Annotated in this window: 95 protein-coding genes, 1 tRNA gene and 1 pseudogene (2 of these 97 running past the window's edge); 53 read left to right on the forward strand and 44 right to left on the reverse strand. The window is 50.7% G+C overall.

Features of this window, described 5'->3' with window-relative positions:
• From MRJ96_04300 to MRJ96_04315, 4 genes are all read left to right on the forward strand, one after another.
• Positions 1-415, forward strand: partial view of an NADH-quinone oxidoreductase subunit L gene (locus MRJ96_04300; GenBank protein ID MDR4500662.1) — the final stretch only. Its footprint begins 1,688 nt before the window's first position; only the last 415 of its 2,103 coding nucleotides appear in the window; the start codon falls outside the window, past its left edge; it ends in the stop codon at positions 413-415.
• A gap of 89 nt (positions 416-504) precedes the next feature.
• On the forward strand, positions 505-2,025 hold the full coding sequence (locus MRJ96_04305; protein ID MDR4500663.1) for an NADH-quinone oxidoreductase subunit M: 1,521 nt from the start codon (positions 505-507) through the stop codon (positions 2,023-2,025).
• A 72-nt stretch (positions 2,026-2,097) separates the two neighbouring features.
• Complete coding sequence (locus MRJ96_04310) at positions 2,098-2,769, forward strand: hypothetical protein (GenBank protein ID MDR4500664.1); 672 nt, start codon at positions 2,098-2,100, stop codon at positions 2,767-2,769.
• Between the two features lie 125 nt (positions 2,770-2,894).
• Entirely contained in the window at positions 2,895-3,344 is a 450-nt protein-coding gene (locus MRJ96_04315) for a hypothetical protein (protein ID MDR4500665.1), read from the forward strand.
• A gap of 133 nt (positions 3,345-3,477) precedes the next feature.
• Here the strand turns inward: MRJ96_04315 and priA are convergent, their stop codons facing one another.
• The gene (gene priA / locus MRJ96_04320; protein ID MDR4500666.1) at positions 3,478-5,742 is read right to left on the reverse strand and encodes a primosomal protein N'; all 2,265 of its coding nucleotides are present in this window, start codon (positions 5,740-5,742) and stop codon (positions 3,478-3,480) included.
• Positions 5,743-6,437: 695 nt separating this feature from the next.
• Between priA and MRJ96_04325 the strand changes: the two genes are divergently transcribed.
• Positions 6,438-7,547 carry an ATP-binding protein gene (locus MRJ96_04325; protein ID MDR4500667.1) on the forward strand — a complete coding sequence of 370 codons (1,110 nt, stop codon included), beginning with the start codon at positions 6,438-6,440 and terminating at the stop codon, positions 7,545-7,547.
• Between the two features lie 84 nt (positions 7,548-7,631).
• On the opposite strand, the gene MRJ96_04330 is transcribed toward MRJ96_04325, so the two are convergent.
• A complete protein-coding gene (locus MRJ96_04330) occupies positions 7,632-10,604 on the reverse strand; it encodes an SUMF1/EgtB/PvdO family nonheme iron enzyme (protein MDR4500668.1) in 2,973 nt (990 codons plus the stop codon).
• Between the two features lie 1,033 nt (positions 10,605-11,637).
• On the opposite strand from MRJ96_04330, the gene MRJ96_04335 reads away from it, so the two are divergent.
• The 16 genes from MRJ96_04335 to MRJ96_04410 all read left to right on the forward strand — a co-directional run bounded on the left by MRJ96_04335 (position 11,638) and on the right by MRJ96_04410 (position 29,649).
• The gene (locus MRJ96_04335) at positions 11,638-12,096 is read left to right on the forward strand and encodes a hypothetical protein (GenBank protein MDR4500669.1); all 459 of its coding nucleotides are present in this window, start codon (positions 11,638-11,640) and stop codon (positions 12,094-12,096) included.
• Positions 12,097-12,099: 3 nt separating this feature from the next.
• Positions 12,100-12,345, forward strand: a complete 246-nt coding sequence (locus MRJ96_04340; GenBank protein MDR4500670.1) for a hypothetical protein — start codon at positions 12,100-12,102, stop codon at positions 12,343-12,345.
• A 152-nt stretch (positions 12,346-12,497) separates the two neighbouring features.
• The gene (locus MRJ96_04345; GenBank protein MDR4500671.1) at positions 12,498-12,881 is read left to right on the forward strand and encodes an NADH-quinone oxidoreductase subunit A; all 384 of its coding nucleotides are present in this window, start codon (positions 12,498-12,500) and stop codon (positions 12,879-12,881) included.
• Positions 12,872-13,402: an NADH-quinone oxidoreductase subunit B gene (locus MRJ96_04350; protein ID MDR4500672.1), complete on the forward strand. Its 531-nt coding sequence runs from the start codon at positions 12,872-12,874 to the stop codon at positions 13,400-13,402. Before MRJ96_04345 ends, MRJ96_04350 begins: the two co-directional genes overlap by 10 nt.
• 44 nt (positions 13,403-13,446) lie before the next feature.
• Positions 13,447-13,944 carry an NADH-quinone oxidoreductase subunit C gene (locus MRJ96_04355; protein MDR4500673.1) on the forward strand — a complete coding sequence of 166 codons (498 nt, stop codon included), beginning with the start codon at positions 13,447-13,449 and terminating at the stop codon, positions 13,942-13,944.
• A 50-nt stretch (positions 13,945-13,994) separates the two neighbouring features.
• Positions 13,995-15,245, forward strand: a complete 1,251-nt coding sequence (gene nuoD / locus MRJ96_04360; protein ID MDR4500674.1) for an NADH dehydrogenase (quinone) subunit D — start codon at positions 13,995-13,997, stop codon at positions 15,243-15,245.
• 38 nt (positions 15,246-15,283) lie between these two features.
• Entirely contained in the window at positions 15,284-17,977 is a 2,694-nt protein-coding gene (locus tag MRJ96_04365; protein MDR4500675.1) for a molybdopterin-dependent oxidoreductase, read from the forward strand.
• Entirely contained in the window at positions 17,977-18,552 is a 576-nt protein-coding gene (nuoI, locus tag MRJ96_04370) for an NADH-quinone oxidoreductase subunit NuoI (protein MDR4500676.1), read from the forward strand. The genes MRJ96_04365 and nuoI overlap by 1 nt, the downstream gene beginning before the upstream one ends.
• Before the next feature lie 125 nt (positions 18,553-18,677).
• The gene (locus MRJ96_04375; GenBank protein MDR4500677.1) at positions 18,678-19,208 is read left to right on the forward strand and encodes an NADH-quinone oxidoreductase subunit J; all 531 of its coding nucleotides are present in this window, start codon (positions 18,678-18,680) and stop codon (positions 19,206-19,208) included.
• A gap of 10 nt (positions 19,209-19,218) precedes the next feature.
• On the forward strand, positions 19,219-19,521 hold the full coding sequence (nuoK, locus tag MRJ96_04380) for an NADH-quinone oxidoreductase subunit NuoK (GenBank protein ID MDR4500678.1): 303 nt from the start codon (positions 19,219-19,221) through the stop codon (positions 19,519-19,521).
• Between the two features lies 1 nt (position 19,522).
• Complete coding sequence (gene nuoL / locus MRJ96_04385; protein MDR4500679.1) at positions 19,523-21,514, forward strand: NADH-quinone oxidoreductase subunit L; 1,992 nt, start codon at positions 19,523-19,525, stop codon at positions 21,512-21,514.
• Between the two features lie 17 nt (positions 21,515-21,531).
• Positions 21,532-23,085, forward strand: coding sequence for an NADH-quinone oxidoreductase subunit M (locus MRJ96_04390; GenBank protein ID MDR4500680.1), 1,554 nt, complete (start codon positions 21,532-21,534; stop codon positions 23,083-23,085).
• Positions 23,086-23,089: 4 nt separating this feature from the next.
• Positions 23,090-24,700: an NADH-quinone oxidoreductase subunit M gene (locus MRJ96_04395; protein ID MDR4500681.1), complete on the forward strand. Its 1,611-nt coding sequence runs from the start codon at positions 23,090-23,092 to the stop codon at positions 24,698-24,700.
• Positions 24,701-24,742: 42 nt separating this feature from the next.
• Entirely contained in the window at positions 24,743-26,236 is a 1,494-nt protein-coding gene (locus MRJ96_04400; protein MDR4500682.1) for an NADH-quinone oxidoreductase subunit N, read from the forward strand.
• Positions 26,237-26,631: 395 nt separating this feature from the next.
• Entirely contained in the window at positions 26,632-28,059 is a 1,428-nt protein-coding gene (locus tag MRJ96_04405) for a heme peroxidase family protein (protein ID MDR4500683.1), read from the forward strand.
• Between the two features lie 708 nt (positions 28,060-28,767).
• Positions 28,768-29,649 carry a hypothetical protein gene (locus MRJ96_04410; GenBank protein MDR4500684.1) on the forward strand — a complete coding sequence of 294 codons (882 nt, stop codon included), beginning with the start codon at positions 28,768-28,770 and terminating at the stop codon, positions 29,647-29,649.
• Positions 29,650-29,657: 8 nt separating this feature from the next.
• Here the strand turns inward: MRJ96_04410 and MRJ96_04415 are convergent, their stop codons facing one another.
• Positions 29,658-31,022 carry an alpha/beta hydrolase gene (locus tag MRJ96_04415; protein ID MDR4500685.1) on the reverse strand — a complete coding sequence of 455 codons (1,365 nt, stop codon included), beginning with the start codon at positions 31,020-31,022 and terminating at the stop codon, positions 29,658-29,660.
• Positions 31,023-31,494: 472 nt separating this feature from the next.
• On the opposite strand from MRJ96_04415, the gene MRJ96_04420 reads away from it, so the two are divergent.
• Positions 31,495-33,324, forward strand: coding sequence for a C1 family peptidase (locus MRJ96_04420; GenBank protein ID MDR4500686.1), 1,830 nt, complete (start codon positions 31,495-31,497; stop codon positions 33,322-33,324).
• A gap of 258 nt (positions 33,325-33,582) precedes the next feature.
• Here MRJ96_04420 and MRJ96_04425 read toward each other — a convergent pair whose 3' ends face one another.
• Complete coding sequence (locus MRJ96_04425) at positions 33,583-34,269, reverse strand: hypothetical protein (GenBank protein ID MDR4500687.1); 687 nt, start codon at positions 34,267-34,269, stop codon at positions 33,583-33,585.
• 477 nt (positions 34,270-34,746) lie between these two features.
• Between MRJ96_04425 and MRJ96_04430 the strand changes: the two genes are divergently transcribed.
• Together MRJ96_04430 and arsS are read left to right on the forward strand one after the other, a co-directional pair.
• Entirely contained in the window at positions 34,747-35,937 is a 1,191-nt protein-coding gene (locus MRJ96_04430; GenBank protein MDR4500688.1) for a methyltransferase domain-containing protein, read from the forward strand.
• Between the two features lie 86 nt (positions 35,938-36,023).
• Positions 36,024-37,055 carry an arsenosugar biosynthesis radical SAM protein ArsS gene (gene arsS / locus MRJ96_04435; protein MDR4500689.1) on the forward strand — a complete coding sequence of 344 codons (1,032 nt, stop codon included), beginning with the start codon at positions 36,024-36,026 and terminating at the stop codon, positions 37,053-37,055.
• Between the two features lie 132 nt (positions 37,056-37,187).
• On the opposite strand, the gene MRJ96_04440 is transcribed toward arsS, so the two are convergent.
• Positions 37,188-37,436: a YHS domain-containing protein gene (locus MRJ96_04440; protein MDR4500690.1), complete on the reverse strand. Its 249-nt coding sequence runs from the start codon at positions 37,434-37,436 to the stop codon at positions 37,188-37,190.
• A gap of 271 nt (positions 37,437-37,707) precedes the next feature.
• Here MRJ96_04440 and MRJ96_04445 point away from each other — a divergent pair, with 271 nt between their 5' ends.
• Positions 37,708-37,983 carry a MoaD/ThiS family protein gene (locus MRJ96_04445; protein ID MDR4500691.1) on the forward strand — a complete coding sequence of 92 codons (276 nt, stop codon included), beginning with the start codon at positions 37,708-37,710 and terminating at the stop codon, positions 37,981-37,983.
• Positions 37,984-38,155: 172 nt separating this feature from the next.
• Here MRJ96_04445 and MRJ96_04450 read toward each other — a convergent pair whose 3' ends face one another.
• Complete coding sequence (locus MRJ96_04450) at positions 38,156-38,446, reverse strand: HU family DNA-binding protein (protein ID MDR4500692.1); 291 nt, start codon at positions 38,444-38,446, stop codon at positions 38,156-38,158.
• Between the two features lie 361 nt (positions 38,447-38,807).
• Here MRJ96_04450 and MRJ96_04455 point away from each other — a divergent pair, with 361 nt between their 5' ends.
• Positions 38,808-39,398 (forward strand): hypothetical protein, encoded by a 591-nt coding sequence (locus tag MRJ96_04455; protein ID MDR4500693.1) that lies wholly within the window; start codon positions 38,808-38,810, stop codon positions 39,396-39,398.
• A 33-nt stretch (positions 39,399-39,431) separates the two neighbouring features.
• On the opposite strand, the gene MRJ96_04460 is transcribed toward MRJ96_04455, so the two are convergent.
• A complete protein-coding gene (locus MRJ96_04460; GenBank protein MDR4500694.1) occupies positions 39,432-40,748 on the reverse strand; it encodes an amidohydrolase family protein in 1,317 nt (438 codons plus the stop codon).
• Between the two features lie 404 nt (positions 40,749-41,152).
• Between MRJ96_04460 and gcvP the strand changes: the two genes are divergently transcribed.
• On the forward strand, positions 41,153-44,041 hold the full coding sequence (gcvP, locus tag MRJ96_04465) for an aminomethyl-transferring glycine dehydrogenase (protein MDR4500695.1): 2,889 nt from the start codon (positions 41,153-41,155) through the stop codon (positions 44,039-44,041).
• A gap of 130 nt (positions 44,042-44,171) precedes the next feature.
• Positions 44,172-45,428: a dicarboxylate/amino acid:cation symporter gene (locus MRJ96_04470; GenBank protein ID MDR4500696.1), complete on the forward strand. Its 1,257-nt coding sequence runs from the start codon at positions 44,172-44,174 to the stop codon at positions 45,426-45,428.
• A gap of 3 nt (positions 45,429-45,431) precedes the next feature.
• On the opposite strand, the gene MRJ96_04475 is transcribed toward MRJ96_04470, so the two are convergent.
• From MRJ96_04475 to MRJ96_04485, 3 genes are all read right to left on the reverse strand, one after another.
• Positions 45,432-46,358, reverse strand: coding sequence for a TerB family tellurite resistance protein (locus MRJ96_04475; protein ID MDR4500697.1), 927 nt, complete (start codon positions 46,356-46,358; stop codon positions 45,432-45,434).
• A 507-nt stretch (positions 46,359-46,865) separates the two neighbouring features.
• Positions 46,866-47,021: a hypothetical protein gene (locus MRJ96_04480; GenBank protein MDR4500698.1), complete on the reverse strand. Its 156-nt coding sequence runs from the start codon at positions 47,019-47,021 to the stop codon at positions 46,866-46,868.
• 366 nt (positions 47,022-47,387) lie between these two features.
• Positions 47,388-47,804, reverse strand: coding sequence for a CBS domain-containing protein (locus MRJ96_04485; protein ID MDR4500699.1), 417 nt, complete (start codon positions 47,802-47,804; stop codon positions 47,388-47,390).
• 127 nt (positions 47,805-47,931) lie between these two features.
• Between MRJ96_04485 and MRJ96_04490 the strand changes: the two genes are divergently transcribed.
• The 5 genes from MRJ96_04490 (at position 47,932) to MRJ96_04510 (ending at position 53,453) form a co-directional block, all read left to right on the forward strand.
• Positions 47,932-49,572, forward strand: coding sequence for a thiamine pyrophosphate-dependent enzyme (locus MRJ96_04490; GenBank protein MDR4500700.1), 1,641 nt, complete (start codon positions 47,932-47,934; stop codon positions 49,570-49,572).
• Between the two features lie 121 nt (positions 49,573-49,693).
• Entirely contained in the window at positions 49,694-50,344 is a 651-nt protein-coding gene (locus MRJ96_04495) for a 2OG-Fe(II) oxygenase (protein ID MDR4500701.1), read from the forward strand.
• Between the two features lie 364 nt (positions 50,345-50,708).
• A complete protein-coding gene (locus MRJ96_04500) occupies positions 50,709-51,419 on the forward strand; it encodes an ion transporter (protein MDR4500702.1) in 711 nt (236 codons plus the stop codon).
• A 135-nt stretch (positions 51,420-51,554) separates the two neighbouring features.
• Entirely contained in the window at positions 51,555-51,920 is a 366-nt protein-coding gene (locus MRJ96_04505; GenBank protein ID MDR4500703.1) for a hypothetical protein, read from the forward strand.
• A gap of 1,263 nt (positions 51,921-53,183) precedes the next feature.
• Positions 53,184-53,453, forward strand: a complete 270-nt coding sequence (locus tag MRJ96_04510) for a type II toxin-antitoxin system Phd/YefM family antitoxin (protein ID MDR4500704.1) — start codon at positions 53,184-53,186, stop codon at positions 53,451-53,453.
• 82 nt (positions 53,454-53,535) lie between these two features.
• On the opposite strand, the gene MRJ96_04515 is transcribed toward MRJ96_04510, so the two are convergent.
• The 6 genes from MRJ96_04515 to MRJ96_04540 are packed head-to-tail and all read right to left on the reverse strand — an operon-like array spanning position 53,536 to position 58,097.
• Positions 53,536-54,039, reverse strand: a complete 504-nt coding sequence (locus tag MRJ96_04515; protein ID MDR4500705.1) for an NUDIX hydrolase — start codon at positions 54,037-54,039, stop codon at positions 53,536-53,538.
• Positions 54,040-54,066: 27 nt separating this feature from the next.
• Positions 54,067-55,170, reverse strand: a complete 1,104-nt coding sequence (gene gcvT, locus MRJ96_04520) for a glycine cleavage system aminomethyltransferase GcvT (GenBank protein MDR4500706.1) — start codon at positions 55,168-55,170, stop codon at positions 54,067-54,069.
• Positions 55,171-55,197: 27 nt separating this feature from the next.
• On the reverse strand, positions 55,198-55,620 hold the full coding sequence (locus MRJ96_04525) for an FKBP-type peptidyl-prolyl cis-trans isomerase (protein MDR4500707.1): 423 nt from the start codon (positions 55,618-55,620) through the stop codon (positions 55,198-55,200).
• 49 nt (positions 55,621-55,669) lie between these two features.
• On the reverse strand, positions 55,670-56,860 hold the full coding sequence (locus MRJ96_04530) for an FIST C-terminal domain-containing protein (protein ID MDR4500708.1): 1,191 nt from the start codon (positions 56,858-56,860) through the stop codon (positions 55,670-55,672).
• 60 nt (positions 56,861-56,920) lie between these two features.
• Positions 56,921-57,445 carry a GNAT family N-acetyltransferase gene (locus tag MRJ96_04535; protein ID MDR4500709.1) on the reverse strand — a complete coding sequence of 175 codons (525 nt, stop codon included), beginning with the start codon at positions 57,443-57,445 and terminating at the stop codon, positions 56,921-56,923.
• A gap of 25 nt (positions 57,446-57,470) precedes the next feature.
• Positions 57,471-58,097 carry a DUF502 domain-containing protein gene (locus MRJ96_04540; protein MDR4500710.1) on the reverse strand — a complete coding sequence of 209 codons (627 nt, stop codon included), beginning with the start codon at positions 58,095-58,097 and terminating at the stop codon, positions 57,471-57,473.
• A 155-nt stretch (positions 58,098-58,252) separates the two neighbouring features.
• Here MRJ96_04540 and MRJ96_04545 point away from each other — a divergent pair, with 155 nt between their 5' ends.
• Positions 58,253-58,534 carry a hypothetical protein gene (locus MRJ96_04545; GenBank protein ID MDR4500711.1) on the forward strand — a complete coding sequence of 94 codons (282 nt, stop codon included), beginning with the start codon at positions 58,253-58,255 and terminating at the stop codon, positions 58,532-58,534.
• Positions 58,535-58,581: 47 nt separating this feature from the next.
• Here the strand turns inward: MRJ96_04545 and MRJ96_04550 are convergent, their stop codons facing one another.
• The 11 genes from MRJ96_04550 to MRJ96_04600 all read right to left on the reverse strand — a co-directional run bounded on the left by MRJ96_04550 (position 58,582) and on the right by MRJ96_04600 (position 71,215).
• On the reverse strand, positions 58,582-58,818 hold the full coding sequence (locus MRJ96_04550; protein MDR4500712.1) for a hypothetical protein: 237 nt from the start codon (positions 58,816-58,818) through the stop codon (positions 58,582-58,584).
• Between the two features lie 80 nt (positions 58,819-58,898).
• On the reverse strand, positions 58,899-59,267 hold the full coding sequence (locus MRJ96_04555; protein ID MDR4500713.1) for a hypothetical protein: 369 nt from the start codon (positions 59,265-59,267) through the stop codon (positions 58,899-58,901).
• A gap of 133 nt (positions 59,268-59,400) precedes the next feature.
• Positions 59,401-59,793 carry a hypothetical protein gene (locus MRJ96_04560; protein ID MDR4500714.1) on the reverse strand — a complete coding sequence of 131 codons (393 nt, stop codon included), beginning with the start codon at positions 59,791-59,793 and terminating at the stop codon, positions 59,401-59,403.
• 384 nt (positions 59,794-60,177) lie between these two features.
• Positions 60,178-61,467: a nitrate oxidoreductase subunit beta gene (locus tag MRJ96_04565; GenBank protein MDR4500715.1), complete on the reverse strand. Its 1,290-nt coding sequence runs from the start codon at positions 61,465-61,467 to the stop codon at positions 60,178-60,180.
• Between the two features lie 107 nt (positions 61,468-61,574).
• Positions 61,575-65,012, reverse strand: a complete 3,438-nt coding sequence (locus MRJ96_04570) for a molybdopterin-dependent oxidoreductase (GenBank protein MDR4500716.1) — start codon at positions 65,010-65,012, stop codon at positions 61,575-61,577.
• A gap of 771 nt (positions 65,013-65,783) precedes the next feature.
• Positions 65,784-66,419: an endonuclease III gene (locus MRJ96_04575; protein MDR4500717.1), complete on the reverse strand. Its 636-nt coding sequence runs from the start codon at positions 66,417-66,419 to the stop codon at positions 65,784-65,786.
• 133 nt (positions 66,420-66,552) lie between these two features.
• Entirely contained in the window at positions 66,553-66,747 is a 195-nt protein-coding gene (rpsU, locus tag MRJ96_04580) for a 30S ribosomal protein S21 (GenBank protein MDR4500718.1), read from the reverse strand.
• A gap of 145 nt (positions 66,748-66,892) precedes the next feature.
• Positions 66,893-68,281: an NAD(P)(+) transhydrogenase (Re/Si-specific) subunit beta gene (locus tag MRJ96_04585; protein ID MDR4500719.1), complete on the reverse strand. Its 1,389-nt coding sequence runs from the start codon at positions 68,279-68,281 to the stop codon at positions 66,893-66,895.
• A gap of 49 nt (positions 68,282-68,330) precedes the next feature.
• Positions 68,331-68,609 carry an NAD(P) transhydrogenase subunit alpha gene (locus MRJ96_04590; GenBank protein MDR4500720.1) on the reverse strand — a complete coding sequence of 93 codons (279 nt, stop codon included), beginning with the start codon at positions 68,607-68,609 and terminating at the stop codon, positions 68,331-68,333.
• A 31-nt stretch (positions 68,610-68,640) separates the two neighbouring features.
• Positions 68,641-69,798: a Re/Si-specific NAD(P)(+) transhydrogenase subunit alpha gene (locus MRJ96_04595; GenBank protein ID MDR4500721.1), complete on the reverse strand. Its 1,158-nt coding sequence runs from the start codon at positions 69,796-69,798 to the stop codon at positions 68,641-68,643.
• A 154-nt stretch (positions 69,799-69,952) separates the two neighbouring features.
• The gene (locus tag MRJ96_04600) at positions 69,953-71,215 is read right to left on the reverse strand and encodes a hypothetical protein (protein ID MDR4500722.1); all 1,263 of its coding nucleotides are present in this window, start codon (positions 71,213-71,215) and stop codon (positions 69,953-69,955) included.
• A gap of 229 nt (positions 71,216-71,444) precedes the next feature.
• Between MRJ96_04600 and MRJ96_04605 the strand changes: the two genes are divergently transcribed.
• The 3 genes from MRJ96_04605 to MRJ96_04615 are packed head-to-tail and all read left to right on the forward strand — an operon-like array spanning position 71,445 to position 74,352.
• Complete coding sequence (locus MRJ96_04605) at positions 71,445-72,506, forward strand: alkaline phosphatase family protein (protein MDR4500723.1); 1,062 nt, start codon at positions 71,445-71,447, stop codon at positions 72,504-72,506.
• Positions 72,507-72,528: 22 nt separating this feature from the next.
• Positions 72,529-72,942, forward strand: coding sequence for a hypothetical protein (locus tag MRJ96_04610; GenBank protein MDR4500724.1), 414 nt, complete (start codon positions 72,529-72,531; stop codon positions 72,940-72,942).
• Positions 72,943-72,969: 27 nt separating this feature from the next.
• A complete protein-coding gene (locus tag MRJ96_04615) occupies positions 72,970-74,352 on the forward strand; it encodes a HEAT repeat domain-containing protein (GenBank protein ID MDR4500725.1) in 1,383 nt (460 codons plus the stop codon).
• 81 nt (positions 74,353-74,433) lie between these two features.
• Here the strand turns inward: MRJ96_04615 and MRJ96_04620 are convergent, their stop codons facing one another.
• Positions 74,434-76,086, reverse strand: coding sequence for a methyltransferase domain-containing protein (locus MRJ96_04620; GenBank protein ID MDR4500726.1), 1,653 nt, complete (start codon positions 76,084-76,086; stop codon positions 74,434-74,436).
• A 378-nt stretch (positions 76,087-76,464) separates the two neighbouring features.
• Here MRJ96_04620 and MRJ96_04625 point away from each other — a divergent pair, with 378 nt between their 5' ends.
• The 5 genes from MRJ96_04625 to MRJ96_04645 all read left to right on the forward strand — a co-directional run bounded on the left by MRJ96_04625 (position 76,465) and on the right by MRJ96_04645 (position 81,797).
• Entirely contained in the window at positions 76,465-77,958 is a 1,494-nt protein-coding gene (locus tag MRJ96_04625; GenBank protein ID MDR4500727.1) for a BCCT family transporter, read from the forward strand.
• A gap of 159 nt (positions 77,959-78,117) precedes the next feature.
• Positions 78,118-79,209 carry a HEAT repeat domain-containing protein gene (locus MRJ96_04630; GenBank protein MDR4500728.1) on the forward strand — a complete coding sequence of 364 codons (1,092 nt, stop codon included), beginning with the start codon at positions 78,118-78,120 and terminating at the stop codon, positions 79,207-79,209.
• 25 nt (positions 79,210-79,234) lie between these two features.
• Positions 79,235-80,320 (forward strand): HEAT repeat domain-containing protein, encoded by a 1,086-nt coding sequence (locus tag MRJ96_04635; protein ID MDR4500729.1) that lies wholly within the window; start codon positions 79,235-79,237, stop codon positions 80,318-80,320.
• Positions 80,321-80,322: 2 nt separating this feature from the next.
• Entirely contained in the window at positions 80,323-81,093 is a 771-nt protein-coding gene (locus MRJ96_04640; protein ID MDR4500730.1) for a HEAT repeat domain-containing protein, read from the forward strand.
• Positions 81,094-81,125: 32 nt separating this feature from the next.
• A complete protein-coding gene (locus MRJ96_04645) occupies positions 81,126-81,797 on the forward strand; it encodes a HEAT repeat domain-containing protein (GenBank protein ID MDR4500731.1) in 672 nt (223 codons plus the stop codon).
• Positions 81,798-82,045: 248 nt separating this feature from the next.
• Here the strand turns inward: MRJ96_04645 and MRJ96_04650 are convergent, their stop codons facing one another.
• Positions 82,046-83,368 (reverse strand): UDP-glucose/GDP-mannose dehydrogenase family protein, encoded by a 1,323-nt coding sequence (locus MRJ96_04650; GenBank protein ID MDR4500732.1) that lies wholly within the window; start codon positions 83,366-83,368, stop codon positions 82,046-82,048.
• A 441-nt stretch (positions 83,369-83,809) separates the two neighbouring features.
• Here MRJ96_04650 and MRJ96_04655 point away from each other — a divergent pair.
• The 3 genes and pseudogenes from MRJ96_04655 (at position 83,810) to MRJ96_04665 (ending at position 87,642) form a co-directional block, all read left to right on the forward strand.
• A tRNA-Gly gene (locus tag MRJ96_04655) sits at positions 83,810-83,884 on the forward strand.
• Between the two features lie 1,871 nt (positions 83,885-85,755).
• A pseudogene (locus MRJ96_04660) lies at positions 85,756-86,811 on the forward strand (S8 family serine peptidase).
• 84 nt (positions 86,812-86,895) lie between these two features.
• Positions 86,896-87,642 carry a hypothetical protein gene (locus MRJ96_04665; protein ID MDR4500733.1) on the forward strand — a complete coding sequence of 249 codons (747 nt, stop codon included), beginning with the start codon at positions 86,896-86,898 and terminating at the stop codon, positions 87,640-87,642.
• A gap of 474 nt (positions 87,643-88,116) precedes the next feature.
• On the opposite strand, the gene MRJ96_04670 is transcribed toward MRJ96_04665, so the two are convergent.
• A complete protein-coding gene (locus MRJ96_04670) occupies positions 88,117-89,787 on the reverse strand; it encodes a SulP family inorganic anion transporter (protein MDR4500734.1) in 1,671 nt (556 codons plus the stop codon).
• 349 nt (positions 89,788-90,136) lie between these two features.
• Between MRJ96_04670 and MRJ96_04675 the strand changes: the two genes are divergently transcribed.
• From MRJ96_04675 to MRJ96_04690, 4 genes are all read left to right on the forward strand, one after another.
• Positions 90,137-90,625, forward strand: coding sequence for a hypothetical protein (locus tag MRJ96_04675; protein ID MDR4500735.1), 489 nt, complete (start codon positions 90,137-90,139; stop codon positions 90,623-90,625).
• A 224-nt stretch (positions 90,626-90,849) separates the two neighbouring features.
• Complete coding sequence (locus MRJ96_04680) at positions 90,850-91,677, forward strand: mechanosensitive ion channel (GenBank protein MDR4500736.1); 828 nt, start codon at positions 90,850-90,852, stop codon at positions 91,675-91,677.
• A gap of 394 nt (positions 91,678-92,071) precedes the next feature.
• Positions 92,072-94,060, forward strand: coding sequence for a tetratricopeptide repeat protein (locus MRJ96_04685; GenBank protein ID MDR4500737.1), 1,989 nt, complete (start codon positions 92,072-92,074; stop codon positions 94,058-94,060).
• A gap of 119 nt (positions 94,061-94,179) precedes the next feature.
• Positions 94,180-96,777, forward strand: coding sequence for a sigma 54-interacting transcriptional regulator (locus MRJ96_04690; GenBank protein ID MDR4500738.1), 2,598 nt, complete (start codon positions 94,180-94,182; stop codon positions 96,775-96,777).
• Here the strand turns inward: MRJ96_04690 and msrB are convergent.
• Positions 96,743-97,234, reverse strand: a complete 492-nt coding sequence (gene msrB / locus MRJ96_04695; protein ID MDR4500739.1) for a peptide-methionine (R)-S-oxide reductase MsrB — start codon at positions 97,232-97,234, stop codon at positions 96,743-96,745. The two genes, MRJ96_04690 and msrB, sit on opposite strands and share 35 nt — an antisense overlap.
• Before the next feature lie 293 nt (positions 97,235-97,527).
• On the opposite strand from msrB, the gene MRJ96_04700 reads away from it, so the two are divergent.
• On the forward strand, positions 97,528-97,905 hold the full coding sequence (locus tag MRJ96_04700; protein MDR4500740.1) for an HPF/RaiA family ribosome-associated protein: 378 nt from the start codon (positions 97,528-97,530) through the stop codon (positions 97,903-97,905).
• Positions 97,906-98,039: 134 nt separating this feature from the next.
• Here MRJ96_04700 and MRJ96_04705 read toward each other — a convergent pair whose 3' ends face one another.
• The 7 genes from MRJ96_04705 to MRJ96_04735 all read right to left on the reverse strand — a co-directional run bounded on the left by MRJ96_04705 (position 98,040) and on the right by MRJ96_04735 (position 108,780).
• A complete protein-coding gene (locus MRJ96_04705; protein ID MDR4500741.1) occupies positions 98,040-99,458 on the reverse strand; it encodes a phosphoglucomutase/phosphomannomutase family protein in 1,419 nt (472 codons plus the stop codon).
• A 342-nt stretch (positions 99,459-99,800) separates the two neighbouring features.
• Complete coding sequence (gene xth / locus MRJ96_04710; protein ID MDR4500742.1) at positions 99,801-100,571, reverse strand: exodeoxyribonuclease III; 771 nt, start codon at positions 100,569-100,571, stop codon at positions 99,801-99,803.
• A 27-nt stretch (positions 100,572-100,598) separates the two neighbouring features.
• Positions 100,599-103,397: a DNA polymerase I gene (gene polA / locus MRJ96_04715; GenBank protein ID MDR4500743.1), complete on the reverse strand. Its 2,799-nt coding sequence runs from the start codon at positions 103,395-103,397 to the stop codon at positions 100,599-100,601.
• 1,034 nt (positions 103,398-104,431) lie between these two features.
• Positions 104,432-104,845: a response regulator gene (locus MRJ96_04720; protein MDR4500744.1), complete on the reverse strand. Its 414-nt coding sequence runs from the start codon at positions 104,843-104,845 to the stop codon at positions 104,432-104,434.
• 114 nt (positions 104,846-104,959) lie between these two features.
• Positions 104,960-105,112, reverse strand: a complete 153-nt coding sequence (locus tag MRJ96_04725; protein MDR4500745.1) for a hypothetical protein — start codon at positions 105,110-105,112, stop codon at positions 104,960-104,962.
• Positions 105,113-105,404: 292 nt separating this feature from the next.
• Positions 105,405-108,068 carry a hypothetical protein gene (locus MRJ96_04730; protein MDR4500746.1) on the reverse strand — a complete coding sequence of 888 codons (2,664 nt, stop codon included), beginning with the start codon at positions 108,066-108,068 and terminating at the stop codon, positions 105,405-105,407.
• A 25-nt stretch (positions 108,069-108,093) separates the two neighbouring features.
• On the reverse strand, positions 108,094-108,780 hold the full coding sequence (locus MRJ96_04735) for an ABC transporter ATP-binding protein (GenBank protein MDR4500747.1): 687 nt from the start codon (positions 108,778-108,780) through the stop codon (positions 108,094-108,096).
• A gap of 158 nt (positions 108,781-108,938) precedes the next feature.
• Between MRJ96_04735 and MRJ96_04740 the strand changes: the two genes are divergently transcribed.
• Positions 108,939-109,658: an arylesterase gene (locus MRJ96_04740; protein MDR4500748.1), complete on the forward strand. Its 720-nt coding sequence runs from the start codon at positions 108,939-108,941 to the stop codon at positions 109,656-109,658.
• A gap of 85 nt (positions 109,659-109,743) precedes the next feature.
• Here MRJ96_04740 and MRJ96_04745 read toward each other — a convergent pair whose 3' ends face one another.
• The 3 genes from MRJ96_04745 to MRJ96_04755 all read right to left on the reverse strand — a co-directional run bounded on the left by MRJ96_04745 (position 109,744) and on the right by MRJ96_04755 (position 111,569).
• Positions 109,744-109,917: a hypothetical protein gene (locus MRJ96_04745; protein MDR4500749.1), complete on the reverse strand. Its 174-nt coding sequence runs from the start codon at positions 109,915-109,917 to the stop codon at positions 109,744-109,746.
• A 233-nt stretch (positions 109,918-110,150) separates the two neighbouring features.
• A complete protein-coding gene (locus MRJ96_04750; protein ID MDR4500750.1) occupies positions 110,151-110,396 on the reverse strand; it encodes a CDGSH iron-sulfur domain-containing protein in 246 nt (81 codons plus the stop codon).
• A 213-nt stretch (positions 110,397-110,609) separates the two neighbouring features.
• Positions 110,610-111,569, reverse strand: a complete 960-nt coding sequence (locus MRJ96_04755) for a ChaN family lipoprotein (GenBank protein ID MDR4500751.1) — start codon at positions 111,567-111,569, stop codon at positions 110,610-110,612.
• Between the two features lie 146 nt (positions 111,570-111,715).
• Between MRJ96_04755 and MRJ96_04760 the strand changes: the two genes are divergently transcribed.
• Both MRJ96_04760 and MRJ96_04765 read left to right on the forward strand, forming a co-directional pair.
• Positions 111,716-111,889, forward strand: a complete 174-nt coding sequence (locus MRJ96_04760) for a BrnT family toxin (GenBank protein ID MDR4500752.1) — start codon at positions 111,716-111,718, stop codon at positions 111,887-111,889.
• An 84-nt stretch (positions 111,890-111,973) separates the two neighbouring features.
• Positions 111,974-112,324: a BrnA antitoxin family protein gene (locus MRJ96_04765; protein MDR4500753.1), complete on the forward strand. Its 351-nt coding sequence runs from the start codon at positions 111,974-111,976 to the stop codon at positions 112,322-112,324.
• Between the two features lie 50 nt (positions 112,325-112,374).
• On the opposite strand, the gene MRJ96_04770 is transcribed toward MRJ96_04765, so the two are convergent.
• From MRJ96_04770 to MRJ96_04780, 3 genes are all read right to left on the reverse strand, one after another.
• Complete coding sequence (locus tag MRJ96_04770) at positions 112,375-114,267, reverse strand: hypothetical protein (protein ID MDR4500754.1); 1,893 nt, start codon at positions 114,265-114,267, stop codon at positions 112,375-112,377.
• A complete protein-coding gene (locus MRJ96_04775) occupies positions 114,249-115,166 on the reverse strand; it encodes a toll/interleukin-1 receptor domain-containing protein (GenBank protein MDR4500755.1) in 918 nt (305 codons plus the stop codon). The genes MRJ96_04770 and MRJ96_04775 overlap by 19 nt, the downstream gene beginning before the upstream one ends.
• A 135-nt stretch (positions 115,167-115,301) precedes the next feature.
• Positions 115,302-115,343: the final stretch of a PIN domain-containing protein gene (locus tag MRJ96_04780; protein ID MDR4500756.1), read on the reverse strand. It continues 429 nt past the right edge of the window; only the last 42 of its 471 coding nucleotides appear in the window; its start codon lies off the right edge, out of view; the stop codon is at positions 115,302-115,304.

The following is a 115,343-nucleotide window of genomic DNA, read 5'->3' on the forward strand; positions in this document are numbered from 1 at the left end:
ATTCTGGAATAAATTCTACGTTGACGAAATCTATGACAGATATCTCGTTAATCCCACCATCCGATTCGCGCATTGGCTCTGGCAAAACATCGATATGGCCGTGGTTGATCGATTCATCCATGGCATCGCGTCCTCTACCGTTTTTTCGGCTCGATGGCTCTGGAGAGTCGTCGACATTAAAGGCATAGATCGGGTCGTCATGGGCATCGGACAGCAGAGCGTGGGAATAGGCCGTTGGCTCTGGCAAGTCGTCGATATCCGTTGGTTAGAACAAAAAGTCGGGCAGGTCGGCAAACAAGCCGATGCGGCAGGGCACTTGTTGCAAGAGGCGGAGCCTCGAACCCTCCAGCACCAATTGCTCGTCATGATCCTGTGGCTCGTATTGGCGACCGGGCTTCTCTATATCTTAGTTTGAGGGAGATGCTGAAAAAAGCTGGCAGCTTCGTTGAAAGAGCTGTTTAACAGAGACACGGTACGCTATCTTTCAAACAAGGAATCCGTCTCATGACTCTCTTGATGGATCATTTCATTAGCTTCATGATTGCCGTTCCGTTTTTAGGGATCGGCGTCCTGGCCTTCGTCCGTGACGAAGAATGGATTCGCCGAGTGGCCTTTGGTTCGACGATGGTGGAGTTTTTCCTGTCGCTGGTCCTCTGGGACCGTTTCGACGTCACGCAACAGGGCATGCAATTCGTCGAACGCGTGGAGTGGATGCCGACGTTCAACATCCAGTATGCCGTCGGGGTCGATGGGATCAGCATTTTGTTGGTCCTGCTGACAGCCCTCCTCTGTCCCCTTTGCGTGCTCTGCTCGTGGACCAGCATTACGACCAGAGTTCGGGCGTACCTGTCGCTGATCCTGCTGGTTGAAGGCGCGATGATCGTGGTGTTTACGGCCCTGGATCTGTTCCTGTTTTTCATGCTCTGGGAGCTCACGATGATCCCCATGTATTTCATGATCATCCTTTGGGGCGGGCCCAATCGCATCACGGCGGGGATAAAATTCGTACTATACAGCCTCACCGGCAGTTTGTTGCTGCTGGTGGGCATCCTTGGCCTCTATTTGAACGGAGGCCATACCTATGATCTGCTAGTCTTGACGGAACAAACCTACGCCGTTTCGACGCAATTTTGGTTGTTCCTGGCATTGTTTTTAGCATTTGCCATTAAAATGCCGATGGTGCCCTTTCATACCTGGTTACCGGACGCACATTCCGAAGCGCCAACGGCTGGCAGCGTGATCTTGGCGGGAGTCCTGCTGAAGATGGGAGGCTATGGATTCTTGCGTTTTTGTTTGCCGATGTTTCCGGAGGCTTCCGTGCAATTCGCACCGTATATTCTCTGGCTCTCGGTATTGGCTATCGTCTATGGCGGATATATGGCGCTGGCCCAGTCCGATCTCAAGAAACTGGTAGCCTATTCTTCCGTCTCTCACATGGGGTTTGTTACACTTGGCATTTTTGTCTTCAACAACCAGGGCATTCAAGGCGCTATTCTACAAATGTTCAATCATGGCATTACGACCGCGGCATTGTTTATTTCCGTCGGACAACTCTATGACCGGACCCATAGCCGCGCGATCGGCGATTACGGGGGGCTGCACAAACCGATGCCCAAGTTTGTGGCGTTCTTTTTCCTGTTCTCCGTGGCGGCGTTTGGACTGCCGGGAACCTGCAACTTCATCGGAGAATTCCTGGTTTTGGTCGGAACGTCCTATACCAGCTTTACCATGGTCCTGCTATCCATGGGCGGGATTGTGTTAGCCGCAGCATACATGTTGTGGATGCTGCAAAAGGTGGCACTGGGTGAACCCAATACCAAGGTGGCGGAGGTGCTTCCTGACTTGTCGAATCGGGAATTGGCGACGGTCATTCCCCTGGCGATCCTCGTCCTGGGGATTGGATTGTACCCCGGGCCGTTAATGGAATTGATGGATGCCAGCGTCACGAATCTCGTCAATCAGATGGCGCAAGCCCCGTCTCAGATTGTCCTTGACACTGACGCGCCTATAAGAACATGGCCTTGATGTCAAGAGGACGGAGACATTTTAGCGTTCTCGTACCTTGACAACTGGACCAAGCGTGATTAACTGTAAAGTATGACAAACCCACGACCTCTCACCCATGATGAAAAAAAGGCCTCGGAGGCTGCGTTTCGCGGTCTGCCATTCGATCCGAAGTGGTCACAAGCCGCGAAGACTGTGTACGATGGGATTCTGGCCACGCTGGAAAAATCAACGGCTTCACCTGTCATAACCGATCCGCCTTCCGGTTCGTCTGAAGAATCAAGGGACCTTGTGCCCTTAAACCAGGAAGACATACCGGTTATTGCGGAAGAATCCGACGAAACCGCGGTTGAATTCGTCGATGAGCAGTCTGTTCAACAGATCCATTCCCGGCGTGAAGCGATAGAAGCCGGGTATTTGATGGATGTCTCCGAAGAGGCCAAGAACATCGGCCTCGAATTAGCCGTGGGCATGACCAAACCACTATGGAACCGCGGGATTTGCCCCTCGGCTGATCTCTCCGAAGAAGAGCTTCATCATCGCGTTCGAGATGTGTTGCTGGCCGTTCGTCTTCGGCTGGCCGGGCTGGAATCGCCGGCGGCTTTTGTGGAAGTCCCGGTCTTGTTATCGTTTGAGCCCGATCCGACTCCCCAATTATTCCTCATCTATGCGCTCTTTCACAAAGACCCGCTAGAGGCAGATTCATTGCTCCTGCTCCATCCGGGAGAAGTGTCGCTCGCCAAACAATCCTTTTCGGAAAATTAATTTTCCGCTCTCGACTCCCGTTCGCCATTCGCGCCTGCACTTCTGTCCCATCCCCAGAAAAAAGGTTTATCGCTAGAGTCCTGTCTGTGCTATCGTAGCGGATCTTTTTCAGTGGTTAAGGAACCGTGGGAGTTGCGCAGAAGGTGGATCAAAAACTTTGGATCAATGCGAACGCCGTCGTGGGGAGCCTGATTGTCACCGTCGGGCTCTGGATGCTGCTCGGCGAATTGCCTCTCGCCCTCGGTCTTGTCATTGCCCTGGGACTGGCAGGAACGCTTGCCTGGAAGTTTCAAGCCATCGCGCACATCTGGACAGCCACCACCCTCTTGTTAGGAGTGGAAAGTCTGGCGTGGCCCGTTCTTCAGATGATCGACCTTCAAACACTCGGCCCGGAGCCCCCACTTGAAGATCTGCAACGCATATTTACGGCCGTGTTATTCGGTTTGTTCTCCGGAGTGTTCTGGATGACCTTTGCCTATGGGATTTATAAACGAAGCCGTGGCGAGCCCCCGCTTCCAGAGTCAACCGCGCCGCCTCCCTCCAACAAAAAACGGAAGAGGTCGAAACGGAAATGATGAAGCCTTAGCCCAACTGTACGCTTTACGAGATTAGAGCGAAACCAAAGAACTTCCACCCGATTCAAAACAACGTACACAGCGTAAGACACAACTTCACACATTCGAAAGTTCACTGGAACGGCCATGGCATCTAATTGAGGTCGAAAGGGTCGACTTTCATCTCCATCCTCAATGCCTGCTCTCGGAGAGCGGGCGCAAGGTCTTTTTGCAACGCTCGGAGTTTTTCCTGAAGAAGGGCCTGACCGAAATCCTTCACGATCAACACCGCCCGAGTGAGGCCCGGGCCATTCTTGTTCGTTGAAATCAACGGACCCAGGATATCGTCGGACAGTCCATTCGACTCCATCCCTCGCACAATCCTTTCCCGGCAATGTTGCGCCATCGCCTGGACAGCCTCCGGACGCTTCCCTGTTATGGCAACCTGAACAAGGCGTGAATAAGGCGGATAATGCAGGGCCTCCCGAATCTGCAGTTCTTCCCGATAAAAAATCGCAGGGTCCTGCTGGGCGATGGCCTGCATCACATGATGGGCGGGAAGCCAGGTTTGGACCACAGCGCGAGACGCAGGACCTTCGTCCAGGAACTGCACAGCCTCTTGTAAACGATGGTAGGTACGCTCGGCTGCGCGAAAATCAGGAAAATGCAATCCCCCGTCAGCGTGGGGAATACCTACAAATTGCACGCGTGGAAGATCGATGGCATGAAACAGAAATTCCGTTCCGATCAGGATATCGATCTCTCTGCCCCGAAACTTTTGGACCAGTTCCCGTTCCTGTGATGTGGTTTTCACCACCTCACGATCATACCGGGCCACGACGGCATCGGGGTATTCCTTCTGAACCACCGCTTCCAGTTGTTCGGTGCCATATCCGAGAGACTCCAGCTTGACTGATTGACATGACGGACATACCACCGGAGATACGTGCTGTTGCCCGCAATAGGCACAACGTAAACGAACCGGACGCTGGTGCAGCACAAGAGCCACTCCGCACGTGGTACATTGAGGCCTGTACCCGCAATCCCGGCAGAGCAGCGAGCGCGCATAGCCCTTTCGATTGAGAAAAAGGATGACTTGTCCGTTTTGATTCAAGGTCTCCTGTATCCCCGTTCGCATGGGGTCCGATAACATGGTGCCGTAAGGAACGAGCCGGAGATTCACGAGCTCAAGGCGTCCTGATTCAAGAGCGTTCAGCCCTGGCTCGTAACCCAGCCGCCAGGCGGTTTCCAGTGAGGGGTGAACCGATTGCACGATCAAGGTGGCCGACTCCTGCTGGGCTCTCATGCGCGCGACATTTCTTGCGTGAAAATGCGGACTGCGTTCCTCTTGAAAAGAAGGAGACTCTTCCTGATCCACCCAAATCACGCCGAGCGAGGCGAGTGGGACAAACACAGCCAGCCGCGTTCCGACCACCACTTCGAATTGACCACATTGAATCGCCTGCCAGGTCTTCACCCGGACCGAAACCGACAAATCCCCATGGTACATGGCGACACGTTCATACCCGGCCTCTTTCAGGGCCTCTACCATTCGCAACACTTGTTGAATTTCCGGGCACAATACCAATACCGTTCGTTGGCCTTGTCGTGTTCTGTCGATGACGTCAAACAGAACGCGCCTTGAAGTGGTCGCGGGCATGTGAATAAGACATTCTTCAAATGCCTGAGAAGACAAGGCGTCACCAACACGCTTCCACCAATCAGACTCATACCAATCAGATTTACGAAGAGTCGTAAGTTCCCGTTCCGGGATATCTCGTGCGTCTTCCCTTCCGTAGAACGCCTCTGGCTCACCAAGAATCGAGCCCGAATGGGCCGGTTGAGTCCTCTCGTCTGTATCCCGTACCCATTCAACCTCTTCCACAAACTTTCGACGCTTCAGGCCGGTCATCGCCGACGTCTTCCCATCAACCGTCTTGAGGAGCGTTGGAAGGGTTAGACCTTTAGGCTTTCGCATCAACCGCGTGAGGACTTTCGTTTGCTCGGCGGACAGTTGACCGTGGTTCAGGGCATGACGCCCCGCGTCCGTCAGGACCATGCGCTTTGCGATACGGTTTGCGGGAACCGGAGGAAGAACGAGGCGCAGCGCGGCTCCTGGAGGGGCCAGGTAGTACTCGCCGACTTGATTGGCGAGTTTGAGCAACGAAGGGTCTAACTCCGGTTGACTCGGAAAATCGACGATAGCCGAGATCTCGCGAAGGGTCTGTGGCGTAACGCGTTTGTTCGAAGGAGAGACAGGAAAGTCTTCCAACACGTCGCACACCAGACCACGGGCCGAAGACTTGCCGAAAGGCACCAGGACCCGACTCCCGACTTGAATGCGATCGATTAATCCTTGAGGAATTCGGTAGGTAAAGACCTGAAAGCGGCGTTGCGGAAAAACGATATCGGCAAACATGCTGCCTTAGTAGGAGTATTGAATAATAAAGTTATCTAGGGCCATATTCTGCCAGAAAAATGTTGTGATCCAGAAGCTTCGGGGCGGTTCAAAAAAGTCTTGGCTCATCTTCCGTGTTTCAGTCATGTTGAACACTTCATCATGCGAGGGAAGGGGCCATTGGCAATGATCATGAGCAATGCGAGCCAAGCAGCAAGGCCACAGGCATGTTGACGCGCGGAGCGTACTGGCACTACGTGAGCACGGCACTCTCGCGAATCGGGACCATGCTTACAACTGTTGTATAATGATCCTCGCACTGAAATCCTGCTCGTTCACCACATGGGGTTCAAGCGGCGAGAGGCCGAGAACGCCGCTGGCGGCTTTTTTCAACAGCCCCTTAGTTATACCAGGAAGTGGCTCGATGAGGGGATTGTCCAAAGAAGAAAAATATGAGACCAAAGAAGGTATCCGGGTCGCTCCTGTGTTATAGCGAATCCACATACGTTCCAATCGATACAGAAGACACGCCCCGTGCGGTACGACGTTGAACCAGACAGAAGGTGATACCCGCTGTTAGCAGATGAGTAGTTCAATCTTGGCATCTGGCTTGGCATCTGGCTTGGCATCTGGGAATAGACAGAGATTTTTCATAGAAGGAAAAAACACACGCGAGCATATTTGACAGCTATCAAAAATACTCATATATTGATCGCATGAAACGCTATTTGGATTCACAAATCAAACAGGATTTATCCAAGAAAATGGTATTCATTGGTGGACCTCGCCAGGTGGGAAAGACGACTCTGGCTCAAAACATCATTCAAGACCAAAAGGGGTATTTGAACTGGGATTTCGCCCAACACAGAGAGAAAATCCTGAAGGGTGAGCTTCCTTCTTCAGAGCTCCTGGTCTTTGATGAACTGCATAAATATCGCTCCTGGCGAAATTATCTGAAAGGTTTGTATGACCATTTCTCCAAGAAACGAAAAATTCTCGTCACGGGAAGTGCCAGGCTGGACCTCTATCGTTTTGGGGGCGATTCGTTACAAGGACGATATCATTATCTTCGCCTCCACCCTCTCTCCACGGCAGAGCTTGGGTTGAAGAGCCAGAAAGATCTCATGAGCCTCTTGGAGTTCGGAGGCTTTCCTGAACCATTTCTAGGTGGATCCCGCGTAGAAGCCAAACGTTGGTCCAGAGAATACCGGACCCGCTTGATCCGTGAAGACGTGGCGTCTCTGGAACGAATACAAGATTTTGGGAATTTGGAATTGTTGATGTTGCGTCTTCCCGAATTGGTCGGAAGCCCGCTTTCCATCAATGCCCTTCGGGAGGATTTACAAGTCAGCCACAAAACGCTGTCATCATGGGTAGCCGTCTTGGAACGCATGTATGCGCTCTTTCGCCTCCCACCATTGGGCGCGCCAAAGATTCGCGCGGTGAAGAAGGAGCAAAAACATTATCATATGGATTGGTCACTCGTCCCAAGCATGCCCCAACGCTTTGAAAATATGGTCGCCTCCCATCTTTTGAAATGGCTCCATTATGAGCAGGACACTCAAGGACGGGATGTGGATCTGCACTACTTTCGTGATATTGACGGACGGGAAGTCGACTTTGTCGTGACCGATGCCAGACGTCCATTGTGGCTGATCGAATGTAAGTGGGCCGATGACGAGGTTGGAAAGCCGCTACGGTACTTGAAAGCTAAATTTCCGGATGCCCAGGCCTGGCAGATTCACGCGACCGGCAAGAAAGATTATGAGACCAAAGAAGGTATCCGGGTCGCGCCTGCGTTAACCTTCTTAAAAGACCTTGTGTGAGAGCACAAGTTGTCGTCGGGTACGTCCACCCGGCACCACAAGCTTGTCAGAAGCCAGAGCGCCAGAGTTCAGAGCAGACAGCGTTCAGGGTTCGGAAAATGGGGACACCACCACTCGAAACCCAAGATCGCCGTACCTGATGACCGGGTGGAAGCTGGAGCGGACCGCACACCGCAAGTCGAAATCGGTGAAACCGAACGACCCGCCACGGACCACACGGGGACTTTCTTGGGATGCCGCTAGGTCTTCCTGCTTTTTCCATCCCTCCTGGTCAATCGGATATCCCTCTTCTCTCCACACACTTCTGGTCCATTCCCAGACATTGCCGCTCATGTCTTCAATTCCATAGGGACTTGCGCCATGGGGAAAACAGCCGACGGCACTCGTGTTGTTGATTCCCGTGTCCTTATAGTTGGCTTTGTTCGGATCAGGCCCATTGCCCCAAGGATATGTCCGACCATCCGTGCCTCGCGCCGCTTTTTCCCACTCCGGTTCGTTGGGTAATTGAACAGAACAACTATCAGGCAACTCGCCTCGCTTTCTGATTTCTTCGTTGAGCCATCTCGTAAACGCCAAGGCCTCATACCATGTGATCCCCACCACGGGATGGTTCGGAAGATTAAACGGCTCACCAAACACTTCAAGCCCAATCCGTGGCTGATCATCATATCTTCCCTGGATTCGACCGCTATTTAAGATTCCTGCCTGTATCGCCTCCGGCCAATACGCTTCCATTCGATAGCCACCCGCATCGACAAACGCTTGAAATTGCGCATTGGTGATGGGATATTTGGAGATGCGATAGTCATAGGGAATCGTACACTCCTGCGTTTCGTCTCCCATCAGAAACACCCCGGCCGGCACTTCACACCATGCCATACGCAAGGGATCGAGCACCTCGATGCGAGGATCGCCCAGTTTCGCCAACGTTCGTCCTGCCGCTGCGCGATCCACGGCCGCAAGAATCGAATCCTGACCGATTGCAGCCGCTAAGGACTTCTGAACCCGTTCCAAGACTGCTTGACCAGCCGCTTCACGTGTGACGCCGACTAAACCGATTTCGAGCAACGCGTCGCCAGCGATCGCCGGTCTTCGCCATGCCTCCGCATCTGCCGAAGAGCCCTGCCTCATGCCTTGGGGGCAGAGGGCATTGACGGCGGCAATGGCCTGACCTAATTGCTTCTTTCTTGCCGCATGTCCACAACTTAAGATAAAGACCTCTTTCCAGCGGCTCGCATCCTCCCGAAGCAGGTCCGCCGCTTCCTTGGGGAAATCCGGTCTTGCAACCAGATGACATGCCGACAAAAACTCCTGGAACGTCCGGTGCGGAAACGTATAGGCTTCCGTCTTATGACGAATGAGGAGCCCCGCTCTTTCGCGAATGTAGTCGACGAACTCACTGGCTTTGTTCCAGTCATTGCCCAAATATTTCCGCAACCACTTCAGCAGGTCCCCTTCATCGATGTCGGCCGTGTCCGCTCCACCCCCCTTGGAATGGGCACGAAAGGCGACCTCATAGAGCCCTGCCTCCACATCACTCATTTTGAGGCCCGGCACATTCAGATGTTCCAGAATGCCCTGCTCCTGTCCCATCCGATTCTCCCAGCGCTTGAGCAACAAGTCGACGGCGTCGGCATAGAGTTCCGTGCGATCATCCGGGAGTTCTCCTTTATACGCATGGAGCTGCGCCATGACCGTCAATAACAACGGACGTTCGGCCAGGCCACGCAGGTCCTGCCGCCGGCTTGCGTCTTTCAATCTGTTTCGCCGTTGCCGGGCCAGTTCAGTCGGCAACTGTTGACGCTCGGCCAGGCGGTCATACCAGTTTTCCACGAACCGGTCTATTTGTTTCTCGCTGAATGGGGCCAAGGTCACTTCGTGGAATTGTTTGAGCCGCCAGGGCTGGCCAATGTAGGCATAGGGGCGACAAGTGACGAGATACCGGTGCTGCTTGTAGTGATCGCGTACGTCATTCACCAGATCCACGATGAGTTGCCGTTGATCCGTCGGGACTTCATCCAACCCGTCTAGCAGGAACAGTATCGAGGACTTCTCATCGCGGATTTTCTTTTTCAATTCATTCCAGAATTCGGGGATGCCCCATTGAGCCAGGCTGTGTTCAAGGTAGGAAAGAAAAAAGTACCTTGTCCCGGATGTCTCCTTGTCTTTCCCTCCAAACGCCGCGACGTTTCGAAGTTCAACCCATACCGGCAACAGGGGCCCGTGATCCCAGGGTTTTAGCTTGTTAAGCCAGAGCGCAGGCTCCTCGGCCAGACTCGCTTGGGCCAACAGATAGGCCGTATGTTTGGCAAAGGTTGATTTGCCTGACCCCGGGTCACCCATCATCAGCACGTGCTTTTGCTGATTGACGGTTTCCTGCGCTGGAATACGTTCTTTTTCATGCATGTGCGCCAGAAATTGCCGCAGTTCATCTTCCCGCTCAACGTGCCGGAGGGCCGTCGTGTCCAAGTCGGTATAGACATCGGCGAGGGTAAAACTTTCTCCCTTGCCGGAATCAGCAAACGCCATGCTGACAGTACTCAGCGGCAAGACGTTGGTTTCTTTGGCGACTTCGCGGAGATACTGTTTGAGGTGGGAAATCGTCGAGCTCTCAGCTTTTGAGGCAGGAGAAATATACTGTTTCTTAATAATCGTTACTGGACTATTGTCGCCTGTAGTCGCTGCTCCCCCTTTCCCTACGGCTACCGACCCCGGGCCCTGCGCGATCACGCCGCTGCCTTGCAAAATCGCCTGGTATTTTTCCTGGGCAAGATGGCCTTCGTTTTTTAAAACCTCTAATAATTCTTTGGCGAGAGGAATAACCGGATCGGCTTCATGTATCGAAAGTGTTTCTAATTCTTCTTTGAGTAATTCTTTCCTTGCCGTTGATTCCGGCTTTTTCTCCACGGCCAGCAGGGCTTTCTGAAGATCATTTTCTTGGCTATCTTTTTCGAACAGTTTGGACTTGAGCGCTTCGTACCCGTCTTTCACGAGTTCACTTCCCACGACTGCGGCTGCCGCCATTATTGCGCCAACGATAAGCGTGACTGGGTCCATGACTCCCTCATTTCACTGTTCAATCTACTTCGTACCAACTCGCCCGGACTGAGAGGATTGCCAGCGTACCAGGAAAAACTAAATCGTCAAGATGCCCTTGGACACGGTACTTCTAACTCACAGACCTCCACTCGACACAGGCCCTACGAGTAAGGATGAAACCATCTGAATATCTGTATTACAGGCGTCCTGGTGTTTCGGCCCACCAGAAATCTGATAGAATAGAAGAAGCAATTTCCCTTTTTCTCATAGACCGATCAGAATGATTCCATTCCATTAATCAGGACCCTATGTCATGAAACCTCGGCAAGTAACCATGACGAAACTAGGCAGGATTGGGGAATCTAACCGTGAATTTGATTTGACGTTTTGGCAAAGTCTCCCTCCTTCTACGAGAATGGTTGCAGTATGGGACATGACGGTTTTTCATCATAAATTGAAAAAGCGCTCCTTGGATGAACTCAGGCTCAATCGAACTATTACGGCTCTTTGCCCGCGAGAAGATTAAATATCTCATCGTGGGCGGGTATGCGGTGTCCTTTCATAACGGAACCGCGCTACACGAAAGATATCGATATTTTTATCGCAACCGACCGGCAGAATGCCTAAGCTGTCTCTAAAACCTTAGCAGATTTTGGCGTTCCTTTATCAGACGCAACTCCAAAGGATTTTGAAAATACACAACAGTTCTATATGATCGGAGTTCCCCCCAACCTCATCGATATTATGATGGGCATTCCAGGAGTAGATTTTGACCAGGCTTGGGAGCAACGAGTGGAAGCAGATCTGGAAGGGGTCACTGTCAACTACATTCTTAGGAAAAAATCGTAGCCATTCACTAAGTTTTCTTGAAGTTTGAGTGAACCTGCCCCCCCCATTGGTAATGGTCTTTAACTCAATGAAGTTATTCTTTGGTCAAACTTCAACCCTCAAAAGGAATTTTTCGATCATTCTCACAGCAACGACCTTTACAGTAGTCATGCTGGCATGGGGACCATTAAATCTATGGGCTTCTTCGAGTATGGTATTCTGGATGGCTCCACAGATACAGAAGCCTTTGTTAATCCCCGTCGTCACGCCGCCACCCTTTTCCCATGCGCAGCCACGTATCAAACTTCCGGAGGAACCCGACGAGTTTGATGATCGAGAAGTTGAGGCATTTTACGATTGGCGGAATGACATGTTTTTTCGACGTTTCGACATGACCGGCAAAGGGGCGGTTGATTACATGACCGCGCGACGGACCTATAAAGTCTGGCTCGATGACTACGGAACCCCGTCCGTCATTACTGTGGCCGATCCGTTATTCTATTGGATCGACCTGAACGGCAATGGCAAGTTCGAACAGGAGTTGGGGGAAATGTGGCTCGACTCTTTTGAAGATGGCCCGACCGGCAACGAGAAACCGTACGACAACAGCGATCTTCAACAGGCGCCGTCTCAGATTCCTTCCTGGTCTGCCCCAAAACCGCGCACAGAAGGCGGACAGTAAATCATGGCCTCCAACGACAAAGAGAGCAGCCAAAGAAAGCCCTCTCCTTCCACGCAGTCAACTTCCGCCAGTTCGTCCGAGCCCAAGAAACGAATCAACACCCAAATCCACCGGCGCAGCAAAGCCAAGGCCGTGTATCCGCTCTCTTCGGAATGGGAGGACGGCTCTCCCCTCCCCCCGAAACAACTCCGCATGCCTTCCAGTAAGATAGGCAAGACTGACTCCGGACGCACCCCCAAATCGAAATAGTCTCCAAGTTCTTTACGGCTGTAAATTTTGTGAGCTTGGGCTTTTTGGGCCAGAATTAGGTCTTTTGTTCCATTGATAAGCAAAATTTCAAGGTGGTAGGATGCAAAATTCTCAAGGAAAATAATGAGTTTGAGGGCTGGAGGTCCTTGGTTTTGGCGGGTTTTGACCAATTTGTTGAATATCTCAGCGCCTATTCCGCAGTCCTGATTTTTATCATCATCGCCTTCGGGTTCGGCGTCGTCACCCTGATCCTCTCCTACTTGGTCCAGCCCAAGTACCCCGAAGTTGAAAAACTCAGTACGTATGAGTGCGGAAGTGAACCATTTTCCGACTCCCGCATGCCATTTCCGGTTCGTTATTATGTCATCGCGATGCTTTTTGTAATTTTTGATATTGAAGTCATTTTCCTGTATCCATGGGCCATTACGTTCAAACAACTCGGGTTGATCGGGTTTATTGAAATGATGATCTTTATAGGCCTATTTGTCGTGGCCTATGTGTATGCCTGGAGAAAAGGGGCGTTGGAATGGGATTAGTACAAATCGGAAAGCCGGATAAGGACGGTGACCTCGGCATCGTCACGCTATCCTTGGAAAAAGCTGTGAATTGGGCGCGAAAAGGCTCGCTCTGGCCCATGACGTTTGGCCTGGCTTGTTGTGCGATCGAGATGATTGCCGCCGTGTCGGCCCGTTACGACATCGATCGGTACGGGGCTGGCGTGTTCCGTGGATCACCCAGGCAGTCCGATCTCATGATCGTCTCCGGCACCGTATGTCGTCGCATGGCTCCGGTCATTCGCAAAGTCTATGACCAGATGCCTGAACCCAAGTACGTCATCTCCATGGGCTCATGCGCGACTTCAGGCAACATTTATGATAGTTACAGTGTGGTGCAGGGCGTTGACCGCTTCGTCCCGGTGGATATTTACGTTCCCGGCTGCCCTCCGACACCGGAAGCCTTGTTCGACGGAATCTTGAAACTGCAAGACCGCATCATGGAAAAGCGAGTGTTCACCAAGCAGCCGGAACAGGTCAAAGTCCAGACAACGCAGGCGTGACAGATGCGTCCCTGATGCAGGGACTTTTTGGGTCATGAGGCGAAATGATGCATGCAATAGCCGAACAGATTCAACAACACTTCCCGGAGGGCTTTCTCAAGTCTGAGGAATGGCGTGGCGACCTGGCTATCACCGTCAACCGGGAGCATCTGCACGATATCTGCAAATTTCTCCATGACGATCCGGCCATGGATTGTGACTATATCGTTCACGTCAGTTCCGTGGATTGGCCGGATGAAGAAGAACGTTTTGAGGTCGTCTACGAAGTCTATTCCATCAGAAAACGGCATCGGATCCGGATCAAAGCCAGAGTCCCTGAAGATGACTGCGTCGTGGACTCGATGGTCGACATCTGGAAGGGGGCGGAATTCATGGAACGGGAAGTATTCGACATGATGGGAATCCGCTTCGCGAATCATCCTGATCTTCGCCGTATTTTGATGCCTGACGATTACCCCGAAGGCTATCCGCTTCGCAAGGATTTTCCCCTGCAGGGAAAAGGGTGGCGTGACACATTTGATTTCTTGAACGACCCGGCATAGGGCCGGCATGGAGAAGGATACGCAGTTAACGACGAGTAACGGAATTCATAATGCCGCACCGCATGGAAGACCAGCGGGAAACGATCTATAAGGTCGATCCCGAACATCCAGAAACCGAATCTCTCCCGACCTTACGGACGGAAGAGTTGCTGCTTAACATGGGGCCGCAACACCCGAGTACCCATGGCGTCTTGAAAGTGATCCTGGAACTGGAAGGCGAGCGTATCGTGAAGTCAACGCCGGTGATGGGGTATCTCCATCGAGGCGTGGAAAAATTGGCCGAGTCGGGAACGTATCATCAATTCATTCCCCACACCGACCGGCTGGATTATGTCTGCGCCATGTACAACAATTTTGCGTATTGCCGGGCCGTTGAAAAATTGATGGACATGACCCTTCCCGACCGGGCGGAATATTTGCGCACCATTGTCGCCGAAGTACAGCGAATCATCGGCCATTTGTTCTGGCTGGGCACTCAGGCGCTCGATATCGGTGCGATGACCGTCTTTTTTTATACCTTCCGGGATCGTGAAATTTTGCTCGACTGGTTTGATGAACTGTGCGGAGCGCGTCTGACCACGAGTTGGTACCGAATCGGCGGCGTCGAACGGGACTTCACGGAATCGTTGACGCGGAAAATTCGGGAGTTTTTAGATTACTTCCCACCGAAGATCGATGAATACGTCATTTTCCTCGAAAAAAACCGGATCTGGCTGGCCAGAACAGTCGGAGTCGCGACGATTTCCGCGGAGGACGCGCTGAGTTTCGGCTTGAGTGGCCCGTCTTTGCGGGGCTCCGGCGTTGATTACGATCTTCGCAAGTACGAGCAATACGGGGCCTACCCCAAGTGTGAATTTAGCGTGCCTGTCGGGAAAAACGGCGATACCTATGACCGGTATTGGATTCGGATCGAAGAAATGCGGGAGAGCATCAAGATCATCCGGCAATGCATGGATCAGATGGAAGCCGGCCCCATCATGGCCGAAGTTCCGAGCGTCACGCTGCCGCCCAAGGACCGGGTCTTCAAAAACCTGGAATCCATGATTCAGCAATTCAAGCTCTTTTCGCAAGGCTTTGACGCGCCAGTCGGTGAAATCTATTGCGGAACAGAAGCGCATAAAGGGGAGCTGGGATTTTATATCGTGAGCACCGGCGGCGGGAAACCGTACCGGATGAAAATCCGGTCTCCGTCGTTCATTCACATGGGCGCGTTTGATAATATGGCCCGGGGATATATGATCTCGGACGCGATTACGATATTCGGCACCTATGACATCGTGATGGGCGAGTGCGACCGGTAACGGCTCCGGAAAACGTGGGACAACAGGGAATATGAGATATGGGACTTAAGCCAGTCACGTCACCTGATACAGAAGTCGCGACCATTGAGTTGACCCTCGATGGCGAAACCGTCACGGCCAAAGAAGGCGTGTCGCTGTATGACGTCATTTCCAGCACGGGGAAGATCGTCCCGGCCATGTGCTATCACTATACGTTCGACCCGTTTGGCTCTTGCGGCATGTGCTTAGTCATGCAGGAAGGCAAGAAAGCCCCCGTCCGTTCCTGTACGGCCAAGGCTACGGCTGGGATGGTGATCAGAACGGAAGGTGACGACCTGTTTGCCGCCAGGAAAAAAGGCGTGGAGAAACACCTGTCCGTTCACCCTCTGGACTGTCCCGTCTGCGACGCTGATGGCCATTGTGAACTCCAGGATATGGCCTTTCAACATGAGGTCACGAATCTGGCCAACGCCAAGCAAAAAAACATCCCTGAAGATACGCGGAGCCTTGTCCTGGATTTCAACATGAATCGATGTATCGCCTGCGGCGAATGCATCAACATCTGCAAGGATGTGCAGCGCATCGATGCGTTGCAATTCATGAAAAAAGGCGGCTTCACCCAAGTCGTCGCGAAAGGCGACCAACCACTGGACTGTGAATTTTGCGGCGATTGCTTGGCCGTCTGCCCCGTTGGCGCCATTACCAACAAATATTCCAAGTACGCCTATAAGCCCTGGCAGCTCAAGAAGACCACGACCACCTGCAATTACTGCGGTGACGGCTGTCAAATGTACATCGAAACAAAAGATACCGAAGTCACGCGGGTTACCTCCCCCCTATCCTGGAAGAATAAATGGGGAGATCGCGGCGACACGGTCAATGGACATGGGGGCTTGTGCGTGCGGGGCCGGTTCGGATTTCAGTTCATCGACAGTAAAACGCGCCTCACATCCCCGCTGATTCGCACAGAATCAGGGCTAACGGAAACCTCGTGGATTGATGCTCTGGATATCGCGGCCGGACGGCTGGCCTACATTAAAAAGACCTATGGAGAGCAGGCTATCGCGGGCTTGATCACGGCCCGCTGCTCAAATGAAGATCTCTATGTCTTTCAAAAATTCATGCGGACCGTCATCGGGACCAATCATCTCGACAGTAGTTCCCGGTATGGTCATGTCAATTTCGTCAGAGCCGTGCAACGGGCGCTTGGCGTGACCCGGATGACCAACACGTCCGAAGAAATTACCAGAGCTCAGGCGATCTTACTCGTCGGCTCCAATATTACCGAAACCAATCCGGTGGCGAGCCTTCGTGTCAAAGCCGCTTTGGGCGTGTATAAAGCGCAGGTCATCGTCGTCGACTCGGCAGAAACGCCTATCGCCTCGCTCGCATCATATCCCACGATGGTCAAACCCGGAACAGAGGGATTGTTCATACAAGGCCTCGTCAAATCGGCTATTCAACAAGACCTCGTGGACGAAGATGTCACAAGACAACATCCTCAAGCCTTTTCCTCGTTGAAGCAAGCCGTTGAGCCCCTTTCTCTCGAATTCATCGCCGAACAAACCGGAACCACGGTTGAGCAGATTCAAGAAGTGACGAAGGTCTTCGCTGAAGCGTCCCGTTCAGTGATACTGTGCGGGGAAGGCATCGTTCGCCATTCGAACGGGTATCAACATGTGTTGAACCTGATTGATCTGCTGTGGGTGACCGGAAAGCTCGGTCGTCCTGGTTGCGGGATTAATACCCTGACCGAAGAGGCTAACGAGCAAGGGGCCTTGGATATGGGCGTAGGGCCTGAATTTCTTCCAGGCGGTCATGCCTATGACAATCCAGAAGTCCGGGAAAAACTGGCCAATGCCTGGCTTTCAGAACTGCCTCCCGCCGGTCAAGGCGCGTCATTGATGGAAATTCTCGAACGTTGCCGGAGTGGCGACATCAAAGCCCTCTATGTCGTGGGAGAAAATCCGTTGGAGACTCTCCCGGCTTCCAGCGACGTCGAAGCCGCACTCAAGAACCTTGAACTGTTGATCTGTCAGGACCCTTTTATGACAGAAACCGCGAAGTTGGCCCACGTCGTCTTCCCGGCAACGACATTTGCAGAAAAAGACGGGACCGTCACGAACCAGGAAGGTAAGGTTCAATTTCTCCGTCCAATCTTCGACCCGCTCGGCGACAGCGCCATGGATTGGCATATCATGGCCGGCATCGCCAACGGACTGGGCGCGTCCCTGGAGTTTGAGTCGACTCGCGATGTTCAACAAGAAATCATGAAAGTATTGCCTGGATACTACAATCTCGGCCAACCGGCACAGGTTCAGGTGAATCCCGAGCCATACTTAACGAACGGATTCATGGAAGAAGTGAGCGCTCGCTATCACCAACCATCAGCGAAAAAGAACACGGCCAGGCCCTTTGAATTGAAATTGGTGCAACTGCTGTATCATTCCGGCAAGCTTTCGACGCAAGCATCCGGACTCCTGGCCATTTCGCCAAATACGAAAAGACTCCACATGCATCCGGAAGATATGAAACGGCTTGGACTTTCCGATCACGATCGAATCCGCGTGACGTCAGAGGCGATGAGCGTGGACCTGGGTGTAACACCGGACGTCTCGGTCATGCCGGGAAGCTGTATGTTCCCCGAGCATTTCAACGATCCTCCTGTGAAGGATTTGATGCCTCTTGAGGTTGACCCCGTGACCCACGTCCCTTACTTTAAACTCGCCTCGGTGAATGTGGAGAAACTGTGATGGCTACGAGCTCGAACAATCTCTCGAAAAAAATCTTCGACGCGGTCTTCTTTCGAGAAATCTGGGACGCCATGAAAGTGACGTTCAAACACATGTTTCACCGTCCCATGACCTTCGAGTATCCTCGTGAAAAGCGAACCATCCCGGATGCGCATCGCGGAGCCCTTGGACTCCTGCGCTACGATGATGGTAAAGAACGTTGCGTGGGCTGCGACCTGTGTGAGGCCGCCTGCCCCTCCCGATGCATCAAGGTCATCAGTGAAGAGGATAAATCTCTTCCACTCCAACGCTATGCGACCGAGTTTTATATCGATATCACCAAGTGTGTGTTTTGCGGGTACTGTGTCGAGGCCTGTCCCGTGAATGCGTTGGCGATGACGAAATTGTATGAATTTTCCACGCATGACAAACGCACTCTCCTCTTCGACAAGAAACGACTCTATGATATTGGCGAACGGTATCTTGACGATGCCAAAAAATATCTCTATGCGCATAACCAGGAAAAAGAGGGAGAAGAGAGTGTTGCCTACCGCTACCATTTTCCTGTCCCTGTTGAAAAATCTCAGGATTCCTAGTACACATTCCTCTCGTTAGCGAGGAACGGCTCAGTAACGTCACGCTGGACTAGCAAAGAATCGTCTATGAAAAGTGACATCCTGATTGTTAAACATTTTATGGGTTACGGAGCTAGTCTTTCACGATGATGTGGCTGCTTTTCGTGTATTTCTCCGTGGTCAGTATCGTGGCCGGGGTCATGACTGTGGCCTTTCGCAACCCGGTGCATTGCGGGCTGGCGCTCCTTACGGTGCTCCTGCATGTGGCCGGTCTATTCGTCCTGTTAAATTCCGAGTTTTTGTTCGCCGTGCAGATAATCGTCTATGCCGGCGCCATCCTGGTTCTGTATCTCTTTGTGTTGATGCTCCTGAATCTCAAGACCGAAGAGCAGCATCTTCACCGCAAACATGCCTTGTTGCTCTTTGCTTCGGTGGGGATATTCTGTGAATTGCTGTTTCTCCTCATGCAATCGCCATACGGGGGGATTAAAGGCACCGCGTCTCCCCAAGTGATCCTTGAGACCGGGCCCAGCCAGGCCATCGGCATTACGATGTTCAGCGATTACCTTTTATTGTTTGAAATCGTCGGGATATTTTTGCTTGGCGCGATCATTGGAGCTATCGTGCTCGCGAAAACCCCATCAGCGATCAGCGCAAAACAAGAGTCAAGATTGTAGGTTTTTCTAGATGATCCCAGTCGAAGCCTATGTGGCCGTCAGTGCCATCCTCTTCATGACCGGATTGGTCGGCGTGCTGGTACGCCGCAATTTTATCATCGTGCTCATGTGCGTCGAAATCATGCTCAACGCGGCCAACATTAATTTGGTGGCGTTTTCTCATTATCTCGAGTCCATGGCCGGGCAAATGGCGGCCTTGTTCGTGATTGCCATCGCCGCGGGGGAAGCCGCTGTGGGGCTCGCTATTATTATCGTCGTCTTCCGTGGCAAGATCGCCACCAATGTTGACGAAATTAATATTTTAAAGTGGTAACGTGTTCGATCTTTTAGTTCTGCTTATCCCCATCTTTCCGTTGCTTGCGGTCTTGGCGAACGGAATCGCGGGGAACCGGTACTCGACTGACCTGGCTGGCAAGCTGGCGTTTGGGTCGGTAGGGCTGTCATTTCTGTGCGCCCTTGGCGTCCTGGGCCAAGTCATCTCCGACCCCACGCCCCGGGAAGTCATCGCCTACTCCTGGATTTTCGGAAGCGACCTGTCCATCGATCTGGCCTTTCTCATCGATCCCCTGACAACCGTGTTTTTGATGGTCATCACCGGCGTCGGGCTGCTCATTCATATCTACTCCGTCGGCTACATGCACGGCGAAGAAGGCTTCACCAGATTTTTCACCTACATGAACCTGTTCATGGTGTCCATGCTCCTGCTGGTCATGGGCAACAATTATCTGGTGCTGTTTATCGGCTGGGAAGGCGTCGGTCTCTGTTCATACCTCTTGATCGGGTATTACTACGAAAAGATTTCTGCCGGCCAAGCGGCCACCAAAGCATTTGTGGTGAACCGAATCGGCGATGCGGGGTTTTTACTCGCCATTTTCCTGGTTTTTTCAGAATTCCGAACCTTGGATTATCTGAAAGTCCTGGAACAGGCGCCACAACTTTCGACGGGCATGGCGACGGCCATCGCGCTGTGTTTACTCATCGGCGCAGTCGGAAAATCCGCACAGATTCCCTTGTACACCTGGTTGCCCGACGCCATGGAAGGTCCGACACCGGTGAGCGCCTTGATCCATGCCGCCACGATGGTCACCGCCGGAGTCTACATGGTGGTCCGCAATCATGTGATATTTGATCTCTCGCCTGTGGCGTTAACCACGGTGGGTCTGGTGGGAGGGTTCACGGCCCTGTTTGCCGCCACGATTGGGCTGGTGCAGAACGATATCAAACGGGTTCTGGCCTATTCCACGGTTAGCCAGTTGGGCTACATGTTCTTGGCCTGTGGGGTCGGCGCGTACACCGCCGCGATCTTTCATGTTGTCACGCACGCGTTTTTCAAAGCCCTCTTGTTCCTATCGGCCGGCGCGGTCATTCACTCACTGGAAGGCGAGCAAGACATCCGGAAAATGGGAAATCTCTACACGAAAATCCCCATTACCTATAAGGTGTTCCTGATCGGCACGGTCGCCATCGCCGGTATTTTCCCATTGGCAGGATTCTGGAGTAAGGATGAAATCATGGCCCATGCCTTCATCCATCATCATTACTTCCTCTACCTGCTGGCCGCCATCGGCGCATTTCTCACGAGTTTTTACATGTTCCGCCTGACGAATCTCACGTTCTATGGAGAATCGCGTGTTGATCCGAAAGTCGAATCGCATATTCATGAATCACCCAAGGTCATGACGGTTCCGTTGATGATTCTGGCGGCGCTCTCCCTGGTGGGAGGCGTGTTCTTAGGATTTCCTCCGGAACATGGCCTGCTTCATGGCTTTCTCCACGATGTGGCCACGCCGCTCGGCGCAACGGCTCACGAAGTGAACGTGGGGCTTCTGGTTGGCCTCGGGAGTTTTGCCATGATGATTGCCGTGGGCGGATGGGCATTGGCTCGCTACATGTACATCTCGAACCCTGGTGTGGCGGATGAATGGGCACAAAAGGCTCCCGGCCTGTACACGACGTTGCTCAACAAATACTACGTGGATGAATTCTACGACAAAGTGTTTGTCGAGCCATGCAAGCGACTTGGTGAGGCCCTGGATTGGTTTGACAGGAATGTGCTCGACCGGTTCGTGACCGGAATCGGCCGCATGACCGACCTCAGCGCCGCTGGCAGCACATGGATTGAAAAACACGTCATGTACGCCGGACTCAACATCATCGGTTATGGCCACCATCTGGCCGCTTGGGCCTGGAGAAAACTCCAGAGTGGAATGGTCCACCACTACGCCGCGATCATTATCATTGGCTTGGCCATTCTGGTCCACGTCGCGTTCCTGTGGTTCACGAGCGCAAACGCGCTCGGGCAGTAAATACGGTTACGTTCGCTATGCAAGAAGAACTACAAGCTGGGTTCCCCATCCTGACGTTTTTGACATTCTTCCCATTGATCGGCGCGATCGCCGTGTGGGCCATGAAGGATGAGGACCTGATCAAAAAGTCCACGCTGGGGGTGGCCGTGCTGGAGCTTGTTGTCGCGGTGTGGCTGCTTCTGGGGTTCGTACCCGATTCCGCTGCCATGCAGTTCTCCGAACGCTATAACTGGATCCCGGCTCTCGGCATCAGCTATCACATGGCGGTTGACGGAATCAGCGTGCTCTTCGTCGGTCTCACGGCCTTCCTGACCGTTCTTCTAGTGCTCTACGCCTGGGATACGGTCAAAGCGCATCCCAAGGCGTTTTACATGAGTATCTTAGGGCTTGAGATGACGATCATGGGCATCTTTGCGTCGATCGACCTCATCCTGTTTTTCGTATTCTGGGAATTGATGTTGATCCCGAGTTATTTCCTCATCAAATTGTGGGGAATCGGGAAAGAATGTCAAACGGCGGCGCTCAAGTACGTGCTTTACACCCTGCTGGGCAGTGTCTTTATGCTGGTCGGGTTCTGCCTGTTGGATTTGAACCATTACGCGGTGAAACAGACCTATAGTTTTGACCTGCTGGAATTGCTTTCCGTTCCCATTCCTATGAATCAACAGCTGTTGATTTTCTGGTTCCTGTTTCTTGGGTTCGCCTTTAAAGCGCCGGTCTTTCCGTTTCATAGCTGGCTTCCCGATGCGTTGGTGCAAGGCCCCATTCCCATGTCGGTCATGTTAGCCGGCATTAAGATGGGGACGTATGGGTTCCTGCGATTCAGCTTTCCGCTCTTGCCGGATGCCTCCCGCGATCAGACCGTCGTAGCCATCGTGATGGTGTTGGGCCTGATCGCTATCGTGTACGGAGCCATCGTGGCCATCATTCAACTTGACCTCCGACGGCTCTTAGTCTTCAGCAGCATTAGTCACTTGGGCTTTGTCGTGATCGGCCTCTTTGCCCTGAACTTTCAAGGCATTCAGGGCAGTTTGCTGACGATGATCAATTTAGGGTTTAGCACCGCGGGGCTCTTTTTTCTTGCCGGCTTCGTCTATGAACGTCTGGGACATACGAACGTGAATAAGTACAGTGGTCTGGCGAAGAAAATGCCGTTGCTGGCGACCTTTTTCCTCATCATTGGAATGGCCTCCATCGGATTACCGGGGACTAACGGCTTCGTCGGCGAATTTCTAATATTGCTCGGCGTGTTTCAAGCTTACTGGTTATACGGCGCCATCGCGGTAACCGGCGTCATTTTTGCCGCAGCCTATTTTTTGTGGTTTTACGAACGTGGTATTTTCGGCCCTCTGAAGGAAGGCCTCCCTGCCACGTTGAAAGACCTGAATACCAGGGAATGGGGAATCGGCATCGCGTTATGCGTGATGATCTTCTGGATCGGCCTGTATCCGTCGCCATTCTTGCGGATGATGAATGGCTCAGTGCAGGAAGTCGTGGATCGACTGAACAAGGGAAGCGCGGCCCTGGTGGCACCAGAACCAAAAATCCTCAGTCAAGTGATACCGGACTAATCGTATGGGCGAATATTCTCTTTTGATCATCCTTTTCGCTCCGTTCATCGGTGCGATTGGGTTGATCTTTGTCCCGAGGCAGGAAGAACTCCTCACCCGCATGGTGGCGGCGGTCTCATCAGGCATTTGCCTCCTCGCCTCGTTTTACATCTTCTTCGCGTACGATACCAACCAGGGCGGCTACCAGTTCGTTCAGCGATTTCCCTGGTCGGAACAACTCGGCATCGCGTTTTATGTTGGGGTTGATGGTATCGGCGGCCCACTCGTCTTCGCGTCGGCGATTTTATTGTTCGCGGGCGTTTTTGTGTCCTGGCACATCAAGGACCGAACCAAAGAATTCTACATCTTCTTGCTGATCCTCGCCGCCGCGACGATTGGCGTGTTCATGTCCCTGGACCTGTTCTTCCTGTATTTTTTCTACGAAATGTCGGTGCTTCCGATGTATGTGCTCCTGGGTATGTGGGGCAGCCATACCAAAGGCTATCTGTCCATGACCGACCCCGAAGGCCTGAAGCTCAGGGATTCCGTCGGATTCATTTTCAATTTCGGGTCGAACAGCAAAGAATACGCGGCCATGAAATTGACGCTGTTCCTGTCGGCAGGGGCCGTCGTAGCACTAATGGGCATTTTGCTGATTTACCATTTTTCAGGATTGCATACCTTCGACATCGTGGCCCTCAAATCCCAGACGGGAATCGCGGAAAACAGTACGCTGGCCATTATCATCTGGATTCTGGTGTTTTTTGGGTTCGCGTCGATCGCCCCGATTTGGCCACTCCACTCTTGGTCCCCTGTCGGACATGCAGCCGCTCCCGCTGCCACGAGCATGCTTCACGCCGGCGTGCTGATGAAGCTGGGCCACTTTTCGATCATTCGCGTGGGCTATGAAATCTTCCCGGAAACCACCAGAGAATGGATTTGGATCGCGGCTGTCCTCTGCGTCTTCAGCATCATTTACGGCGGGCTCGTGTCGTACTTTGCCAAAGACACAAAATACGTGATCGGCTACTCAAGCTCATCACATATGGGCTATATCTTCCTCGGCATGGCCGCATTGGACTACATCAGTCTCACCGGGGCTGTGATTTACATGTTCGCGCATGCCCTCGCCACCAGCATGCTGTTCGCCATGGCTGGATGGGTGTACGACCAAACTCATACGAGAGACATCCCATCACTCGGAGGGCTGATGCAAAAAATGCCCTTTATCTCTGGGGCGTTCATCGTTGGATGTATGGCTTCGATCGGTATGCCCGGAACCGTGAATTTCATCGCTGAAGTCATGATTATCGTGGGTAGCTGGGAGAAATACCCATTCCAAGTCATCATCGCTGTCCTCGGTATCGTGCTGACGTTGGCCTATTTATTCAAGATGATGCGGGGCCTGTTCTACGGTGAGTTGTCGCCGGAATACGCCCATTCCCATGATGCCAGGTCGTTCGTTGACCGCATGCCGCTTATTTTATTGATCGTGTGCAGCGTCTCGCTGGGAATTTTCCCCGGTCACTTTTATGAAGTGGTGAGATCGACGGTCGAACCTATGCTCGACCGCATTAATCAAGTGGCTCCGGTGGTGAGTCAGGTTACGCAACATTCACAGGGATTATTACCTTAAGAACTGCCCCTTGATATTGTCTTACGTTTTACGCCTTACGATATGATGACCTTCAATCTCGAACTCACCGGCTCGGACCTTCTCCTGATCTTGCCCGAGATTTTCCTTACGCTCTGGCTCTGCGTGGTCCTGTCCGTCGACTTTTCGATGAAGAAGATTCATCATGAAACGTTAGCGCACCTCAGTATCGGCGGGTTGCTCGTCACCATCTTTATCCTCTTCTGGTTTGATCAATCCGGTATCACAGGTTCCCTGTTCAAGAATATGTATGTCGTCGACCATCTTTCGATCTTTTTTAAGATCCTGATCCTGGTGGCGACAGCGATGGTCATCTTCATATCCATCGATTACGTCAAGGCCTTCCGGCTTTTCAAGGGTGAATACTATTTCATGGTCGTCATGTCGGCCCTGGGCATGATGTTTATGGCTTCGGCCAATGACCTGCTTTCCGTGTTCGTCACGTTGGAGTTTTCGACCTTCGGCTTCTATGTACTCGTCGCCTATCTGAGAGAGGATGTCCGTTCGAGCGAAGCGGGGCTAAAATTCTTTATTCTTGGTGTCTTCGCGGCAGGCTTGCTGGCATACGGGATCAGCTTAGTGTACGGCGAGACCGGCACGTTGATCTTCTCGGATATGGCCTCGACGCCGGGGAGCTATGGGCTGGCCATAGGATTCCTGCTCATCTTCGCCGCGCTCGGCTTTAAGATCGGCGCCGTGCCGTTTCACTCCTGGATTCCGGACACGTATCAGGGAGCTCCAACTCCAGTCACTGCATTTCTCTCGATCGCGCCAAAAGGGGCGGCCATCGCCATCCTGATTCGCATGTTCTATGTCGGACTGGCCTCGTTCAAACCCATGTGGGTCTTGTTGTTCGTGTGCGCGTCCATCATTTCCATGACCTACGGAAATGTGGTGGCTATCGCGCAAAAGAATATCAAACGGCTACTCGCCTATTCCGGCATTGCGCAAATCGGCACGATCATGGTCGGGTTGGCTGCCGGCACAAAAATGGGCAGTGACGCCATGCTGTTTTATCTGCTCACCTACCTGTTCGCCAACATTGGAGCCTTTGCGGTGGTGATTGCGGTGAGCAGCAGCATAAAAAGTGACGAAATTGAAGACTACAGTGGATTGAACCGGCGATCGCCGTTTTTAGCGGCTGCCATGTTCTTGTTTTTGTTGTCATTGGCGGGCGTACCGCCGCTGGCCGGATTCATCGGCAAACTCTATTTATTCGTCGCGGCGATCGAAGAAGAACTCTACACCCTTTTAATCGTCGGGCTGATCAACATCGTCATCTCCATGTACTACTATCTCATCGTCGTGAAGAAGATGTACATCAATGAGCCCATAGACTCCACCCCTCTCCCCGTATCCGCACCGATCAAAGCCGTAGTGTATTTCTGTGTGGCCGGCACCCTGCTGCTGGGGATCTACCCCAAAGCCTTCATCGACTGGGCCGTCGCCGCCACGCTGATGTTTTCAAAAATTGCAGCCCCTACCACAGCGGCACTTCCCGTCATCTCCGGCGGATAAACCTCTCTCTCTACAAACGAGAAATTACCAGCTGAATTCTTTTCCGTAGTCATTCTATAGCCGCTTCACATATCTTCTGTCTTGTTGAACCTATGATTTCGGGCGGTTCGCTTCTCTGGTTTATCCGGAACGTATTGGGATTCATTATCATTGTATAAATATAGATACGCGAGGTTATCCATTCGGATACAAAAATAGTTCCTCTTCTCTGTTCTTGACCAAGTCTTAGACGTAAGCCGTTTCCCATTTTTCACAGAAAACTATCGTATCTATCAGGCAAATAACGTTTCTCTCCATTTGGTCTTCTACTTGCAGCTCCCGAGGACACAACCGTGGCGTATTCCGCCACTGCCTTTATCATTATTTTTCACATACCAAGGAAGGGAGAGCACCCAATGAGTAGTTGCAAACCGATGCATGGAACATCGAAAGCCAAAGGCTGTAGTCATCTCAGCTTAGGAAATTTCTGTAAATTATTTCCAGATCTTAAAACATGGGGAGAGGATTGCGGCATACAACATCAATGTGAAGCCGAATACATCGCACAAATCTTAGGGGGCGTAGGTGGAATCATGCACGATGTGAATTCTGATTCTTCCGATAGCTCTCTGCCGGCAGCATACACCTTCTTTGCACAATTTATCGATCACGATATCACCCTCGACTCAACGAGTAATCTCCATGGAGATCCTAAAAGCACCGAGGAGGTGAGCAAGCTACCGAATATGCGTTCAGCGTCATTGGACCTTGACTGTGTCTACGGATTTGGGCCAGAGGTGATGCCGTTTCTCTACGATCAGACACAGTCCGGTCGCCTTCTCACTGGAACGAAAAAAAACGAAAATGACGTACCTCGTAATTCCGATGGTCGGGCATTGATCGGAGACCCGCGCAACGACGAAAATATTTTTGTCTCTCAGATGCAACTGCTCTTTCTTCGTTTTCATAACCGTCGTATCGTCGGACGCTCATTTGAAGACGCGCAACAGGATTGTCGCTATCACTACCAGTGGTTGGTGTTGCATGATTTTCTCAAACGCGTCTGCGACGACAACGTGTTCGACTACGTCCTTGGAGAGATCAAAAAAGGCAAATATCCGAAATGTGATATTCGAGACAAATGCCATCGCATATGTATGCCCATTGAGTTCTCAGTAGCTGCTTACCGTTTTGGCCATACTCTGGTTCGATCTCAATATCCGGTCAATGTGAACTATCCGGTCGTCGATCTTTTTGATGAACGTTTTGGAACAGAAGGCTTTAGTCCTATTCCACCAAAATTAACTGTAGACTGGCGTTATTTACTAGATGTTGAACCCTGTCACGAGTTCGTTTTTTCAAAGGCATTCGACCACCTGCTTGCAGACGAACTGATCCGCATGCCAGATCCAATCGTCGGACGATTCGCGAGCGAGAACGATCGTTCCCTGGCGTTTCGAAACGTGCTAAGAGGCTATGCGTTAGGACTCCCGAGCGGACAGCAGGTGGCAGCGACTCTGAAAGATAAGGGATACTCCATTGACCCGAAGCAAGACCTTCAATTTGGCACACTTCGCGGTTGGCCTTGTATCGAGAAAAAATACAGAGAAAAACTCGAAGCGCATACGCCTTTGTTCTTTTATCTCATGAGAGAGGCCGGAGTGGTAGGCAAAGGACAGCAGCTTGGGCCTGTTGGGTCCGCTATCCTCCTCGAAGTGTTTGGAGCCATGCTCGTCTATTGCGATAGCTTCCTTAAACATAAAGGATGGAAACCTGATCCCTGTATCGCAAAATGCGGCGACTTTACCCTCGCTGATCTCGTACGATACGCACAAGGCTCATAACAGCTTAACGCTCACGAGAGAAAAGAGCTGGGAAGGGATTTTTTTCTTAGCTCTTTTCTCTAATGCTTCATTCACTCATTAGACGCGACCGTACAGTGGCTCCAAGCCCTGGACAGAAATTTGTGAATGCTCCGTGACACCTTCGCCTATGGTAAATAGCCAATAAGTTGATTTGTCATTGAAGGGGGGCCCGCTAACGTGTTCATAAACAGTTTGTCTTTGACTATGCTACTTGCTTGGCAAAGCATTCCGTTGATAACTCCAATATTGGAGATGCTGAGAGCACCAAAGTGTCGTACGTGGCACAAATAGTCAATAGCAACGCGCCACCAAAACTGAATCTATCGAACCTTCCCGCACAATCAAAGGCTCTCGAAAACCGAATATTGAAATTCCCTATGGAGAAATTTTCAACAAAGAAAGTGAGAAGTTATCGTTCTATCTGCAGCCGGATTTTCGCGGACTCGATGGAAGTGATCATCGGCTCGAAGTTCATCCCAATGCGGCTGCTCAACAACCAAGTATGGATCAATACAATAGACAGGTGCGTCCTCCGGTAGGTCATGATATTGGTCTTTCGAGGGATCATGCATGCCGTGTAACTCCTGCTCAAAAATGATGAACTTCTTTGCTCCATTTATTTCCCTTTGCATATTCTTCGCTTTCAATATTTCAGTAAGCCATGCCTTCGACACCGGCATTAGCGGCATGGCCAGGGTTAGAGACAATACGTTCCTGGTCGTCAACGACCGCAAAAATTCGCATAAAAAAGACCAGGACTTGGCGAACACCAAACCGCGGCTTGGCATTGTGACGGTGAAAAAGAAGTGGGTTGCGTACGAAGATCTCTACGTCAAATATCCTCTGAGTATGTCCGACATGCCTCCCAATGATTTGGAAGCCGTCTGCGCTCTCCCTCATCGCGAACATGAGTACCTCGTCGCGGAAAGCGGGTACTATGAAGGCAGGTACGGACGGGTGTTTCACCTGCGGCTAAAAGAGAAGAAGGGAAAATGGAAAGGTGAATTGATAAGTGCAATCCGTCCTTTTTCGAAAAATACCTCAACTGATACGACGCCAAAATCCCGGCAGATTGAGGGCATGAGTTGCGTAGAGAAAGCCGAAGCCCAGCTTCTGGTGATCTTCGCCACACGTGGAGGCGGTGGTAAAAGAGGAAAGCTCATCTGGGGATCGTTGGACGGGTTGGATCAGAGTCAACCTGCGTTCCATCCACTCGGTGATGCGCAAATCGTGACCGACCAGCAGTCGTTGGGAGATCGAGACGCCTCCGACCTGTTCCTCGAAAAGACCAAGAAAGATCAGTGGAAGGTTTGGACAATCGCGGTGGATGATCCCGGCGATGACTTTGGACCATTCCGATCGGTGATTTATAGCCCAGGCATCTTCGAGTGGGACAATGAGCAGGGACTCACATTCCATCGAACCAAGCCGGTCACAGGTTGGGTCAGAGATGGGGTCAAGGTTGAAGCCTTGGCCGAACCGGCAGAGCGGGTGAAGGGCAGCGTCTTCAGTATTGGCACCGAAGATGAAGCGTTAGGCGGCATGTGGCAGCCTCTCTTCCAGCCATAAATGAAATCTCATCGGCGAGACGGGGCTTTCGCTGAGATCACCTTCCATAACATCACGCCCATTTCTTTTCGATAAATATCGCTATGGGCTAGGCCTCCAGACCCGTAGGCATTGAAGTAGATCAGCTCATCTGCGTTGATATAGGTTTTCTGCTTCTGATTTACAGGTGAGAGTGTCAGGTCCCCGTCTTTCGAGGCTTTGATGCAATCGAATTCCGTCTCAGGCCTCTCTTTGCAATGCTCGTCATACGTGGTGTCATTCCCGACGAATGGGACGAAGGATTTATTGTCCATCGCGGTATCGTACTTTGAGGAGGTCAACACCACATGTTCCGCATTTTCACAGCCCCCCGGATAGTAAATGCCTTCGCGCCCTTGATCGGCATAATAACGGTTCATGGAATAGGCCCCTTGCAAACTAATGAGGAGCGAAATTTTGTTGCGAGGCAACAATGCATCGCCTTTCTTCCTGACCACGGCCGGCCCCATGCACACTCCCATGCTCGACACTCTCGCACCAAAACTATGACCAAGCACGACAACGGGCACATCAGCCGGTAAGTGACGCAGGGTGTCATGCAACAACACGCCAAGCCATCCAAAGCCAACTTCATCGGCATCGTCAGCCTTATTCCCGTAACTGAAGAGAGTGATGATCGGCGTGATCCAATCGGCAGCCCATTTACTCGGCCATGTTATCCCGATAAATAACGGCTTGAAATCATCAGCTCCAGCCTCCATCGCGGCCAGCCACACGTTTTTGGCAACTGAGTTAAAATTTCGGACAGCCTCCTCCTGGTCGGTATTCCAGCCCATCATCCCGATGACGATGTGTGTATACGGCTGACTCTGCAATTTACGGTGGATATCCCGCTTCAAGACATCCAAAGCCTCCCAACTGCTCCAATAAGCTCTTTGGGGGTTCACTTGACGAACCTCGTCCGGCTGACAGAACGGGATATGTGTCTGGGAATTTCGTTCGCGATAATACGCGTTATAGTGCGCACAGGCTCGCAAGCCATGCTGGTCACCGAAATTTTCCAGGATATGCGAAATGAATAAGAGCTTGTCATCATCACCAATGCGCGAGATGTGCTGAGCCATTTCTTCGCCAGCCTCGGGAATATTCACCGTAATGACGTCTCCATCTTGAGCGATCAATTCTTTTGGACTTTTTTCTATGCCGATGATGTACCCTGGAAAATTCAAGCTGATTTCGGATGGATAGTACAGGGCAGAATGAAACCAAATGGGCGTATCTTCCCAGGTATCTAAGTCTTTTTCGCCCTCTCCCAGCGTACGGACATTGTCCGTCGAGCAGGCTGTCGCAAAAAACAGGATGAACATCATAACCTTAACTATCGGGTGCATCATTATATCCCTCGTGTAGATGTTAATTCCCTTGAGCCTTGGCACACACTCCGTCTCTCTGACTAAAAGCAACTCGGATACCAAACAGTCGACCGGCGAATGTCGACAAATCCATTTTCGCGATAATCGCGTTTGGCCTACCCCTACCATGCATATCAACAACATAACGCGGACAGGATACTTCGGGTGGAACGCAACGTTACATTCGATTTGTATCTTTTTTATACTTCATGGTATCAATTTCGATACACAGCACTTGGTGTTTTCTCGCAAACCCTACATGGGAACCTAACAAAATTCCTGACATTTCGCAGCTATGAATGAAAAGCGATTTCATGGCTTCCTCATCAAAACGAATGACACACAGTTTTGGCACAATTCTCTCATATATTCAAAGCGAGGGTTTGTGTATCCTTATGACTCAACTGTTCCCGATTTTCAGCTTAGAAATTTCCATCAGTAAAGGGAGTCGTCGATGGCAGACTACAAACGCGTAAAAAACGTCGAACCGGATGTTCCCGACATCAGGGACTGGCCGTACCAACCTGCGCTCATTCCTCTCACAGATGCGATCGACCCGCCAGGCAATCTTCAGATTCTTGATCAGAAAAGTGAAGGAGCTTGCACAGGATTTGCCTTGGCCGCAGCGATTAATCTTCTCAATTCGCATGTGAACCGACATGTCCGCGTCAGCCCAAGAATGCTCTATGAAATGGCCAAGCGTCACGATGAATGGCCGGGAGAAAAGTACGATGGGTCCAGCCTTCGAGGCGCCATTCACGGGTGGAAACACATGGGCGTCTGTTCGGAAGATCTTTGGCCGTACCGTGTGGGAAAGAAAAACATCGGAGACCTGACAATCGAATGCGCGAAGGACGCTCGCAAAACGACGGTCGGAGCCTACTACCGCGTCCAACCGAGTATCTCCCATTTTCATGCGGCCTTGAATGAAACAGGAGTGATCGTCGTCTCGGCCAAGGTGCACCGTGGGTGGGATGCCCCCCAAAACGGCATCATCACATTCGAGGAACAACGGGACGGAGGACACGCATTCGTGATCGTCGGATACAACGACAAGGGGTTTTGGGTACAGAATTCCTGGGGACCCAAATGGGGAAATCACGGACTCGCGTTATGGACGTACGAGGATTGGATCGTCAACGTGATGGATGCATGGGTTTTTCGGCTTGCACTGTCCACTCCACAGATTTTTGACTTGAAACCCGAAATGGCGTTAACCGCATCGCCGCAACAGGACAAGGCTGAAGCTTCTCCGACTCCACGGTCTTCAATCGCCGGACATTTTGTACATGTGGATGACGGACGGTATGCCACATCGGGACCGTACTGGAGCACGCCAGAAGACGTGGAACAAACGGCTGAACTCGTGGCCAACAGTTCAAAATACCAGCATCTTTTGTTTTACATGCATGGCGGGCTGAACTCACCGAAGGCCTCGGCTAAACGGATTGAGGCACTCAAAGAACGATTGAAGAGCAATGGGATATACCCGTTTCACATCATGTATGACACGGGGGTGGTTGAAGAATTGAAAGATCTGATCTTTCGAAAAGAAAACGAGGCGAGCGAACGTGTGGGCGGGTTTAGTGATTGGACTGACCGCTTCATCGAAGGCGTCATTCGACGGCCAGGGACTTTACTGTGGGAAGAAATGAAACAGGACGCACACGATGCCTTCGCGCCTGACGGCGCGGGAACCGATGCGGTGAATCGATTTACCAAACATATCAAGAAATCAAACAAGACGAAGAAAATTCATCTCGTGGGCCATAGCACCGGAGCCATCGTCATCGCCCATCTTCTTCATACATTACGACGCTACAAATTCAAGATCGAGACATGTACATTGCTTGCCCCAGCCTGCAGCGTGGACCTCTATCATTCCCATTATTTACCGGTCCTCCAAGGAAAAACCATTCTCAAGATTAACGACCTCACCATTTACAATTTGCGAGATGAACTCGAACAAGATGATCATGTGGCAAAAATTTACAGAAAGTCTCTGCTCTACCTTGTCTCAAACGCGCTCGAGCGGCGGCCCGATCCACCATCAGACGACTCACAATCCAAGCCCCTGTTAGGTATGGAAATCTTCGCGACACTCGTCAAAACCGTGCGGAGCAAGCCTCAGTTCATCTACTCGAACGGAGTCGAAGGGAAGAGAACCCGAAGCACGACACATGGAGGGTTTGATAACGATATCTTTACCATGAATCATGTGCTGGAACGGGTCTTAGGTAAAAAGCCTGCCGATCCATTCACAGAAGACGACTTGGATTACTAGAGCACCTGTAACCCACACTGCAATGCAACGAGAGACTGGCAACGACGTGCAGCGCTCAACGGTCATGGCACAAACAACTATCGTGCTCTAGGCTAGGGGACCTATAATCGAAACCTCAGACGGCTTAAGGCCTTCAACAAAAGATGATTATGAGGCCACTTGATCCCTACTAAACTATCGTCCCCTAGGAACAACGAGATAGAGTCATCGTGCTGAAAGTTCTATACGAGGGATAAAACTACAGAAGAACAGAAATCCCTACATCTGCCAATACACGAGGGCTTCTAGAGGATTGAGGCCCTCCAATCCCCAAAATACAAGCGAGACAATAGAGAGAAGGAGCACGGCAACGAGCACCAGAAGATAGACTCCTTTTTTGGGGCGAGGCCGTGAGGACAGATGCTCTTCCTCATACATGGCCTTCGCCTCTTCCCAAAGCGGACTGCGCTTACGTTCCCTTCGGGGAACGACTATACTCAACGAATTTTGAACTTCCTGGCGCAACTCATCTTCCAAAGCGTTCGTACGACGTGAGGCCATCGGGGGGGCTGATTGCAGAGCCAACCCGTTCAGCTCTTCAACCTCCGACTTTGAACCTTTTAGACGACGAGTATAGGGCACACCACAATTGGGGCAGAGCCAAGTTTGTTCCTCCGGTTCTGAGGAGGCAAGAGGCGTTGGCGAAGGGGATAAAATGGTTGGAGGCTCTGGGGGCCGTTCGGTTTTTGCCTGTTCCACGCTCTGTGCGATAGGCGCCCCGCAATGCGGACAGGATTGGGCAGACTTGGAAATCAGGCTTCCACAGTCCTGACACGGGAGTAGCTTCTCGGTCGCAGTCCCGTTTAGCCGCTCCTTTTTTCCCGGATAAGGAAACGCACATTTCGGACAGGAGAGGGCGAGTGAAGAAACTTCTTTTTGGCATTCAGGACATTGGACAAGTGGCATCTCATGGCCTCTCTTTATGTAAGCCGTCTTGATATCATTATTCTACTTGTTGTGAGTGATTTGGAGGATTCCTACCTCATCCATAAGTTATAGCAAAGATAGTACCTACTAGAGAAATGCCAGAAATTATTTTTCAATTCAATACGTTATAATTTGGACCTTAGATAATAAAGGTGTTTTTTCTCTCAAAGTGGATTGAAAAACCTTCAGCTATTTTCTCTATAGTGAGGTAATAAAACATCAATGTGGACTTCTACAACTACGCCAACAAACCCCGTCCTATTCCTCAACCAATGTCCATTCCCACACACAGGATGAATTCCCTCTTGTCCCTGGCCAATGAGCCATGAATACGACGGAAATTTTGTAACATTTCTGGTAGTCTCCTGACATTCTCACTTTAGAATGGATCGAATGCCATGATAAAAAGTCTAGAGAAATTACTGACACTATCAACCCATACATTGATGAGGGATCATGGAGAATCAAACGATAACACAAGCGGTCAGTGAACGATATGCGAAGGCTGTCACGACCGGAGAAGAAATGTGTTGCCCGACCGGGTACGATCATCAAGAGCTTGGCAAATTCATTCCGGAAGCCGTCCTAAAAGTCTCCTACGGCTGCGGAACCCCCGTAGGGCTTACCTCCGTACAAGCAGGGGAAACGGTTTTGGATATTGGGTCTGGAGGGGGCATTGACTGCTTTGAAGCTTCACGCCGCGTCGGCCCTTCCGGACGAGTCATCGGCATTGATATGACTGATGAAATGCTCGCACTGGCTCGAAGCCAGGCCCCGATCGTCGCCTCCAACTTGGGTTATGCCTCCTCCAACGTTGATTTTCGCAAAGGGTTTGCTGATGCCATGCCCGTCGAAGATCAATGCGTGGACCTCATCGTATCCAATTGCGTCATTAACCTGGCTCCAGACAAGCTCAAAGTGTTTCAGGAAATGTACCGTGTCCTCAAGCCTGGAGGCCGCTTCACCATCTCCGATATCGTGGCTGATCAACCGATTCCACAATACATGATCCACGACAAGGAAAAATGGGGAGATTGTTTGTCTGGGGCATTACGGCTGAGCGACTATTGGGGAGGATTACGAAACGCCGGGTTTGGAGGCATTCACCGGGTTGGATTCATCCCATGGCGCGTCATTGATGGCATCCATTTCTTATCTTTGACCCTCACCGGATATAAGCTTCCCAATGGTCAAACCGGCCAATCCTCAGGATTCGCGACATTCAAAGGTCCGTTCAGCCGCGTAACCGATGAACAGGGCCAGACCTACAGACGGGGAGAACCACAAGCGGTGAACGAAAGCACGGAACATTTGTTGAAAAGTGAACCTTACCGTGACCAGTTCATTTTTTCTGAAAACCCTGTGACGCTCAGCACCGAAGACCCGCGATGGTCTGCGGTTCTACCAGAGAACACAGCATGTACATGGGAAGGACACTTCGCCTTACTCACCGGACCATTCGTCGAAGCCGTGGATGATGACGGCCATACTTTTACCTGTGGAGAGGCCATTGAGATTTGCTCGAAGACATTGAAGGTTCTGGACCACGATGATTATAAAAAGTATTTCGTGATTATCAACCGTGCGAACGAAACGGTCTCAAACGATTCGTCTCCCTCCTGTGGACCAACTGATAGCTGTTGTTAATCGCCACGAAATTTGTTGAAACTCGAACACTGTTTACTAATTTGGAAATGCGAAATCCAGAAGACTTGCAACCCGGCTGAACACCCATGAAATCCCTGACGATCGTTAAACCGTCCTTTAAGGCAGAAAAACCATCCGATTCCAGCAACGGAAACGGAGTCCTTTCTTTCAGCCGTACACTCTCAGAACATGGCGTTCACGACTTAGCCGCCGAGAGGATCTCCACGCTTCAAGTCAACGTTGGAAAATTATGTAACCAAACCTGTCAGCATTGCCATGTGGATGCCGGACCTCATCGTACCGAGGTAATGACTCGCGAGACGATCGATCAGGTATTGGCCGTTCTCGAACGCCACCCTCAAATCTCCACGGTGGATATTACCGGAGGAGCTCCGGAAATGAACCCCCATTTCGAGTATCTCGTTTCAGAATGCCGGAACCTCAACCGGAAAGTCATCGACCGTTGCAATTTAACCGTGTTTTTTGTCAAAGGGAAAGGCCACCTTTCACGATTTCTCGCTGATCACCAGGTTGAAATCGTCGCTTCGCTCCCCTGTTACATAGAAGACAATGTAGATGAACAACGAGGCCAAGGGGTCTTCGACCGAAGCATGACAGCGTTGCGACAACTCAATGCGCTGGGATATGGTCAGCAAGGTACGGGACTGACATTGCATTTGGTGTACAATCCCATAGGTTCAAGCCTCCCACCATCCCAACAACAGCTGGAAGAGGATTACAAACGAGAGCTTCAGGCCAGGTTCGGCATATCCTTTAATCATCTTTACACCATCACGAACATGCCTATCAGCCGATTTCTAGAAGACCTTCGAGAGAAAGGAGAAGTCGAGCAATATTACGAACTACTGACCAAGAGTTTCAATCCAGCATCCATCAATGGCCTTATGTGTCGATCACTCATTAGCGTCGGATGGGACGGCAAGCTCTACGATTGTGATTTCAATCAAATGTTGGACCTCACGATCCAAGCGTCCAGCGGCAACACCATCACCGACTTTGACCTTCACTCTCTGGCACAGCGACCGATCATGACTGGCCCGCATTGTTACGGGTGCACGGCAGGGTCTGGCTCTTCCTGTGGCGGAGCCCTCGCCTAGGAAACACGCATCGCTCCTCACTTACGACACTCTCCCTACAAGTTTAGAACGAATCCCACCCGCGTCTATACCGCGCTATTGTAAACGCTGGGGAAAAAGAAGCTGCACACGAAGGAGAAGCTTTTAAAGGAATCAAGACGGATGTTTCTCTAAGAAGCTGTTTGCACAATCCTGACTGCAGAAATAATAGGTCTGTTCATTGATCCGCTTAGTGATCGCTGAATCTGCCGTAATGTACACTTGACAAACCGGATCCTGAATCATGGCATCTTTGGCCAACAGGTTTTCGGGAGTCTCCTTTTTATTCCAATCCCGAATCGCTCGTCGAACCATATAAAACAAGATGATGAGCAGAATGAGGATGATGATAATCCGGTACATGGACCTTCACTCTTAGAATGATTGGCGATTCAACATTACGACTCACACCGTAGACAATCCTGTCTAGGACGATACCGTATCAGGATTCTCCATAGCAATTGCGAAAGTCCAAAGAATATTGCCGCCTGACGCAGAATCTTGTTACCGTGAGAAATGCGGATCGTCATCCGGCGACGTAGAGAAGGCAGGGGAATATCACGATTGGGAGGACAACTCGGTTCCTGATCTATTCATCCATTCAGAAAGACCATATCATGAGAAGGAGAGAACGATGGTGACCATAGCCTTGATGGGAGAACTGCAAACCACTGATGGTGAACGAACGTTGGGATGTGAAATTGCCGAGTCAATTTCGGTCAAACAGCTCATTCGCAATCAAGGCAAGCCTCTCCGAGATGTGTTCCAGCTGCTGAAAGAAAAAAAGCTCATGGTAACCGTTAATAAACGCATTGCCAGCGAGGATACGAAAGTGCATGAAGGAGATGTCGTTAATCTCGTCGCGCACGATGGAATGGGACGTAGTGGGTTGACGCCTTCTCTCTATTAAGCGGGAATCAAAAGCTCCGGCAAAGACCGGCCTGGTATGCGATAACAGAGCAACGGGGCAACGCCTTCTCCAGCGTTACCCCGTGTCATAACAGAACTGATAAAAAGGTGAGCCTGGATGGTTCAAGAAATGGAGAACCAGGAAGAAGAGGTAAACTCAAAAACCTCTCAATCTACTTCTTCACACCGAGGATACGATCCTTCGCGGCTTTAGCCACGCGAAACTTCAGAACTTTCTTCGCGGGAATTTTAATCGCTGCTCCAGTTTGCGGATTTCTTCCGATTCTCGCCTTGCGATGCGCCAAGACAAGCTTTCCGATCCCAGGCAACGTGAAAGAATTTTTGGCTTCTTTGTACGACAGCTCAGCCAAATCATCCAGAATTTGCGTAGCCGTTTTCTTGGTAATGTCGGCTTTCTTCGCCACATGATCAGCAATCTGAGACTTAGTCATTGCTTTTCCCATGTATAGACCTCCTCCTCAGAAAAGATGTTAAAGAACCGTTACTCGCCCACTTGTCTTAAAGAATTTTCAATGGAAGGAAAGCCCCTTTCCCCTACTAAAGAGGCGAGAGTCACATGTTCGTGAACTAGAAATCACGTCCATGCTCTCTAGATGAGATAACGGGGCGAAAGTGTACCGGATGCAAATTACCCTGTCAACACTGATGAAATCAATGATACGGCCCGATTCTCCTTGCTATGCAAGGGGAACGTTCCACCCTTAACTGTGAACATTTCAATCTTGCGAGCTCGGCGTCGGGACAGGTACAGTAGCATGTTTATCGTTTATAATTTATTATTCACTAATTGTAAAGTACTAAACCATGGCCAAAGAACTTCCGATTATCGCTGCTCCGCAGAGCACCGAAGAACCCGTCAAACAAGACGTGATGTACACAAGGGTGTTTTGTAAACGGGAAGACACTCCGCCACTCAAATTGCTCCTGGATTTTCTCCGCGCAAAAAATCAAACGCCTTTGATCGCGTCGATGGACCCCGAAGCCCTCGAGGATTGGGATTGGACGCATGTTTCAATCGGCTATCATAGAGAGCGAAAACCGCTGCAACTGTTCTGCGTCAGGAATAAAGGCACGTATAAGGACGTGTTTGAAACCGAGACCCTCACTTTCCAGAACCGTTTATCACCATTCGACCACATAGAAGCTCAAATAGCCAAAGATTTCGTCCGGAGCGCACACTTTATCGCCACCACACAGTTGCCAAAGAGCGACATCACCGACGAAGGCTATGACTTTAACGGTTGGATTCTTGAGTTCTTTCAGGAAAATTGTGACGGTATCGTCCAAATAGATGACCAAGGATTCTATTCACCAAAAGGTGATCTGATCGTTGACATGGAAGAAGCCGACGAAACCAACCTCGATGGCTCTCCTACTAAGACTGGAGAAGCCTAGTCGTTCGGAGCACCGTCAACCAAGGTACCGCAGCTACTCGTTCTTCTGATCGTCAGCACACAACGCCTCCGACACACATCCCGCGAACGTTTTCCTGGGAAATGCGGTGAGCCCGCCACGATATGCCACCCCATCCTTGATCACCTCGACAAGAGCTTGTTCCTCGAACAGTCTTGGCCGTTCGATGACATCGGACTGGCACACCAAGATGTCAGCCGGGTGACCCGCTGCAATCTTGCCTTCTCCATTCTCACCCACCAATTCACCCGCCAAGCCTGTCATACCATGCCAGGCAGACAAAGCCGGTACTCCATCATTCATCAAAGAAACCAGCTCCATGTAATTTCGACCATGCATCCCCGGTAAAATCGGATCTGTCCCTCCAAGCATCTTTAAGCCACTCTGAAACGCGGCCTGCACGGCCTGGGAATGCGCTTCGGCAACTTGCTGAACCTTATGTTTGACAAATTCGCTGAGATTGTCTTCCTTGACCAATTCCTGGCCAATCCATGAGGTGGGCGTGACGGTACACCCTTTCGCGTACGCTTTTTCGGCCAGGTCCTGATCCATGAATGAAATGTGTTGAATGTCCTTCACACCATGTTGAATGGCCAAAGCAATCCCGTTTTGGCTATGCGCATGAGCGGCCACATACATGCCCCTGGCGGCGGCCTCCTCGCAAATTGCCTCAATTTCAGCGGCCGTGAAATCCCGATGCTCCAGCTTATCCGACGGAGAGACAACTCCGGGACTCGCACAAATCTTCACCAAGTCCCCACCACAAGCGGCAATCTCACGGACTCGTTTACGACACGCCCATGGCCCGTCAACAATACTGGAAGGACGGCCTGGCCCGGGCGGCCACAAGACCGAGACCTGCCCACAGCACCGGTCGGGTCCTAGAAAATCCGCGTGCCCGCCAGTCGTTGAAAGCATACAAATGGCGATCTTAAGTCGCGGACCAATCATGATACCTTGATCGATGAGACGCTTAAGAACATGTGTCGCGCCACCGACATCACGTATGGTCGTTACCCCACCGTTTACCAGAGAGGCATACAGAATCCGCTCTGCATAGATCAGGCCTTCTGGTCCATTCATCCTCTCCATGTCATCCCTTCCCACGCCAAATATCGTCACATGGCCATGACAATCGATGAGGCCGGGGGTCACAGTGTACGACGAGCAGTCGATGCATATAACTTCTGACCCCTTGGGACGCTTGGGATTATGCGGCTGAACCGCTTCAATTTTTCCATTCTCAATCCACACATCCATATGCTTATGAACCGCATCTTGCGTCGCGGCCGTTCCGTCATACAGCTTCTGAATATTCGACAAAATAATCATGGATTCACCCTATGGATTAAATGAATAACAGGTTTAGGATGGTCTTCGCTTTCCTCTACCCGAAATACGATACCCTTGGCAACTTATATCCCTGCCTGAACTACCATGCGTAAGGCATAATTCAGGCGTCATTCTTTGTTTTCTTTGCAGAACTTCTAAGATCATGATAGGCTGTATTCTTAAACATCAGTCCTGGAATTTTTGGAAAACCTGGGTTGTTAGACTCCATTTTCTCATACATCTCACTAGTGAAAAATTAACGAACATTTCGGTGACCGCCTTCTTTTTCAGACAAACATCTCTCCCTTCCAGTTTGAAACATGTTCTACATTGCGATGTGATGGAAAAATCCTGGTTTTTCAGTCAGGCATGGCTTCCCATTTAACACACCCGAGCAGATCGTGATGTCTAACCCTCAGAGCAGTCAAGAATTAACCTTGTTGGACACATTTCCCCGTCGGCATCTTGGCCCAACGGATTCTGACATCCAAGAGATGCTTGGGATTTTGGGCCTTTCATCTCTTGACGCCCTGATCAAGAACACGATTCCTGAAGATATACGTCTGAAACAGCCCCTGACACTCCATACACATCGCAGCGAGCAGGACGTACTCACCGAACTCCGAAACCTCGCCAACCAAAACCAGGTGTACCGATCGTTTATCGGCATGGGCTATTATGACTGCATCACGCCTCCGGTCATACTCAGAAATATCCTGGAAAATCCAGCCTGGTACACGCAGTACACCCCCTATCAAGCTGAAATCGCGCAGGGGAGATTAGAAGCCCTCCTGAACTTTCAGACCATGGTGTCCGACCTGACAGGCCTTCCACTCTCCAATGCTTCCTTATTAGACGAGGCTACCGCTGCCGCTGAGGCCATGACCATGTGCCAGGCTCTCAGTCAATCAAACCAGACATCGTTTTTTGTTTCTGAAGATTGTCATCCGCAGACGATCGCCGTCGTCGAGACGCGAGCCAAACCGCTGGGCCTCACCATAGACATCGGAAATCCCGAAGACATTCAATGGCAAGGTTCACGATATTTTGGGATTCTTCTCCAGTACCCGACGACGGAAGGATATGTTCGAAATTATGAGCATCTGACTCACAGTGCCCATCAAGCAGGCGCTTTGGTCGTAGTTGCCACTGATTTGCTCGCGCTCACGCTGCTTCGTCCTCCAGGTGAATTTGGCGCCGATATCGCGGTTGGATCAAGTCAACGACTCGGCGTCCCTCTCGGATTCGGAGGTCCCCATGCCGCATTCCTTTCGACAAAAGAAACATACAAGCGGCAGATGCCCGGTCGCATGGTTGGCGTATCCCGCGATGCGAATGGGAACATGGCCTATCGACTCGCCTTGCAAACACGGGAACAACACATTCGTCGAGATCGCGCGACCAGTAACATTTGCACGGCCCAAGCCCTCTTGGCCAATGTCGCCAGCATGTATGCCGTCTACCATGGCCCGGCCGGTCTCCGTCAGATTGCTCATCGAATTCGTACACTGACGTTGCGAGTCGCCGAGGGACTGAAAAAACTGGGATGCCAAGTAGAGGAAGCACTCTTCTTTGACACCGTGCGCGTGACATCGCCAGACATCCCCGCTGAACGCATTATGGCCAATTGTCAAACTCAACGAATGAACCTTCGCCTATTCGAGAATGGGACGTTTGGAATTTCACTCGATGAAGCGACGACTTCTTCAGAAATAGAGCGCCTCTTTAAAATATTTTCACCAACCGAAACGCTCCCATTTTCCTTAGAGGACCTTGGACAAGCTATCGACTCGACGATACCAGAACTATTTGCGCGAACATCCTCATACCTCACTCACAAAGTATTCAATCAATACCATTCTGAGCACGAATTGCTTCGATACATGTATTATCTTCAGAATCGGGACTTATCCTTAGTACATTCGATGATTCCGTTGGGATCATGCACGATGAAGCTGAACGCGACCGTCGAGATGACTCCGGTTACCTGGCCTGAGTTTGGAAGGCTTCATCCTTTTATTCCACGAGATCAATCACAGGGGTACGAAAAATTATTTCGACAACTGGAGGAATGGTTAGCGGAAATTTCGGGGTTTTCCGCCGTCTCACTTCAACCCAACGCCGGCTCCCAGGGTGAATACGCTGGTCTCATGGCTATTCAGGCATATCATGAACAGCGGGGGCAGGCTCAGCGGAAGGTTTGCCTGATTCCAGTCTCAGCGCACGGCACGAATCCGGCCAGTGCTGTGATCGCCGGTCTCAAAGTCGTTCCCGTCGCGTGCGACGACCGGGGGAACATCGATCTCGCGGATTTAGAAGCCAAAGCCTCGGAACACCAAGACGCCTTATCCGCACTCATGGTGACCTACCCCTCGACTCATGGGGTGTTTGAAGAAACGATTCGTCAAGTTTGTCAGATCGTCCACCGCTATGGTGGACAGGTGTACATGGATGGCGCAAATATGAATGCGATGGTCGGTCTATGCCGTCCGGGAGACATAGGCGCGGACGTGTGTCATCTCAACCTGCACAAAACCTTTTGCATCCCGCATGGTGGAGGCGGTCCCGGCATGGGTCCCATCGGAGTCGCCGCTCATCTCGCTCCATTCCTCCCAGGGCATCCCATTCATAATCCAAGCGGGTTTCAAGCTATTGGTCCAATCGCCGCCGCACCGTATGGCAGTCCGAGTATTCTCCCCATTTCTTGGGCGTTTATCGCGCTCATGGGAGAGGACGGATTGACCAAGGCGACCCAAGTAGCCATTCTCAACGCCAACTACATGGCCAAACGCCTCGAAAAACATTACGATGTGCTCTATACGGGAAAGCATAACCTTTCGGCTCACGAATTTATCCTGGATTTACGGCCCTTCAAGAAAAGTGCCGATATTGAGGTGGAAGATATCGCCAAACGTCTCATGGATTTTGGGTTTCATGCTCCAACGGTGTCCTGGCCAGTTCCGGGAACCATGATGATCGAACCGACCGAAAGCGAATCCAAGTCTGAGCTGGACCGGTATTGTGAAGCCCTCATCACGATCAGAAAAGAAATCGCAGAGGTTGAGGACGGACAATTTCCCCGAGACAATAACCCGCTCAAACATGCCCCACATACCATCGAGCAGATTGCATCGTCAGAGTGGAATCATCCCTACTCCCGTGAACAGGCCGCATTTCCTCAACCGTGGTTAAGACACAGAAAATTCTGGCCGGCTGTTTCGCGCATCGACAATGCCTATGGCGATCGTAACCTGGTCTGCACCTGCCCACCCATGGAAAGTTATCAAACGTAACTTTTCAGGAATCGATGGATTCACTTTCTCCTTCACGGCCCCCATTCACGACTCTTCCTGATCGCCCATCGCAGAACACCATGATTTCGTCGGCACGTACCAAACGAATATTCTCTCCCTTGTAATTCTCGTGGCCTCCAACTCCTCCAATCGACTGCTGATACTCATCATACTGGGCATTGTCGGCGGAATCATGCTTGGTGGATTCATCCCGAAAGCGGGACATGCCGTGGCGTTTCTCGGAGAGCTTTTTCTTCGTGCGCTGTTTGTCATGGTCGTGCCGTTGGTCATGAGTTCCATGGTCGTGGGAGTCAGTAGCCTGGGTGACGTTCGACAATTGGGACAGCTGGGCGGTCGGACGGTCCTATTTTTCATGACCACGACCGCCATCGCCGTTTCGATCGGACTGGTATTGGTGTTGGTTATCCATCCTGGCGTTCCCACGGAAAACTTGCAGGCAAGTAGTGAAGCCATGGAAACCGTATCCGAGCGTATGGAAGACAAGCCGACGACCCTTGGTGATTTACTCAAAACCATCCTCACCAGTCTGGTGCCCAAGAATTTATTTTCGGCCATGGCCAACACCGAGATTCTGCCATTAATCGTCTTCTCACTCATATTCGGCGGCATTCTCACGACTATAGGCGAAAAAGGCAGCATCGTGATTCGATTCTTCGAAGGGATCAACGAAGCTATCATGGGCATCGTCCATTTACTGATGTGGGTTGCGCCGCTCGGCATAGGCGCCTTAGTCGCGGGTCGTCTTGGAGAAGCGGGAGGTTTCTCCGGGTTTTGGCCGCAGCTTCAATCCCTGGGAGCCTATGCAGGCACTGTTATTCTGGCACTGTTCCTTCACGGGATGATCGTGCTGCCTGTGATACTTCAATTCGTCGCGCGACAATCTGTTCCAGCCTTCGCCAAAACCATGAGCGCACCACTGATGACCGCTTTTTCCACGAGTTCGAGCTCGGCGACTATGCCTCTGACCATCGACAGCCTGATCGAGAAGGGCAATATTTCCAGAAGAACCGTCAGCTTCGTCATTCCGTTGGGGGCGACGATCAATATGAATGGCACGGCACTCTATGAAGCCGTGGCGGCAGTGTTTATCGCGCAGAGTTATGGGATTGAGCTGGGGTTGGGAGAAACCATCATCGTCCTGCTCACGGCCACGCTTTCGGCTATCGGAGCAGCCGGGATTCCGGAAGCCGGATTAGTGACCATGGTCATCGTGCTCAAAGCCGTCAACCTTCCGATAGAAGGTATTTCTCTCATCCTGGTGATTGATTGGTTTCTGGACCGCTGCCGGACGACCGTCAATGTATGGGGGGATGCGGTTGGTGCCGCCGTGATCGACAGGTTGGAAGGGAATCAAGACAAAAATTGATAGTCACAACCCGCTTCGATCTTCTCGCGAAATGGTCAGCTTCGCTTCGATGAAGTCCTGATGACCCAGCTCCAGACTGTTGGCGATCGAACGAATTTCTTCGATTTCTTCGCTTGAAGTCTTACCGGCGGCGTTCGCGATGGCAAACAAGCCTTTGAGAAACGCTTTACGCTCAGGAATCGTCGTATAGGCGCGAAACCCTTTGGACAATTGGACGAAATCCAGCCCTTTCATGATGCGTTGATAACTGATCTCCATGATCAATTGAGCTTCTTCCTTTGGGAGCTGCCAGCCTTCGGCCAAGGCACGGACGATGGAATGTTGCTCTTGCTCACTGAACGCTTTATCCACCCAGGCAACGCGAGCCATTAATCCAGCCGCTAAACAGACCTTTCGAATTTTATCCTCTGGTAACGAAAGCGTCAGACCCCGTTCTTTCATTTCCGACACCAATTGGTAGTAAACCGTATTTTTGATGAAATCATCTAGCCGGCTTTCTCGCCCGCCGTCATTCCCGTAATAACTCGTGCGGGCACTGATAGCCCGACGAAGGGGATTGCCGAGATGCGCAAACAGTCCTGTGCTTTTTGCCTCAATGTCCTGCCGAAGTGTTTCCACCACAGCCACCTCAGCTTCCTGCGTGGTCCCGTCGACATGAACGAGTTTCTCCAACGTGGACAGGGCCAACGTTTTCTCCTCACCTGTCGACATCCTGTTTAAGACATCCGCCAACAGCGTCTCCCGTTCCTCTTCACTGACAGGCGAGTCCATGTACATCTCCAATTTCATCCATTCTTCACCGGAAATCTCCGGCAGGAGAAAGAGCAGTTCCTTCAACGCATTGATCTCGCTCTGTTCCAAACGCCCATCCGCCCAGGCCGCCGCGATCAGGAGTTTGCCGAGATCAAACACAAATTCTTTATTAGCCATAAGTCAAATTCCTATTCTTTAGCGATTTTCATCATAGCGAGTGAATTTTCTGCATGAAACGTACACAAAATGGAACAGCAGGGAAAAAGGGTACGCATGCTCTGGGTCAAAATCAAGTCCCGACCCATAATGGGAATGTTGAATAATGGGATGTGTTTTCTAAAAGGCGTATACGTGGATCAAGCGGGAAACTAAACCGACGCAGAAACGATCAGGGGGGAATGACTAGCTATTGGGAGGTTCACTTGAGAAGCGAATAGGCAAGTCATCGATAAAAGTCCCCGGTACGCTGGCCTGGCACGCTGGATAGAAGACTCCATTCCTTCTCTAAAGAATGCTCCTGGAACCGACCTCTGCAGTTCCGAATTTCCCATCCAGCCCAGGGTTTGACGACCTTTCCACTTCATACACGATGAAACAGCAAAAAGTATTCCATGAAAAAATGCTCAATCTCGATAGAATGTTCTCGCTCGCAAATGCTTCACCTTTTTCCAGTAACATGTTGTTTCACGCCGCTTTTTTATCAATAGCCTTGTCAGGTTTTTCCTGTGACGTCTCTTCATCTTCAGGCATGCTCGGCCCTTGGGAACTTGTCAAAGTCATCACGAACATCGTCAAAAGAGCCAACAGATACATGCCTCCTGCGATAAATCCCCACTCCATAGGCGCTCCCTCCCATGAATACGCACGATGACAATAAAGAAGACCACATCATGACTATCTCAGTCGTACAGACCCTTAAGTTGTAGTCCCAAGTTTCCATCAAGTTCCCCTCGCTAGCTATTTCAAGATGGAGCAAAGTTCGCACCACTTTGGAAACAGAATGGTCATCATGGTTGCCCGTCGTAATGACTTTAAAAATGCAGAAATGGAGTAGGTCAACGTGAGTTAAAGAGCGAAAAAACAGGAGAGTCAACTATCTCAGAGAGGAAATGTATCTCTTCAGATTCAATGGGTATTGAAACCGATACAGGTCGAGAAGAAGATCGTAGAAATCCAGCAGACAAGCCACTCGACGGCTGACGAGGTTTATTCTGTGGGAACCTTGCCAAGTAGGGCGCGAAAAATATCTTTCCACGTCACGATGCCTTCGATCATCCCGTCAGGTGAAAGGACCGGGAGGCAGGAAATTCCTTTATCGAGGAGCATGTGGGCTGCATCTTCAATCGACGTCTGTTGCGTGACTGTCGGATGTTTTCTGGTCATGATCTGATGCGCGCGTTTTTGTAACGTCGCCGAATCTCGTTCGGTTTCTGACAGGGTCCCGACATATGGACTGACGGCTTTCCAGAGATCTTTTTCCGTAATGACCCCTGCAAACTTGCCCTCACTCCCTACCAGAAGGTGATGAAAACTGGCCCTCTGAAATATGGCTCTTATGTCTTCAAGCGTGTCGTCCATTTCTACGGTGACCACATTCGAGATCATCACTAAGCCTACCGTCATTTTAGTGCCCTTGTTTCATGAGACATAGGAACCAACTGATTAACAGACACCTGCATCTTCTTTTTTCTCACCTACTCTGTTTTTTTCGGTATAATGAAGAAATTCATTAAATAGAAGGCATTCGATCATGTCAGACACCATCGGTACTTTCCTCCTCACCCGTTTACATCAACTCGGGCTCAACCACATATTCGGGATCCCGGGGGACTATGTCCTGACGTTGTACAAACTGCTGGACGAATCTCCCATTCGGCATATTGGCACGACACGTGAAGATTGCGCTGGATTTGCTGCTGATGCGTATGCCCGAATCAAAGGAATCGGTGGAATTTGCGTCACCTACTGTGTCGGTGGACTGAACATCGTGAATGCCGTCGCGTGCGCGTATGCCGAGCGGTCACCCGTAGTGGTGCTCTCTGGATCGCCTGGTGTGGCCGAGCGAAGTCAAAATCCTTTTCTCCACCACATGGTGCGAGATCACACCACGCAACGAGAAGTCTTTGACAAAATCACGGTCGCCTCAGTCATTCTTGATGATCCCCTCACTGCCGAACGTGAAATCGATAGAGCCCTGGCAGCCTTACGACGTTATAAGCGTCCGATCTATTTGGAAATTCCTCGCGATAAGGTCCTGACTCCTATCGAAGTGGAATCATCGACGCTGCCACAAGAAACCGAATGTTCCAGTGATCCCACAGCCGTGAAAGAAGCCGTCGCAGAGGTTCGGACCATTCTTGCGAACTCTGAACGACCCGTGCTGTTAGCTGGTGCAGAAATCTATCGGTACGGACTTCAGGATGACTTACGGCATCTGGTTGAACGGATGAATACGCCATTCGCCACGACCCTCCTCGGAAAGTCCGTGATACAAGAAGACCACCCCCTGTATATTGGAGTCTATGGGGGATTGGTGGGTCGAGAAGAAGTTCTGACATTCGTCGACAACGCCGACTGCCTCATGACGCTGGGAACCGTCTTTACAGACATCGATGATGTGAAGGTGCATACCCGGCTCTTGGCTTCGGGACGAACGATTCATGCGACCGCCGATGCGATTACCATCAAACATCATCGCTATGATGGCGTGCGATTTGAAGACTTTGTCCGGGCATTGACCGCTGCGCCTTTGCCATCGTTTCCATCCCAACAACTCCCGAAGCACGATCCCTTTTTATTCGAAGCCTCACCGCCATCAACACCCGTGACATTACACAGTCTCTTTGGCCATCTCGACAGTCAACTAACCGACGAATCCATGGTCATCGCCGACATCGGTGAATCCCTTTTTGCGTCAGCCGATATACATGTGCATGAAAGTGCGAGATTTCTCTCACCAGCCTATTACACATCGATGGGCTTCAGCGTGCCCGCCGCGCTGGGCGCAGGCTTTGCCGATCCATCAAAACGGATCATCGTCCTGGTCGGAGATGGCGCGTTTCAAATGACCGGAACTGAGCTTGCCACATGCTTCCGGTATGGACAAACGCCAATCGTCATCGTCCTGAACAATCGTGGATATACGACAGAACGAGAAATCCTCGACGGCCCGTTTAACGATATTCACGAATGGCAGTATGAAAAAATCTGTACCTTGATGGGCGGGGGAGTGGGCATGGTCGTCCGTACATTTGGCGAATTGGTGGAGAATCTAAAAACAGCCATGACCGATGTGAATAATATCTATGTATTGAATGTTCTGCTTGAACCTAAAGACCGTTCTACGGCGATGACGAGGGTCGCTCAGCGACTGGCTAAGCGGCTCAATTGACATGGACGCTGTGGCAGAACGTCACTTGCGTATCTTCCGTAGTTGACGTATAAAAATCGCTTAAAGCTTAATACCCTGACTCTTTTTCTCAAGCGAATGAATGTGGGAATGACCTCGGATTATGATCATTTCGCTTTCTGAATTCGATCCAACGACATTTTCCTTTCACGACGATCCAGTGCTCGTTGTAGAAAATTTTTGGAATGCAGAGGAAAGAAGCCGCTTTCGAAAAGCCATGGAACAATCAACATGGACGGCCCTGGCTGAAATGCCGCCTGTGGCCGCCGCCTTCAAGGATTGTGGCAACTGGCTTAAGAGCGAAATCGGACCGGAAGAGGGCAACTATTTCATGAGCCGGGTAGGGCTCTCCTGTATCGCTGAATACGTCGAGTCATTCCCGAACATCAAAAGCCGCCATATCAACTTCAATTATTACTCCTACGGAGTCGGCGATTGCCTCTCGACGCACGATGACACAGACGAGGCCTACGCCTATGCCGAAGGGAAGACACCACCCACGAGGCGCTTGGCCTTGGCGACGTACTTCCATGAACGGTGGGAATCTGATTGGGGAGGAGAGTTAATCATTTACCGGGAAAAACCGGACTTTCAAGAAACCCATCAATTAGAAGTCGTTCAATGTATTCCTCCCATGCCAGGCTCCCTGGCTGTTTTTTCCGTTCCACGTCACCATCGCGTCTGCCGTGTCGATCCGCTCGCAGGCAACCACACACGCCTCTCCATCGCCGGCTGGTTCATGACTGCCTCCTAGACACCTGTAACTTTTAATACGCCAACCAAATCTATACCTGAAAATTAACTCTGTGGGCTCGTGAACTAGGTTCCCGCATGGGGCTTCATTACCTACCTCCATTAATCAACTACTTCGAAAGTATTCCAAGCAGCTCGCAGGATACTGGAAGTCAGTAACTGGGCCAATATTAGGAAAAGTAGTCTGCAATCACAGGCGTATTAGAAGGACACCTCTATTCACCTGCTGTGCATGTTTTTCATCCACGTGCCCATAATTCTTGCTCATTGACAAAGCTTTTAATCTCTCGCATAGTCTTAAACCAAACCCCTTCTTCGATCGGCTTTTGGCAGTTTCATGTATTCAGATGATAAAAACTGTGAGAATGAGATTAAAAGATATAATTGAGAGGGATGATACGACGGCGGGTCGGGTTTTCGATTTACTCGTCCAATTTTTAATAGTTGTCTCAATAGTTACATTTTCTATTGAAACGTTACCAAATTTGGGGAAGAACACGAGGGAATTATTGTCAGCTTTAGAGACACTCATCGTTGCTATTTTCACCGCAGAATATTTTCTCAGAATTTACGTTGCGGATAAGAAAAGAGACTATATCTTAAGTTGCTATGGAATTGTTGATTTCATCGCAATTATTCCTTTTTATCTATCTCTTGGGACAGACCTAAGGTCAGTAAGAATCTTACGCATGTTGCGTCTTTTCAGAGTATTTAAGTTGGGTAGATACAACGCCGCGATGCAAAGATTTTACAAGGCGTTCTTAATGGCAAAGGAAGAAATGCTTTTATTTGGAGTCGTGACATTAATGTTGCTATACCTAGCGGCTATTGGGATTTATTACTTCGAGAATGAAGCACAACCTGAAAAATTTAATAGTATTTTTCACAGCATTTGGTGGGCTGTTGCCACACTTACGACAGTAGGCTACGGTGATATTTACCCCATAACAGCGGGAGGGAGGACATTTACATTTATCATTCTTATGATCGGGCTAGGAATAGTGGCAATACCAGCCGGCCTTCTGGCCTCCGCTCTATCAAAAGTACGGACAGATGACTATGAAGAGGGTAAATGAAAGGTGAATGCAAATACTGTAGGCAGCAGGCAGGCTTTCTCCGCAAAAAACATAGTAATTGCCATAAAAAACATCTAGAGGGTAAAAATTGGTCATTTCCATATTTTTACTTGGCAATTACTCCCAATCAAAGCGATGTCCCGTCAACCAAACTATCTCAAAGACAGTATTTCCAACGGTAATCCACGAGAGCAAGCTTTGATCCGCCGTTGGTGGGCTGAAGAACAGGGCTCAAAAGGACTTCTTGTCTGGGAATATTACATAGATGGCAGATATGCTGACTGTCTTTGGTTTCTCGACGACATACGAGATGGGCAGGAAGCTTCGGGGAAACAGTCCTCTGGAACATTTCCGTTAACAGGCCGACGTATTGTGCTATGTGAAGCAAAGCACGATCTCAATCCTGAAGTTATAGGCCAAGCTCTCGTCTATTCAAGATTTGCCATAGCCGCAGGTGGACATTTGGAGAAGACCATCATATTTTCTGAAACCGCATCTTAACCTATTCCCCAGACATTTCATCTTTGTGACATTTTCTCCAGTCGGTTAATCAACAATGCCTGAAAATTTGAACACAGCTTTCGAACAATTTCTCTCAGACATTGAGCGGGCTTATGAGCAATTGGGGCACACCCTGGGCTGGCGGTTCTTGAATGTTTCTCGAAATGTGCTTCATCAAGATCCACCCATTGCGCTCATCACACTCAATCCCGGGGGAAGGACAATTCCACACGACCATCCACCTGCAAGTTGCGAGTCGGGATGTTCCTATATTGTGGAAAGTTGGAACGAGAAACGTCCAGGCCACAGCCCATTGCAAGTTCAAGTGCAGCGGCTGTTTTCAAAAATCTCCGAGCATTCCGCATTAGAAAGTTGTGGGATCGAACTCCTTGAACGCACTCTCATAGGATATTTTATTCCATTTCGGTCACCCCGTTTGAAAGATCTCAATAATAGAATGAGTTCCCTGGAATTTGGCAAACAACTCTGGATGAAGGTTTTCTCGTTGGTGCATCCGAAGCTCACTATCTGCATTGACAGGGATACGTTCTCAAATTTATCTACGATGATTCCTCAAGCTTTCAACTGCCACGAAATACATCGGCAAGAGATGAATACTGGGTGGGGAAATACCAAGGCAAAGATCGTAGATTATGGAAATCACAGGAATATCAAATTATTGCGGCTTCCCCATCTGTCCACCTTCAAAGTCTTTTCTCGGCCGCAATGTGAAGGGCCCATGAATCGCATATTGAACTATTCATGCAAGGACCTTTAACCATCCCCCTGCCGCTAAATAATCGTCTTTTCATCACGGATTGTCCCCTTCTTAATCTCCGCAATGGCTTTTTCAAGCGGCCACTCAAGGATTTCGAGCACTTCTCCGATATCAAGCTGCTATTGTCCTATCTGTAGGTCCGTTACCTGATAAATGCGTAATTTTCATCCCTGTGGTCCATAAGTTGAGACATAAAACAATTCTGGCTATAATTTAGCCAGAGTGAATTACGAAATTATTTTGGCTCAGGAAGCGGTTGAAGATTTACACAAACTGACAGCATTCCGGCGAAAGATTATCAGGGAGGCACTTGAAACGCATTTGCGGAATGAGCCAACGAAGGTCAGTCGTAGTCGAGTTAAACGACTTCGCGGGATTTCCAAGCCGCAATATCGACTAAGAGTCGATGATACACGTGTCTTCTATGATGTCTCTGGTTCAACTGTTGAAATATTGGCGATCGTATCTAAATCGGAGGCAAACTCATGGCTAGCCCGATTCGGAAGTCACGGATAAAGGAAGTTCCCTTGTCTGAGGTAAAGGACGATTTGTCACGTCTGCTCCGGGAGGCAGAAAAGCAAGAAATCGTCATTACTCGTCATGGCAAACCGGCTGGAGTGTTAATCGGCTTCGAATCCGAAGATGATTGGTTTGATTACCGGCTTGAAAATGATCCACGATTTCTTCAGCGAGTGCAGACCGCACGAAAAAGCTTACGTGCTGGACACGGAGTCAAACTCGAGCATCTCAAGTGACCGTGTTTGACGACGACCTGCTTTCACCTTCGCCGTCAGAAAATGTCGTAGCGCGGCTAAGCGAGTCTTTCATTGATTTTTGTTAGAAAGCTAAAAACACCATCTGCAACCCGATGATCGTCTTCGCATCGCGAATCGTTCCATTTTTAATCTCCGCAATGGCTTTCTCAAGGGGCCAGTCCAATATCTCGAGCACTTCGTCCTGATCCAATTGCTGTTGCCCGATCTCTAAGTCCGTGGCCTTATAGATATGGATGACTTCGTCGGTGAATCCCGGCGCGGTAAAAATGCTCGTCAACAGCTCCAGGTTTCCTGGACGATACCCAATTTCTTCCTCGAGCTCACGAAACGCGCAATCGCGGGGATCTTCCCCGGCATTCAATTTTCCCGCCGGTATTTCATAGATAAATCCGTCTGCCGCATGTCTGAACTGCCGAATCAGTATGACATGCCCATCGTCCTTGATTGGCACAATCGCCGATGCGCCGGGATGGCGGATCATTTCTAAATCTGCCGTCGTTCCATTGGGAAGGGTGACGGTATCGACGTTGTAGGTAAGGAATTTTCCCGTATGGATGTGTTTCACGCTCATGGGCCGAAAAGATTAAAAGGATTAATTGGAAGGTGTTCGTTTATAAAAAGGGAGTTTGACGACGACCGCCGGAACCTTCTTGCCACGTATGTGAATGTCAAACCGCGTACCCTCTGCCGAATGCTGTGGCGTGACATACCCTAGGCCAATGCCTTTCTGAAGAATCGGCGACAAATTTCCACTGGTGACCTGTCCGATTTGTTCATGTTCCACAAAGATCCCCATATCATGCCGTGGGACGGCTTTTTCGAGCAGCTCGAACGCGACAAGACGTTTGGCCGGACCATCGTGTTTTTGCTGTTTGAGCACATCTGAACCAATAAATACTGGCTTTTCAAATCCAACAACCCATTCGGCACCCGCTTCCACCGGCGTGGTTTCTTCTGTCAGGTCGTTGCCGTATAGAAAGTAGCCCATATCGAGTCGCAAGAGGTCGCGCGCGCCAAGGCCTGCGGGCTTTAACCCATGTGACGCGCCAACTTCCATGATACGTTTCCACAAATCGACAGCTCGTTCCGCCGAGAGATAGAGCTCATACCCTAACTCGCCGGTATAGCCCGTCCTTGTGATCAGGACATTCCCATCGAAGATTCTGGCGTCCAAGCACCAGCGCGGCTTGAGGCTGTCGAGTGAGTCGTCATTCAAAAGCTCACCTAATATTGTTTTTGACGACGGGCCTTGCAAGGCCAATTGCGCCATGTGAGCAGAACAGTCCTGAAGATTAAAGGCACTGGGCCTGTTGGCTTTCTGTTCGGATAACCATTGGCTGATTTTCTCCCGGTTCGACGCATTCACACACAGAAGATAGGTATCCGAACCCGTGCGATACACAAAGACATCGTCTTTGATCCCACCGGAAGGATTACACACCATCGAATACTGCGCCTGCCTCACCGCCAGTTTACTCACATCATTCGTCGTTACGAATTGAAGAAACTCGAGAGCTCCTTTTCCCGAGAACTGCAAGCGCCCCATATGACTCACATCGAATAGCCCGGCTTGCCCCCGTATGGCATGATACTCGTCGATCACTCCTGAGTATTGGAGCGGCATTGACCAACCGGCGAAGTCCACCAATTTGGCGCCGCACGACTGATGCGTTTCGTAGAGCGGAGTTTTATTCATGGATTATGATGGTACACTTCTTTAATCCTATCGAACTTCGAGTAGCTCCACGTCAAAAACCAGAGTCGCATTGGGCGGGATCACTCCTCCCGCTCCATGTGCGCCGTACCCCAAATCTGGCGGAATGGTCAGCGTCCGCTTTCCCCCAACTTTCATCCCCGCCACACCTTCATCCCAGCCTTTAATGACGCGCCCGGCACCCAGTGGGAAGGAAAACGGATCATTTCGGTCTTTGGAACTGTCAAACTTTTTTCCGTCCGTTAACGTACCGGTATAATGGACGACGACTAGATCACCCTTGACCGCTTCTCGCCCGTCACCAACCACCACATCGACATACTGTAGACCGGAAGGCGTCGTGATAACTTTCCCTTCTTCAGCCTGAATGACGCCAAAGCTCAGGATTACGAAACTCGCGACACAACACCACATCAAGCTTGCTTTCAACATCGTTTCTCTCCTTTGATTCTAGATCATGTTACACATATGATGTATGGTTTCAATGTTCATGGCTGGCAGCTTCACAAAATAATGCCATGCTCGCTGTATAGCCATGGAGATAATTCTGTCCTCCCACGGGACCAATTTCTCCTCCCGCAAAAAATCCCGCGACCGGCAAGTCACCCATTTCATTCCGCAAGACGGTAATGTCATGGTGAGCGTCAGGAAATAATCGCTTCCCTCGACAATAGCAACTGAAGAGCAGCGCTCCCTTCGCAGCACTCTCACCATGCGTCTGACGAAAGTCCTGTAAGAGCTTTTTCAGTTCTTCATCGGCGGCCCTGGCATCACGAAGGTGAAACTGAAGCGTTTGCCCTTCACGGACCACATCGGAAATCGCGACGCCACCGGACTTCTCGTCCGCGCCCATTAAATCACGAATGAGGAAATCACCTCGCCCGAATTTTCCCATATACTCATTCATGAGAAGACCTACCTGAATCGACCGGGCTATGGACTGATCCCCTGCCTGACGTATCTCATGCATGATCGCTTTCAACCGCTCCAGCATCGAAGTCCCACCCAACTCATAGATAATGTTTCGATGGGCCTTCGTGATGACATATGGTTCGCCGATGGGCTGACACCCTTGCGAAACCACGGTGCGAAGAGTGATTTTTCCACTGAGAGCTACGCCGACAATTCCATCATCAAAAATTTCTTGATTGAGAATCAATCGATTTTCTCCACTGTCAGTTCCCCCGCTAGCAATCCCGCCGATGGCCAAGGTACCTGGACAACGCTGCGCAATCTCACTAAACATCTTGTCAATCGGAGTTGAAAATGGATCGGCAAAAAGGAAAAAATCGTGGCGCGATGCCTCGCATGCGAATGATTCCGGCCATCCGCGAAGGGAGACGCCGCCTTGTCCTTCATGAGCGACTAATCGAATGGGGAAAATCGTGACGTTAGGAAGGACAGCCGACCACAAGACGATGGCAGGCTGCTCCTCGAACTCTTCCGTCCCACCGATTACTCCATTGTTCATACACCCCAACAATACCTGAGGCGCTATGCGTTCTTGAATTCGCGCATGGAGAGTTTCCGCTTCTTCAGAGAAATAGGAAGAAAAAAAGAGAAAGGCCAGATGTGGACGATCATCCCCCAGTGAGCGAGACGTCGAATCATGGAGAGCTTCTATCGCCCGGTCTAGATCGGTTTCTGTTGAAATGGCTACATGACACTTCATAACGTGTTCGATTCAACCTCTTCAAACCGCAATGGATGACATGCTCTGTACCCTGACTGCTCAAGGAGTGTCTTTTGAGTCTACCAGTTTTGCGGACAGCACAAAGTCACGTTCTAAGAATCGATAGGACGTGGCGTGTAGACCCATTTTGGCATAGACAGTTTGCGCAAGAGCATTATTCTTTTCTACGTATAATCTTACCCCACAAACATCGGCCCGCGCCTGTGCCTGCGTCAGCACATAGCGATACAAAGCCCGAAAGATTCCTTGCTTTCTCCAATTCTGATGAACGTAGACACTTTGAATCCACCAGAAATTCCCATTGCGCCAATCGCTCCATTCATAAGTGATCAACAATTGCCCACCTAACACCGGATACGTCTGTTCTTGTGGAATCTCCCCTACGAGATAAAAACCGCGGGACGGATCTTCAAAAACTCCTTGGATTCCAGCCTCGAGAGTTTCTAAGTTGAGCGATCGCTCTTCTGTTTCTCGTGCCATCGCGGCGTTGAATTCAACAAGCAGAGGAATATCAGCCTGTACAGCACGTCTCACCACGATATCGTTGTATGAGTGAGCGGTCATAGACAAGGTGAATGCTGGACGGTCGTTAGGATGATATCCGAGGCGGAGGATTCAACCAGCCAGGCGACGGATGGTAGAGGCCAGCTGAAAACTCCAGCTTCATGGCTTCTTCTGGACGCAGTTGCACAAGGTGAAGTTTGTACTCGGGAATAAAGGCAAGGTAACCCGTAAAGGGATGTATGGCTGTTGGTACGAACACCATGATTAAGACACCCTCATGGGAAATTTGTAGCCATCTTGGCGCATACCCCATGATGAACCCTAATCCCCAAAGTCCCTCACGAGGAAACGGAAATACCGCGACTTTACTCTGACCGAAGCGTTCTCGGAAATTGATGACATCTGCCATCCCCTTCAAGATAGTATAGATGCTTCGGACTAACGGCACTTTTTCGACTGACTCCTCAATATGAGTATGGATACGATGTCCGACAAAATGCGTCATCCCAACACCCACGAACAGGACCAAGATCACAAATGACGCAATACCTGACCCTGGCACCTTTACATGAAACGCGGTCTGAAACACATCCACTGTCATGTGGTCCAGTGCATCGAACAAGGTGTAAAGAATTAAGAACGTTCCCCAGGCCGGAACGATGATAAATAAACCAGTCCAGAAGTATCGCTGAATTTGCGAAGAATACGTCATTGACAGGAAAGAGTCCTCATGCGCCCACTCTACCAGAAGACGAGATATTCTTCCTATAACAGAGCCTCAAATGATTGAGGCCCTGCCTTGTGCAAAGGTCAATAGAGTGATACATTTTTCCTTTATCCTTTTAGTGTACCGCAAAGGAGCAGACAATGGGAAAAACATCAGATTTGTCTAATAAAGGTTCAATCGATTCTAGCCTCTTAAGTATTCTCTGCTGTCCGGATACGAAACAACAGGTCACGATGGCAGATTCTCAACTGATTGAAGAAGTCAATTCAGGGATCGAAAAGGGTGAGATACTCAATAGGGCGGGCGGGCAAGTGAAGGAAAAACTTGACGGTGGAATTCTCCGGGAAGATAAGAAAGTACTCTATCCTATACGAGATCGCATTCCTATCATGCTCATCGAAGAGGCGATTGTGTTAAACTAACGCAGGCTCTCAGGTTTATCACTACCGTTTCCAAAACATTCGGATCTCTATTCAATGCTTTCCTCTCTGGTTTCACCTTTTACGATCCACCAGATTGACCGAATGAGTTGAACAACCACGTAGAGGGCAAGACTGACGATAATACCGTAGAACCCGGATGTCTGGGCAGGCCAAGATTCAGCATCATGAAGAACGAGGCCCAACGTCACATGCGCGCCGAGTCCAAGGCACAGCGCAAAGATGATCCATTCTCTGACAGCTTTCGTATTTTTCCGATCATCCATTTTCTAGCCAAATCCTGCGTAAGGCTTGTAGAGACCGGCATGGATCCCGCCGTATCATACATCGAATTTTCGTGATCTTCTTACACGGGGCTTTTACTGGACTCAATCCCGGTGGCGGTGATAAGACTGGTCAGATAATCGCTCACAAAGATGAGCGCTTCTTCCCGTCCATCTGCACGGCGCCCTTTTTCCCGGCGCTGAATAGAAAGTTCGTGTTCGAGGTCAGACTTCACATCTCCTAATAATTTTTGGAGCGAGGCTGTCGTGAGATTAACATCAACATCTTCTATTTCTTGACAACGGTCAAGCACCCAATTCAGACCTTCTACTCGCCCAAAGTATCGCTCTTGATCTGCCGTATCAATACGGCCCATACTACTCGCAAACGCTTGCCCCTCGTAAATGAGGTTATAAAAACTCGAAACAGCCTTGTGTAAAGTTGAATTCATCCCTGTTCTCCCACCTTAAACTGCCATACAATTAACCGATGATATCTTCACGCTCAAAAACCGATACCCTGTCATTACCAGCCATGCAATTCAGTAGCAACTGTCGGACACATTTCACGAATTACTCGCATGCTTATGTAAACAGCAGTGGGTGAAATTCGGCCATAAACCCATAATACAGCGGTGCAAAATGCTTTAAACTTTCCGGACTATTTTCCTTCAAGCGTTTAAAAAAGAACACTTGATGAGTGGGATCAAGTTGCTCCAAAAGTGCAGCCAACTTTGGCATGGCATAACTTGTCCCTGGAACACTTAAGACGTAATGAACTAAGCGTTCAACCCATTGCTGTGTCACATATTCGCTGACAAGATATTCTTTTGGAATTTTTCCTGAAACCAGAATCTCGTCAAAGCGAACGGCTTGAGCTGCAAAGGGAATATCAGCGTTACCTGGCACCGCTACCACTGTATTTATGCATGAATTGAAATGAACAGACAATCGCTTCAAATTACCATTGATTCCCAAAAATAGCTACCTATATTTCAGGTTTTTTAATGGAAAAAACTAGAAGGCGTTTCAGATGATTTTCATTGACAAAGTGAAAGGAGCATATTTTATACATGTTTTGACATTTTCCTACGAGTGTTCGTACAGAAATCAATCATGTTGCGACACCCCAATGTTTATACGGAATTCCACTAATTCAGTTCCTTTGGATTTACTGTGATCTAGTGAGAAAATTCTTAGAGTGAAAATTTCACACACATTGGAAATGCCAAATGCCATTGGGAAAGACATAGATAAGGATGGTGAACACAGAAATGAACATGAAACGACGCACGGCCGAGAGGGTTGCCCCCCTCGGCCGTGTCGCTACCGCTCTGGCCCCTCGTGGCCCAGACTGCGCTCCTACAACCAGTTGACCCGTTCGGCCGGCCGGATGTAGATCGGCTCCTCCACCTGCTGCCGCACCGCTTCCTTGCCCGACTTGTTGAACCCCAACACGGTGTCATTGTACATCTCAAACTTCTTCCCGTGAATCATGGTTTCAAACACTTTCGGACCCGGAATCACATCATAGCGGAACAGGATCTGCTGGCTCGCCCGCCACAACTGCAGCACCGCCAACAACTCCCGACTCGGCACCAGGTACTTCTCGATCGCATTATCCACCCCTGGCCCAAACATCTGCCGCGTATACCCTCGCGGCGCCTGTCGGGGCGGGATATAGTACCCGTTCGGCTCCGTCCCCCATTGCGGGTACAGCGGCAACGCCACCTGTTCCACCCGAATGGCATAGTACAACGGATTCCACCGGTCTTCCGCCCACAGCCCATCTTCCCCTACTTTCACCAGGCTCTGTAACCGGATCTTCCCCACACAGGCCGCCATACACCGCGTCTCCATCGGCTCGCCACCGGTCAACGGGTCTTTGCCCTCCACCCGCGGATAACACGCAATACACTTCTCCGTCACCCGCGTCGTCCCCCGGTACATCGGCTTCTTAAACGGGCACTGCTCCACACACTTCTTATACCCCCGGCACCGGTTCTGGTCGATCAACACGATCCCGTCTTCCGGCCGCTTGTAGATCGCCTTGCGCGGACACGCCGCCAAACACCCCGGGTACGTACAGTGGTTACAGATCCGTTGCAGGTAGAAGAAGTACGTCTCATGCTCCGGCAAACTGCTTCCCGTCATCTTCCACGGCTCTTCCTTCGTAAACCCCGTCTTATCCACGCCTTCCACGATCGCTCGCATCGACGTCGCCGTGTCTTCATAGATGTTCACAAACCGCCATTCCTGGTCCGTCGGAATATACCCGATCGCCGCTTGCCCAATCTTGGCGCCCGCGTCAAAGATCGTCATCCCTTCGAACACCCCGTACGGCGCATGGTGCTTCCGCCCCACCCGCACGTTCCACACCTGCCCCCCGGGGTTCACCTGCTCGATCAACTGCGTGATCTTCACGTCGTAGAACTGCGGATACCCCCCATACGGCTTCGTCTCCACGTTGTTCCACCACATGTACTCCTGCCCCTTCGAGAACAACCATGTCGACTTATCCGCCATCGAACACGTTTGACAGGCTAAACACCGATTAATATTAAACACAAAGGCAAATTGCCATTTCGGATGCCGCTCCTCATACGGATACAGCATCTTCCGTCCTAGGTGCCAATTATAAACCTCTGGCATAGTTCCCTCCGTTTCTTCTAATGAATTTCAGAATTCAAGGTTATCAAGTCGTTACCAACAATTCCTCAATGAGGCCCAGGAAAACCCTGGGCCTCATTTTCTTATTTTTACACCTTAATCTTAATATGGTCGCCTTTGAGCCATTTGATCATGAACTCATTTTCCTGACCCGGCGTAAACCCGGTCCGAACCGGCTCCCAGGGGCCCCGCCCCCCGATCCCGCCGTCTTCCGCCTTCGTGATCCGCATCAGACATTCTTTCGGGACCGTATTGATCGCATGGTTATCCACTTGATACCCGAATTTAAACTTCCACGCCACCGCATGTTTGCCCGGCAGCGAGTCCAACTGATGTATTGGCATCAACCAATCCCGTGTAAAGGACTGTTGCGCCCCATACCGGAAGTTCGACTGATACCCCGTATCCATCGCAATCGCCCGCCCATCCGGCCGCGTCTCATGCCCCTTCACCGACTTCGCCGTCGACACATAGGGCGCATGCTTCGCCATCGTCACATGGTACGGATACGCCGGGTTATACTTCGCCCGAATCATCAACCGCGCCACCTTGTAGTACGGGTCACTGGGCTTCCAGCCCCGGTACGGCCGATCCACCGGGTTCCCATCGACGTAGACATAGTCCCCGTCATTGATCCCCCGATCTTTCGCCGCCTGCGGGTTCATGTGCAACTGATGCTCCCCGACGCCCGGCGTCCGTTTATCCATCCGGTAGGGGTCCCCGAAGTTCGACTCATACATCTGCACCCAGTCGTTGACCGACCACTGACTGTGCACCCGATGCCGCGTCTTCGGCGTCACACAATAGAACTGATACCCTTTCTCCCACAACGGATTCGAGTACCGCTTGATCTCCTGCCACGGCAGCGCAATGTTCCGCACCGTCTTATCATCATGGTGCTGCGCCGTGATCGGGATCCCGTAGTCATCCGGCCGCACATACGGGTTCGTCGTCATGATCGCATTCGGCAAGTACGGCGTCGCTTCCGTCCCTTCCCGGTGCGAGATGAAGTTCTCCCCATACTCAATACACTCCGGCTCGATGCGGTAATTCTCATACCGCCCCGTCCGCGTCCACTGCGGCTTCGACTCGTTGGTCTCTTCCCAGAACGGATGCCGGGGGTACGTCCGACACATCACCATCCACCCCTTCTCCGACTTGAGCATCGTATCCACACTGTACCCATACCCCGTCGTACTGGCATCCAACAACCGCTGCAGATACACATCCACCCGGTTGTCGTACACAAACTTGAAGTAATCCCGGAACCGCCCATCCCCGGTCATCTCCGTCAACTTCGCGGCTACCCCGGCCACCGTATCCAGGTCATTCCGCGTGTCATACAAGGGCCGAATGCCCCCCTTCCACACTTGGAACCACGGATTCGACACCGTCGCCGTATGCTCCGGGTACGTAAACTCCATCCACGTATTCACCCCCATCGCCACATCGTTATGATTGACGTCCGAGGTCATCTCCACATCCTGCGTGACTAACGTCTCAATGTGCGGATCCACGTTCTTCACCATGTCATAGTGGTGCTTCGCGTTGTTCAACACGTTCACGTTGGCCACCCACCGGAACTTCGACGGCGTCGGCATATGCGTCTTCCCCGTAAACACCCGTCGTCCATACTTGGGCGTGTTCACGATCAACGCCGTATCCCCGTGGTTCCAATACCCCACTTCTTCGCCGTAGTAGTACCCTCGCACATGGATCTCTTTGCCATGCACGTTCGGGTCCGTCGTAATCTTAAACGGGTCTTCCCCGGTATGGGTCCCTAAGCCCCCGCCACCCCACGGGGTCGAGTTCCAGATCCCCGCTTTGTAGTTGCCGGCCCAGGTATGTTGGCCCGTCCCGAACTTCCCGACATTGCCCGTCACGATCAGCACCATCGCCGCACCCCGGGCAATAATCGTCTGATGGAAGTAGTGGTTCGTCCCTTCTCCGTTATGGATCGCATGGGGCTTAACCGTCCCAGCATCCCGCGCCCAGCGCACGATCAGGTCCTTCGGCGCCCGATTGATCTGATGCACCGTATCCAGATCATAATCCTGTAAATGCGCTTGATACATCTGGAAGATCGGCATCACATCCACTTCCCGCCCGCTCAGCAACTTCACCCGGTACGTCCCGGTCAGGGCCGATTCAATCCCACTGTTGCGATAGTGCCAGCCCACCAACTCCCGGTGAATCGGCACCGCTTGATTCTTGTTCGTATCCCACACCATGAACCCGCCTAACCGCGCGATCTCAGCCGGGCTCAGCGTCTGCACTTTCCCCGAATACGTCTGTGAGAAGTCCGGCATCTGATACCCTTTGATCACTTCCCGCGGGTCCAGGTACTGGAGCGTATCCGTCCGCACCAACAACGGCATGTCCGTGTAGGCCTGACAGAAGTCATAATCGTACATGTTCTCATCGAAGATGATCTTTAAGGCCCCCAGGAACAACGCCCCGTCTGTGGCCGGCCGGACCGGAATCCAGTAGTCCGCCCGATACGCCGTCGGGTTGTACTCCGGCGTGATTACCACCACGCGGGCCCCCCGCTCAATGCTCTCGAGCTTCCAGTGCGCCTCCGGCATCTTATTCTCCACGAAGTTCTTCCCCCAACTCGTGTTGAGCTTCGAGAACCGCATGTCGTTCATGTCCACATCGGAGCCCTGCACGCCGTTCCAGAACGGATGCGCCGGGTTTTGGTCCCCGTGCCACGTGTAGTTCGACCAATACCGGCCCCCTTGCGCCTGGTTCGGCTTCACCTTCCGCACCCACGTATCCAACAACGCCCCACAACCCCCGTTCATCCGCGTAATGCCCATCTTCCCAATCACGCCCAGGATCGGCATCCCCGCTCGGAACTTAAAGCACCGGATCGCCGAGCCCTTCGTCATCTCGATCATTTCCGGCGGATACCCTTGCTCCCGCATCCGGCGCGCCCCGGCTTCCCCACTGTACCGCTTCGCGATGATGATCATCGCTTTGGCGATGTAGGTAAACGCCGTATCCCAGCTCACCCGCAGCATATCATCCAGGTACCGCGCATTGAATTTATACATCGTCATCACGTCATTGGTGAATTCCGGACTCCCGGCATCCATCCACGCTTTCCACCCCCGGCGCATCAACGGCCCCTTCAGCCGATATGGGCCATACACCCGCCGATGCATCGTGTACCCCTTCAAACACATCCGCGGATTGTGCGCAAACGTCCCCCGGTTGCCGTATAAGTCTTCGTACGTCTGATGGTCGTAGTTCTGCTCCACCCGCATCACCACCCCGTTACGCACAAAGGCCCGAATCCGGCACGCATGCGTGTCGTTGGGTGAACAACACCACGTAAACGAGGAGTCATACCGATATTGGTCGTGATACACCCGCTCCCACGACCGGTCCGGGTACTCGCCCAGGGGGTTGCCCACTTCGACCACCGGCTGCAGCGCCGTCAAGGCCAACGCCTTGTCCGCTAACGCCACCGCCGCCACGGTCCCCGCGGAGACTTTTAAAAATTGCCGTCTGGAAAGAAACATTGCATGCACCTCCTAAAGTAATGACCGATCATTCGGCCAAATGATAATGCCTTCACCTAACAGCAACACTGAAAAACCTAGCACCTCCTTTGTAAATTTGTATTTATTTTCAATCATTTGTAATAAAATCATCGAATTTTCGCGAAGAAATAGCAACGTGACTATGGCAAGCAATATCTGATCCAAAAGAAATACTCTCTTCATGAAATTCATAACTATTTGATATATCTATAAAAATTATGAAAATCTGCCATAAATATGACAAAATGCCTCCTAGCTAATTCGTGAAGTATTAGTAACATTATGGACCTGTAAAATGGCACAAAGTAAATTCATCATTAAATTAAAGCTTTAAATACATTCATGATGCTACTTAAATGTAACATAAAATCTATTTCGTAACACTCATAGCCGTTTCAGTGATACCGGAATGATCCAGCGCTCGCTTGCACGCTTTGCCTCTTCAAGACGTGAGAGAAAAAACCAAGCTTGTCAGGACACCCGAGCGGGTATTACCTTCCGTCTAGTTCAACGTCGTACCGCGCGGGGTGTGTCGTCTGTATCGATGGGAACGTATGTGGATTCGCTATAATATCCGCTTTTAAATAAATCCCGCACTTTCGAAATATTCCTTCGAATGGAATTATGTAGATTTTTTCAACTGAAATGCATTGAGATTCCCCATAATTTGGCTGACAAAAAACGGCGCAGCGAGAAAACTTCAAGAGGAGCAAGATGGAAGAATGCTTACAAAAACAGACCCTTAACGGCCTAACGATAAGCGGTCACATTCACTCTCTTACAGTATTTTTCCGCTAAACTGCAGCGACTACAGAAGGGAGAAATGGGCTTGCAGAGGTTTTGCCCAAAAGGCACGAGGAGATCATTAAACGTGATCCAATAACGGGAGGGAAGTTTCTGCCTTAACAACTGTTCAGTTTCATCAGGACTCTTGGATAAAAGGTACCCCCATCGATTGCAAATTCGATGGACATGTACATCGACGCAAATTCCAGGCTTTCTAAACCCAATCGTCACGACCAAGTTGGCCGTCTTTCGTCCAACACCGTTCAGCGTCAGCAATTCTTCAATATTATTAGGCACTTTCCCTCTATATGTCTCGATAAGTCTGAGACAAATATGGCGAATTTGCCTGGCCTTTGTCTTGTAAAACCCAACAGGATAGATAGCCCGCTCAAGTTCGACTTCTTTTAACTTGCTCATTTTCAAGGGATCTTTAGCGAGAGAAAAAAGTTGACTGGCTGCTTCGGCGGTAGTTTGATCTTTAGTTCGAAGACTTAAAATGCACGCGATGAGTATCTGAAATGGGCTTGCATTTTCTTGTTTTGCGAGGACTCCTAGCACAGGAGAAGGCCACTGATGGACCTCTTTTTTCACGATTCGCATTACTATATGAATGTCCTTATCCCTCATAAGTGTGGCGGGATTATAAGCCAGACGATGAGTGATAGACTACGAAGGATCGAATCTGAAAGAGGAGGAAAACGAGAGGCGTGTGGGGTATGGAGCCGTCAGGCAGTTAAAAAACTCTGTGCTTTGCCAACCACTTTTGGCGACGACGGGCGGCTTCCCGTTCCTTGGCTTTCCGCTTGACACTAGGTTTTTGGTAAAAGCGCCTGGCCTTTAATTCTCTGAAGAGACCATCAGCAGCAAGCTTTTTCTTTGCGACTTTCAAGGCTTTTTCAACATTGTTATTGATTACTCGAACTTCCATGATAATTGCCTTATTTTTTCTATAAAATTAATGAGCTAAGACCCTTACTTTACCACGCCCACAGAACCCCTGCAAGAGTGGATTCTACAATTTAACAAATTAATTTAAATCCTTATTTATCAATACCTTACGAACATTTTTTAAATCATGAATCTTTTAATGCTGCGACCATATCCAGGACCATTTTTTTGCCATCTCCGAACATCATTAAGGAATTATCCAAGGCAAATAAGGGGTTGGGAATACCAGCAAATCCTGGGCTTAAACTTCGTTTTATGACAACCACAGTCTTGGCTTTATCGACGTCAATAATTGGCATTCCCGCAATTGGACTCGAAGGGTCAGTACGGGCTACCGGGTTCACAACATCGTTTGCGCCAATGACCAACGCGACATCGATTTGGTCAAAAGTTTCATTGATCTCATCCATATCTTTTAATGCTTCATAGGGCACATCCGCTTCGGCCAAAAGAACATTCATATGTCCCGGCATACGACCAGCGACCGGATGAATGGCATATTCGACCGTGACACCTCGACTTTCCAATAATGCCGCTAAACTTGCCACAGGGTGTTGCGCTTGGGAAACCGCCATTCCATAGCCAGGAACAATGGCAACTCGACGGGCAGCATCGAACAGTAGCGCGACTTCTTCCGGTGACGCAGACTTGACCTTGCCAGCATAAACATCATCCGCGCTCGGGCCGCCTCCGACTGGAGCTAGCACTCCAAACAAGACATTGGAAAGCGAGCGATTCATGGCTTTACACATGATTTGGGTCAAAATAAGACCTGACGCTCCGACCAGCGAACCAGTGATGATCAATACATTATTGGATAAGACAAAGCCGTTGGCAGCGGCAGCAAGACCAGAGTAGGAATTCAACAAGGCCACGACCACGGGCATATCTGCGCCACCGATCGGCATCACAAGTAAGACACCGAGAATCGATGCAACACCGACCAGCCCCCAATAGGCCATGCTATTTGAGGGGTCCATAACTACCAAAACTGTCAGGATAAGCGTGATCACCCCGAGCACAGCGTTGATGACTTGTTGACCTGAAAACAAAAAAGCGTTCTCATTGACCAAACCCTTGAGCTTTCCAAAAGCCACCAAACTTCCCCAGAACGTTACGGCCCCAATCAGTCCAGAGACCGCGATGGCGATCGTTAACTGTATCATTGGAACATCGGCTCCACCGACACTCTCGAACAAGGCTGCTCCAGCCACCAATACAGATGCCGCTCCACCGAATCCATTGAATAAGGCCACTAATTCTGGCATTTCCGTCATCTGTATTTTGATAGCGAGCAAGGCCCCAATCGTACCGCCAATCACGATACCGAGCAGGATCATTTCAAAACTGATTATCCGTTGACTCGTGAGTGTCAACAACACGGCGATGAACATCCCCGCCGCCCCCATGAGGTTGCCACGTACAGCCGTACGGGGATGAGTCAGTCCCTTAAGGCCCAAGATGAAGAGAACGGAAGCTGCAAGGTATCCAATATTTATAAGAACGCCTGACATAAGAGTTCTGTTATTCCTTTGTTTAGTCCTATCTGTTCTGTGTTCGGTACTATTTTTTCTTAAACATCGAAAGCATGCGGTTCGTCACCATGAACCCACCGACGACATTGATAGTGGCGAAAATCACCGCCAGCACGCCTAAAATCGTCGTCAATGTGGTGTGTTGCGCACCAGCCGACAGAACAGCACCCACGAGGGTAATGCCAGATATCGCATTCGAGCCTGACATCAAGGGGGTGTGAAGCGTCGGTGGAATTTTGGTGATAATCTCGAATCCGACAAAGATGGCCAGGACAAAAATCGTCAAGGCCATAATGAACATATCCATCGTACGAACTCCTTACCGAAAAAAGTGAACGCTAGGCGGTTATCCCTAACGCTTCTCGAATTGTCGGATGAATCACACCTTTATCGCGAGTCAAAAGCGTTCCCTGGGTGATTTCATCCTCCAAATCAATCTTCAGCTCACCCTTCTTCACTAGATGCTGTAAGAACGTCGCGATATTTTTGGCATACATCTGACTTGAATGATAGGGGACCGTGCTGGGAAGATTTTCTGGCCCCAAAATAGTTACCCCCTTCGTCACGATCGTTTGATTCAGCTTCGTCAATTCGCAATTTCCCCCTCGCTCAGCAGCCAGATCAACGATCACAGAGCCAGAAGCCATACCGGAAACCATATCGACGGTTATCAGGATGGGAGCCTTTTTCCCTGGAACAGCAGCCGTCGAAATCACAACATCGCTATTGGCAATAACTTTACCCAGAAGCTCTCGCTGTTTTTGATAAAACGACTCATCCTGGGCCTTTGCATACCCGCCCTTATCTTCAGAATCTTTGGTCTCTAGTGGCAGTTCTACAAATCTGGCTCCAAGACTGAGGATCTGCTCCTTGACAGCTGGACGAATGTCATAGGCTTCCACTTTTGCACCCAACCGACGAGCCACTGAAATTGCCTGAAGTCCGGCAACACCCGCGCCAATCACCAAAACTCGGGCAGGCGTAACCGTACCGGCCGCAGTCATCAACATCGGAAACATTTTTGGCAACGCATTCGCAGCCAAAATCACTGCCTTATACCCAGCCACCGTACCCATAGATGACAAGACATCCATGCTCTGCGCCCGGGTAATACGAGGCATCAGCTCCATCGCAAAGGTTAAGACGCCACAATCTGCCAATAATTTGATGGAATTGGGGTCCGTTAGGGCCTCGGCCATACCAATGACAATTTGACCGGGTCGGTAGAGGGGTAAATCAGACTTTCCCTGCTCGGGGTTCGCTCCCAATAACCTGATCTGTACGATAAAATCTGACTTTTCAAATAGTTGCCCTCGACTTCCTGCGATAGTGGCTCCCTTTTCAGTAAAAGAGGAATCCGGATACCCGGCTTCATCGCCTGCGCCACTTTCCACCAGCACTTCAAGGCCTGTTTTCTTGAGAGAGTCAAGGACCCCAGGTACGAGAGCTACTCGATGCTCGCCAGGGTAGGATTCTTTTGGAACACCAACAATCATAGCCAATCCAGTGTATCGTTTAAGATTTATACTAATATTCCTGTTGTGAGGATAAGCAAAGATCGAAGGAATACCACAGGATTTTCCTAAGAATCAATGTGTCTTTAGACTCGTCTGGCTGGTTCAATCGGCCTAATCAACAAGAATTTTCTATTCAGCGTGAATAAAACTGACTTACGATTTGCGAGTGATGGAACAACATCGTACGCACTTGGGTATAGTAGCCATGACCATAGAGGTGGGTCCTAGGGTTGGATTCTCCGCTGACCTGATAATCAACGAGAAGGCAGGTTCCATCGTTGTGACAACGTGTCCCTCGGCGGACGCATTCCAACCAACGCTCAAATCCATCGTAGGGTTCAAGAATTTCCCGAATTTCCTGATTGACGAACTCTTGCGCTGATGACTCCAACGAATGATCCGTGCCAGCGACAGCTAGCTGCTGAATGTAATCACCACCCGACAGCATTGGAATTTCCCAGGCAATTTGCGGCAACTCCATTTTTGCTAACCATTTTTTCCCGTCCCCTCGAACCGGACGGTGATTCACGATATGCAATAACTTCCCTATTCCGGATGTTTCCCAGCCTCCACGAACCGGCGTGCCGTAGGTCACGACGTCTAACAGGGCACCGCCCAAAAAGGTCTGCTCGGTCAATCTACGGTAGAGACGCTCCAAGCGATCGGGGTTCAGATCGGGGTCTCCAGTACGGTCATGATGCGCGGACAATACTTGGAAAAGAATTTGGCGGTTGGAGGACTCTTCGGACATCACCAAGTTTGACAGAATGCTCAAAAGCTGCCCGGCATGACCATGGGCCTGCACGAGCAACCGTTCGTTGGGTTGGAAAGACTGTTCTTTCGCCCAATCTTCGAGATATTCCAGCAGTTCAAGGACAGCCTTAGCACGACCAAGATGGTGGTTCACGTTAGACCACAAATAGCGTGCGACACGCAACGATCCTTGGGCTGTGCTGTCAACTGTCCCTTGAAAGGCATTGATATACGCCGACGAGAAATTCCCCACGTCTTGAACCGCATTGTCCAATTTCCCCCAGCATTCAGGAGCATTGCGGAGAGGAAGCTGCACATCATCAGCATTTCCAATCCCGTTAGAATCAGGACGAAGAAGGCTCAATAACGATTCGATTCCTGGTATACCCCGTGAATACCCCCGTTTGAGCCCTCCCACTTCATCAAGCCTCCCACTTCCAAACAGATCACTGTATGGATTTCCACTCATGAACAAAACGCCCCGCACTCCCGACTTGATCATCCGATCGATGGATTCACCCATGCCCGCGATCCATCCAGGACTCCCAACGCTTTTTCCTTCTTGATACACCGGGTAGAGAACACGCTCCCCCGGATTTGTACGGGAGTATTTTGAATGTTGGAAATTATTGTCGTGTGGCATAACGAGTGGCCTTTTCCTTACTCAATTCCGCCTTGGCTGTCTTAACTGGAACGTACAGTCATACGCAAGGGGAGCCGAGAGGTTTTTGCCCAACCGACCCATATCGTACCAGTACTAAATTCCTGGATTATGCGGGCCTTCTTGTTGGTTGACCGCCTGAAAATTCACATGCTAATGTTGAGAAATTTGACGAAGCTATTATTAATACAGTCATACCGGATGATGAAACATGAACGCTCAAGTAACGTATACAACTCAATCGACAAAACTCTCTTCCTCTGGCTTTCGTAGACTCTGCCTATCTTTCTCTGTTTTTGCGTTGACACTCCTAACCGGCATTCCTTATGTAGCGGCGACGCAGCCTGACCATGTCATCATGATCGTTCTGGAGGGCGTTGGAAAGGAGGGGATCTTATCTGGATCCATGCCTGTCGTAGCCAACCTTGCCAAAGAAGGTGCGGTTTCCTGGTCAGCTGAATCGCTCTCTCCTCCCTTAACTGTTCCGGCTATGGCTTCGTTATTGACAGGACTCCCCATCAGCAAACATCGTGTGACTTCAGCGTGGGAAGAATATGATTTTGCTCGATCTTTTTTACGATCCCCTACAGTCTTCGATTACATGGACCTTGCCGGAGGACGTGATAGCGCCGTCTTTTTCATGGATGAACGTTTCTATCAACTTTCCAGGCCTGAAATCTATGTAGACTCTCAAACCTGCGGTATCGCCAAACCACAATGTAATCCCGATACGATCGCCATATACGTGCGTGACTACCTCAAAAAAGTCACGAGTGAGAAGGGATATGGATTCCGCTTGATCGAAGTCCCCAACCTTCTTCTTGTTCATATGCCAACCGCTTTACGGAGCGGGAAGAAATATGGTTGGAATTCTGAGCAATACAAACAGTCACTTAGCGAAATTGATTCTGCGATAGGTAAAATTCGAGACAATTATCGAGAACTCGATGTTCTCGACAAGACCATGTTCCTCATTACAAGTCTGAATGCAGCGGGACCTACCGACACAGGCAAGAATGGCAATAGTGCCATATCTCAACAGTCGGCCGAAGCTCTTAGCCCCAAGGTGCCTTGGATTGCGTCAGGCAATAATGTCAAGAAGGGAATAACCATTTCCCGAAAGATCTCTTTACAAGACACCGGTGCCACCATTCTGTATGCCCTGGGTTTGAAGACGCATACCGAGTGGGAAAGCCAGGCAATTGATGAAATCTTCAAAACAGTGCCTGAACACCGAACAACTGAAAATGAAATGCCCGCAAGTTTATACTAGGCGGAAGAGGGAGCCTTTTACCGTGAGACCTGTTCTATTCTTGGCCTTGCTTACCGTAAGCTGTCTTGGGTTCAACTCAACGATCCTGGCGGATGAACCCACGAACCCGTTACTCCGTAAGTTTTCGATCACCGTTGATCCCAGCGCCCTTAATCCACCGACCAAATGGCAAGTGCCAGGGATCACTCCGCTCATCTGGATTCACGATCCAGTGAGCACTGTCGCGTATTCCACCACTGAAAGCAAAGAATTACAGCTTAAACCAGGAAAATACCAATTTGGGACTTATACATTCAGCTTTTTCTTTACGGTCTCGTTGACTGGAATGCTGGAATATGACAAATCTCTGGACCAGTGCGTCCAAGGCCGTGGGGCTCAAAAATTGACCATAATTTGTAGCCACACGCAACCCTACTCACAGGACCCAGACTATTAAATTCATCTTACGATAAAAAGGAACACTATGCCCCAGACAGTTGAAGAGTGGCTTGAGGCACTAGAAGATATCGATGATGCGACGCGTGAGGAGGCCGCGACCGCCTTGTCAAAATTGGGTGATCCCAGCACCATCGACTCGATTTTATCGGCGATTGAAGATGACTACTGGGCCGTGCGTGCAAAACTCGGATGGGCACTCGCCAAGATCGGAGGTCCAAAGGCCATTGATGGTCTCGTCACATTGTTTAATGACAGCATGATGGAGGTACAGAGCGAGGCCGTTCAAGCCATGTCTTCGATGGGCCAATCCGTTGCCCCACGCATGATAACCTGTTTGAAAGATACGAGATGGAAGGTCAGAGAACAGGCGGCTAAAGTTCTCGGTGAAATTAAAGATCCACAGGCGGTTCAGGCATTGAGTATAGCCTGTCGTGACCGGGATGGCGCAGTCAAGAGCGCTGCCGCGGAAGCATTGGGGAAGATAGGAGACTCCAAGGGCATTCCCACACTCATCAAACTTTTCAAAGACACTTCTAAAATCGTTCGGGAAACCGCTGGGACCGCCCTCGTGTACATCGGGCCCGCGTCGGTTGATGCCTTACTCGAAACCCTTAAAGATCCGCACTTCGTGGTCCGTTGCCATGGGGTCCGAGCGTTGGGTGGCATGACAACGGACTATCAAATAGGCCGGGCTTGGGTAAAAGAGCCACGTGTCGTCGAAGCCTTGATTGCACTCCTCAAAGACCCTGACCGGGCCGTTCGGGAAGATGCGACGATTGCCTTAGGAAATATCGGTGATCCAGCGGCTGTCGATGCCTTGATTGAAACCATGAAAGATGGAGCGGTCAAACGGCATGCGATCGCTTCACTTGGCATGATCGGTGACCCGCGTGCTCTTCCTGCCGTCCTCGACGCTTTGAAAGGGAAAGGCATTCACCAGGAGGGTACTCCAACACCAGGCTGTATCATCAGCGAAGAACAGCTCGTCAAAGAAGCCGCGGCTACGGCGTTAGGGCATTTCAGACATCCCAGAGTTATTCCTGACCTCATACTGCTCCTTAAGGATATTGTGCTGCGCGACTATGCCGCCGCCTCCCTCGTGCTCGTCGGGGACAATGCCGTCGAGCCTCTTGTTTCTTTCCTGCACGACCCTGAAATTTCAAAAGTTGGAAAAGAGAGCGAACGGGTACTTGCTTTTGCGACTACGCGACTCACTGCGTCAAGCGCCCTTAAGAAAGTCGTACGAGAGACACTTGAAAAGTTGGGATGGGAACCTGCCCTTGAGGAGAAAGACCCCACAAAGGACATCGAGTACACAGATACTTCGAATGTCTTAGGGCTCGAAGGACGTTTTGGAACATCTGGAGACTTTGCCAAACCTGCCAAAGAATTAAAAATAGAGCGGTAAGTTTCTCTTAGTCACCACATTGAGCGGTGCTTTCGTTTCCAGCCTTTGGCCGGCTATCCACCCGTTTTTTCGCTTTATTCCCTACTCTTTCTGAAAATGCAGAATCCCCCAGGTTAAGTGACCTGCGGTTCCTCCATCAATCCAATGCTGGAGGCCTTCCTTCATTTTCTCAATATACTCTTCACTGCAAACACGAATGAGCGTATTGCGGTTGGCCGTAATTTCATCGAGCACTCGCGCATAATGATTGGCCAGTTGTTCTGAAAGGTCTACCACTTGGATTTCTTTCAGACCCAGCTCAGCGGCCATTTTTTGATAGTAGGGTATTGAGCCTAATGAATCGAGGTGAATACGATCAAGGATCGGTTGAAGAGTGGACGCAGGACAACCTTCACGTTGCATCGGATCAGTGAATATAAATTGGCCACCTTTCGCCAACACCCGAACAACTTCCTCCAGAACTTTTCGCCTATTCCCACTATGCAATATGGCATCTTGCGACCAGACAATATCGACTGATCCATCGGGTAATGAAATATCCTCAAAACTCCCATCAACCACGTTAATCGCCAAACTCAGCCCTTGCGTCCGGTTGAGTTCACGATTCCGTTTATTTTGAATTTCGCTGAGATTCAGACACCCAACCTGACATCCATACGTCTTCGCCAAATACCGCGCCGACCCTCCATACCCCGATCCAATATCGAGTACATGGCTCCTTGAGTCCAGTCCCCTCACCAAAGAGGCCATTTTTTCGACTGTCCGCCGACTGGCATCAAAAATCGTATCACTCTCTTTTTTATAAAGGCCGACGTGAATATCCTCCCCTCCCCAAATCATGGCGTAAAACCGATCAGCATCCGAACTATTATAATAATCTCTCGCGACATCAACGGCTTGGGAATAACCGACCGCTGACACCGGGTTCAGCGATCTTTCCTCGTTTTTATACCGCTTTTCCGCGACATGGATAAAAAAGTCCGGATCTTCGACTCGATGCGTTTCTTGAAAATCGGCATAGGTTTTGATCTGTTGAAAGCCTACTTCATGCATTAACCGACGCGTATATTCTTTTCGAAGCGGGTACATATTGAGATGATACTGAGAGCCGTCTGGAAACTGATACTCAAATCGTGCAAGTCCTTCGTCTACGTATTCGGGCTTGGCGCTCACATTGTCGCCGCAATAATAATAGACGTGCTTGGACGTGAACCCATTTTCGAGAATCCCGTCATAGTTTCGCTGATCCAGGATCAGCACGCCTTCATGGGTGAGCGCAGTATAAAACTCGGCTAAGGCCTTACGCCGATCCTGCTCTGAAAACAGATGAGTCAGGGAATTTCCTAAGCAAATTACTGCGTCAAACTTATTGTGAATATCGCGGCTGAGCCATCGCCAATCGGCATGGACCGTTCGCATGATGAAACCGGCCCTTCTGGCATTTTCAAACGCTTGGGCTAACATTTCAGGACTGCCATCAGCACTCGTGACGTCAAAGCCAGCCCGGAGAAGCCGGATAGAGTGAAATCCCGTCCCCGTGGCCACATCAAGAACGCGCCTCACTCCTCGTTCCTGCAGAATTCGAATGAAAAAATCCCCCTCGCTTGAAGCTCGAGCTTCCCAATCGATTAAGGCATCCCATTTCTTGACAAACCCATGGACGTATTCCTTTTTGTATTGATCAGTTTTTCGTTGCGCAATGGGGTTATCGCCATACTGTTGTTCTTTCGCCATAATTGGCCTCCAGTTTTGCTACGCCCAATCCAAGCACCGGGCTTGAGGTAAAGAAATGAGGCAGAAACACAAAAGGCTTCTTGCGATCCTACGTGTCGCAGGAAGCCTTAAACACCGAATTCCAGTCTAACGGCTCTCAGATGATCCCGCAACCCTCAAGCTGGCAATTCATCAAGCCCTTATGGATATTTTCTTAAAAAACACCTTATATTTAATAGATTTTGGCCAGCTTTCTATTTCAATGGTCATCACCACAAACCCATACCCGATCTTTCGTGAGAATAGAAAACTGATCAGTTTTTAAAGGGATAGTACCAGTCACGAAATCATCACTTGGCTTGTACCGACCCTGGATTTATGCTATCCCCAAAAGATCCTATGAGCATTCGCGACACGACCATCGTTTTTAAAGCTTCGTTTCTGCTGGCTTTAGCCTTTCTCATCTGGGGAGCGTTGGCCCCGCAGAACCTCGCAGAAGTCACCGGGTCTATTCAACAATCTCTCCTGAATGCTTTTGGCTGGTTCTATGTCCTTTCTGCATCAGCATTTTTGCTTACGTCGTTTGCCCTTATTTTCTCCAGATATGGCAACATTCCTCTGGGCAAGGACAGGGCCAAACCAGAATTTCCATTACCGACCTGGTTTGCCATGCTTTTCTGTGCAGGCATGGGAATTGGCCTGGTGTTTTGGGGGGTAGCGGAACCCCTTTCTCACCTTTATGATCCTCCCAAAGGATTGCCTGATACGCCAGAAGCCGCACGAATGGCGATCCGTTATAGCTTTTTCCATTGGGGCTTACACCCATGGGGAATCTACACCATGGTGGCCTTGGTGTTAGCGTATTTCCAATTCCGGAAAAATATGCCAGGCCTAATCAGTCTGAGCTGCAAGCCCATCCTGGGAACTCAAAGCGAAGGCGTAGCTGGGGCCGTCATTGACATTATTGCGGTATTTGCGACGGTCTTCGGGGTGGCAACCTCGTTAGGGTTCGGCGCTGTTCAGATTAGCGGGGGACTTTCATACTTATTCGGCACTCCAAATACGTTAACCACTCAATTGCTCTTGATAGGCATCGTGACGGTTTTGTACATGCTGTCGGCTCAGACCGGATTACAGCGTGGCATTAAATACCTGAGTAATCTGAATATGGCCTTGGCATCCACTCTCCTCTGTTTCGTGCTTTTCTTAGGACCCACACAATTCATCTTGGAAGTCTTTTCTTCAGCCCTCGGAGGCTACCTGCAAAATTTACCGACCATGAGCCTCAATTTGGCTCCGCTTACGGATTCGACCTGGATTCATAACTGGACCCTCTTCTATTGGGCTTGGTGGATTGCATGGGCCCCATTCGTCGGAACGTTCATCGCAAGGATTTCCAAAGGCCGCACTGTGAGAGAGTTTGTTTCAGGGGTTCTCCTTGTGCCAACGCTGTTTTGCGCATTCTGGTTTTCGGTCTTTGGCGGAACGACGATTTCACTCGAAATGTTCGACCATGTCGCCATTAAAGAGGCCATCGACGAGAATGGGATTGAAGTGGCGTTATTCACGGTCCTCGAGCAGTTTCCCATGGGTACGCTCATGTCCATGATTGCCATTTTTCTCATCGGCACTTTTTTTATTACATCGGCTGACTCGGCTACCTTTGTGCTCGGGACTTTGACCACCCATGGGAATCTCAACCCCCCGAATCGCATCAAATTCACATGGGGGATCATTCAATCAGTTTCTGCAGCCGTCTTACTGTGGTCGGGCGGGCTGAAAGCGCTTCAGACGGGGTCTATCATCGCGGCCTTCCCTTTCGCATTTATCATCGTACTGATGATTATTTCGCTACTGAAATCTTTCTCTCAAGAACCTATACGTACCGGGTAACCGCCGGTTGTTTGAGAGTTTCCGGAAGTTGACCGTCCCAAAAACCCTGTGCTACCGTGAATGGCCGTTTTTGGGTTGTCATACCCATCACAAAATGGCTCATGAAAGCTGTGTGGTCGATCCTGGTCTACCCCGAATGCGACTTAGGAATGTCTATTTATGGCGGACAGCGTGGCGGAACATATTTCAGCTCTCAACGACCACGACTGGGGTGTCCGTGAAGACGCCGCAGCCGCCCTTGGACAGTTTCAAGATCCTCGAAGTGTCCTGCCACTTATTCGCGCGCTGAGAGATTCAGACCGATCGGTACGCGTCGCGGCCACCACTTCGCTGACCGCGCTTGGCGAACTCGCTGTTCCACCGCTCGGACAGTCTTTACAAGATCAAGACACCAACGTCCAGGAAATTGCGGCATCGATTCTTGCCGTCAACGGCGATGAACGTGTCGTTGATGCGCTGGTTTCTGCGCTCTTGAACCCAAATTGGATTGTCCGGAGCCATGCGGCCAAGGCCCTCGGCAAAATTGGAGACCCTCGAGCAATCGATACCCTGCTCCTCTTACTCCAAGATACAGTCCCAGCCGTGCGTGATAATGCCGGCGAAGCCATCTGTGCATTGGGAGAAACCTCAATACCTCCACTCTTAGAACTCCTTCAGCACAAAGACTGGAAAATTCGCCTACGCGCCATTGAAGCTTTAGCCTTGCTGAAGCCACCAACTGCCGTGGAGCCTTTGCTGGATCGGATAACGAATGATCCTGACACCGCTGTTCGACAAGACGCGATTCGAGCGATTGGCGAGATAGGTGACCGGAAGGCTATTGACACTCTGTTATCGGTCATGGATCAACCGTCCCTACGAAGCCAGGCCATTATGGCTCTTGGCAAGATCGGTGACCCCAGGGCACTTCCAACTTTGACCAAGATTGTGGAAGGTTTAATCACGAAGAACTACGAAGGCCGGATGGCTGCCTGTGAAGATGCGTTGTACCAAGAAGAACTTCCAACGGTCGAAGCAGCGGTGAAAGCGCTGGCACAAATCGGAGACGAACGCGCGATTCCGACACTCCAACAAGCGCTCAGAAGCACTTTAATCCGCGTTGAAGCCGCCGATGCCTTGACCCTCTTCGGGAAGACGGCACTCTCCCCGCTCGTGGCCATGTATAAACATGAAACGGATGACAATATTCGATTTCATGTCAAGGAAACACTGGCTCGTCTAGGGTGGAGACCAGGGCAAGTACGGTTATAAATGCGTTAAGACACCAGCACTCACTATGCCGAAAGAAACTCTAGAAACCCTCATTTCCGAGCTCAATCACGAAGAAGACTGGCGTCGTATGCGGTCAACCGTGGCCTGCCTGAAGGGTGGTCCGAAGGCCGTCACTGGACTGATTGAAGCCATGAAGGGCGGAACTCCAGAGTATAAAGTTGAAGCGGTCAAAATGTTAGCTCGCATCCGAGATCCCCATGCCGGCCCCGCGATGGTTGACATGATCACGGATCATAATGAGGCTGTAAGCCATGCCGCTATTGCTTCGCTGGAACAAATGGCTGGCATTGTGGATGAACCCACCGCAACGGCCCTCGTCGAACTCTTGAAGGATGAACGCTATCGAGAACGGGTAACCGCTTTGCTTGGAGAGATTCCGACATCGATTGATCCTCTGACACACATGCTTCGCGATCCCGAGGAATCAGCCCGTGTTACCGCTGCGACTATACTCGACTCTCTGCTAGACCCACGCTCTGCCGATGCCTTGATCGACGTGATGGGAGATTCAGCCATTCGTCACATGGCCATTGAAACGCTTCGAAAACTTGGGGCCATACGAGATCGTATCGATGAAATCATGAACGAACTCGCCAATGTTGAGGAATCGGAACTCAGGGAAGGCGCAAGGCAGGAGGCGGTCATTAAACTCCACCCCCTCGGGAGGCCTGCGGTTGAAATCTTAATTGAATATTTAGAAGACGATGACTGGGTCGTTAGAGAAGCGGCGGCGGATGTCTTAGGCAAAATCGCCGATATTCGAGCGGTTGAACCGCTCATGGAGCGACTACGCGTAGACCGCGATACCGGCGTCAAAGAGCTGGCGACCAAATCCTTGGGACTGCTGGGTGATGCACGTCCTGTGGATTTATTGGTCGAAAGCATTCCTATTCGCCCGCTTCGCGTATTAGCGGTCGAAGCCCTCGAGAAAATCAAGGACGTGGAAGTCTTACGCCCGCATGCTGAGCTTTTCAAAAAATTGAAAAATGATCGAGATGGACTCATTTCCTACAACTCTGGAATCATCCTTGACAAATTGGCAGCCCTTGACGCTCAATTGGATGAAGAGGCTTGGGCCGGAAAGGAATAGCGATGGAGGAATCTAACCGCGTTGAACAACTCTTAGCCTCGCTGCGTGATGACAACGAGGAGCTTCGTAATCATGCTGCGACGAACCTGAGCCAAATCGGAGAAGTCGCCATCCCTAAGCTGATCAATCTCTTTTTGGAAGGTGATCTGGTCATTCGAGAGGCGGCGGCGAGTGCTGTCGCGCAAATGGGTGAGCCTGCCGTTGATCCCCTCATCGAAGCATTGGCCGAAGATGAAGAATGGATGGTGAGAGAACAAGCCGCCTCGGCGCTGGGCAAGATTAAATCACCTCGAGGAGTGCAACCGCTCATTCAAGCTTTGCAAAATGATAAAGATGGGGCAGTCCGCAATGCTGCCATATGGGCATTGGAGCGGATTGGAGACCCCGAAGCCGTACCAGCGCTCGTGGGCGCCCTGATGGACGCCACACTTCGGGAAGATGCCGCACGGGTCTTGAAAAAGGTTGGCGACTCTCGGGCGACTGACGCATTGATTCAAGAATTGCAAGGATCCAGTTGGATCGTTCGACGGCATGCCGCTGAGGCATTAGGGAAAATAGGCGACCCCCGGTGCATTGACCCCTTGGTGCAATCTCTTGCCGATGAAGATTGGCTTGTCCGGCGAAATGCCGCGGAATCACTAGCCCGGTTAGGAGACAAACGAGTCGTAACCGCCCTTGTCCCATTGTTAGAAGATGAAAATGAGATGGTTCGAGACACGGCAGAAGGCGCGTTGAGCAGTCTTGGCTGGATACCAGATTCAACAAAATCATAAATGAGTTTCACATCAATCATGAAGGAGTCATCATGGCAGACGAATCACCTGTACAACTCGTTCAAATCGGCCCGAAAGGCGGGACCAAAAAGGATGGGTTTAATCTCGTAACGGAAAACGTCACCGCGATCAATATTGAGGCGAAGCAGATAGAAGTTGAATTGTTAGCGTATGACGGGAAAACGGTTTTGCTCGATGTCGCAGACGAAGCGTTAGAAGACCTTCAGAAGATCAAAGTAGGCGACGGCGCAACCCTTCGCGTCATTGAAGAAGACGGAAAGCGATTCGTCAAGCAGTTTCGCATTCGCGCTAAAGATCCTAACGTCCAAAAAGTGGAAGCGGCGTTGTTGGACCTGTCCGACACACACTGGTTAAACAGAAAGTATGCAGCCGAAATCTTGGGTGAGCTCAAAGCTGAAGAAGCGGTCAAGCCCTTAGTGCATGCACTGGAAGATGAGGTGGGAGATGTCCGGCATCGCGCCTACGATGCCCTTATTAAAATCGGGGCACCATCCGTCACCGAAGTCATTCCGCTGCTGGTTTCTGAAGAAGATGAAATGCGGCAATCAGCAACAGAGATCTTAAGAAAAATAGGAAAGCCTGCCGTCGCGCCCCTGGCTGATGCGCTCGGTGATGCCGATCCGAAACTCACGAAGCGCATCATGAAAGTCCTGGACCGGATGGGCTACAAACCGAAGTCCTGATTCGTGGAACGTTATTCATCGCTGGCTTCTGGGCTGACTTCTGGAATATATTTCTCGGAGCCATACGCGAAATACGAGAAATGATCGCAAGCCGACAGATGTTCCAACGAGTTTAATGCGACGATCCTGACACGGAAGCGTATTTGTCCGTGAGGAGATCACTCAGACAGCGTTAGCCACCCGACCCACGAACAATCCTTAGAAGACATGGCTCATGGCGAGCTTTCACCATTTCTCTACCTATCGTCTCAGGAAGGTCGAGCGCCAGCGGGTGGTCGCCCGACAGAAACGTAGTAAAAGCCCTTCTCCGCCACCCGACCTGGGTCATAAACATTCCTCAAGTCAATTAAACAAGGAGACTTGACAAGGGTCTTGAGCTGCTCAAAGTCGAGGTTTCGAAACTGGTTCCATTCCGTGACAAGGATGAGCGCATCTGTCCCTTCAGCCGTATGATAGGCGTCTTGACATGGAACAAGGCCATTGACCGCCTTTAATGACTCTTCCATCGCCTCGGGATCATACGCACGAACCGTACAGCCTTCCTTCAACAATTGCTCCGCGATCGCTAAGGCTGGAGAATCTCGAATATCATCGGTATTCGGCTTGAACGACAGGCCTAGCATGCCCACCGTCTTACCTTGTACCGTTCCAAGCGTTTCGCGAATCTTGTCGAGCATGCGGCCCCGCTGTTGTTCATTCACGAGCTTGGTAGCTTTGGCCACCTTCATTTCATACCCGGCCTGCTCACCGATATGAATTAACGCGGCTGTGTCCTTTCCAAAGCAGGATCCGCCATAGCCCGGTCCCGCATGGAGAAACTTTGACCCAACCCGTTTATCCAGTCCCATGCCTTTCGCGACGACCTGAACATCCGCCCCGACCTTCTCGCAGAGATTCGCCATTTCATTGATGAAGGAGATTTTCGTCGCGAGAAAGACATTGGACGCATACTTGATCATTTCAGCAGTCGGAACATCGGTAATGACGATCGGAGTCTCGATCAGATACAAGGGACGATAGAGATCTTTCATGATGGCGATGGACGCGTCGCTATCAGCACCGATTACGACGCGATTGGGCCGCATGAAATCTTCTATGGCCGAACCTTCCCGTAAAAATTCAGGATTGGAACAAACGCCAAACTTTTGTGGCGTTGTCTGATTTTCCTCGATTAATTTATGCACTCGCTGCGCCGTGCCCACTGGGACCGTGGATTTGGTCACGACCACCTTGTAGCCGGTCATTCGGCTACCAATACTTCTCGCCACCTCATCGACAAATGACAAGTCTGCGGACCCATCTTCCCGTGATGGCGTTCCCACGGCAATGAAGATGACCAGCGCTTCATCGACGGCTTTCGTGAGATCCGTAGTAAAATGCAGTCGTCCAGCATTGGCATTTTTGATCACCAATTCAGCCAATCCAGGTTCAAAAAATGGGATTTCGCCTTTCTCTAATTTTTCAATCCGTTTGGAATCAACATCCATACAGGTCACATCAATGCCATACTCGGCAAAACATGCTCCGGTGACCAAACCAACATAACCTGTTCCAATAACACTCACATGCATGATGACCCCTCCAATGATTTCTAGGATAGAAAAACTTCTATTATTGATTATTGTATGAGTTTTTCAAATAATCGCAAGGTTGAGAAAAGAGAATTATCCTGAACGTCTTTAACGTCAAACATACGGCATGAAAGATCGCAGCGATCAACTAAATGATTCTACTCAGAAGGAAGGAAATCTGACGATAACAGACGTTACTATCATTATATTCCTATATTCCCCGAGCAACCAAGCGCTTTAATCAAAAAGTAACACAAGTACATGTGAATCGCACTCAACGGACTCCACGGAATCCAGCGATGAGGCCACCGATCAGGACTATGGTATTCTCGGTCAGAGTCTCTAGCATCATAATACTCGTGTAAGGCAACTTGAGATCCCAGGCTTGCTTGACACCTTTCGGACGCAATACTAGAATCGAAACTCATACCGAATCCGAGAGCGGGAATAGCTCAGTGGTAGAGCATCGCCTTGCCAAGGCGAGGGTCGGGGGTTCAAATCCCCTTTCCCGCTCCAATATCCCTTCAGTGTCCCATCAACAAGCACAAGGCCTTATCGGCTAAACTACCTCTCGATTTAAGCCTACAACCAGGGATTTCGAAAAGGGTATGTCTCTTTTGTAGTGAGTTACCAGAGGGGACTAGTGCTGTCTGTCTGCGGGAGCCAGCAAAAACTCTACTCTTGACTCAAGGATAAGTCACCATCACTGCCTATCACGGCATACCCTCCTAGGAACTTAGGAAGAAACTTCGTCTGTACGGTAATCTCGAAGTTGCACAATACTATGGGAGGATCCATTAAAAATGTCAAACGTGTCAGCTCGATGTTACTCATATAGGTTCGCTCTTGCATCGTGACGTCTCTTCCTTATCTTAAGGGTTGCTCTCAGTATGGCAGGCAACACCCATTTATCCGAGAAGCAGCGTCGGTTCAACTTACCTCGAACATTGCTTTCGAATGGTCTAAATACACGGGCAATGCCTCATCAAGATGACCACCTTTGCCAAGAGTGACAAACGTCGTTAGGCCCGAGTCACACATTCTGGGGAAGCAAGACTCGAACAACCTTCGAGGCTAAAGCGTGGAATCTTTTTATTGACTATGGGCGGTGGTTGACTTCTGTTCAGATCTACATCGAATGTGGGAAGTGTCATTGGATTAGCATCGTACAGAGGAGCACGTGGACAAGCTCTTTCTGGATAAGCGAAATCCTCTCGGCCTTCTACAAGAAACCACAGCAACCCCTTTACGGATGAGAGCCGTCGACTGATGCAATGTACTTGCAGCTTCTTCCAGGATCGCCACGGAAGTGATGAGCTGGAAATGACCGTGTAGAGCAAGTAGATACGCTTGCTCTGTGTTCCCTAATCACTCCTTTTCCTTTCCCATTTTTCCTCATAGCTCTCAGCTCCTCTACTCGGCTTCTTATGTATCTAATTTTAGATCAATTGTATCGTTTTAGATAATAAGTCACCAGCTACTTTCGTATCTGAAATAACTAAATTCAGCACCACACTTCAATAGAAACACCAGTTTTTGAGAGCCTTGGGATAACCAATTCGCTAGCGGCTTTCTTGGAACAACTTCTGCAACTTACACATTCATGAATTAAGACGACAGAGTTTCTAGAAGTTCTGCGCTCCGGCACAGTCATTTTACCACCCAAGGTTCCCTCAGGATTATTGCGCTTTGAGATCAACACCAGAAAGGAGGTGAATAGATATCATTTTATTCTCAACCCAATTACCAGTGAACGGATAAGCGCAAACTGTGCTGGGGATGTTTCATTTTCCTTCTCTTGATAATCAATTCATTTGCTAAGGTATGAATGCTCAGGAGGACATCGTATGGATAATGTGGGAAACAGTCATGATATGCCAATGGGAGAAGAGCCCGAGAATCAACAAAAACAGGATATGCCGACTGGCAGCATGAGTCGAGAGGCTCGTAGCTATGAGATGCCGAACGGAAATTCGAGCACTTTATCTGCTGGTGGGGACATGCCCAATGGTGGTCCAACCAAACAGCACAGCTCCCGTGACATGCCAAGCGGCATGATGGAAAGCGAGAAGAAGTCAGACTCTATGCCTACTGGTGATATGGGAGAGACCGCGTCTGAAAATTTGATGGAAGCGGACGACGGATTGGACCGCTTCGGTCCTATTAGTGACTCTCCCGAAACGAGTATGTCTGATACTTTTGAACCTGGAATGGTAGAAGTCGAATTCCGTGATGGAGTCCAACCACAGCTCAGTAGTTTACCAACCGGGCGATCTGGCATGATTGCAAGCCCATCAGCTGGCACCCTTTCGAACCTCAATCAAAAATTGCAAGATTACGGGCTGCTCCATGCAGAGCCCAGCATTCAAATGTCTGAACAAGATGCCATGACAGCACAAGCATTTGCTCGGGGGCAAGATTCCAATATTCCTAACTTGAGCAGCTTTATCACGTTACATTTCCCTGATACGGCTAATACGGAAAACATTGCCCGTGAATTAAGTCAGTTACCCGAAATTGAACGAGCCGTCGCCGTGCCACGCGCGATTCCTCCGCTCAGTCCACTGAATGAACCGCTCGTCGGTACTTCTGATCAAGTCGCGGTAAATCCCGTTACTGGTCATGAAAATCAATGGTACATCTTTCGATGTCGTGCCAATCAAGCATGGGATGTTGCCAGTGGAAAAAATGTAGTCATTGCCGACATTGACTGGGGATACCGCACAACCCACCAAGACCTTTCCAGCCGACTTGATCTGAATCGTGCCTACAATTCATATGATGGAGGGACGAATGTCTCCACAGGTCCATCCGTGTCCCATGGGACGGCGGTCATGGGTATCGCGGGTGGGGCTGACAACAACTTGGGAATGGCTGGATTCGCATTTAATTCAACCTTGTGGCCAGTCCAGGCGGATAGTGGACCAGGCCCTTCTCTTGGTGGCAATGCCTGGGCACGAGGTATCGATTGGGTCCGTACAGCTAACAGCAATGGTCGGCGAAAGGTCATTATTCTCGAAGTACAAACCAGTACATTTGGGAATTATGAAATGGTGCCTTCGGTGAATGCCGCGATTCGCACCGCCATTGCTCATGGTGTCGTCGTTTGTGTCGCGGCCGGCAACGGCAACCGCGACGCTGGCGTGGATGACTCTGGCAATCCTATCCCAGCAACAGGCTCCATTCTGGTGGGCGCAACAGAATATCATCCCACAGAAAACCGACGAGCCGGGTTTAGCAACTTTGGAAACCGTGTCGTTGTTTGTGCTCCTGGTGACTCATCTCACGATGTGACCGCCAGTAGTTCCTCCGACACCGCAGTTCGAAACGGGTTTGGTGGAACATCTGGGGCCACTCCGAAAGTTGCGGGTACCGCTGCTCTATTGTTGGAGGCCAATCCCAATCTCACACATGCTGAGATTCGAACAATCCTTCGAAATACAGGAACTGCCGTTGTCACAGACCCAAACAAACCGATTGGGACATTCCTCAACGCAGAAGCTGCGGTTCGGCAAGCGGCACGCCCCATGCCCTCTGGTCCAGTTGTTTCTTGGGGTGCGAATCGATTGGATGCCTTCGTGATCGGGACGAATTCGGCGTTGTACCACAAATGGTGGAACGGTTCGGCCTGGGGTCCATCAGTCACCGGGTATGAAAACATGGGCGGCACGATTACCAGCAATCCTGAAGCTGTCGCCTGGGGCCCGAATCGTCTCGATGTATTCGTCCTGGGCACCAATTCGGCGTTGTACCACAAATGGTGGAACGGTTCGGCCTGGGGCCCATCAGTCACCGGGTATGAAAACATGGGCGGCACAATCATCGGTCAACCCAAGGCTGTGGCTTGGGGCCCGAATCGTCTCGATGTATTCGTCCTGGGCACGAATTCGGCGTTGTACCACAAATGGTGGAACGGTTCGGCCTGGGGCCCATCAGTCACCGGGTATGAGTACATGGGAGGTACGCTAAGCAGTAGTCCTGAAGTTGTGGCCTGGGGTCCAAATCGTCTTGATGTGTTTGCCATTGGGACCAACAAACGTCTCTATCACAAGTGGTGGAACGGCTCGGCGTGGGGGCCCTCACTCACCGGATGGGAAGATCTTGGTGGCACAATTATAGGACAGCCGAGGGTGGTCTCTTGGGGTCCGAATCGATTGGATATTTTCGCCCGGGGAACCAATTCTCGTCTCTACCATAAGTGGTGGAATGGTTCGGCCTGGGGACCTTCAGTGACCGGGTGGGAAAATCTTGGTGGAACAATTATCCGTATGTAAGTCCGAAGAAATCCATCTTACTCATACACGAACATCTGAAAAAGAGAGTCCAGTGTCTTCCTCAGGCACTGGACTCGTCCTATCGTGTTGCCTACCACATCCTCTGACAGCACGTCTACTTATATTTTCCAGGAACGACTATACAAAGCGGATGCAAATGTAGCGGGCAGACGAAGGCCTGCACCATAGAAGTGCACACAGACGTCTGGCAACGATTGGACGTTCAGACTTGCCAATCGTGGAGCGATGACCAAAGCGACACCGAGGTAGGCAAAATAAAAAGGAAGTGAATACACGAAGAAGGTGGAGATTCCCTCTAGGTATGCTGTTTCCGATGAACCAAACGTCACGTCCAAGCCGTAATATGTGGCGACTAACGAGCCGACGAGGTAAACACCAACAATAGCAGTATCAACCGATGAAATTTCATTCCCTCACGTGTAAGACAATGATCTCTCCGTTTGGATTGAAGGATTATGCCTGCGTCACCGGTTGATCATCTGGGTGGGTTGAGCCAGCAGCCTGCGCAGCGTGACGCAGAGCATCGAGTCGCTTAGCATACCGGTGCCCCGGGCGAATCTCTGAGAGGACACCGAGTCCATTCAAGACTTTGGTCACGTGGGGTTGCATGCCAACAAAGAACAAATGCTGCTTGTGAGCGCGAATGATACCAAGCATATCGTCAATGGCCATCGCCGAGGTTCCGTCGATGGCAGGGACATCTGATACGTCCAACACGCAGCTTGAAAATTCCCTCAGTCCTGGAACGGTTTCTAAGCGACGAACCATATTTTTGGCAGACCCAAAACTCATGGGTCCATCGACATGAATCAACACAATTTTCCCGGCATTCCTTTCTAATATCGAATTTTCTTCCGGAGTGAGGGGAATTTCCGGATGCTCCTCCGTGATGATTCGCATGTTCGCAAGCTCGAGATCAGCCATTTCCTTGACGAACAGGATACTCGCCAACACCACGCCCACTCCTACAGCCGTGATTAAATCCACAGCCACCGTCACGACCAGTACGATCGTCATGATGACCACATCAGCTCGAGGGGCTTGAAACACATGTCGAAGAAACCGCCAATCGATGATATCGACGCCAACCTTCAACAAAATCCCCGCAAGGACAGCTAAGGGAATTTGCTCAGCGAGTGGCCCGAGCCAGAGAAGCGTGACGAGCAACACCACACCCATCAACATGCCCGACAACGGCGTCCGTCCACCCGACCGAATGTTAGCCACTGATCGCACGGTCGCGCCTGCGCCAGGCAGTCCGCCAAACAAACCGGCAATCATATTTCCGATGCCCTGGCCAATGAGTTCGCGATTTGAATCATGTTGGGTTCTCGTCATGTTGTCACACACGAGTGAGGTCAACAAACTATCGATCGCGCAAAGAAAGGCGATCACACAGGCTTCTTCGACCATGACGGTTAACGCATCAACGTGAAATGTCGGAACGATGATCGAGGGAAATCCCTGCGGAATCTCTCCGATCACAGGTGCATCGGGGAAAAAGAGCCTGGCGACAGGTGTGCAAACAAGCAACGCGAGAAGAGATGGCGGAATATACTTCCCGATCATGGCTGGAGTCCCATACATGATAACCAACGCCAGGCATCCGATGGCCGTAGCATGGACTTTTGGGGAACTGACGATCTCCGGAATAGCCATCAAATTGCCTACGACTCCAGCAGCCGATTGATATCCGAGAACAGGAGCGACTTGCAGAATGATGATAATCGCGCCAATGCCACTCATGAACCCTGAAATCACTGGGTAGGGAACGAGACTGATATATCGCCCGATGCCCAGCGCTCCCATCAGGATAAGAACGCCTCCGCCAAGGATAACCGTCGTGAACACAAGGGCTGGTTCGTCGGAAAATAAAACAAACATCCCTGCAAAGACGACTGTCATAGGGCCGGTCGGACCAGAAGCCTGGGCAGGAGTACCACCGAACATGGCGGCAAAGAAACCCAGGAATATGGCTCCATACAGTCCAGTAACCGCTCCCGCTCCGGAAGAAACTCCAAACGCCAGGGCAAGTGGCAACGCGATTACCGCCGCGACAAGACCTCCGAAGAAATCACCTCGGAGGTTATAAAAATGCAGACCATGGATCACTTTGGAAATCATGATTACTTTCGATCGTTGAGCACTCGAGGGGTATTCTTATAGGCCGGTCTTAGTGTTCCCGCAGCACATGGAACAGGCTTTCGATGGCAGGCACGATAGTGGATGATAGTACTTGTACGGTAGATTGGCCATGTCATCATCTCAAACATTTCTATCGACGCCGGCATTACTCTGCCAGACTTGAAGCGGTCCCACAATATATGAGACATTCACTCGTCACTATCAGTCGATTCGTGACGATTTTTTGGAAGGAATTACTTCGAATAGTCGCGGGCTGTTCTCATTATTACGTATTTCCCGTATTTCTAAAACTGCGGTGAAACGACCTTATTCCAAGGGATAGTTTGTCATGGATGACCATATCACACGAGAGACCCGGTACAGAACGATCATTCTTTCCCTTGTTCTTGTTCTCTTTTCATCAACGACGACTCTGCATGGCCAGCCACAGCTTAGCGTCGAGGTGCTCGAGCCTGCCTTAGATGGTCATGAAGTCGGAGCCCAGATGAAAATCAAAGGCACGGCCCATCTGCCAAAAGGCAATTATCTGTGGATTTTTGTTCATCGCATTAAAGGATTCGAAGACAAATGGTGGCCGCAGGGAATGGTCAGGATTAACTCCGAAAATTCAACATGGGCCAAAACCATACGGTTTGGTGAAAAAATCGACGTGGGGTATCAGTTCGAAATCGCCATAGTGACCGTCAACAAGGCGGAACACGAAAAATTACGCCTCTACGAGTTTCGAAGCAAAAAAACCGGCGTGTGGGACCCTATCGCGATTCCACCAACCACCTCTCCAACTACGTACCGGATCGTGAAAAAAATCAGTTCATAGCCATATTCTTGTATTTCCATCACCACAGACCCTGAGCGTTTCCAGCAGACGGTATTCACCTCACCATAAAAAATAGTAGACTTTTACCGTTTTTCATTCCATAGTTCCTCTATAGTCAATACAGTCGTATCTCCCCCTCGTTTCTCTATCAAACTTGCAGAGAGCCACGGCTCCTAGCCGTGGGTGAATGTTCCACTCACCTTAACCAAACGAGGAGTCGCATCATGGAGCAATTAGAGTACACGACGAATTGGGCAAGAGATCTGGTATTGATGTATGGCCCCAAGTTCTTACTGTCAGTCTTCACGCTGATTATCGGCTGGTGGCTCACGAAACGGGTCGTTGCCCTCATTGAGCGAGCCATGGAACGAGGCCAGGTTGAGGTCACGTTGCGAGGATTTTTGGCCAGCATGGCGGGCATTCTGCTCAAGGCCTTGCTGCTCATCAGCGTCGCCTCGATGATCGGAATAGAAACCACATCCTTCATCGCCATGCTCGGTGCGGCAGGCCTGGCGGTGGGCCTCGCGCTCCAAGGCAGTCTCGCCAATTTCGCCGGTGGTGTTCTTATTCTCTTTTTTCGCCCCTTTAAAGTCGGAGATTTGATCGAAGCCCAAGGGTTTTTAGGAGTCGTCAAAGAAATTCAGATATTCGTGACGATTCTCACCACATTAGACAACCGGCGCATTATCATCCCCAATGGCCCTCTATCCAATGGCTGCATTACCAACCTCAATGCCGAATCGCTTCGTCGCGTGGACATGAAGTTCGGGATTAGTTACGGAGATGATGTGCTGAAAGCCAAAGAAGTCATTCAACGAACGCTCGTCGCCGATGATCGAATCCTGAAAAGTCCTGCGCCAGATGTGTTTGTATCGGAACATGCCGATAGCTCTATCAATTTCGTCGTTCGCCCCTGGGTCCATCCGAACGATTATTGGGACGTCTATTTTCATGTGCACGAACAACTGAAACTGGCGTTCGATCGTGAAGGCATCACGATTCCGTTCCCACAACGGGATGTCCATCTTTTTAAAGAAATTGTTTCTGCCTAGTTCTTTCCGAACAGCGAAGCATCTACGAGTTTCCGCCTTGGCGATCGAAATGCTGCCTGGATAAGTCCCAGGACTAGAACTCTTACCTCGAACGCCTAGCCTGGGCTTTGGAGTTCATGGATCGAAATCTCAAGGGGCAAGAGGTGCCTTCTAACATAGACACCTCTTGCCTTATGTTCCCTCTCGAGACGAACGATTATCGTTCTCCTAGCCGCGTTACGCCCACTTGATGTTGGACTCTGTTCCCAGGAACTGACTGACAGCTCCACCACGAGCTACAGACTGTCGAGACCCCGCTAATCATCAGGAAGAACACGTTCGCCTTCCCCACGGTCCCTTCCAATTTCCTCGAATTCCTTATACATTGAAAGGACATCGAAGAGAGATCGGCCGTATGAAATCTTGGATTCGTTCCTGTCAATCGCAAAGCTGCCGAACACCGACGTTGGGCATATTCCTCTGGATAGTCACGGTTTTTGGGTCACTGACGATGCCCCAATGCTTGCTAGCTCAGACCGTAGAATCAGAGAGTGAAGAGGCCCGTCGGCCCGAAGAAGATCACCTGAGATTAGGAATCGACTTCTACTTAACGGACGAGCTCGAAATCGCTATCGATGAATTTCGAGAGGCATCCCGTCTCCAATCCGGCTATGCCGATGCTCATTTCAATCTTGGTGTTGCGCTCGCCAAAATTGGGGATTTGACCGGCGCGATTGCCCAATGGTCGGATGCTCAACGGCTAGACCCTCAAAGCATGCCGACGCACTACCATATCTCCGCCCTCGTGTCGTACAACTATGGCGTGGCCCTCTTACGCAAGGGCCAACTTGATCAGGCCATGGATGAATGGAGAGCAGCCCTTCACATTCAGCCCGATCTTGCCGAGGCCCATTACGCAGAAGGATTGGGGTATCTCCTCAAAGGCAACACCCTTCAAGCCATCAGGAAATTTCAACTGGCCCTCGTGGGACACCAAGACTGGGCGATCGCCCATCATCAATTGGGTGTCGCCTACTACGAAACCCGCGAGTTGGAACTCGCCAAGGAAGAATGGCGCATCGCCCTGGAATTAGACCCGGAACTTGCCAGAACGCACGTCAATATCGGTCTTTTGCGACTATTAGAGGGTAACGTCACATCGGCCGTTCACGCTTTTCAGCGCGCGATCACGCTTGCTCCTAACCTGCCGGAAGCCCATTTCAATCTCGGAACGGCTTTCTACCAGCAAAGAGAATGGAAGGCAGCGCTTCAACACCTGCACATCGTCCTGACCCTTCGTCCCCGCTTCCTGGCTGCGTTACAATTGACCGGTGCCACGTGGTCGCACCTTGGGCATTGGAGCAAGGCCGCGAGCACATGGCGGGAAGCGTTGCACGCCAATCCCCCTGAGTTCGAAAGTGCGAAGTTCCGGTACAATATTGGCCTTGCATTGCTAATGATGGGGGACCTGCGAGGCTCCATCAGAGAGTTCCGTCACGCACTCACCCTTCGACCAGAATGGGCCGAAGCCCATTACGCCTTGGCCTCGGCTTCTGTCTTCGGCAAGGATTGGCGACATGCATCAGAACACCTGCAACGGGTCACGGAATTGGAGCCGACCTGGGCTCACGCGTTTTTTAGCTTAGGCAAGGTCTATTACCAGATGGGATCGGTCACAGAATCCATCGAAGCCCTACAGCGGGCGATTCAACTGGAACCGGAATTTGCGGATGCGTCCTATCATCTCGGAGTCACGCTTCGGGCCCAAGATCGTACGAAAGAAGCGATTGAGCCGCTCCAACAGGCAGCTCGGGCTGGAATCGAAGAAGCGCAAAGTCTCTTGGCCATGATGTACCAAAATGGAAGCGGCGTCGAGAGGAACCTCCCCATGGCGATGCTTTGGTGGGCTCGATTGTCTTTTGCTGAGACAGAAACCGAGGTAGGGATTCAGGCCAAGGAACGACTGGCTCAATTTCGTCTCCAAGCTAGGGACCCTCATTCGTCCCAAGCCATGCGACAGGAAATTCTCGCTGGATTTTACTTAATCCGCCAATCGCTTCGTCAACAAACGGGTGACTTAAAAGTCATCTCAAGTGAAAATAACCAGGGCTTGGGCCTACAATACCTTCAGCATGGACGAGTCAGGGAGGCGATCCCTCTCTTGATTCATGAAGCCTTGGCGCTTGACGAATCAGCACACCAAGAACTCGAACACTTGTATCAAAATGGAGTTGAAGGAAAATTACATGCCTACGACGATCGGATCCTTCGCTATTTTCTGGAGCGCGCGCAGGAAAGCAACCCCCAATCGTGTGATTTTTTGGAAAAAGCCGCGACGCATTCCGGCATGCCTGAATCAGGAAAAATTACCAATGCATTGCGTACCTGTCGTTCCCAGTCATGAACTCCCGTAAGGAATCTTTTTTCTCCACCTCCAACTCAAAGCCAATGGGCCTCAGGACAATAGGGATTTGCTTCCTGCTGGCAATAGCCGGCACCGTAGCCGGCTTTGGAGCGTCCCTCGTGTTTCCTCAAGGAGACCGATGGGCGTACGACTGGCAAGTCCGCAATCTCCTTTCGGTTCCAATCAATCCATCTATCGTACTGGTGACGTTGGACGAAACAGGCCCGGAAGCTTGCGGAAAAGGCGATTGGAACACTTCCGTTCTCGCGAGAACTATCACGGCGCTGAGTCATGCAGGGACCGAGCTAATTGCTCCGGCCATCAATTTTACAGTCCCCACTCCTGGAGAGTGCGGCGGCGTCATCGGATACACCAACTTACTTGAAGCCTCAAAACAGGCTGGAATTGTCGTATACCCCTCAACGGTTCCTGAAGCTCTGGCGAGAGAAGCAAAGACCGTTGGTCTCATGCCGTTAGCATCCGATGGAGATGGCGTCTTTCGTCGTCTTGACCCATCCAGCTTTTCTTCCGATATCCTTCCTCAACCATTCGGACTCGCCATAGCGCGGATATCGCCAAAAAGTTGGCATTCAAGTCCAACCGTAGCTGATAACTCAAGACCAGCATCCATCCCTCATTCAGAAACCGACAGATTGGTGCCTTTCGCGGGAAAGTGGGAAGAACAGCCTTTTCCAACCTACTCCTTTTCTCTGGTGACAGATTTCATCGCTCAACGATCCGATCAACGCTTACGTGAAATCGTGGAAGGAAAATCCGTCATCCTGTTTCCAACGCAAGGTCATCTCGAGAGCCTCCCAACACCTGTCGATCGATCGGCTCCTCTGGGTTTTCTCCACGCAACAATTTTCAATGCGTCTCTCTCTTCTTCCTGGTTATCGACGGCTTCTGTGGTGTTGGCGTTTTTTTCAACCTTGCTCTTCGCATTCGCGATAGCGCTCTGGATACAGACTTCACGCGGCAGATGGCAATGGGCCACGATTGGCATTCTGCTCATCATTCATAGCTGTGTTTTCGGGCTTCTTTTCCCGGTGTCAGGAATCGTCTTTCCGCTATTCACACAAACATCTGTCTTGGTATTGACGACAGTCGTGGCCTTCCTTTGGAGCAACAGGGAAAACCAGGCATGGGAAGCAGCACAGGTTCGGACAGTGGAACAACAATTGATCCGCACGCAAGAAACACTCGCCAGCAAAGAACTCGTCGTCGAAGAAATGGAAGAGCGGTTACAAAAAGCCAGAGACCAGGTCGAGGAAACCTCTCAACAGTATGCGGCGTTGTCAACAACCGGAGACGACGCCCGAATCAAGTTACGAGAAGCGGAAGAGGAGGCCGAGCGCGCCCGGCAACACGTTGAGAGTCTTCAGCAGGAACTCCGAAAACTACGCCAAGTCTCACCAGTCCCGGCGACGGCTCTCCTGCCAGTTCACGATCTCGATGATCGGACACTGCAACAAGAGGCGGAAGCATGTGGAATCGTCACATGTTCCCCACTTCTCATGAAGACATTTCATGAGGTGAAAAAAGCCGCAGCCACAAACAATCCGATTCTGATCCTCGGTGAAACCGGTACCGGCAAAGAATTATTCGCCCAAGCGGCCCATCGGTTGAGCTCTCGGTCTCAGGGCCCCTTTGTTTCGGTCAACATGGCGGCCATTCGGCCGGAATTGTTCGAGAGTGAGTTATTCGGCCATGTCAAAGGAGCCTTTACCGGCGCGGTCAGCCGTCGAGGCTTTTTCGAAATAGCCCATGGAGGTAGCATCTTTTTAGACGAGATCGGTGAATTACCCCTCGATCTTCAAGCCAAGCTGTTGCGGGTATTAGAGAACGGGGAATTCTATCGCGTCGGACAATCAACCCCGACGCATACTGACGTTCGTATCATCGCGGCCACGAACCGTGACCTGAATCAGACCATCGAGGCAGGGCAGTACCGGGAAGACCTGTACTATCGCTTACGAAGTTTCCTCGTGACGCTTCCACCTCTCCGAGAACGCGGGACAGACGACATCAACGGGCTCGTTCGGAAAATCATTGACGATCTATCGGGAAAGATTGAGCGAGAACCGGTACAAATAACTCAAGGAGCCATGGAGGCCATTCACGCCTACGCGTGGCCCGGGAACGTGCGGGAACTTTGGCAAACCCTGGCTCAAGCGATGGCCTTGGCTGAAGGAGGGATTTTGACTGAAAAAGACCTCCGTTTGCCCGGCGGAACAGGTCAAAAAACCAAGTCCGTTGCACCGGGCCGTGACGTACGCACTAGCCCATTGGATGGGAAAAAGGCGTTGGCTCTCCGCGAGGATGAATTCGTCCTGTCCATGCTGAGGAAACATGAGTTCGATATGAAAGCCACAGCCAAAGCTCTTGAATGGGATCGCAGCACCGTCACGCAACGACTGAAGGGAATGGGATTCCAAGCGCTCGTCGCGCACGGCAGCAATGTGCAGGATGCTGCCGTGGCGTTGGCCGGAGATTCAACGTTGGAAAAAATCGTGGAACTCAAGTTGGAAGAATACTACCAAAATCTTGTGTCATCGGCGCTCGAGCATGAAACTGAAGAACAGGCCTTGTCAGATTGTCGCAAACGCATGCGCAACATTCCGGAACGTTATTTTCCTGCCATCGAATCACTCGTCCGTCAACAGTTCGCGGATTCCTCCACTACGCGGAAACAAAGTTCAACGCCGCAGAGTTAATGCAGTAGCGTAGACCGGTCGGCTCAGGACCATCCTCAAAAATATGGCCAAGATGCCCGCCACACCGCCGACAGTGGCATTCGGTCCGCGGATACAAGAGCTTCCAATCAGTCCGGGTCTTTACGGCATTGTCTGAAATGGGCTTCCAAAAACTCGGCCATCCGGTTTTACTGTCGTATTTGTTCTCAGAGGAAAACAATGGAAGCTGACACCCTGCGCATTCATAGGTCCCGTTTTCTTTATTGTCATGGTAAGGATTCTTGAAAGGCGGTTCCGTCGCTTCTTCCCTGAGAACCTGGTACTGGAGCGGAGTAAGCTCAGCTTTCCATTCCTCATCCGATTTCATCACTTCAAATGTCTCTTCAGCAGCCACTCCGCCAACTCCCGTCAGTTTTGCCAAGACCCCGGCACCAAGCACCATCCCAACCTTCATCAAATTTCTTCTGTTAATATCCATTTTATCCTCCTCTTATAGATTTTTATTCTCTTTTACCTTTCATCCTCAACAGAAACGTTCTAATATAGGGAGTCCCATTCGAGAGATAAACGTTACAGTGGGATTCACGGTAAAAACCTCGATCCTGAGAACCCGTGAAGGGAGAGTCATGCCCGACTTTGCGAGAGTTTTTTGACAGAAAGTTCCGAAATTTCTACACTAGCCGCATGGCTCATTAAGGTCATGAACTCTCTTCCCGAAAGGATTGATAGGAAGAAAATTCGAGACTCTTTAAGGTGCAATGAGGAGGTTCCATGGACATCAAGATTGAAAGCCGCAACGTGGGGATGACCCCTCGCTGGAAAACCGAAATTGAAACCCGTGTAGCCGCACTTGAGAGTGAATCTATTCAGATCACTCATGCGCGGGTCACGTTGACCAAGAATGCGCATCACAAGAAAGGTGAAGATAATGCCGAAGCCCTGGTGTTAGTCACAATACCTAAACGGCATACCGTCACTGCCCGCAAGGAAGCGAAGACATTTGAAGAGGCGATTCGTCGGGCGTTCTTGGCGGTGGAAAACGAAATACGAAAAATGCATGAAAAACGAGCATCGAAAGAGTCCGGAAAGGCTGGAGCCAACTCGCTCAAGGGGATTCCCGAAGAGACGATCAAAGAGGAAATCGCTTAGGGCGTCTCCATACCCACTACCCCCCGATGCCTGCTCGAGAAGAAGGAGATAACTCTCTCTGGATACGAAAATTTCTCTATTGGATTATGTATGGGGTAACAGCGAATCGAGAGATGCGCAACGGTGAGAGGCTGCTAGATATTCAACAGTTTTCGACCGGCCTCGACGATTTGGCCCACTCGTTCTTCGGTCGTCGCTTCACTATAACAACGGACGATGGGCTCGGTGCCGGATGGCCTGAGAAGAAACCAACTGCCATCCGCCAGTAACAGTTTACATCCATCAAGGCGATTGACTTGAGAGACCGCAGACCCCGCGAACGTCTCCGGAGGATCGTCAATAATTTTATTGAGCGACTCTCTGACTGCCTCATCAACGGCAATGTCCTCACGTGCTGAGTAGATCGTCCCCACTCGTTCAAACAGGTCGACGAGCAACGCTTTTAAAGTTTTTCCCGTATGGGCCACCATCTCGACCACCAGAGCACAGGCCAGGATTCCGTCTTTTTCCGGGACATGTCCTTGAATCGAAAGCCCGGCGCTTTCCTCTCCCCCCATCACTACCTCCCCTTTGGCGAGTAACTCGCCGATATACTTAAACCCCACAGGCGTTTCATGGACGGAGAGCCCATGATGACTGGCCACGGCATCGACTAGATGAGTCGTGGCGACCGATCGCGCTACCCACCCAGTCCATTTTCGGGTTTGAATCAAATGATCGAGTAACAATGCCAAAACGAGGTTCGGCTCGATGAATGTCCCATCTGCGTCGACCACACCAAACCGATCGCCATCTCCATCCGTGGCTAACCCGATATGCGCTCCTTCCCGCCGGACAGCTTCCTGAAGCTCCCGTAACGTATCTTGCGCCGGTTCAGGGCGTAACCCGCCAAAATAAGGATCGCGCCAATGGTGAAGCAAGGCCAGTTTGCAGCCTGCCTGCCGGAGAAACTCGTCCAAATACTCCCGAGTGGTGCCAAAGAGCGGGTCCATGATGATACGAAGGCCACGACCCCGGATTTTGTCACTATCGACATGTGCTTCCAGACCTTTGAGGTACTCAGGCTTGGGGTCCAGGAAACGGATCATTCCATCGGCCTTCGCACGCTCCCAGGGAAGCCATTTAATATACTCCCCATGCAATAGAGGAATGATCCGTTGCTCGATCGCCTTGGTCGTTTCGGGAAGCGCGGGCCCTCCCCAGGAAGGTGTAAACTTGACGCCATTGTAATCAGGGGGATTGTGACTCGCAGAAATATTGATTCCTCCTGCAAGCTTTCGATGAAGAATATGGTATGAAATCGTGGGCGTGGGAGTATCGCGATCACAGAGCAACGAAGGAATCCCATGGGCTGACATCACTTCTCCTGCCACTTTGGCAAACCGTTCCCCCATGAATCGGGTGTCATAGCCGATAATCACTCCGCGTTGTCCGATTTTTTCCTGTCGCAGGTATTGAGCAATACCCTGGCAAACAATGCGAACATTACGAAACGTGAACTCATCTGCGACGATCGCTCGCCAACCCGAAGTCCCAAATTTAATACTTTCCATGGATTTCCTTTTGAACGCACCCATTCATTATTGGAACAGCTTCACTATTTATAGAGAATAGTAGATTTTCTCTCAACGCGCCAGCCCTTATAACCGTTTCAGCGATGCCGAAACGATACAGTGCTCTCTTGTACGCCTTGGCTCTTCAAGACGTGAGAGAAACAGCCATGTGTGTCAGGACATCCGAGCGGGTATCACCTTCCGCTTGAGACAACGTCCTACCGCGCGGGGGTTGTCGTCTGTATCGATTGGAACGTATGTGGACTCGCTATAAGTCTTATGAAGAAAGACTTTTTCGACAAATGGGCATGGACAGTGAGACGCATTGGAGCAAAAAGATGTTTAGCGAGACAGCTCGCACCAGGTCGGCGTGTGGTCGGAAGGTTTTTCTAATCCACGAGGTCCTTTATCGACTCCAGAAGCCATGAGTCGATCAGCCGCTTGAGGCGAAAGAAGCAAGTGATCGATACGTAAGCCTTCATCTTTGTTCCAACGTCCTGCCTGGTAATCCCAATAGGTGTACAGACCAGACTGAGGATGAAGCGCACGAAGCGCGTCGGTTAACCCCAGGTGGCACAACTCACGAAACCGAGCGCGTGACTCCACCTGACACAGAGCATCATCAGCGAATCCAGCAGGATCATACACATCATCATCGGTCGGACACACGTTATAATCCCCGCCGAGAATAAACGATTCTTCATACGAGAAAAGAGTGCGAACGTGCGTGATCAACCGGTCCATCCAGGCCAGCTTGTAGGAAAATTTCGGCGTGTTGATTGGATTTCCATTAGGCAGATAGATCGAGGCTACTCGAACATCCCCGACCAGAGCTTCAAGGTACCGGGCCTGGTCGTCGTCCGAATCTCCGGGAAGCGAAGTTTGCTCGACCTCAATAGGCAATCGTGAAAGAATCGCCACTCCGTTGTAGGTTTTCTGGCCTACCACGGCGACATTGTAGCCAAGCTCATCGATCTCTTGATGGGGGAATTGCTCCTCGAGAGTTTTCAGTTCCTGAAGCAACACGATATCTGGCTGTGTGTGCTTCACCCATTCCACAACATGTGAAATTCTTACCTTTATTGAATTAACGTTCCAAGTGGCGATTTTCATCAACAACTCCGACGAGCAACCCGATGATCAATGCGCTTCATCCCAGGAAGGCCCCTGTCCAACTTCCACGATCAGTGGGACGGATAACTGAAGGGCCGGCCGTGTCGCATGTTCCATGACCTGTTTGACGACTTGCCCTGTTGTTTCAGCGGCCGACTCTGCGACCTCGAAAATTAATTCATCGTGGACCGTTAACAACATGTACGCCTGGCTATCTATGCCATGTTCCTTCAGTGCGGGAGGGACCCGAATCATGGCGCGCTTGAGAATATCCGCTGCCGCTCCTTGAATCGGAGCATTAATGGCGGCTCGCTCCGCAAAATTCCTTTTGGCGGGATTCTTGTCCAGAATGCCTGGAACGTGGCAACGGCGACCAAACAATGTTTGAACATATCCATGTTCGCGACAAAACTGTTTGGTGCGTTCCATATAATCTTGAATCCCAGGATACTGCTGGAAATACGCCTTGATATACGTCGCCGCTTCGCTTTGTTCCACATTGAGTTGACGGGCTAACCCAAACGCGCTAATTCCGTAAATAATCCCAAAATTAATAGCCTTGGCCTTTCGGCGCATCGCGGAATCTATCTTCTCAAGCTCCACGCAAAAGACCTGGCTGGCGGTCAAGGCATGAATGTCCTGACCATTCTTGAAAGCCTGCTTCAAAACATCGATATCGGCGATATGGGCAAGCAGGCGGAGTTCAATCTGTGAATAATCGAGCGATAACAGCACATGCCCTTTTTCAGCGACGAAGGCCCGGCGAATTCTTCGCCCTTCTTCCGTTCGAATTGGAATATTCTGTAGATTCGGGTCAGTGGATGATAAGCGTCCGGTCGAAGCGGAGGCCATGGCATAAGAGGTATGGACTCGCTTCGTGATGGGGTTGACCTGTTCCGCTAATGATTCCGAGTAGGTGTTCCGGAGTTTCTCCAGCTGCCGCCACTCCAGGACTTTGGCCGGAAGCGCATGACCCTGAGAAGAGAGTGACTCCAGCACCTCGGCATTCGTCGTATACGTCCCCGACTTGCCTTTCTGGCCGCCTTCGAGCCCCAACTCATCGAATAGGATTTCCCCAAGCTGTTTAGGAGAACCGATGTTGAAATCCCGTCCAGCCAGTCCATGAATTTCTGTGGCTAAACTCTCCTGTCTCTCTACAAACTCTCTGCTCAAGTTTTGCAATTCTGCGAGATCAACTTTTATCCCTTCGCTTTCCATAGAAGCCAGAACGGGGATGAGCGGCCGTTCGAGCGTTTCATAGACCGTGACCATCCGTTCTCTTAACAGACGCGGTTTCAGGAGATGATGTAATCGCAACGTGATATCTGCATCTTCGGCCGCATAGTTCAGGGCGAGGTCAAGCGGCACCTGGTCGAATGTCACCTGCGATTTTCCAGACCCCGTAATATCCTTGTATTTAATGGTCGTATGGCCGAGGTACAGCTCCGCCAGCTCATCCATTCCATGGCCGTGACTGCCTCCTTCCAGTACATAGGAAAGGACCATCGTGTCATCGACAGGAGATACCGCCACATCATATCGTGTGAGGATGACCAAGTCATACTTGATATTGTGGCCAACCTTTAAAACGGCTGGATCTGCGAATAATGGACGCAGGAGAGCCAAGGCGTCAGCGAGGGGGACTTGCGCGGGAGGATTATGCTCTGACTGACCTGGTTCCTGAGACCATGTATGACCGACAGGGATATAACAAGCTTTCATCGGTTCGATGCACAATGACACGCCGACTAATTCCGCGCGACTTTGATCTAACGAGGTGGTTTCCGTATCCACAGCCACGATGCCGGCATGCGAGGCCAGTTCAACCCATTCTTGCAGCCTTTCGATGGTTTGCACGAGCTCATACCCTGGCTTCGTTCGTGAAGGTGTCGATCCAGTGAGATGTGCTGAACCCTCAGCCATCGAAACACTCGATGAATATTTATGCTGAATGCGATCAGCGATCGTCTTGAAGTTTAGCGTAGCGAGAAATTCCATGAGGTCGTCCCCATTGACTTCCCGCCGATTCAGTTTTTCCAGAGGAACTTCGAGCGGAACATCCGTTCGCAACCGAACCAGTTCGCGTGACAATCTGGCTTTGTCCGCAAACGCTAATAAGTTTTCCCGCCGTTTCTTCTGTTTAATTTCAGAGGCTCGAGCGAGAAGAGTGTCCAGATCGCCATACTCATTGATTAATTCAGCAGCGGTTTTAATGCCAATTCCGGGAACTCCCGGAACATTGTCGATTGAATCTCCCGCAAGCGCCTGAACGTCCACGACCTTTTTGGGCGGCACGCCGAACTTTTCCTGCACCTCCTTGGTCCCGATATACCGATTTTTTATCGAGTCATACATCCGCACCCTGTCGGAAACCAATTGCATCAGGTCTTTATCAGAGGACACGATGGTCACGGTGGCTTCGGTTTTCAACGCGAGATGGGTATAGGTGGCGATCAAATCATCAGCTTCAAAGCCCGGAGCTTCGATGCAATCCAAATTAAACGCCCTAGTGGCATCACGCACGAGTGTAAATTGTGGGATCAAATCATCCGGCGGATCAGGACGATTGGCTTTATACTCTGGTGAGAGCTCATTTCGAAAGGTTGTTCTCGCGACATCAAATATGACAGCGACATGCTTTGGCTCCATGTCGTCCAGTTGCTTCATGAGCATTTGCGTAAAACCATACACGGCGTTCACTGGAGTACCATCTGGAGCCGTCAATGGCCGAATAGCATGATACGCGCGAAAGATAAAACTCGATGCATCAATGAGGACGAGGTGACGAAGCGGAAGGGCGTTGCCTGATTCTTGAGAGCGATTCACGGTCTACCTATCTGGTGAAAGATCGCCTAGAACATACCTGATGAGCAAAACGGGTGTCGATATGAGGATGGAAAAGCTGGAAGATCTCTCTTCGTTCATATCCCCCATGGTCTAGCGATTTTCACGGGAGTCATGAACCTCCTGAGGCTCAAGAACGGTTCCAAAGACCATAAGGAGTCATCTGACAGGCAAGCCCCAAACCGGTGTTGTGTGAGGCACTGGGGATACACCCCAGTGCCTCCATCCAATCCCAGGCTTACTCGGTAGGCACGTGACTATTCAAGATGACAGGTATCTCAAATAATACGCAGGAGGAGTATGGCCATGATGAGGAAACCCAGAGGGATTGGAGTCCCCAGGATTACCGAAAGACGAGATATGTGGTAGGCCTAAGAGGAATAGGGATTGGAAACACGTCATAGAAATGAACCTTTCCACACCATTACCGGCGGGGTTTTCTTTTTCTCAGAATGATAGAACGGCGTCCTATCCTGACTGTATATCCAATGCCTAAAGCAAACAGAATGCCGACTTGAAGAATTTAAAAAATATTTTTAAGATCAATATGTTACGAGATGAAGATAGGGAAATATCGCCACACCGCTCTTGTCTGAGCGAAGGTCCTACCCTTCACTGTCCTACATATGCGTGCCGACTTGGCCACAGGGGGAATGTTGAAAAAAGCCGTCAGCGGCGTTCTCGCCATTTTTCCGTGCTCACGTAATGCCAGTACGCTCTGCGCGCAAAAATGGCTGCGGCCTTGCTGAACGAACTTTTTTGATCATTCCCTAGCGTTTATGATGTTGGTCTCACATAGGGTATTTATGGGCTATGCGAATGAATAATTCAACAGCCCACAGAGGAAATTGGGTAGCCGCCTTCCCCTTGAATTCTCAATAGGAGCCTGTCAAACCGGATTTCATATTCATTAATTCATTCGGGAAGGAATGTACCTAGGCACCTCAGGCAGAAAAACGGACGTCCATCGGGAGATTTGCCGGTGATTGTTCTATCTTTCTTCGTCGCTCCAGAGATTAATTGACAACCGTCGCGCCAACCGCGATCGACTCTTCGGAATGAAGAAGCCAATTCGCCAAACTTCGAATTTCATCCATATCAAAGGGCTTCTCGAGTACAGCTCGGGCCCCGGATTGTAGCGCCCGAGTCTTGAGATCGTGATTGGAGTCGCACGTGATGAGAATGACAGCCGGCACGTTTCGTCTGTTCTTTTTATGAAGGAGTTCCAGGAATTCAAGCCCCGTCAACACTGGCATATGATGATCCGTCACGACGAGATCCGGCTGAAACTGATCGAGCATGGCGAGCCCCATGGCTCCATTTTCAGCTACCTGACATTGATAGCCTTCGGCTTTAAACACAAGTCGAAGGATAGATCGAGCCAAAGAGTCGTCATCGATCACGAGCACGCGTTTCTCTGAACCAGGCATGGGATTCTGTCTTACAACGCTAGAAAGGGGACCCCTCATGTCCATTGACTACTCTCCTCCATCGTGAAACATGAAAATTGACTTGATTGGGTGAAGCTAGCAAAGGCCATTTATTTACGATTCTTCCGCATCTTGCCCTTCAGTACTCTCTTGGCTTCTCCGGAGCTTTGCCGTGAATAACCGGGAAAGGCCATACCCGTGCCATATCGCACGCATCCCGCAATAAATGACCAATCCTGTGATGATCGCGACCGTGACAGCTTCCATTAAAATATTCCCGTAAAATATCTAGGGTAAAAAGACGTTGTCTCTATGCATAAGCAATGGTCATACCAATGTTTTCATCACGAAACACGACAGATGCTTTTTGGGGTAACACCTTGCAATCACAGAAGAAAGTGTTTTGACCACACATATGACGGAAGACTTACGTCCTGTGGATGGAAAGGAACGGTTATCTTTTTATGCATGACATGTATCGAAAGAGATAACACGATACACAAGGGTGAAGGCAGGTAGTGTGTCCGGGCTCGCCGAACAGTTTTTTTCGTTGTTCTCGTTATCCTTCGCGCAAGACAGCGAGAGGCGGGTGAGCTAGCAGTCGATAGCTACTCAAGAGGCCCACGATGAGAGTCAGGAAAACGGTCAATATACAGGCCATGATCAAATGACTAACTTGAGGAACCCATGCCAGACCTAAGAAAAAATAAAGAATTGCCCAGGACAACAGACTCGCAAATACGATTCCCATGAGCCCGGCTAAGCCCCCTAACACTCCCAGTTCAATCGCCATAGACTGAGTAATCATTCGTCGGGTCCCACCCAAAGCCTTCAAGATCGCCGATTCATAGAGCCGCCGATATCGCGTCGTTGAGAGAGCCGCCGTCATCACCACCGCGCCATTCGCGATGCACAAGAGTGCCATCCCCTGTATGGCCCAGGTTAACTGCTGAAGCAATTTCGCGATATTGTCCAAGACATCTCCGACATTAATCGCCGTCACATTGGGGAGTCGTTGCACCAGGGCCTGTTGCAGCGGAACTTCATTCGTTTTTCCGACCCGCGCAGTCGCGATATAGGTTATTGGGGCCTCATTCAACGAGCGAGGAAACAAAATCATGAAAAAGTTCGTGGAAAAACTTCCCCAATCCACTTGGCGCGTGCTGGTTATTCTGGCCTGCATCGGCACACCTTGAATATCCAGTTCCACGATAGAGCCGAGGTCGAGCCCAAGATTCTTAGCCGCTTCCGCTTCAATAGACATGGGAACCGGCTGGGTTACGGGTGAAGACAGCTGTGCGGGATCGGCTGATTTTGCCTCATTCCACCAAGCGCCTTTCACGATGGTATTATCATCCGGTAAGTCCGCAAGCGCGGTGACCACATACTCACGAGTAAAATACCATCCGTTACGCTTCCCTTTGTGGGCTTCGGGATCGATGCGTTTGCCGTTAATGGCTGTCAACCGGGACCGAACGACGGGAATTACGCGAGATGATCCTTGTTCGGTCCACGACTGAATCAGATCAGTAAACGCCTCCCGCTGACCGGGCTGGATATCGATAAAGAAAAACGAGGGAGCCTTGTCCGGCATCCGCTCGCCCAGGGCTTCGAGAAGAGAGGTCTTAATCACATCGATGGAAACGATAACCATCACGCCTATGCCGATAGCGACCATCATGCCGGCAGTAAAATTTCCTGGTCGCCGAAGATTTCCAAGAGCATTGCGGACGTGAAAGAGTCGAAAACGGGGGAAGAGCGGAAGCAAACGCAGAAGCGCGAGCGAGGCTAGCCACAGGAACAGCAAGGCAACGAGGAACGCGGCGATAAAAAACAAACCAAGCGTGACCGACTGGGCTTGCCATATGGCTAAACCTGCAAGACTGGCTGTCATCATTAGCCCTGTCACGAGACGAATCCGGTCCTGCACGAAACCCTTAATGGACCTTCGAATCCGGTGAACGCCCGAAATGGCTTCAGCTTGCGACTCCCCTAGCCCAATCTCCTTACGGAACACCAGGGCAGGCGGAATATGCCTGATCGTGAGGAGGGGCCAGATAGTAAAAACCACCGTTGAGGCAACACCCAACAGCAATCCTTTGACCACCGGCTCCCAGGACACCGTCAACTCGATCGAAGAGGGAATAAGCCCTGCGAATAGCGAGGGCAGCAGGATTTGAAGAGCGATACCGAGTCCAACTCCCAAGAGACTTCCAATGCCGCCCATGAAAAGGCTTTGGAAGAGATAGCTACTGATAATAACCGGGGCATCGGCTCCAACCGTTTTCAGAATGGCAATGCTTGCCATCTTTTGCGAGATATACCCATAAATCGTGCTGGCCACACCGATGCCTCCGACAAACAAGGAAGTCAGGCCAATCAAACCGAGGTACGTGGACAATTGATCCAGGAAACGCCGAATACGGGGTTGGGCGTCCCGAAAGGTGGCGATGCGAACACCCTCTTTGGCCAACCGTCCTCGAAGCTCTCCGAGCAATGGGCCGAGTGACTGCGTGGGTAAGACTTTAAGCCGGTAACGTTCATGAATACGACTGCCTGGCTGGAGAAGATCCGTCGCAATCAGGCCCTCGCGAGAAATCAGAACTCGTGGCCCCAGGCTGAACGCACTCGCCACGCGATCAGGTTCTTTCTTGATGATGCCCATGATCTTGAAATGCGCTTGGCCAATGTCGAGCCGGTCCCCGATCCTGGCACTCAAACTAATTAAGAGTGAATCTTGAACGACTGCGCCAAAACACGGAGACAGCTCGCAAGCAGATCCTTGCTCTTGGAGTAACGAATCAAGCGGGGCGTCGGGATCAGTCTCGACCGCCCCATAAAGCGGATAGGAACGTTCAACGGCTTTGAGCTCGACGAGCTGAGTCGCAGGTACCTGGCTGGGATTCCCGCTGTGGCTCTCTGCCAACGCAGCCATCGCAGCCATTTCGCTGACATGAGAGATGACGATTCCCCGTTCTGTGAGAGAATCCAAGACTTGCAGGCCCTCATTGCTCATGAATCGCCGCGAAGATATTTCAAGGTCTCCACCCAGCAAACTTCTGGCATCATAAAAAATCGCTTTCTCGACGTTTGCCGAAAACAAGCCGACACCCACCACAGCGCCCACACCGATGGCAATACAGAGAAAAAAGTAAGCGAAACGGTGCCAGCTGGCTCGAGCTTCTCGCCAAGCGAAAAGGATGGGAAAGGGTAGGCTCTTCACGAAAATTTGGTGTTCGTTACTGTTTCTAAGTCTTCGTGGGTGCGGTCGACTTATCATCCGCGATCTGTCCATCGCGCAATGTAATGATGCGTTGAGTGCGCTGGGCCAAATCCTGGTCATGGGTCACCAGGACCATGGTGCTTCCATGATCCTGGTTTAGACGGAAGAGGAGGTCAATAACCACGTTTCCAGTCGCACTATCCAGATTCCCCGTCGGTTCATCCGCATACAGCACAGGAGGCCTGGTTGAAAAGGCCCTGGCCACCGCCACTCGTTGTTGCTCACCTCCTGACAGTTGAACAGGATAGTGCTGTTGCCGGGATTCCAGGCCAACGGAATGGAGCAATTCCTTGGCTCTGTCTGCCGCGCCGGAATCTCCATTGAGTTCAAGAGGCAGGGCGACGTTTTCCAATGCCGTCAGCGTGGGGATCAGGTGAAACGATTGAAAGACGTACCCGATATGCTGACGCCGAAAATGGACCATCGCCGACTCGGAAAGTTTCGTGATATCAGTGCCATGAATCGTGATCGTACCTCGAGTGGGCGTATCCAAGCCTGCCAAGAGACCCAGGAGCGTGGATTTTCCGCTCCCGGAAGGACCGACGATCGCGACCACATGCTTCTGAGGAATCTCAAAGGAAATGTCCTTGATAATCGTCACCACATGACTTCCAGCCCGAAGCTGCATGCCCAAATCCTTGACGACGATCATGGAATCCAAACCTTATCCGATTGACTGCATGTGATATGCTTGTAGGAAAGAACCATCACACGTCGGAGAAATATCCGCAACCAATGTTTCTGAAAAAACGATACCTGAGCCGGCGCACACTCATGTCTCTCATCATACCAATGTTGAGCTGGAGCTGCATGATCGTCTCAGGATGTGAGAGACCAGGAGAACCTCCGGGACAATCGACAACGGTGTCCGCCACTCAGCAGCCCATATCTTCAACGCGATCGGAAGCATTGCCGCGATCCAATCAGCCAAACACGGGATTCACTCAGGTTGAGGAACGTCCCCGAATCGTGGCGCTAGGCGACAGTCTGACAGCAGGCCTCGGCGTACCGGCCCAGGAGTCCTACCCATTTCGCTTGCAAAAACTTCTGGATGCATCCGGATACCATTATCAGGTCGTGAACGCTGGAGTGAGTGGGGATACGACAGCCGGGGGGCTGAGTCGCTTGGAATGGGTCTTGAAGAATCAGCCTCGTATCGTCATTCTAGAACTCGGAGCGAACGACGGTCTTCGCGGCCAACCCATCAAGAATATCCATGAAAACTTGCGAAAGATTCTCCAACGGCTGAAAGACGCGGACGTCAAGGTTCTTTTGACGGGAATGAAGATTCCTCCAAACTATGGACTCGAATACACCACACAATTTGCCAACGTCTATACTCAACTGGCTACAGAGTTTGATGTTCCATTCTTACCATTTTTCTTGGAGGATGTGGCGGCGCATCGATCATTGAATCAGGCCGATGGCATTCATCCGACAGGAGAAGGGTATGGCATCATCGTCCAGAATGTCTTGAGAGCGTTGAAGCCCCTCCTCAAGGATACATCTCACAACATTCAAAGCTCATAAGTTTTTATGGGATAAAAAAACCTCCCAGACGTAACCATCGTCACATCCGGGAGGTTTCAAAACAGAAAAGGTCGCTTATCGAAGCTTATGACTTAAAGAAAATATCGTAGACGCCGTACCCCAGGATCACAGCAATGAATCCCACGTACATAGCGGTGATCCCCTCATACCCTCCACCAGGGGCATTGGCTAATGCTGGAGTGGCTGAGAGAGCCAGGGCCATTCCTGATCCAAGAATACCTTTCGATATGCCTTTCATTGTGTGTTCCTCCTTTAAACGCTGAATATTTCTGAAGCAATAGATCTGACCAATTGTAGTCAGAGACGGATTCTATAAAAATTAAGAGGACTTTCGCAATAACCAGGCCCGCCAATTTTTTAAAACAACTTTCGAGCGATTTCAGAACTTACCGCATACAAGCATTTGATTTTAAAGAAATTTTTAAAACTCACTAAATGCACGGGAAGAACGCCCAGACATGCCCGATCGAATCACCCCTCAAGACGGGAATGAGAACCGTCGCAAAAAGGAGGCCGTTTTGTGTGTTTACAGCCACACCATGCGACCCGTTTCGCTTCCTTCAACTCTACTTCCATCGGCGAATATTCCGTCCCTGTATGGGAGCCATCACAAAACGGTTGAGTCTTGGATCGTCCACATTTACACCAGTAATAGGTTCCAGGTTCCATTTCCAGAATGTACGGTAGTTTTTGGGGAATGATAATCGGATCTCCCATTGTTCCTCCTTCATAAATAACGAACAAAAAAACAGACTGCGTATTTTGAAGGGAATACGATCAAAAATCAACAAAGGGGCTATTGAAAAAAGGCTTGTCGAAAAAATCCATCAGCGGGAACGTCGAGACGTACTTGCCACAATTCGTCAAAAAAGGTACGTGGGAAAGAACGAGCGACGGGAATAACGCTGATGGACGGTTAAGACGTTCTCTCTAGCCACATCGTGGCTGCGGCCCACGCGGACCGAGCTCTCGCAGCCAAATATAATCCGCGATGCCGCCGTCTATGGCTTCTTGCACCTCATCGACCCGTGACGGGTCAAGCGCGATGAGATAGATCGAAACATCTTGAATGGACGAAGAGACGTTGCGCCTGACTCGTTTTGGCACAGGCACTTCATATTGAATGTGCCCGCCCCCCGTGTAACTGACTAATGGCCCTTCGCCAGGAGACTTGCTGGTCAGATAATCCGAAATCACCTTCGCCATCCCTTCATCCCGAAAGATGGAAGCCTGGTAATAGCCGTCATACATCTGCTTCGTCATGCCGGGGTGACAGAGTTCGATCGGTTTGAAGATGACCGCCTTATATTCAGCATCGTCGCGTGGGATGTCTTTCGGAATCTCCCAGTTGTTCATGGCCGGATCCTGCAAGGCCTCTTCCAAACCCTTCTTGACAACCAGCCTGACCAAAGGACGGGGAGGATTGAGCGCATAGAGAGGGAGCCGATGGTCTTTCGCCCATTGCACGAGGCGTTCATATTCCCCAAAGTCGCCGCCCCAACTTCCCTCCCAATTCGAATCCTTAAGAAACTGCCCACGCGTTAACGCATGGTGCCGGGTATATTGATCGAGCGCCGGCTGCCCATCCCAACTAAACATTTCCATCGCCAGCGCCGGAGAGCGGCCATGCGCCGCCAAGGCGTCTAAGATTTGAACCGCGGCTTCGATGTGCGAGGGCGTATAATGTTCTTCGCCGATGTAAATGACCTCTGTATTCAGGATGGTGGACATCAATTCGTCAAACGTCACCCGCCTCCCCGACTTCACTTCGATGATTTGACCGACTTGAAAATTGGTTTGGGTCGGGGAAGACGTCGAGGTCGAAGTACAGGCGGTATGGGTGAACAGAACAAAGAGGCTCGTACAGATCAGCAAGAATTGTTGCGGCATACTCATGACCTCTGTCTACCACACAGCTATAGTGACCGCAAGCTGTAACACGGGATTCCTTGATGAGAATGAATCCAAATACGACACACCCCGCGCGGTCGAACATGGCCATTGATTGTATGTACTTTTTGCAGTGACCATAAAGTATGGAGTTTGAATGGGATGAGGGCAAAAACCGGTGCAATCTCGACAAGCATGAGATCAGTCTTGAAGAGGCCGTGTCGGTATTCGATGATGTGCACCTCTCCCGTTTTGATACCCGTGAGGCGTACGGGGAAATCCGGGAAATCACGATCGGGAGATCACCAGAGCAATCATAGCCGTTGTGGTGCATACGAAGCGGGAAGAGTCTGTGAGGAGTATCTCAGTACGGAAAGCGAATAAACGAGAAAGGAGGGCCTATCATGCCTACTATACGAAAGAAACGGGACGATCTCCCGGCTCTGTCGAAGAAGCGGATTGAGGAACTGAAATCGATTCCAGACGACAAAATTGATTTCAGCGATATCCCCGAACTCGATGAAGAGTTTTGGGAAAATGCCGAATGGGTCGAACCGGATAAAACACAGCCGTTGACTATTCGCGTGAAAGAATCCGTACTGGATTATTGTAAAGCCGGCGGGAAGGGCTATCAGACCCGTATCAATGCCGTGCTGGAATCATACGTGAGAGCCAGGCAGGCAAACCGCGTCCTCAACGTTCACACCGTTGACACAAACCTGCCAAACAATTCTCAGACGCGAATCGTATCGTAAGCCAAAAATCGTCTTCGCAGGAAAAGCTGGCAAGATCTCCTTGGCATTGGTCACCGGACACCGGCCCCCATCGCCGCCACGAATTGGGATTGAGCATTCTCAACGGCCGCCAGCATCGTGGTTTTATCTTTTCCTTCAAACCCCTCGATCAAATTCAGCAGAAATTCGCGTGAAGCCGCAAGGGCTTCATGTTGGCCGATAAAATGCTTGGTGCCTTCAAAGCTCCATTCGAGCTGAAATTCATCCGGGGAACTCTCGACGCGTGTCCGGAGAGATCGTAGTTTCTCGGGAATATCATCATCTTTGCTCTGTGCTGCAAGCGCGCCAATCTCAATGATCCGAAGCACCACCTGTGCTTGCGCGTCCAGCTTCGGATGATCCAACAGTTCGCCCAACCGTGTTTCAGCTTCTGAAAATCGCCCGGTCGTGAAATGGGATTCGGCAAAATTGCTGTGCCCCGAAACATCCGATGGATGTCCAGAAACCCAATGTTTATTCAATGCATAAGCCTTGTCGTATCGAAAAAGGTGTTCATGAAGAACGGCGTTCATGATGTTGTAGGCCTTGGCATAGTCAGGATACAGAGCCAGCACATTTTGATAACTGGCCACGACTTGCTCCCAGTCTCTCAAGGCCAACGCCGCCTCGGCCAGATTGTTGTGGGTTTGTGCCCATTGCGGGGGTAATGTTTCCCGTGTCCGGACTTCAAGGGCGAGCTTGAAGGCCGCCACGGCTTCCCCCAAGAGGCGTTGGCCTTCGGCCCCCCCCGTGCGGATCCCAATGTTCTTTAGCGAGTTCCCCAGGTTGTTCTGGGTCATGGCCCAGTCTTGAGGCAGGAGCTCGCGCGTTCTCACCTCCAAGGCCGCGCGATACGCCGCCACGGCTTCCCCCAAGAGGCGTTGGCCTTCGGCCCCCCCCGTGCGGATCCCTTGCTGGCTAAACACAATCCCTTTGCCTGTTTGTGCCGCTGCCAAACCTTCGGCATTGTGCAACCGTGTGTAAGCCGATGCAGCGAGATCATAAGCCGAGAATGCCCGGTGAAGATGTTTGCGAGAGGCTTGTCCTCCGGCACGAATGCCGATTGCCCAATTGGCTCCAGCGATCTCCATCTGGAGATCGGCCAATAACAGTCCGGCTTTCTCTTTATCCACATAGGTCATTGCACGCTCATAGGATTTGAGGGCTTTCGTAAATTGGTAGCTGCTGTAATGACTGTCTCCGGCCTTGCGGAAACTGTTGATGGCTTTTGCCCGAGACTCTTCAGCTTCCTTAGTTTTCATCTCAAACCGCTTAGCATTCTTTTGTGCATCCTCTTCGAATAATTCAGCCGCCCGTTTAAAGTTTTTTTCGGCAAAGGCGGCTAACCCCAGTTTATAAAAGTCTTCTTGTTTTTCTTGAGTTTCTTGCACCCATTTATCGATCTGCACTTTCGCTTCTTGAGCGGTGAATCCATAGTTGGCGGCCCACTCCTTGATCATTGGTCCAAAATCTATCTCCTGCGGTTTCCCTTCGGCTCTGACGAGCAATTTAGCCTTCTCTGCCGTTTGCTCCACAAACATTTCGATGAATGCATCCGTCCAGAACTTTTTCGAACCTTTGGGCAACAAGGTAATGGCTATAGGATCTTTGCTCAGATTTCGAGGAATCCGTGCTCTTCCACCAGTCGGTTCCCACACACGCCATTTCTCTTCCTTGACTTCGAATGTTAACGGTTCTCCAGGTCTATATGCTTGAGGAAGGACGACGCTAAATTGTCCGTCATCATCTGTAATCGCCGAGCCTCCCAAAGGCTTCACGAGAACTTCCACTCCCGAAGCTGCTCTCTTGTTGCCATCACGTTCTATGTACGAAACCTCTCCCTTGAGGAGCCGAACCTGAGCTTGCGCCTGGCTCAACGTGAGACTCAGCGCAGAGATAAGAACTATCACGATGATTGATCGCATAGGCCTTCTCCTTTGAGCTTAAACGTAAAATCGGTGTTCCCGAGCCACGTGGTTTTGTACGCCTGTTTGTAGCACTCCTTGCTTGCTCGCAACTGAATTTCCTGACGCTCAATGCCTTCAATTTTTACCGAGTAACGGCCATCTTTATCGGTATGATCCTTTATCGATAGGGCTGGGTCCTCTCGTGATGTGAATAGAATTTGGACTGCAGGGAGGGGGTGATTCTGATCATCTTGAATCTGCCCGGAAAGTGGACGCGCCAATCGTCGCGGTTCAATCTGTTCCGGCCCTAATGGTCCCGGTGGCGGTTGTGGCGAAGGATTCCACATACCCCACACGACCCCGATGATCGAGAACACGGCGGCTATGGATCCCAGCCATGTGTGCCAAGGTTCAAAACGAGTACTTTCTCTCGACTGCTCGAACTCAGCTTTCGCCTCCTCAAGGACTTCTGCTTCATTGACTGACGCGATCCCCGCCAGTCGTTCTATAACTGCCGTGTTTCTCTTCTGGTCTGCTGGCAGCCGGGGTTGTTTGAGCGCTGTTAAAATTTCCTGTACGGCCCATGCCGGTTCAGGGGCATCGATAGCATGAATCGCGGCCAGCGAGGCGGGCAGGGAGGTTTGATCCCTCAGCACGAGCAACACCAGCTTTTTCAGTGCGATCGCGGTCGTCCACTCCAACTCAACAGCGTTCGACTCGGACGAAGGTTTTGACCAAAGAAGCAGGAAGCAATCATTTTCTGCGATGGCTTCGCCCAAACGTTTGGGCCAGCGTTCGCCCGTATGCAGATGGGTTCTGTCTCGCCAGACGGCGATGTCGGCTTGCCGTAACCCTTCCTCCAGAGCCTTGGCAAACGCTTCGTCTTCCCTGGCGTAACTGAGAAAGAGACTCGGCATATGGACTCCCGATGAGGCAGTCTTGAGGTATGGAAAAAGAAAATGTAGTGCAGATGCAGTTAAAAGGCAACGGCGGAAGGCGAGACCAAAGGCATGGTGAGAGTAAAAAGGTGCTCTTAACAAAACATGGAGGGATTACGAAACGAGAGAAAGTTGAGGAAAGTATGTGCGGTAATA

The sequence above is a fragment of the Nitrospirales bacterium genome (genome assembly GCA_031315865.1).
Classification (GTDB): domain Bacteria; phylum Nitrospirota; class Nitrospiria; order Nitrospirales; family UBA8639; genus JAGQKC01.

What these genes read in the sequence shown, in the direction of transcription:
- MRJ96_04640 (MDR4500730.1), top strand. Translation starts at nt 80,323, where the DNA reads ATGGAGGAATCTAACCGCGTTGAACAACTCTTAGCCTCGCTGCGTGAT.
- MRJ96_04650 (MDR4500732.1), bottom strand. Translation starts at nt 83,368, where the DNA reads ATGCATGTGAGTGTTATTGGAACAGGTTATGTTGGTTTGGTCACCGGA.
- gcvP (MDR4500695.1), top strand. Translation starts at nt 41,153, where the DNA reads ATGTCTAACCCTCAGAGCAGTCAAGAATTAACCTTGTTGGACACATTT.
- MRJ96_04740 (MDR4500748.1), top strand. Translation starts at nt 108,939, where the DNA reads ATGATCGTCTCAGGATGTGAGAGACCAGGAGAACCTCCGGGACAATCG.
- arsS (MDR4500689.1), top strand. Translation starts at nt 36,024, where the DNA reads ATGAAATCCCTGACGATCGTTAAACCGTCCTTTAAGGCAGAAAAACCA.
- MRJ96_04325 (MDR4500667.1), top strand. Translation starts at nt 6,438, where the DNA reads ATGAAACGCTATTTGGATTCACAAATCAAACAGGATTTATCCAAGAAA.
- MRJ96_04625 (MDR4500727.1), top strand. Translation starts at nt 76,465, where the DNA reads ATGAGCATTCGCGACACGACCATCGTTTTTAAAGCTTCGTTTCTGCTG.
- MRJ96_04725 (MDR4500745.1), bottom strand. Translation starts at nt 105,112, where the DNA reads ATGGAAGCTGTCACGGTCGCGATCATCACAGGATTGGTCATTTATTGC.
- MRJ96_04605 (MDR4500723.1), top strand. Translation starts at nt 71,445, where the DNA reads ATGAACGCTCAAGTAACGTATACAACTCAATCGACAAAACTCTCTTCC.
- MRJ96_04355 (MDR4500673.1), top strand. Translation starts at nt 13,447, where the DNA reads ATGATGCATGCAATAGCCGAACAGATTCAACAACACTTCCCGGAGGGC.
- MRJ96_04330 (MDR4500668.1), bottom strand. Translation starts at nt 10,604, where the DNA reads ATGGACCCAGTCACGCTTATCGTTGGCGCAATAATGGCGGCAGCCGCA.
- MRJ96_04525 (MDR4500707.1), bottom strand. Translation starts at nt 55,620, where the DNA reads ATGTTGAAAGCAAGCTTGATGTGGTGTTGTGTCGCGAGTTTCGTAATC.
- MRJ96_04375 (MDR4500677.1), top strand. Translation starts at nt 18,678, where the DNA reads ATGATGTGGCTGCTTTTCGTGTATTTCTCCGTGGTCAGTATCGTGGCC.
- MRJ96_04425 (MDR4500687.1), bottom strand. Translation starts at nt 34,269, where the DNA reads ATGCCACTTGTCCAATGTCCTGAATGCCAAAAAGAAGTTTCTTCACTC.
- MRJ96_04430 (MDR4500688.1), top strand. Translation starts at nt 34,747, where the DNA reads ATGGAGAATCAAACGATAACACAAGCGGTCAGTGAACGATATGCGAAG.
- MRJ96_04340 (MDR4500670.1), top strand. Translation starts at nt 12,100, where the DNA reads ATGGCCTCCAACGACAAAGAGAGCAGCCAAAGAAAGCCCTCTCCTTCC.
- MRJ96_04490 (MDR4500700.1), top strand. Translation starts at nt 47,932, where the DNA reads ATGTCAGACACCATCGGTACTTTCCTCCTCACCCGTTTACATCAACTC.
- MRJ96_04570 (MDR4500716.1), bottom strand. Translation starts at nt 65,012, where the DNA reads ATGTTTCTTTCCAGACGGCAATTTTTAAAAGTCTCCGCGGGGACCGTG.
- MRJ96_04595 (MDR4500721.1), bottom strand. Translation starts at nt 69,798, where the DNA reads ATGATTGTTGGTGTTCCAAAAGAATCCTACCCTGGCGAGCATCGAGTA.
- priA (MDR4500666.1), bottom strand. Translation starts at nt 5,742, where the DNA reads ATGTTTGCCGATATCGTTTTTCCGCAACGCCGCTTTCAGGTCTTTACC.
- MRJ96_04680 (MDR4500736.1), top strand. Translation starts at nt 90,850, where the DNA reads ATGGAGCAATTAGAGTACACGACGAATTGGGCAAGAGATCTGGTATTG.
- msrB (MDR4500739.1), bottom strand. Translation starts at nt 97,234, where the DNA reads ATGGATATTAACAGAAGAAATTTGATGAAGGTTGGGATGGTGCTTGGT.
- MRJ96_04350 (MDR4500672.1), top strand. Translation starts at nt 12,872, where the DNA reads ATGGGATTAGTACAAATCGGAAAGCCGGATAAGGACGGTGACCTCGGC.
- MRJ96_04590 (MDR4500720.1), bottom strand. Translation starts at nt 68,609, where the DNA reads ATGGATATGTTCATTATGGCCTTGACGATTTTTGTCCTGGCCATCTTT.
- MRJ96_04510 (MDR4500704.1), top strand. Translation starts at nt 53,184, where the DNA reads ATGGCTAGCCCGATTCGGAAGTCACGGATAAAGGAAGTTCCCTTGTCT.
- MRJ96_04415 (MDR4500685.1), bottom strand. Translation starts at nt 31,022, where the DNA reads ATGATGCACCCGATAGTTAAGGTTATGATGTTCATCCTGTTTTTTGCG.
- MRJ96_04765 (MDR4500753.1), top strand. Translation starts at nt 111,974, where the DNA reads ATGCCTACTATACGAAAGAAACGGGACGATCTCCCGGCTCTGTCGAAG.
- MRJ96_04495 (MDR4500701.1), top strand. Translation starts at nt 49,694, where the DNA reads ATGATCATTTCGCTTTCTGAATTCGATCCAACGACATTTTCCTTTCAC.
- MRJ96_04400 (MDR4500682.1), top strand. Translation starts at nt 24,743, where the DNA reads ATGATGACCTTCAATCTCGAACTCACCGGCTCGGACCTTCTCCTGATC.
- MRJ96_04615 (MDR4500725.1), top strand. Translation starts at nt 72,970, where the DNA reads ATGCCCCAGACAGTTGAAGAGTGGCTTGAGGCACTAGAAGATATCGAT.
- MRJ96_04485 (MDR4500699.1), bottom strand. Translation starts at nt 47,804, where the DNA reads ATGACGGTAGGCTTAGTGATGATCTCGAATGTGGTCACCGTAGAAATG.
- MRJ96_04630 (MDR4500728.1), top strand. Translation starts at nt 78,118, where the DNA reads ATGGCGGACAGCGTGGCGGAACATATTTCAGCTCTCAACGACCACGAC.
- MRJ96_04390 (MDR4500680.1), top strand. Translation starts at nt 21,532, where the DNA reads ATGCAAGAAGAACTACAAGCTGGGTTCCCCATCCTGACGTTTTTGACA.
- rpsU (MDR4500718.1), bottom strand. Translation starts at nt 66,747, where the DNA reads ATGGAAGTTCGAGTAATCAATAACAATGTTGAAAAAGCCTTGAAAGTC.
- MRJ96_04565 (MDR4500715.1), bottom strand. Translation starts at nt 61,467, where the DNA reads ATGCCAGAGGTTTATAATTGGCACCTAGGACGGAAGATGCTGTATCCG.
- MRJ96_04620 (MDR4500726.1), bottom strand. Translation starts at nt 76,086, where the DNA reads ATGGCGAAAGAACAACAGTATGGCGATAACCCCATTGCGCAACGAAAA.
- MRJ96_04760 (MDR4500752.1), top strand. Translation starts at nt 111,716, where the DNA reads ATGGAGTTTGAATGGGATGAGGGCAAAAACCGGTGCAATCTCGACAAG.
- MRJ96_04755 (MDR4500751.1), bottom strand. Translation starts at nt 111,569, where the DNA reads ATGCCGCAACAATTCTTGCTGATCTGTACGAGCCTCTTTGTTCTGTTC.
- MRJ96_04635 (MDR4500729.1), top strand. Translation starts at nt 79,235, where the DNA reads ATGCCGAAAGAAACTCTAGAAACCCTCATTTCCGAGCTCAATCACGAA.
- nuoK (MDR4500678.1), top strand. Translation starts at nt 19,219, where the DNA reads ATGATCCCAGTCGAAGCCTATGTGGCCGTCAGTGCCATCCTCTTCATG.
- xth (MDR4500742.1), bottom strand. Translation starts at nt 100,571, where the DNA reads ATGAAAATCGCCACTTGGAACGTTAATTCAATAAAGGTAAGAATTTCA.
- MRJ96_04585 (MDR4500719.1), bottom strand. Translation starts at nt 68,281, where the DNA reads ATGTCAGGCGTTCTTATAAATATTGGATACCTTGCAGCTTCCGTTCTC.
- MRJ96_04395 (MDR4500681.1), top strand. Translation starts at nt 23,090, where the DNA reads ATGGGCGAATATTCTCTTTTGATCATCCTTTTCGCTCCGTTCATCGGT.
- MRJ96_04440 (MDR4500690.1), bottom strand. Translation starts at nt 37,436, where the DNA reads ATGTACCGGATTATCATCATCCTCATTCTGCTCATCATCTTGTTTTAT.
- MRJ96_04700 (MDR4500740.1), top strand. Translation starts at nt 97,528, where the DNA reads ATGGACATCAAGATTGAAAGCCGCAACGTGGGGATGACCCCTCGCTGG.
- MRJ96_04675 (MDR4500735.1), top strand. Translation starts at nt 90,137, where the DNA reads ATGGATGACCATATCACACGAGAGACCCGGTACAGAACGATCATTCTT.
- MRJ96_04745 (MDR4500749.1), bottom strand. Translation starts at nt 109,917, where the DNA reads ATGAAAGGCATATCGAAAGGTATTCTTGGATCAGGAATGGCCCTGGCT.
- MRJ96_04555 (MDR4500713.1), bottom strand. Translation starts at nt 59,267, where the DNA reads ATGAATTCAACTTTACACAAGGCTGTTTCGAGTTTTTATAACCTCATT.
- MRJ96_04410 (MDR4500684.1), top strand. Translation starts at nt 28,768, where the DNA reads ATGGCCAGGGTTAGAGACAATACGTTCCTGGTCGTCAACGACCGCAAA.
- MRJ96_04310 (MDR4500664.1), top strand. Translation starts at nt 2,098, where the DNA reads ATGACAAACCCACGACCTCTCACCCATGATGAAAAAAAGGCCTCGGAG.
- MRJ96_04550 (MDR4500712.1), bottom strand. Translation starts at nt 58,818, where the DNA reads ATGGATGATCGGAAAAATACGAAAGCTGTCAGAGAATGGATCATCTTT.
- MRJ96_04505 (MDR4500703.1), top strand. Translation starts at nt 51,555, where the DNA reads ATGTCCCGTCAACCAAACTATCTCAAAGACAGTATTTCCAACGGTAAT.
- MRJ96_04685 (MDR4500737.1), top strand. Translation starts at nt 92,072, where the DNA reads ATGAAATCTTGGATTCGTTCCTGTCAATCGCAAAGCTGCCGAACACCG.
- MRJ96_04545 (MDR4500711.1), top strand. Translation starts at nt 58,253, where the DNA reads ATGGGAAAAACATCAGATTTGTCTAATAAAGGTTCAATCGATTCTAGC.
- nuoD (MDR4500674.1), top strand. Translation starts at nt 13,995, where the DNA reads ATGCCGCACCGCATGGAAGACCAGCGGGAAACGATCTATAAGGTCGAT.
- MRJ96_04405 (MDR4500683.1), top strand. Translation starts at nt 26,632, where the DNA reads ATGAGTAGTTGCAAACCGATGCATGGAACATCGAAAGCCAAAGGCTGT.
- MRJ96_04775 (MDR4500755.1), bottom strand. Translation starts at nt 115,166, where the DNA reads ATGCCGAGTCTCTTTCTCAGTTACGCCAGGGAAGACGAAGCGTTTGCC.
- MRJ96_04530 (MDR4500708.1), bottom strand. Translation starts at nt 56,860, where the DNA reads ATGAAGTGTCATGTAGCCATTTCAACAGAAACCGATCTAGACCGGGCG.
- MRJ96_04445 (MDR4500691.1), top strand. Translation starts at nt 37,708, where the DNA reads ATGGTGACCATAGCCTTGATGGGAGAACTGCAAACCACTGATGGTGAA.
- MRJ96_04575 (MDR4500717.1), bottom strand. Translation starts at nt 66,419, where the DNA reads ATGCGAATCGTGAAAAAAGAGGTCCATCAGTGGCCTTCTCCTGTGCTA.
- MRJ96_04420 (MDR4500686.1), top strand. Translation starts at nt 31,495, where the DNA reads ATGGCAGACTACAAACGCGTAAAAAACGTCGAACCGGATGTTCCCGAC.
- MRJ96_04720 (MDR4500744.1), bottom strand. Translation starts at nt 104,845, where the DNA reads ATGCCTGGTTCAGAGAAACGCGTGCTCGTGATCGATGACGACTCTTTG.
- MRJ96_04750 (MDR4500750.1), bottom strand. Translation starts at nt 110,396, where the DNA reads ATGGGAGATCCGATTATCATTCCCCAAAAACTACCGTACATTCTGGAA.
- MRJ96_04535 (MDR4500709.1), bottom strand. Translation starts at nt 57,445, where the DNA reads ATGACCGCTCACTCATACAACGATATCGTGGTGAGACGTGCTGTACAG.
- MRJ96_04500 (MDR4500702.1), top strand. Translation starts at nt 50,709, where the DNA reads ATGAGATTAAAAGATATAATTGAGAGGGATGATACGACGGCGGGTCGG.
- MRJ96_04540 (MDR4500710.1), bottom strand. Translation starts at nt 58,097, where the DNA reads ATGACGTATTCTTCGCAAATTCAGCGATACTTCTGGACTGGTTTATTT.
- MRJ96_04335 (MDR4500669.1), top strand. Translation starts at nt 11,638, where the DNA reads ATGGCTCCACAGATACAGAAGCCTTTGTTAATCCCCGTCGTCACGCCG.
- MRJ96_04600 (MDR4500722.1), bottom strand. Translation starts at nt 71,215, where the DNA reads ATGCCACACGACAATAATTTCCAACATTCAAAATACTCCCGTACAAAT.
- MRJ96_04670 (MDR4500734.1), bottom strand. Translation starts at nt 89,787, where the DNA reads ATGATTTCCAAAGTGATCCATGGTCTGCATTTTTATAACCTCCGAGGT.
- MRJ96_04450 (MDR4500692.1), bottom strand. Translation starts at nt 38,446, where the DNA reads ATGGGAAAAGCAATGACTAAGTCTCAGATTGCTGATCATGTGGCGAAG.
- MRJ96_04705 (MDR4500741.1), bottom strand. Translation starts at nt 99,458, where the DNA reads ATGGAAAGTATTAAATTTGGGACTTCGGGTTGGCGAGCGATCGTCGCA.
- MRJ96_04460 (MDR4500694.1), bottom strand. Translation starts at nt 40,748, where the DNA reads ATGATTATTTTGTCGAATATTCAGAAGCTGTATGACGGAACGGCCGCG.
- MRJ96_04665 (MDR4500733.1), top strand. Translation starts at nt 86,896, where the DNA reads ATGCCCTCTGGTCCAGTTGTTTCTTGGGGTGCGAATCGATTGGATGCC.
- MRJ96_04770 (MDR4500754.1), bottom strand. Translation starts at nt 114,267, where the DNA reads ATGCGATCAATCATCGTGATAGTTCTTATCTCTGCGCTGAGTCTCACG.
- MRJ96_04305 (MDR4500663.1), top strand. Translation starts at nt 505, where the DNA reads ATGACTCTCTTGATGGATCATTTCATTAGCTTCATGATTGCCGTTCCG.
- gcvT (MDR4500706.1), bottom strand. Translation starts at nt 55,170, where the DNA reads ATGAATAAAACTCCGCTCTACGAAACGCATCAGTCGTGCGGCGCCAAA.
- MRJ96_04480 (MDR4500698.1), bottom strand. Translation starts at nt 47,021, where the DNA reads ATGGAGTGGGGATTTATCGCAGGAGGCATGTATCTGTTGGCTCTTTTG.
- MRJ96_04475 (MDR4500697.1), bottom strand. Translation starts at nt 46,358, where the DNA reads ATGGCTAATAAAGAATTTGTGTTTGATCTCGGCAAACTCCTGATCGCG.
- MRJ96_04365 (MDR4500675.1), top strand. Translation starts at nt 15,284, where the DNA reads ATGGGACTTAAGCCAGTCACGTCACCTGATACAGAAGTCGCGACCATT.
- MRJ96_04735 (MDR4500747.1), bottom strand. Translation starts at nt 108,780, where the DNA reads ATGATCGTCGTCAAGGATTTGGGCATGCAGCTTCGGGCTGGAAGTCAT.
- MRJ96_04455 (MDR4500693.1), top strand. Translation starts at nt 38,808, where the DNA reads ATGGCCAAAGAACTTCCGATTATCGCTGCTCCGCAGAGCACCGAAGAA.
- nuoI (MDR4500676.1), top strand. Translation starts at nt 17,977, where the DNA reads ATGGCTACGAGCTCGAACAATCTCTCGAAAAAAATCTTCGACGCGGTC.
- MRJ96_04645 (MDR4500731.1), top strand. Translation starts at nt 81,126, where the DNA reads ATGGCAGACGAATCACCTGTACAACTCGTTCAAATCGGCCCGAAAGGC.